This window comes from Desulfobacter curvatus DSM 3379 (genome assembly GCF_000373985.1).
Lineage (GTDB): Bacteria > Desulfobacterota > Desulfobacteria > Desulfobacterales > Desulfobacteraceae > Desulfobacter > Desulfobacter curvatus.
This window is the reverse complement of record NZ_KB892902.1, coordinates 1-100,573: the sequence shown is the minus strand read 5'-3', so window position 1 is coordinate 100,573 and position 100,573 is coordinate 1. Positions and strand designations below refer to the sequence as shown.

The following is a 100,573-nucleotide window of genomic DNA, read 5'->3' as shown; positions in this document are numbered from 1 at the left end:
CTCTTATCCAAAATTTTGCTCCACTCAATCCATGGACAGTAAAGCAAAAAGGCTATGTAAGTTCTTTTGAAAGAGTTAACGAATTTAAGTACCACGAAAATTGGCTTCATAATCTTTTAATTTCGGGTTCATTGGGAGGCTTACGGACATGTCCCCAAAATCCGTTATAATCAGGAAAAATCTAATTGGGATAGGATTCCCCATCACTGAGTATCCTGCTAATGGTAATACATTATTTTCGTGACTGTTCGAAGGCCCACCAGAATCAATTTAATAGAACATTAAATTTACTGGTACAATTTTTAACTGGGGTGTTTAATTTCCAATAACAGCTATGGGCTGGCCTGGTCTATCGGCACCCAGGCTCAGCCCACAACGAAAGTTGAAAGATCAGCGTTGGTTACACAGACTTTCATATAAATCTTTATTGGTTGCCTCAAAAGAATCGATACGTCATTGTGCTCTTAATCTTGCTCCTGCTCGTGCTCTAAATAATATAAATTCGAGCACGAGCAGGAAAAAAAGTTCAGTTAGTGCTTAAAACTGCGCTGGCCTGTGTATACCATGCTTGCGCCGTATTCATTGCAGGCCTCAATGGACTGGTAATCATTCATGGAGCCACCGGGCTGGATCACGGCTTTTACCCCCTGCCGCAGCCCCACATCAATGCCGTCCCTGAACGGAAAAAACGCATCCGAAATCATGGAAGAACCAATAAGCCCGCCCTTTTGGTCTGCCACATCCGCTTCAATCTCGGCCTTTTTATCTTCATCGGTCAAGTTGGCAAAAGGCGTATTGTAGCGTTCAAAGCAGTACCGGTCACATAATTTGCGATAGGCCTTGTCCACGGCGATTTCCGCAACTCCCACCCGGTCCTGTTCACCGGTGCCGATCCCCACGGTGCAGTTGTCCTTGACATATATTACCGAATTGGAGGTAATACCGGACTCCACCAGCCAGCCAAAAAGCATATCCTCGTATTCCTGGTCCGTGGGGACCCGGTCTACTTTATAGGTTGTTCCCTTGTATTCTGTGGAAGCAATGAAAAGATCTTCTTTTTTCAGTGTTGTGGGCACAAAGGACCACTGGGCCACAATGCCGCCGTCCATGAGGCTTTTGAAATCCACCACCCGCTCACCAATAAAGGATTGCAGTTTGTCCATGGCGTTGATCCGGATCACCCGCAGATTTTTCCGCCGGCCCAGAATCTCGATGACCCCGTCCTCAAACTCCGGAGCTACCACCACTTCAGCATACTGATCGGCAATGCCTTCTGCAGTTGCTTTGTCCACGGCCTTGTTCAATGCAATGCACCCGCCAAACGCCGCTATACGGTCTGCCATATAGGCTTTAGCATAGGCCTGTTCCAGGCTGTCCGCCCGGGCAGCCCCGCAGGGGTTGTTATGCTTGACAATAACGGCACAGGGGGTATCCGTAAAATACCGGAGAATATTCAAGGAGTTGTCTGCATCCGTTAAATTGGTTTTACCTGGGTGTTTACCGGACTGCAGCAGTTCAATATCGGACACGAGATGTTTACCCGGCACGATGGTTTTTGCGTCCCCTAGGGCTAAATTCCCATTCACCAGCCGGTACAATGCAGCTTCCTGGCCCGGGTTCTCCCCGTAACGAAGACCCTTTTCCACCCCATCAATAATCCAGGAGGCTTTTTCATAAAACAGGGTTTGCCGGCTATCGCCATTCACAAAGGAGATCTCCATGGCCGGGGTAAAATGGTCATCCATGATGGTTTTGTACATCTTTTTAAGATCTGTGCTCATATCTATTCCCCTGTTTTATAACACGATTGAACGTCTTGTTTTGAAAGCCCGGTTAGATAATCGGCAATGGCCCGGTCGTACCGGGCGGTATGCTCAAAGGCCTTTGTTGCAAGAGAGTACCGGTCTTTCAGTTCCAAAGCCCCGTCCTGTTTTTTAAGGACTTCCAGAATATCGTCATAGGATTTGGGATCCACCACAGAGGCGACCCGGATAAAATTTTTAGCAGCGGCCCGGATCATGGTCGGCCCGCCAATATCAATATTGCCCCGGGCATTTTCCACGGTAACATTTTCCTTGGCAATGGTCTGGGCAAATGGATAGAGATTGACCAAAACCATATCAATGGGTAGTGCATGGGTTCTTTTCAGGTCATCCTGGTGGGCAGGATTATAAGTTTCAGTCAAAAGACCCAAATAAATTTTAAAATCAAGGGTCTTAACAAGTCCCCCCTGGGTTTCGGGCTGGCCGGTATAATCAGAGACCTGTTTAAGGTTGTCTTGTGCATCAGGTCCAAGAATCTCTTTTATTTTGGAATAGGTTCCGCCGGTGGATAAAATGGTCATATCGGGATTAATCCCGAGCAACCCCGGAATAAATGTCTCAAGCCCGCTTTTATCGGATACGCTGACCAGAATGGTCTTTATTTTCACTAAATCGTCAATTCTTTCTACCACGTTTTTAGTCATGGTTGTTCCTTATTCTATAATAGGTTGGTGCTATATATTTTAAATGCAGGCATGCATTTAACCCATTCTTACGGGTGAAGTCAAGCTCGTGTTTGAACGAAAAGTCACCCAGCTGCGGCGTTGCTGCACAAAGCTAAAATCCTCACGTACGCCAGTACGCTCCGGTTTCAGCTTTGCTTGCGCCTTGCATCTGGGCAACTTTTCGTCCAAACACAGGTATTCCCTTCAAGCAGAACTTAAGGGACCATCATTTTCTTGGATCATACGTCTTAGAGACTGAACAAGATTTCGGGTCTTTTCGACATGCTCAGGCGGAATCATAAGCGCAGGAATCTTTAGATTCTGGGTGGTTCCTGGAATTTTGCCTTTCTTTGGCAATCGGTTACAATCCAAGACATTCTTTTGTGCATATTCCAGCAGGTCAAGGAAGCTGCCGTATACGCCACCTGCATCCAGGTGCTCCACGAACTGCATGAAAACGGTTGTTATGGTTAATGCAAAAAAAGGCATATCCGCCTGCCCAGCCTGCCGGCACGGGGTTGTGGACATCATCACCCGGCACCCCAGGGGCCGGACAGGGTAGATGGTGCAAATCCCGTCTTCAAGCAAAGGACAGGTTCCCCAGGACGGATCATTTTCCTGATCATCTGCATCACGGCCTTCCATGCAGGCCAGGGCAAATCCATTGGTGGTCTGAAAGGGCCGGAACCTTCGCGTTTGTCCGGCACGGGCCAGCCGGACACGGATATCGTCCAGCCTCCCGGCATCCAGGCGGTCTTGGAGATAGGCAATTTCAAGACCTGTGGTGGTGACATTACAGGTACAGCAGTCTGCACACTGTTTTGTGCAGGCAAATGAAAACGCTGCCATCGCCTTGTCAAACAGGGTATAAATTTCTTCAAGGGTATCCACAGCGTTATTAAGTTTTACAATACATGTCATTGTTTCAACCAACTAATTAAACTTAAACAAAATAGTTGTTCCTCCCATATCATTGGAGTATAGTCACGTCAACGAAGAGGACGGGAAATCACACCAGACAGACATTTATCAGTGTCCGCCAAAACGTTTTATACTAAGGGAAGTTACATAATTTTAAAACCGGCTGCCTGTGCCATGCATACACTAAAACAGGCAGATAGGTAAGAAAAGGAGAATGCAAAAATGAACGCCTTATTAATCATGATCCTATCCTTTGCGGGTTATCTTATCATGTACAACCTTTACGGTCGATACATCGGCAAAAAAATATTTAACCTGACCCAAGGGGCAGGCGTCCCTGCCGTAGAGATGGAAGACGGGGTGGATTATGTCCCCACCAAAAAAGAGGTGATCTTCGGGCATCACTTTACTTCCATTGCCGGCACAGGCCCCATTGTGGGACCGGCCGTTGCCATTATCTGGGGCTGGGCACCGGCCCTGATCTGGGTTTTTGTGGGCAGTATTTTCATGGGTGCGGTCCACGACTTTGGCGCATTAATCATCTCCATGAGAAACCAGGGTAAATCCATTGCCGATTATACGGCCAAGTATGTAAACAACCGGACCCGGTTCTTCTTCTTTTTAATCGTATTTCTTGAGCTGTGGATCGTTATTGCCGTATTCGGCCTTGTCATTGCCATTGTGTTCAGCATGTACCCGCAGTCCGTATTACCGGTATGGTGCGAAGTTGTCATCGCTGTCCTGCTGGGCCATGCGGTTTACAAACAGGGCAAAAGCATCATGACCTGGTCTATTATTGCCGTGATTGCAATGTATATCACTGTTGCCATGGGCATTTATCTGCCTTTTAACATGCCGGAAATGGCAGGGATTCCCGCCACGGGCATCTGGAGTATCATTCTGTTGTTCTATGCCTTCATCGCATCGGTTCTTCCGGTGACCACACTGCTGCAACCCCGGGACTTCATAAACTCCCACCAACTTTTAATCGCCATGGCTCTTTTGATTGCAGGTGTTTTTGTCTCTGCCTTTGGCAGCAACCTTGAAATTGTGGCCCCGGCTGTTCAGCTGACCCCTGAAAAAGCGCCTCCCATGTGGCCCTTCCTTTTTATCACCATCGCCTGCGGGGCCATTTCAGGCTTCCATTCCCTGGTGTCATCCGGCACCTCTGCCAAACAGGTACGGTATGAAACCGACTCATTGTTTGTGGGTTACGGTTCCATGCTATTGGAAGGCGCGCTTGCGGTTCTGGTTATTATATCTGTGGCCGCCGGTATCGGTATGGGCTATCCCACCAAGGACGGCCAGGTACTGACGGGTGTCGCTGCCTGGACCACCCACTATTCATCCTGGGCGGCCGCCGCAGGCCTTGGCTCCAAAATCAGCGCCTTTGTTAACGGTTCCGCCAATATGATTGCCTCTCTGGGAATTCCCACAAGCCTTTGCGTTGCCGTCATGGGTGTGTTTGTGGCCTCATTTGCCGGCACCACTCTGGATACGGCCACCCGTATCCAGCGCTACATCATTTCAGAGCTGTTTTCCAATCTTAAACTTGACTTTCTTACAGGCAAATATACAGCTACCTTCTTAGCTGTTGCCACAGCCCTGGTCCTGGCCTTTGCCACAGGCGCCGGCGGCAAGGGCGCGCTCAAACTGTGGCCCATGTTCGGTGCGGTAAACCAGACCCTGGCCGGACTTGCATTAATCATCATTGCAGCCTATCTAAAGACAAAAGGCGGTGTCAAGTGGCTTGTGGCCGGTGTCCCGGCCATTGCCATGATGGTGTTGACCATATGGGCGCTCATTTTAAATCAGACCACATTTGGCGCCAACCACAATGCGCTGCTGCAGACAGTGAACGGCATCAGTCTAATACTGGCTGTCTGGATTTTCATTGAAGGCTTGATCAAAATTGCAACGGTGAAAACAGATATAGATCTTTAAGATGCTGATAACAGCCATGGGCTGACCTGTTCTATCAACACCCAGGCTCACCCCACAAAAAAAACATGAAACAATCTGACCATGATTTCTAAGTTAGAACTGATATCATCCCTTAAGCGTCTTTACTGGCTAATCACAGGACCGGCATTGATAATTGTTGCATGCCTTCTTGTGGCCCGTAATTTTGGCAGCCACTCCCCGGAAGCCGCCATCCGGCAGTTACCTGAAATCTGGCATGTGATGCTTTTCACGGGCGCTGCCGCTACCGCCATTGCAGGGCCCGTTTTGATACGGGTAAAATTTGCTTACAAGGTCAGACAGAATCTCCAGGTGCAAATTTCACCGTTTTTAACCTTCCAGCGCCGGCTGATCATTGTCTCCGGCATTACCCCCTATCTGGCACTTGCCGCCGTATGTGGCCGGCTTTCCGAATTTCATGCCGGCGGCATTATTCTCATGGCACTTTACGGGGTCTATTATTACTTTCCGTCCAAAAAACGGATTGCCCATGACATCAAACTGTTCAGGGTGGTATGGCCATGATTAAAAACGCGATGATTAGAATAAAAAACGCCATAGTCAACACCTGGAAAACAGCGGATGAGGTGGCTCGATACAAGGCGGTTGACCGTCTGGAGGACGAGGTTGAAGAGATGGAATATATTTTTGCGGTACTCTGCCAGGGGGCCTTCATCGGCATGCCTGCCCCACCGGAACGTATCAGCCTGGACCTTTTGCCGGATATGGAAAAAGATCTCATCCTATTAATGGAACGGGTGGAGACAGCCAATGAACCGTTATCAAGACTTTTTTCCGCGTTTGATATCTCATGAAAATGGAACCTGAAGTTCTCTTTTTTTTAGGAAAAGGCGGCACAGGCAAATCTACATGTGCGGCACTTTGCGCTCTTGACCTTGCCGGAGCGGGTTTAAAGGTGTGCCTTTCATCACTTGACGATGCCCACAACCTGTGTGATATTTTTCAGACTTCCTTTTCCCATGCGCCCAAGACCGTTCTTCCCAGCCTTGAAGTTATCCAGGTGGACAAAGACAGAGAGATCGCCTCCTATCTGGAAGGGGTTACACGAAAGGTAAAACGTAACTTCACCTATCTGACCGCCTTTAATCTCAGCAACTATTTTGATGTACTAAAACTGTCCCCGGGTATGGAGGCACACGCACTTGCCGCAAGTTTCAGTGATCTTAAAAAAAAATACATGGGTTGGGATTACCTGATTATAGACATGCCGCCCACAGCCCTTTCCCTAAGCTTTTTCAATCTGCCGACCCTGTCATTGCTCTGGGTGGATCAGCTGGAAAAACTGCGGCTGGATATCAACAAAAAAAAAGAAATTATTTCAAAAATAAAATTGGCCGGTAAGGAGATTGCCCAGGATAAGGTGCTGGCAAGAATTATGGAGATAAAATCCGACCATCTGAAGCTAAAATCCTTTTTTGAACATAGAGCCATATGCTATGTCGTGCATAATGCAGATGCCCTGTCCCTGGCAGAAACCCGAAGAATTGCCGACCAGCTTGCAACGCTGGGTATAAAACTGGCCGGCCTGTTCTGCAATCACAGGACCCCGGGCAAAGGAGATCCAAATACCACCGATCCGGGACTCCCATGCCGGACTTTAATAAATCTGCCCTACGCCGCCTACCCTCTGGTGGGAATTGACACACTGACCCGGTTTACCAGGCAGGCCGGTCTTGATTTATCCGGAACACTGAGAAAATCAATTACTCGCCAATCTTTTCAATGTCCAGGCCGATCATGAAGTGATCTTTAAATCCGTTGGGCGTACCGTCAAGAATATATTTGATGCGGGTCGGTTTACGAACTGCAGGTATTGTCTTGTCCTTGTAATGAAAAATCATGGGCACAAGATCGCCGCTTTTAAGACTCTCCAACGCCTTTGAGTGCTTTGTCACCAGCGCGAAAAATGGTTCTGATTCATTGTTCCTCAACTTAAACTGATAAAAAATTCCAGGATTATCCAGTTGAAACTCCGCGCTGAAATACATATTATCCTCCTGTTTCATCTCCACTGATCAATAGCCTCCTTTTCAGATTTTGGCAAAACACATAAATATTATTGTTATATTTTTTTTTCGAATTCCATAAGGATTTAAACAGAGTATGAGCAACTTATGTGCCATCTGCCCTACCCCAAAAACATAAAAAAAATCAGGTAAATCGAAAAAGTTATTTTCAGGATAAAAACAGTCCCTCCAATACCAGGTATCCGGTTACCAAAAATGTTTTGAAAGTTACGAAAACTGCATCCCAGTATCAAAAACGGCCTGGGAACCGATTGCCTCAAAAGCATAGTAAAAAACAGGATACCCCGAAAATTGATGAATCCGCAGAAAGCCCAACCGATGACTAAATAGTGTCTGGTCAGAGGCGATAACCTAATGCGCAAAGACTTTTTACGACGCCATCAAATTATTTCGCAATTATGAAGCCTTTATGTTTTATTTATAGACTGTAGGATTAATCTCATACTTTTTGACCTTATAGTGCATGGCCCGTTTGCTGATGCCCAAAAGATCGGCCGCTTCTTTTTGGACCCCCCTTGACTTTTTCAGGGCCCTTATGATGGTATCCTTTTCACTCTGTTCAATGGAAAACGCCTGGGAATCGGGCAGGTCGGAAGTCAGCACCGCATTTTCCCTGATGTTTTCAATCTGAAGGTCCCATGGTTCAATAATCTGATTTTGGCACAGAACAGCCCCGGCTTCAATGGTATTTTTCAATTCCCGGACATTACCGGGCCAGGGATGTTCTCCCAGCACTTTGACCGCAGCATCGGAAATACGCATCCGGTCAGTGCCGTGCGCCCGGCCATAGTTGCCGGCAAATAGATCGGCCAAAGGGTAAATATCTTCTTTTCGCTCCCGCAAAGGCGGAATGGTCAGGGTGATTCCCTTGAGACGGTAGTACAGGTCCTGGCGGAAGCTTCCCTCTTCAATAGCCTGGGCAAGATCCGCGTTGGTCGCTGCAACCACCCGACAGTCCACAGTTGTTTCTTTTATTGCGCCCACCTGGCGGATTTTTTTATCCTCCAGAAATCTTAACAGACGGCATTGCATGTCATGGGAGATATTGCCGATCTCATCCAGGAAAAGCGTCCCGGAGTCCGCAGCCTGGATAAGCCCGACTTTGTCCTTTACGGCATGGGTAAACGCCCCTTTCAGATGCCCGAACAATTCACTTTCAAGGATACCTGCCGGCGTTGACCCGCAGTCCACCACCGTGTAAGGTTGTTCTTTCCTTGGGCTATTTTTGTGAATACATCCGGCAATACGCTCTTTGCCCACCCCGCTTTCCCCGAGAATAAGCACATTGACCTGGGTTGCAGCCACCTTTTTCACCGTGGTATAAAGGCGCTTCATGGCAGCGGATTTTCCCCAGTAGAACCCGGATTCAACCAGAGGTATCGTTCCTGTGTCGCCATTTGTGCCGCGCAGGGCTATCACAGCATTAATTTTTTGGATCAGATCCTTGCCGTCAAAGGGTTTTGAAATATAATCGGCTGCGCCCAGTTTTATAGCATCCACAGCATCCGGTATGGTCCCGTGGGCAGTCAAAAAAATCACCGGCAAATCCGGCAGGGACTTACGAATATGCGTGAACAATTCCATTCCGCTTTTCCCCGGCATTTTTATATCTGAAACTAAAAGATCTACGCCTTTCTGCGCTTTGAGTATCTGTTCGGCCCCTGCCGCATCCTTTGCCTTTAACACCTTGAAGTTGGATGCGGACAACCTTGCGTCCAAGACCTCCAGGATATTGGGGTCATCGTCAACAATAAGTATTTTGTGTGCTGCCGTCACTGGTTCTCCCTTTGTTCCTGCCGTTCCTTATCAATTTTCTCAAGCACGGTTATCTGGTGCAAAAGATCAGTTATCCGTATCTCCTGTTCCATGTTCTGCTTTTCTAAGGCTGTTATTTTGCACCCGAGGGTATCAATTTCTTTTTGCATATTAAGGCGCTCTTTTTTATAAATTTCCTCTCTGGCATAAAGCGTATTAAGCTTTTTCAAAATACCCGACCGCTCGGATTCAAGCAAGACCATTCCGTGGCCCAGGGCTTTTTCCAGCATCCCGGGGTACATCCTCGACCACAGATTGCAAGAAGTCCTACGGCGGGCAGTATCCCGGCCCCCGGGCGTTGAAATCCGACAGGGTAACTGTGAAGGTAAAAGCATAAGTCGCTCCACTGCCGCTCTAAAAGCCGGGGCATTTTCCGCAAGGATCATGTCAAGACAAACATTTCCATAAAGACCGGCCGCCTGATAATGTGCACTGTTTTCCCTTAAAACAAGCTTTGAAAAAATCTGACGGGAAAGGGTATAATCTCCATTTAAATATGCCTCCTGGCCCTGTTTTACCATGGCATCCCGGCAGACGAAAGTGCAGGTAGGTAAGATGCTGCACCCGTTTAAAAACACCCCGACACACCCGATAAAAACCAGAATCCTGAAACAAAGAAAAAAACGAGTGACCGTCTTTCCCATGAACAATTTCAGGTAAAAATCAGATATCCATGAAAAACGCATATAAAAAGTCCTTAAAATTCATCTATTAAAACACCGGTAAAGTAAAGGAGAAGGTACACCCTTTATTCGGGTTATTCTCAACAAAAATTTCTCCGCCATTGGCTTGAACAATGCGCCGGGCAATATTTAAACCAAGTCCGACCCCGTCCATGTGTTTACGCACCTCCCTGGCCCGGTAGTATTTCTTAAAAATCAAATTTTTTTTATCGTCGGGAATACCCGGCCCTTCGTCACTGACAGCACATGTCAGAAAATGCTTTCCCGGCCCCCGGGTCAAACGGACGCTCACCCGGCTGTTGTCCGGTGAAAATTTCAGCGCATTATCCAGAATATTTATTATGACCTGCATTATTTCCTTTTCATCCCCTTTGACCATGGGTGCCTGTCCAAGAACCTTAAATTCCGTACGGATACCCCGGGCCTTTGCCCCGGGGGTAATACTTAAAATGGCGGATTGCACAAGCTGATTGGGATCAAAGGGGGCAACCTGTCTTTTCTTAGTCCCTGAAACCAGGATAGACGCATCCAGAAGGTGGTTTAAAAGGCCTGTAATCCGGGCAATTTCATTGGCTGCAATGGTTAAAAATTTCTTCTGTTTATTATTTACCGGCCCAAGAACCTCTTCGGTCAACATATTCACAGATTCACGGATGGAAGACAAGGGGCTTCTAATTTCATGGCTTAAGGTGGCAATAAAATCCGAACGGATCTCGTCATCGGCTTTAAGCTGACGATTCATATCATTGAATGCCGCTGCCAACTCTCCAAATTCGTCTTTGGAAGTAATATCCATCTCGTAAGTGTAATTATCATCAGAGACCCGGTTAAGCCCGGATTTTAATTTATTCAAGGGGACAATGATGGATCTGGAAATAAACCCAATGCCCATAATACCTACCAGTATAGAAATACCAAACCCGATGATACAGTTTCTTATCACCTGGCCGCTTAAGCGGTTGATCAGGATCAGCGCCTGCTCAATTCTGCCTTCATTGTCCTTTCTGGCCATGGCAATGGTGGCCATCCAGTGGTCCATCACATCAGCATCAATCCAGGTATACGCTTCGGTCACCGCTTGTTCCATGGACACACCCGACTGGATATGCCCACCAAAGGTCCGGTCAATGTTACGCCAGTATCCTGCAGGCGTTCCCCGCCTTGCATCCAGCCCAATGATCTCATCAAGCACCTTTTGGTAATTGCGCCGGGCTGTTCCAAAATAATCAAAATAAACATCTTTTTTCAGCAGTTTCAATTTCTTAATATTTGCGTCCATATCAAGAAGGTTATTTTTAAGATCGTTGGACAATACCGCAATCCGGTTGCTGATACCGACAATCCGGGCAGAAGTAGCGGACATTTCCCGGACCTTCATAAACAGGCCATATACTGTGCCATAAAATATGAAGAGGAAAAAAAAGAGAAAAACAAAAAGTTTTTTTGAGATACCTGGTGTCATGGACATAATTGTTACCGTTTACATAGGTGAAAGCGTTTTACCATGCCGGACCAGTCAAGTCAAATCCCGACTGGAACAAAGCACGTTTAGGAACCTTAAGCAAAACCGGAACCAAAATCAATCGACACATTTACCTGTATTGAATTTCCATGACAGATACTTTATCTTTGTAAACTTAAGGGGCTTAAAAAAAGCCAAAAAGGAGAATTTAATGGGTGCTGATGTATTTTTCATGGATATGACCGCCACATCAAGGGAGAACCTGCCCGCTAAATTGAAACGTCTGGTAACCATGGCAGGACTTCACGCCGTCCTGGACGAAAATGATCTGACCGCTGTAAAGGTGCATTTTGGTGAACAGGGAAATACGGCTTATATTCGGCCTGTTCTTGTCCGTAACATTATCCGGGCCATCAGAAAAGCAGGCGCCACACCTTTTCTGACCGATGCCAACACTCTTTATGTGGGAACCCGCTCTGATGCAGTCTCCCATATCAAAACCGCGGTGGAAAACGGATTTTCCTATTCATCCATGGATGCAGCCCCTTTGATCATTGCCGACGGCTTGTTCGGAAAAAGCGAGACAGCCGTCCGGGTGGATCTCAAACACAATCGGGAGGTGTTTATCGGGTCGGAAATTATCAATGCCGACGCGATGGTGGCACTGGCCCATTTTAAGGGACATGAGCTGTCCGGATTCGGCGGCACCCTTAAAAATCTGGGGATGGGATGTGCATCCCGCCGGGGCAAGCTTGACCAGCATTCCAATGTAAGTCCTAAAATAAAACGCAAAACCTGCATCGGCTGCGGCCTATGTGCCCAACACTGCCCGGGGCAGGCCATAACCATCGAGAACAAAAAAGCCTATATGAACAAGACAGCCTGTATCGGGTGTGCCGAATGTATTGTGCGCTGTCCCACCCAGTCCATCAACATCAACTGGAACCAGGATGTCCCTGTCTTTCTTGAAAAAATGATGGAATATACTGCCGGCGTGCTGAAAGATAAAACCGGTAAATGCCTGTTTGTCAACTTTATCACCAATATCTCGCCCAAATGTGACTGCCTGCCCTATGCCGAAGCCCCTATCTGCAATGATATCGGTGTGGTGGCATCCCGTGATCCCGTGGCCATTGATCAGGCCAGTGCAGACCTTGTCAACCAGGCCCAGGGCCTTGCATCTTCGGTGTTGACCACCCACCTGGCCCCGGGAGAGGACAAGTTCAAAGGACTTTATCCGAACGTGGACTGGGAACACCAGCTTGCGTATGCCCAGGACATCGGCCTTGGTACAAGACTTTACAACCTGATCAAACTGGAGACCCTGGCATATAAAAATCCGGGGGCACACGGTTAACTATGTATCTGGCAAAAGTAAAAAAAAACAGAACGACTACCTATATCCTGAGAGAATCGGTCAGACAGGGTGAACAGATGGTGGCCCGGGACATTTTTGATCTGGGGCCCTGCCCCGGGGCCTGGATTGATTATCCCGGCGGTAATGCCTGGTATTTAAGTCCGGATCTTGAGTCAAAGATTTCGAGTCTGGCCGCTACCTTCGACAGTGACCGGTTTGAAGACCTGTTCCGGCCTTTTCTCCGGCCGGACATCCGCAGGGCAACCCGAACATTCAGACAACGCGCCTTTAAGCAGTATACGCCCATGACCCGGAGGCAAAAAGAGATCATTGCAAGACAGGTCCATGCCTTTGACAAACGCCGGGCCCATTTTCTTAAATTCGGCAACATGGACCAAGGGCCCATGGTCAATATGCCGACAGTCATTTTCAGGCAGTTGAACAACAAATCCCGGGATGAAATCGAACAGCATTTCATGGCCCAGGAGCGGGTTTTGCGACAAAAAGATCTTAAATCCTACATATATACGGCACTTGATCTCCACCGTTTCTTCAAAGGATTCATGGCAAAGCAGATGCCCCAGGCGTTGGACCAGGATAAGGTGGAGGCATTTTTCATTCAGGAGTTATGTCTGCTGAATAAAGAACTTTTCGGACTGACCAGCCGGCTGCATGAATACCTGATCCGGTATGCTGTTATGTTTTTCGATCACACTTACGGGGATTCGGTGCTCTTGGATGATATGGTTAAGGATTTCCAGTTCCGTCAAAGAAGCCGCTGGTTTAAGCCGCCGGGTGCCTCCCGGCAACTTTCACTATCCCAGGCATTTAAAATATTTAATCTCACGGCCAAAGCCCTGGCGGCCATGGACAAAAAAGATCTCACACGGGAATTTCGGCGCCTTGCAAGACAACACCATCCGGACAGGGGCGGCAGCCACGACAGGTTTGTAGAACTGAATAACGCTTACCAGGCCCTGCTTGAAAAACTGTCATAACAATGAATATCCCGGAATGGATTGACAATAAAGGGATTTAACATTAAATATTAGGAACATCTATAATATTTATTGTTACAGATTATCGATTGTTTCATATACAGTTCTCATAATCTTAAAAAAGAGGATTCAGGTGTCACGCGATATCCCCAAAAAAATGATGCTGTTGCTTCTTTCTGGCCTGTTCTTTTTTTTACCCGCCATTTGTCCGGCCGCACAGGACCAGGATCTAACTGAATTCTCCATTGAAGAACTCATGGATATCAAAGTCACTTCCGTGAGTAAAAAAAGCCAACGATTGTCTGACAGTGCAGCCGCAATCTTCGTGATCACCCGGGAGGATATCAGGCGATCCGGGGCCACCAGTATTCCAGATGCCCTGCGTATGGCCCCGGGCGTGAATGTGGCACGCATCGACAGCAACAAATGGGCAATAAACTGCAGGGGATTTAACAGCCGCTTCTCCCCAAGCCTCCAGGTCCTTGTTGACGGACGTAGTGTGTATACCCCGAGTTTTTCAGGTGTATACTGGGAAGTAACAAATGTACTGCTTGAGGACGTGGACCGCATTGAGGTGATCCGCGGTCCCGGTGCTACCATCTGGGGCTCCAATGCAGTCAATGGGGTAATCAATATTATCACCAGACAGGCCAATGAGACCCAGGGCGGTTTTGTTCAGGCGTCTGCCGGAACCGTGGAAAAAAACATGGCGGCCGCAAGATATGGCGGCACCATGGGTAAAGATAAATTCTGGCGGGTTTATGCCAAGCACAGGGCCAGGGATGAATTTGAGCGTATTTCCGGAGAAGACGCAGGTGACGACTGGCAGATCAATCAGGCCGGCTTCCGCATGGATGCCCAAATGTCTTCGGCCGACGATTTTACCCTCCAGGGGGATATCTACGACGGCCATATCCACCAGGATCTTTATCTCTACAGTCAGGCGTCCCCATACATGGATGAATTCCAAGTAAAAACAAAAGTTTCCGGGGGTAATATCCTAGGGCGATGGACAAAGGTTCTTTCCGGAGCATCGGAAATGTCTTTGCAGATGTATTACGATACCATGCATCGTTCCGAAGATATCCTCAACGAAGATCGGCACAACCTTGATGTGGAATTCCAGCACCGTTTCGGGCTGGGTTTTGGGAACGATATTATCTGGGGACTTCGGCTGCGCCATTCATATGATGACTATGCAGGCTCAAAAATCGTATTCATGGATCCGGTCAGCACAAGTGATCTTCTGTACTCGGCCTTTATCCAGGATGAAATATCTTTACTTGAGGATAAAGTCAAACTAACCATTGGTTCAAAATTTGAACACAACGATTATACCGGCCTTGAAATTCAACCATCCATAAGGCTATTATGGGGACCTGGTGAACGCCACAGGTTGTGGGCTGCCGTTTCCCGGGCCACCCGGATTCCCTCCCGGATTGAAGCCAACGCTATCGTCTACATCTCCGGCACAGATATCCCCGGCAGTCCATATCCTTTGTATACCAGATTCATAAATAATGAAGATCAAACGGCAGAAACACTGTGGGCCTGGGAAGCAGGATACCGCTTTATCCCGCAACAAAACCTCTCAATTGATTTGGCACTGTTTTTCAATGATTATAAAAATCTAAGGATCTATTCACCCCGGGGGGAGGCCTATTTTGATGCCGAGAACCAAGCGCTTATTCAGGATATTGCGTTAAGCAATATGTCCAATGCCAGGTCCTGGGGGGCAGAAATTTCAGTGGATCTGGCTACAGGCAGGAAAGTCAAATGGACCCTTGCCTACTCACTGACATTCCATGATTATGACAATGACGAGGATTTCGAAATCGACTTTGGATTTACAAAACATCAGGTCTCCTTGAAGGGCCGATTTGATTTGACGAAAAATCTGACCCTGGACGCCTGGTTTAGATATGTGGGCAAAACAAATGCAAATTACGTATTTTCTGATTCTGTCACATATGAAATTGACGATTACGTGACCCTGGACCTGCGCCTGGGATGGCGGATACGGCCGGATCTGGAATTTTTCCTGACCGGGCAGAATCTGCTACAGGACAGCCATCTTGAATTTGTACAGGACGCATTCAGTTATCCTGTGGAAGTCCCCCGCAGCGCCTATGCCGGCCTGACCTATAGATTCTAAAGATATGCTGTATTCCCCACGGAATAAAAATAAGACAGATGCAACCTTTAATGTATAAAATAATAATTAAAATATTCATCCCCGCCTTCATCTGCCAATTTCTGTTATGTATTATTGCGTTAGCAACAGTCCAGTCACAAAACCTTGAAGAATATAGGGTCAAAGCAGCCTTTATTTACAATTTTACCAAACTCATTCAATGGCCCGAAAATGCATTTGACAAAGAAAGGAAAAATTTTAAAATAGCCATATTCGGCAATGACCGTCTGAAAAAAGGCTTCCAGACCATTGACGGAAAAATCAGCACAGGACGCATCATATCCATCCAGTATCCTGACCCCAAAGCGGTTGATTATAAAAAAATACTGGCAGAAAGTCATATTGTATTCATCAGCAGGCATACACGTTTAGAGCAGGTTTTGCAAATTTTAAGTAATATTGGGGACAGACCGATTCTCACTATTGGAGAGGTCAAAAATTTTAGCCGGGCCGGAGGCATTATTCAGTTTTTCACAAGGGATGATCATCTCCATTTTGAAGTAAATATCAAAAAAGCTGAGGCACACCAGCTCAAATTCAGTTCCAGGCTGCTTAAACTGGCTGTCATTGTAAATGAAAAAGAATGAAACCCAAAAAACCATCAAATCATAGCGTTGTTTCCATCAGAATAAAATTGATCCTGACCCTTGGATTTACGGCACTGCTGGCTCTTTTTATGATGGCCGCGTCCATGGTGGCCTATGAAACCTATAATGCCAGAATCAATCTGGTTGATGAACTTGCATCCATGGCCGACTTGATTGCGTTAAACTCTTCGGTTGCCATGATGTTCAATGACCGGGATGCGGCATTGGAGGATTTAAGCGCCCTGTCTGCAAAACAGGGCATTCTCGGCGCAGTCCTTTACGACACCCACGGCACAATTTACGCTGATTTCTCAAGGGATGCCGTTCCCATTGACATGTTAGTCCATGAAGTCAAACAGATATGCAAACCAGGTAGCTCCCCAATTGAGGCAATTGCTGCCCAAAAAATGCTGAGCGGGTTTACAAACGGCCATGCCCATGTGATCCTGCCGGTCAATTTTAAAGACCATTTTTTAGGTGCCATTCATCTCATTGATGATATGCAACAACAAAAAAAAAGATTGTCTGCATATTATCTGATTGTTGCGGGCACTGTCATCATCTCTTTGGCAGTGGTCCTTATTCTGTCCTCCAAACTGCAATCTATATTCACCCGGCCATTATTTGATGTCATTGATTCCATGGGACAGGTGACCCGAAAAAAAGATTATCAGGTCAGGGTAAAACAATACAGTAACGATGAGTTTGGGGTGCTTGTGGAACAGTTTAACCAGATGATTGAAGAGATCCAGGCCAGGGACGACAGGCTGAAGTCATACAGCGCAAGTCTTGAGACCAGGGTCGAACAAAGAACTCTGGACCTGACCGAGGCCAAGGAAGAACTTGAATTCACGGTCATTCATCTGAAAAAGGCCCAGAAAAAAGCTGAAGAAGCCAGCCGGGTAAAATCCCAGTTCCTTGCCAACATGAGCCATGAAATCAGAACGCCCATGAACGGCATTATCGGCATGACGGAAATCCTGCTTGCATCCAAACTTTCCAGTGAACAGGAAACATTTGCGGGCAATATTCAAAAATCAGCCCAGACCCTGCTCGCAATCATCAGCGATATTTTAGATTTTTCCAAAATTGAAGCGGGCAAACTTGAAATTGAATCCATTCCCTTTGATTTAGGCAGCCTGCTGACGGACATTAAAGCACTTCTGATGTTTGCAGCCAGGGATAAAAACCTAAATTTAACTGTTGAAATCCAAAAGGGCACACACCTTTTCCTGGTGGGAGACCCTACAAGGATCAGGCAGGTGCTGATTAATCTTGTGGGCAATGCCATAAAATTTACAGAAAAAGGCAGTGTAACCATCATGGTATCCACGTCCCCGATAGAGGACAATGAATTTCACAGCTTTGAAGACCAAAAATCCCGGGTTGACCTGACCATTTCCATCAAAGACACCGGCATCGGCATCCCACCCGAAAAACAAGAACTTTTATTTTCGCCCTTTTCCCAGGCTGACGCCTCTTTCACGCGCAAATACGGCGGCACAGGACTTGGCCTTGCCATTTCATCGGACCTGGTGTCACTGATGGGAGGCACCATCAGGTGTAACAGCGAACCGGGGAAAGGAAGCACATTCTCCTTTGTCCTCCCTTTAAAAAGGGCCTTGCAAAAGAATAACGAAATGCCGTCCGCCGGCCATGCGGCCCGGCTCCCAAAAACGGATAAGATAAATCTTCATGTACTGGTGGCCGAAGATAATATCACCAACCAGGATGTTTTTTCAACTATGCTTGAGACATTTGGTTGCAGGGTGGATATTGCAGCCACGGGTGTTGATGCCAGGGATAAGTTCATCTCTTTAAAACCGGACATCATCCTCATGGACTGCCAGATGCCGAAAATGGACGGTTACCAGGCCACCCGGGAAATCAGAAAACATGAGGCGGCCTTTGGTACCCATACCCCGATCATCGCCATCACCGCCCATGCCATGACGGATGATAAGGATAAATGCCGGGCTGCAGGTATGGACGATTTTTTGACAAAACCCTTCATGATGGAAGATCTTTTGGAAATAATAAAAAAATGGATGCCCCATCCGAATCCATCCGGCCCCTAATCTGAGAATATTGCCGGCAGCACTATCTGTTTTATATGAAAGTCTCCAGCAACTAACTGGATTATTTCTATTTTTGTTGTGGGCCGAAGTCTGGGTGCTGACAGACCGGGTCGGCCCATGGCCGTTAGTCAAACAGCGTAATATCTCCCGGCTCCTCCAACTGTCTTTTGATCCGGTTCCGTTTTCTCTGTTCTGCGGCCACCAGAGATTTCATGGATGGCACGCGCTTTAAAAAAACGTCACCCGTGGCAACATGAAAAAAAATTTTGCGTGAATCATGACCGCCAAAATCACGGCTCAGAATTTTAATTTTTTCAGACCGAAGAAAATTAACCACAAATTCCACATTCCTTGCCCCCACAGTCTTCTCTTGGGACACGGCCATCAGTAAATTAGCCCCGCCAAAGGTCTTTGCAACCACATTTTTACGGTTTCCGCCCAGCCGCATGATGGCGTTGATCAACAACTCCATGGCATTGATGCCATAGCGGGCAGAAGCATCATACTTATTAATATCCGGATTGGAGGGCATAAGGATGTGATTCATACCGCCGATTTTGTTTTCCGGATCATACAGACATACCGCCACACATGAGCCGAGCACGGTATGGATGATAACGTCCTGGCTGCTGACAAAATAATCTCCGATACCAATGGAGACCTGATTTACCGTCCGCTTAAATGGTCCGGCATTTTTTAAGTAAGGCGTCTGCAATTTTATCCAGTGGAAGAATGATGTTCACAGCATCCAGTTTTATGGCTTCTTTGGGCATGCCAAACACCACACAGGACGATTTATCCTGGGCAATGGTGTAGGCCCCGGCCTGTTTCATTTCCAACATCCCTTTGGCACCGTCGTCACCCATCCCGGTCATGATGACACCCAGTGCATTTTTCCCGGCATACCGTGCAGCAGAACGAAAAAGAACATCCACAGAAGGACGGTGACGGGACACCAGCGGGCCGTCCCGAACCTCAACATAATACCTGCTACCGTTTCTTTGAAGCAACATGTGACGATTGCCGGGGGCGATAAGTACCTGGCCCGGTAAAACAGTGTCGTTATTTTCCGCCTCCTTGACAGACACAAAGCCAATTTTATCCATTCGGTCGGCAAAGGCCTTGGTAAAATTTGCGTGCATATGCTGGACCACAACCATACCGGGCATATCCCGCGGCAAACGTTCAAAAAGGACTTTTAACGCTTCTGTGCCGCCGGTTGACGCACCGACAACAATGACTGTTTCCGTAATTTTGTCCATGGCCTTGCCGGGCGGGCCAGGCAAAACAGCATCTGCGGTCAATTTTGGAGAAACGTCAATAGATTTCACATGTTTTCGCACCTTGACCATGGCAGCCGCCTTAACCGCGTCACAGATTTTTATTTTTGATTCCTCAAAAAATTTCTTTGTACCCAGGTTCGGTTTTTCAATCACTTCAACAGCCCCGTTTTCCAATGCTGACAATGCGGTCTGGCTCCCCTGGTTGGCCAGACTCGAACAGATGATCACAGGAATGGGATGCTGGGCCATAATTCGCTTCAAAAAGGAAATCCCATCCATGCGGGGCATTTCAACATCCAGAATAATGACATCCGGCACTTCATTACGAATCTTTGAGGCTGCTACGATTGGATCCTGGGCCATGGCCATAATCTCAATTTCCGGATCAGAGGTCAGCACCTCGGACAGAGCGTTTCGAACTAGGGCGGAATCATCCACAACCAGCACTCTAATTTTTTTCCCCATTTTCACCTTCGTCGTTTATCGTCGTTTGCCATTACCCAACTTTCTGATAGATCGTCGTTTGAATTGATCTTAGAGGAAACTCAGTGTGCTGAATAACTTCTGAGTGCCCCATGAAAAGAAAGCCCCCCGGCTTTAAATGGCTTAACAGCCGATGCAGAATTTGATGCTGGGTGTCTTTTTCAAAATAAATCATTACATTTCTGCAGAATATAATATCCATCTGCTCAACGGCGGTATACCGTTTATTCATCAAATTTAAACGCAGCAACCTTACCTTGGATCGAAGTTGAGGGGCAATTCTGACCATGTTTTTACGCCGATCCTTGCTTCGCAAAAGATATTTTTTTCTCAGAGCCATGGGCACCGGCTCAATCTCCTCATGGGTGTATACAGCTTTTTGGGCAACGTTCAATACGTCTGTGGAAATGTCCGTACCAAGAATACGGAAGTCTATATTCTTCTGCTGTTCCGCATATTCAGACAGTACCATGGCCAAAGAATAGGGCTCATGCCCCCGGGAGCAGGCAGCGCTCCATATAGACAATTTTTTGGGATCGCATGTGGGCATGCCAGCAACTAATTCCGGCAATGCCTTTTTTTCCAGAAAAACAAATTGTTTAGACTCCCTGAAAAAATCGGTTTTATTGGTTGTCACCTGATTGATGAAAAAAGGCAATTCATCCCTTTGTCCCCGGGAACTAAACAGGTAGGCACAATATTCTTCATAAGAAGATATATTCAGGACACTTAAGCGTTTACGCAAACGGGACTCAACCATACCACGTTTGGCATCCGGCATCTTGATACCCAGTTCGGCATGGATATAGTCGCCTAATCGCCTGAAATCAGCCATGGCAAGCGAAGGCTGGGATAAAAAGCTCATCATCTATCCTTTCCGGGACACCCATAGCAAATTATTGCACTTAATCATCGTTTTCATCCTCAGCATCCATACCTACAGCGATTTCAGGCATGGGCATGTCATCAGTCGCCTGGACAATGGCAAGCTCCCCGGCAGAAAAAACTTTGCCCGTTTCAAGAATGATAATAAATTCTTCGTCTTTTTTCCCCATACCCTTTATAAATTCAGTCTTCAGCCGGGTACCGATCCTGGGTGGCGGATCAATCTGTTCGGGTTCAAGGCTGATCACTTCTTGAACCGCATCCACAAGAATACCAAGGATGGTCTGTTCACCATCAAGAAAAACCTCAATAATGACAATGCATGCGCCTTTTAGAGAAGTTGCCTCTGCCAAACCGAATTTAAGTCTAAGATCCACAACCGGCACCACCCCTCCCCTCAGGTTAATGACCCCGCACATGAAGTCCGGCATCTGGGGGACTTTAGTGATCTGAATAATATCAAGCACCTCACGAACAGTGGTTATGTCCATGGCATAAATTTCATTGTCCAGTTTAAATGTCAGGTATTGACTTGTCTGGGTGATGCCCTGTACGCTCATTGCCCCCCTCCTAATATGATTAATATGCTATGCGCTTTCCAGAAGAACATTGGTGTCTAAAATCAAGGCCACGGTACCGTCCCCTAAAATGGTGGCCCCGGAGATATTCTTGATGTTTTTAAAGGCCGGGCCCAAAGGTTTTATCACTGTCTGATGCCCCCCAATCACATGATCCACAACAAAACCAATGCGACTGTTGCTGACATCAGTAATGACTACATGCTCCGTCTCCGGACGACGCCCCTTCATGTGGAAACGGTCCCGAAGGCGAATATAAGGCACCATATCCCCGCGAACATTTAGAATATTCCTGCCGTTAATCTTTTCGATTTCCCTGCTTTTAATCTCAACACACTCTTCAACAGACATCAAAGGCAGTACAAAAAAATCATCCGCAATGCGTACAAGCAAACCATTGATAATCGCAAGGGTCAAAGGAAGTATAAGCGTAACCTTGGTCCCTTCACCAGGAACGCTGTCAATGTCAATGCGCCCTCTTAAAGAGTCAATGGTTCCTTTTACCACATCCATACCGACACCGCGGCCGGAGACACTTGTCACCTCATTGGCGGTGGAAAACCCGGGCGCAAATATCTGGGAAAAAATCTTTTTGTCGGATAGTTCTGCATTTTCAGGAAGCAAGCCCCTTTCCACGGCTTTTTGACGAATGGCATCGGCATTAAGCCCTGCCCCGTCATCCTGGATAGTAATGACCACATTGGTTCCCTTGTGCCCGGCAGAAAGGACAATGGTCCCTTTTTGGGATTTTCCCTTGAGTTCTCTGACTTCAGGGGGTTCCACACCATGATCAAGGCTGTTCCGGATCAGATGCACCAAGGGCTCATCAAGACGTTCCAAAATGGTCTTATCAAGTTCGGTTTCCGCCCCCTTGGTTATCAACTCAACCTCCTTGTTAAGCTGGGAGGACAGATCCCGCACCAGCCGCCTGAACTTATTGAAGATGGTGCCGATGGGCATCATCCTGATATTGAGCACACTGTCCCGAAGCTCACCGGTCAGGCGCTCAATTTCCTCCACAGACTCGCCCAATTCCGTATTATCCATGTTTGACGCCACCTGGGTCAGCCTGGCCTGGGTAATAACCAATTCGCCCACCAGGTTGATCAGCTTGTCAAGCCTGTTTGACGGCACACGTACAGTAGAGGCTGCAGATGATTTATGCATTTTGGTGACAACCGTCTGCTCTGTTAATGCAGACTTAAGCGTTTCCTTGGAAAGTGCATTGGATTCGATCAGCCGCTCATCTATTTTTTTATGGGTGTCGAATTGGCCGTCCAAAATTTCTCTATCAATATCACTCAGCCGCGGCACAGACACCTCCGGGGATGTAACGCCCTTCTCTTCGACTGTTTCAATGACGATTTCGCAGCTATCCTCCACAAATATGAAAACATCCCTGACTGCATTAACCCCCTTGGTGGTAGTCAAAATAATATCCCAGAAAAGATAGCATGACTCCGGGGAAAGATTTTCCAGATCCGGCACTCTTTCCGTCTGGGGCACGATGCGGCATACCCCCATATCGGCAAGATCAGAGAGCAGCATGACCGGATCCATACCAGTGGTAAATATATCAGGATCAGGTGAAAGCCGGATGCGATAAACCACTTCATTTTCCGGCCCGGGTACAGTCGATACGAAGGCATCTTCCGGCGCTTCTTTTGGGAATTCTTGGGCTGGTGATTCAGTGCCGTCGCAAGGAAGCAGACTTTTAAGGGAAGCAATGATTTTTTCACCTTCCCCGGGATCCACCAGTGGACCACCCTTCGCTTGGGCAAGCATAGCTGTGATGCGATCCCGTGACGCCAGAATCAAATCGATAAGTATCTTGGAGACGGGAACCGTTCGGTTTCGAACATTATCCAAAACCGTTTCAACGTGATGGGTAAACTCGGAAACGGCATCGAACCCGAACATAGCCCCGGAGCCCTTGATGGTATGCATTGCGCGAAACAGTCTGTTCACTGCTTCCTGGTCTCCGGGATGTTCTTCAATATCCAAAACCGCATCTTCAACGCCGGAAAGAAGTTCTTCCGCTTCGAGGCAGAACTCTTCAATGAATCGGTTGGCCTCATTCATAGGATACATCCTCTGATATACATGTTCAAAACAAAAATTGTCTTCTTTTAAGGGGCTTGGATTAACGAAGAACTTTCTTTACGACGGCAAGCAACTGCTCGGGTTTAAACGGTTTCACAATCCATCCCGTGGCCCCGGCAGCCTTGCCTTTTTGTTTCATTTCCGTCTCTGATTCGGTTGTCAGCATAATAATGGGGACAAACTTAAATTTTGGTATGGCCCGGACCCATTCAATCAACTCTAATCCATTCTTGTTGGGCATATTTAAATCGGTCATCAGCATATCAATGTCGAGACCGGCAAGTTTATCCACCGCATCCTGCCCATCCACAGCCTCAACAACCTCATAGCCGACCTGATTTAATGTGAAGCTGACCATCTGCCTTATACTCGTCGAATCATCCACCGTCATAATGACCTTTGCCATTCCTTAAGCCTCCTTCGAGAAATACGGAAAGTCCTTTGCCTCAAACCCCACATCGCTTACTGCATCCTGAACCGACTGAGAGTCACCTGTAACGTTAAATGTTTTATTTAACTTCTCAGCTGTTTTTCCGGCGGATAAAAGAAGCTGAACCCCCAGTGTATCACACTCGGTTACGCCATTAATATCCAAAATGACCCCTTGATGATTTGTAAATCCTGCCAGCAAACGATCTTTCAGCTCTTTTACTTCGTACGCAGACAAAGCTTTTCCAACTGTTATCACCATGTTGCCGTCTTTATCTTGATTTTTGGAAACCATGTGAGTTCCTTATTTGATCGCTTTTTTTAAAAATATACGTCAATCAAAATATTGTGTCAAAAAAGTTCAATATTATCATTCGGATCGCCTCCTTTTTATACCTTCATCCGAAACGATAAAATTTTCTTCGGATCAATCGTACTGCTGAATTCGGGTCTGATGATTGGCGAATATTGTCCACCCGATTTCGCAGCAGATGCTTCGATTTCGCCCTAAAACCATTGAAATAGTCTGTGGCACCCCCATTACGATCGCTTTCTGCCCGGATCTTCAGGTTAAAAAAAGAATTTTATAAAATAATCTATAGCATTCCGATGAAATAATTTCCAATGGAATCCCAGGTAACTGATTCCATGTTGACAATAGAAGCCCCGTACAGATATAATTTCGGGTATTCCAACTGCATCACTTAAGAAAAATAGTAACCGGTTCAGGACTGGCCGCTACGAAAAGAAAATTTATCCGCACGAAAATTAAAATAGACGAAGCAATCGGCAAAATTTACGGTTTTCGGCCGGGTGCGATTTAACTGCCGACGTAATATCTGAAACAAAGGGGATTAGGATGCATTTTAAAAATTTTAAAATCAAAATAAAAATTATCATAATTGTTATTCTGGCAATTCTCATTTCAGTGAGCGCCGTCGGTGGCTACGCCCTTTACAGCTCAATCCACCAAGTCCACGAAAATATTTCGGCCTTTGAAAAAGAGTTGATGTATGAAACCAGACAAAAACTCATTGACCTGGTGGATTCGGTCTATACCATGATTGTCAAGGTTCATGACCAAGCCGTTAGTAGTGAAAGCATAAAAAACAGATATGGTGCAGAATTAAAAAATCTTGTGGAAGCACCCTATTCAATGGCCCAACGGGCGTATACACAAGCCCTGAAGGCATCCTCCGACATCGGCGATCAACGCATGGAAACCATTCAAAAAAAAATTGCGTCCGACATCAAAGCGTTGCGCTATGACAACGGCAACTATTTCTGGATCAATGACACCTACCCCAGAATGGTAATGCATCCTACGGTATCAGATTTGAACGGCAAAGACATCTCCCGGTTTACCAAAAACGGAAAAGTCATTATGGCAGAAGGAACCGATATCCCCATGTTTGTGGAGATGGCACGCCAGTGCAAGGAAACAGGAGAAGGATATGTCAGCTATGTATGGCCCTCTCCGGGTAACAAACAACAATGGATAAGAAAATTATCCTATGTCCGTTATTTCAAACCATGGGACTGGATCATCGGTACAGGTGTCTACGTTGACAAAGCCGAAACAGACGCACAAAAGGTGGCCATAAGCATTATTTCTGATATGAAATATGGAGACAACAACTATTTTTACATCATGGATTCCCAAGCCAATATTCTGGCCCATTTAAATCAGGAAACCATCGGCAAAAATATGATGGACAGAAAAGATTCCTCCGGCAAATTTATATTCAGGGAAATTATTGAGACGGCCAAGTCTGACGGTCAAGGCCATATAAAATATACCTGGCCCAAAATAGGATCAGAAAAAGAGGTACCCAAAATCGGATATTTCAAATACTTCAAACCCTGGGACTGGATTGTTGTCACAGGCGTATATGTTGACGGTATGCAAAACAAAATCGTAGAGAAAAGAAAACAACTCAATAATATGGCCCAAGATCAGATTCTGTTTACGACTGTGACCATTATCATACTCATTTTTGCTGCATTTTTCTGGGTTGGATTTATGGCCAGAAAATACATTGAACGCCCCCTTTCCCAGGGTGTTGATGTGGCCAACAGGCTTGCCCAAGGGGATCTGAGCGTAACTATAGAATCCGACAGCGAAGATGAGATAGGCCATCTTCAAAAGGCCATAAAGGCTATGGTGGCATCCCTTACGGATATTGTCGAAGAGGTCCAGAATGCCGTCAGCAATGTCGCGGCCGGCAGTGAAGAGCTCAGCGCCACATCCGAACATATGTCCCAGGGCGCCACGGAACAGGCTGCCTCTGCGGAACAGGCTTCGGCCGCCATGGAGCAGATGTCCGGCAATATCACACAAAATGCAGATAATGCCGAACAGACGGAACGATTGGCTGTCCAGGCCGCTGAAGATGCTGAAGAGGGTGGTCAGGCCGTGGCTCAAACCGTTTTGGCCATGAGAGAGATTGCAGACAAAATTCTTATTATCGAAGAAATTGCAAGACAGACCAATATGCTGGCGTTGAATGCCGCCATTGAGGCGGCCCGGGCCGGGGATCACGGCAAGGGGTTTGCCGTGGTTGCAGATGCGGTCAGAAAGCTTGCCGAACGTAGCCAGGCGGCGGCCAGTGAAATCAGCAACCTGTCAACATTAAGTGTTGAAATTGCGGAAAACGCCGGCAAAATGATTAATAAAATTGTTCCGGATATTCGCAAAACCTCAGAACTGGTTCAGGAGATCCATGCGGCATCAGCAGAACAAAGCACAGGCGCAGAACAGATCAACACAGCCCTGCAGCAACTGGATCAGATTATCCAGCAGAATGCCGGTTCTTCCGAAGAGATGTCCTCAACCGCAGAAGAGCTTTCTGCCCAGGCAGAACAGCTTCAACAGGCAATCGCCTACTTCAGGGTTGAAAAAATAACACCCCGGGGGCAGACGCCGCAACAGGAAAACGCCACATCCAGGGAAGAATGGATAAGCGATGGCCGAAACTCAACAACCAGGGCCATTACCAATAGCCAGGATTCACTGGGAAAGGTTCGGGGCGTTGTGCTGGACATGGGGGATGATTCCCTGGACGATGATTTTGAAAAATATTAGACAACACTATTGTCAGGTATTCATCTAATTGCTTGACTCTTTTGGAAAACCGACTAATATAATCCAAGTTCATTCGTTCATTCAACCTAAACTAAAAAGAGGCTGAAAATTTGACCTGTACCAAATCTACACTCATCGAAAAAATTTCTGATGCATTTGACCAAAATCCATCTCAGTCCAAAGAAGTTCTTGAAACCCTGATTGAAATTATGAAGTCCACCCTGGCTTCGGGTGAAGATATTATGATTTCCGGATTCGGAAAATTCCAGGTGATTGAGAAGTCGCCGAGAAAGGGAAGGAACCCGGCTACAGGGGATGCCATGATCCTTGAAAAAAGACGGGTTGTCACGTTCAAATGTGCGGGCAAGCTTAAAAACAAAATCAACGAAACATTCCAATAACAGCCATGGGCCAGGCTGGCCTGTCAACGCCATCATACGTTTATCTTGTTTGTGAGCAAAGCTTGAAGCGCAGTCTGTCGGCAGCTGATGTCCCGATTCCCCACAGCCATGCCTAAAGCCCTTCGGGTGCCTACAAAAACAGCCAATTTTCTGGCACGGGTAATGCCTGTGTAAATCAAGTTTCGGAAAAGCATTTTAAAATGCTGGGTCAGTACCGGAATGATCACCACCTCAAATTCACTTCCCTGGGATTTATGAATCGTGATGGCATAGGCCAGGTCAAGCTCCATGATGTCTGCCTGGCTGTAGTTCACCATCCGGTTGTCCGGTAAAAAACGAACCGTGCAGGTAATATCCACGGTGTTAATCCGGTCAATAATGCCGATGTCCCCGTTAAAGACCCCCAGATCATAGTTATTTTTTCTGTGAATCACCCGGTCTCCGGTTCTAAATACCCGCTGGCCCACGGTGAGCTGCGCCTTTCCCGGCACCATGGGATTAAATCCGTCCTGAATTTCACGGTTCAAATAAAGGGTGCCAAGACTGCCCCGGGTCATGGGAGAAAGGATCTGGATTTCCGTATTTTTCCCCAGGTATTTGGGAATCCACTCCAGGTATAATTTTTTCACCGCATCCAACGCAGACAGCCCATAATGCAAAGAGGACCATGGGTGAACCTTTTCCACCACCGCCATAAGTTCCTCAATACGGTTTTCAGTATCTGCCAGACGGGCCAGATCCACATGGACAAACTTCTTGGGTATCTCAATTTCAGTCTCCCAGGGGGAACATGACTCCTCAACCCTGAATTCATATAACTCCCCATAATCATTGTCCCAGGCATCACGGGGGGCAGACATCTCTTGGGCAGCACTGCTGATAGCATCTTGCGTTTCCGGGTCAACACGCATAGATAAACGTTTAACCCGGCTGACAAAGGCAATCTGTTCTTTGGTGGCTTCATCGGAATCAATAAACAGACAGTCGGTCCCGTCCTGCCAGACGGACGGATACTTAAACGGACTTTTTATCCATGGCATCCGGCCCTTATTGATCTGATGGGCAAACTTTATGATCAAAGAAGATTGAGCCTGGCGAAACACCTGGGTGAGCCTAAAACAGGGCACGGCCTGTGAGGCAATGATATCTTTGAGCACATTGCCCGCCCCCACTGAAGGCAGTTGGTCATAATCGCCGATAAATACCACCTGGCTGTTCCTTGGCACAGCTTTAAGCAAGGAGGCGGTCAGGTTAATATCCAGCATGGAGCACTCGTCCACCACCAGAAAATCCGTCTTTAAAGGAGAGCTTTCATTCCGTTTGAATCCACCGGCTTTCCAGCCCAACAGCCGGTGAATGGTTTTGGCAGGTTTTCCAATCACCTCGCTCATACGCTGGGCAGCCCGTCCCGTGGGCGCGGCCAGCATCACCTTTTGCCCCATAGCCTCCAGCAGGCGAACCATTACCCGTATTGCCGTGGTTTTACCGCATCCGGGACCGCCTGTGAGAACGGAAAACTGCTGCTGAACCACACCCTTGACCGCGGCAGCCTGTTCAGCGGAAAGCTGCATCTGATATCGTTGGCAGAACAAGGTTACCCAACGGTCAATCCGGGCCTGGTCAAAGGTCCGCTCAGGCCCCGGATCTAAAAGACGCCTTGCCACATAGGCTTCATCAAAATAGAGAGACCGGGCATAGTAACACGCCACAGGCTGCCCGTTGTCATCGGGCAGATCCCTTCGCATCAAAAGCCGCTGGGATTCCATATCCGCCAGAAGGGTTTCAAGCTGCTGTGACAGATCAAGATCAAGCAGATCTCTTACCTGTTCCTCAATCTGGGAAAACGTAAGATAACAATGCCCGAACTCCCGGGCTGCGGAAAGTACGTGACGGATACCGGCAATAATTCGTGGGGGGCTGTCCGTTTCAAGACCAATACTTAAGGCCACCTTATCCGCAGTAAAGAAACCAATGCCGAAAAAATCCGCTGCAAGACGATACGGGTCCTGGGTGATCCAGGCAATGGCATTGTGGCCATATTCTTTGTATATGCGAACGGAAAACAACGTGGAGATCCCGTGGGACTGCAGAAACATCATCACATCCCGGATGGCCCGGTGCTCCGCCCAGGCCCTTGAAATCATTTCAAGCTTTTTGTGGGCAATCCCCGGGACCTCCACAAGGCGTTCAATATCGGATTCAAACACATCCAGGGTCCGGTCCTTGAAGTATCCCACGATTTTTTTTGCGGTTTTGGGCCCAACCCCCTTGATCAGCCCGGAACCAAGATACTTTTCCAGGGCCGATGCCGTGGCAGGCTTTTTCTCCCGGGCACGCACGGCCTTGAATTGTCGTCCGAATTTCGGGTGCACTGTCCATGCCCCCTCAAATTCCATGGTGGCACCGGCAAACACTTTGGTCTGATGAACCACAACGGTTTCCCGGTTGCCCGGACGGTCAAAGGGCAACACCTTGAGAATGGACCAGCCATTGTCCGGATTATGGAATGTGACCCGGTCCACAACCCCCTTTAAGACCTCGTTAATATGGCCGGTATCTGGCTCTGTATCTGTTCTCTGGTTCATATCGGCTCACCATACAGGACACGTCAAACCAAAACAACTTATTTTGATGGACAAAAAGTCTGAAACAAAAAAGGTGAACAATATAGATAAATATGGTATTTGAGGTTTTTGGTATAACGGCCATGGACTGACCCTGGTCTATTGACACCCAGACTCAACCCACAACAAAATTTGAAAGATCTCTGTTGGTTACACTGACTTTCATATAACAGCCACGGGCTGACCTGGTTTTTCACCGTGGTTCAGCCCACAACGAAAGTTGAAAGATCTGTGTTAATTACACAGACTTTCTTATAAAAAAAATGGAAAACTATTTTAAGGAGAGGGAAAATGAAAAAAACATCACTTCGGTTGATCTTATGCCTGCTGCTGACATGTATGATTGCACTTACCGGTTGTTCAGGGGAAAAGAAAAAACCAAAACCCAGCCCGGACGAAGTTCTTCAGATGCTAAAAGACGGTAATGAACGTTTTCTCAGTGGAAAATCCGAATATCCGCATCTGGACAAAAGCCGGATGATGCAAGCCAGCCTGGAAGATCAGGGGGATCATGCCTATGCCACCATCCTCGCCTCTTCCGATTCCCGGGTTCCTGTTGAAGCGATTTTTGATGCCGGAATCATGGATATTTTTGCTATCCGTGTGCCCGGAAATGTATGTGGTACAGATCAAGTCAGCGCCATAGAATACGGTCTGGAGTATGTCCGCACACCGGTTGTAGTCGTACTGGGCAATACTCAATGCGCCGCAGTGACAGCCGTCACCCGTGCAATTAATGGACACGGGCATGCCATGGAAGAAAATATTCCGCCGATGTTTGATAACATTAAACCTGCCGTTAAAAAGACAATGGAAAAGTATCCCCAAGCAAAAGGCGATGCAATCATTCCCCTTGCCATTGAAGAAAACGTCTGGACCAGTATTCGGGATCTGTTCACGAAGAGTTCTGCCACACGCGATCTTGTCAAAGCCGGCAAAGTCAAAGTAGTGGGTGCCATATATGATGTCAGCGACGGCAGGGTCTACTGGCTTGAGGATGCTACAGTAGACAGCATTTTACAGGAAGTGGAAGGCACGGCAGACGACACCCATGCCCCCGCAGCATCCAATGAGGAAGCGCCCGAAGTCGATAAGGCAGCGACTGAAGCCCATGATGATGCAGCCGAAGCTTCGGCGCCGTCAGAGGCAGATGAAACGATTGCTGAGCCGGAAACCCATGACACCGCAGTATCCCATGACGCAGTGCCTGAATCACCTGAAGCCGATGAAGTGGCACCTGAAGTCCATGACGCAGCGCCTGAAGCCTCAGCGCCGTCAGAGGCAGATGAAACGCCTGCTGAACCGGAAACCCATGACAACCATGACAGCGAAAGTCATCAATAACGCCCATGGGCTGACCTGGTCTATCGCTATACCCAGGCTCAGCCCACAACAAAACATAAAAGCAATTCAGCAACTTATTAGAACTTTCATATAACGGCCACGGGCCGTCCTTGGTCTATCTACACCAAGACTTCGGCCCACAACAAAGCTTGAAAGATCTGAGTAACTTACCCAGACTTTCTTATAAAAGAGCGTATTCCATGACCACGTCAACTGATCATTCTACCCAATCAGCAAAAAAAATTTCCCCCGCAGGTGTACAAAAACAGAATCTGATTTCCCAGTGGGCCTTTGATACCCGCCCCATATTAGGCCGGTTCCATTTATGGCTGGAAGATGTGCGCATTCACTGGTACAGCGACGAATCCCAAAGAAAAATCAAACGCCGCCACATGGATGCGGTCTCCTTCACCGACGGACGTACCGAAAAAATGCTGGCTGTCACCGCCGCTGTCACAGCCCTGGGTACGCGGCTGTTTGGCCGCTACGGAGAGGGTAAGGGGCTGCCCAAAACAGAACTGAACCTGGTAAAAAAAGATGCCGATGCCATTTCCGCCTACGCCATGAGCGAAAGTCTGTGGTACCTGTCCCGGACCCTGCCGGAAAACCATGCCATCATGGTATGCCTGGGGGAAGGACTGATGCCCAAAGCCGGGGAAACCGCTGAGATGGGCGCCAATCCTTTGCTGGGCTTCGGCAGGATCTATGCCCGGCCCCAGGTGGCTAAATTTCTTGAAGACCGGGTGTTGCGGCTGATCAATGATCCCGAATATGCCTGGGAAAAATTTTCCAGGGAAATCCAGAAGCGGGACATCACCGTGTGGGGCGCCGCCATCGACACCCTTGAAAACACCTCAAGGTTTGCCAAGGGAGAAACCACAGGCCCCATGAGTGTATTCCATCTTTTTGACCAGCCGTTGATCATCAGCGACCAGTATGAAGGATATATGGGGTGTTTGGTACTGCCGGAACAGGTTGTGGAAAACGCAGCCTTGAAGTCCGTTCTGGTTAATTATTTCACCCCGCGTCATATGGTTATGAATGCCATTCAGGAAACCTTTGAGGGGATTAAGGCGGAAAATGTCCATGTCTGGACCCTTACCGGGGACGCACGGCGAAAGAGAATCGAAAAACTCTGGGACCAGTGGCGGGATGCAGGGGCCCATCTTATTGATGAAAACTGGATACTGCCCACAGGGATCAGGCCGTTTACCGATTCAGGCACCTATGCGCCGACCTTTTCAGTCAAGCCCTGGACCGATGACAAGGGGGACACCCACCTGCTGGTGGTGGATGGATATGCAGCTTCGGCCGAAGCCATGCAGGCCGCCAGCCTGTCCGGAATTCTCGGCCTGGATGTTTCGTTGGCAGTGCTCTCCTCTAAATTTAAACTGCCCCATGACAAGGATGCCGCTGCCATGAAGCTGGATCCCCAGGACAACAACTTTGCCGCAAGGCTTGAGCAGGATCTGTTTGAAACCGATGTTCCTACGGAACTGATTGAAATCTACCGCAACAGCATCATGGAAGCAAAAAATGCAGGCATCCCCTTAAAACCGCGCACCATCAATGCAAGCGATCTGATTGCCGCAAAAAAATGGCAGACCCTGGCCGTGTCGGGATATATGCTGCCGGACCCCTACAGCGGTGCCCAAGGCGTAGAACAGATCAGCGAGGACACTTGGGAAGTCACTGTTCGGGTCACATCGGAATTCGGGGACAAGGCCATTACCTTTGCCCTTCGCCTGTTGGAGCCTTTGCAGCAGAGTAAGCTGGTTTTTTCGCCGCTGCTCAACCGGTTTTTCAAGGGAGAAGATTTTAGAACCCGGGCCGTTAAAATTTCAGACTCCGGCAGGATCCGCAACGAACTTCAGACACTGTGCACTGAAGCCCTGGAGCATTTTGGAGACAAAATGGTGGTACGCTTTGACAAAATTTCCCCAACTACCATTTCCGCTGTGGAGCAGGAAATGCTCAAACAGATTCTGGCCTGGTACAAAGAAAATTATCCTATCTGGTTCGAGTGGCTTGAGTTGTCAATTTAAATGGTGTTTGAACCAAAAGTGACCTGCCTGAGGCGTTTCAGATAAAATTACGCTAAATCAAAACCAGGAGATAAACTTCGTATAGAGACACCGGGTGGGGGGATACGGCTTTGATTACGCCCCCCCCCCCACAAAGTGACTGAATGGGAATTATTTCGTTTCGTTGCCGCGTTAACAATCTTCAATGATAATATATGCCATGGTCTGATTCAGCAACTGATAGGCGATCTCTCCGAATGTCATGGGGCCTGTAATATCCGCTGTTTTCTTTCCTTCAAGTTCGGCATAAAGATAGTTCAATATACAGTTACATGAAAAGAAAACCGTATCTCCAATATCTTTAGGAATCAGTTGATTGAACTCGGTGACGTAATCGGAGACCGGCTCTGCAATTTTATACTCGACTTCCCGAAACACAGGTGCATACAGATTGACCACTTTTTCGGCCTCATTGACATTTTGAAAACTCGTATTGATTCTTGCACCGTACATATCCGCCACCAGGGGGAGTCTTGTATCAATATTGTTACCGAGGATATACTCCGCAAAGTTCACCGGTTCGCCATTGACAAACGCCTCTTTCACTGAAAAGCCCTCTTCATTGAATGTTATCGTATCTCCGTCTCCACTATCAAAGAGATTGACAATGTTTACCTGTGGCAGTTTATTTGAGGGTAGCGCAATGTGCATGACGACAGCGGAATCCGTATAGCTTTCCCCGGTATTCCCATTCAAGACCTTTGGCGCGGTTTGTCCCAACTCATCCAGAAAGACACCGGATATCCATCCGATGAGCGGTTTTGTTGCAAATTCAGGATAATTGGGGCCATCAATGGCAAATGAGATATGGGTCGGACTTGTCGCCGGAATAATGATAAAAGTAAATCCGTTGCCGGGTGCGTCTGAATAAACGCTGCTTAGCGTCTCTTTTGAGTATACTTGAACATCAATAGAGGCAACATAATCCGGAAGTTCAGTAACAAACACCTCTTCTTGTGTAAATTTGCCTCCATCTTCATCCATAAAATAAGGAATGGTCCCTGCAATCCATTGGCCCTTCGGAAGGTCATTCAGTATCTTTTCATCGGCGGCAAGAATCAATTTTTTTCCTGCCGTGATTAACTCAATAACCTCATTTTTATTTACCGTTTTTTTTATCATTATCATCCCCCCTTATCCGAAAATTGTTTCCATGTCACCCACGACTTTAGGTAAGTGCTCGTTCTTTTTAAAAAAATCAATCAATTCAGTTGTGCATTCCGAAACAGTAGCGTCTGTAGGGTTCTTTTTATACTTCACGTTCAATCGGCCCAGAAGCATCTTTAATCCTAAAAATTGAATGTCCGGTTTATTATTACCGGATATCACTTTTTTCCATTTTGGATCATTTGGACTTGGAATTGCCATTTGAGTCCTCCTTTATTTCGGGGTATTAGGGTTGATTGCCTCTGTGAGGCAATGACATAAAACGGGCAACCCCATGCAAGCACCGATGTTTGAAATCAACCCTTCTTTTTGATGTGTGTGACACCCATAGCGTATCACATCAACACTTCCCATAACCATTTCTTGGGATGGGTTAGGGGGAGGCACGTTACGAAAGATCAATTTCAAATATCGAAATTGAGTGTGTTTCGTGCTTATCACGTAACATCTGTTTGATTATGTTCGAATTCGTAGCTGTCTGAGTGTGATTGGGAAAAACATTACTGTTTATTTACTTATTTTTCAACACTTTTAAAAATAATTGCAGTGAATATCCCTTGGTAAAAACCGAACCGGACATCAACTGCGAATTTTTTATATTTTTGCATTCTTTTCACGGTTCATCCGCTCAATGCTTGAGGTGGCGTGATTTTTACATTGGCAATGTGTCCGGACAATACATTCCTTGCACCTTCAAGGTTGCCGGCGGCAATATCATCATACACCTGGATATGCTCGGCATCCACCCGCTCCATGGGGGTAACAAAAAAAACATTGCCCCGGTATTTGAGATAGAGCAGGTCAAACAGGTGCCTTAGACAGGGTCTCCTTTATTAGGCTATAAACCTATATACTACGAATAAATTAACCTACAATACACCACATTGCCCACCCACATAAAAATTAAGCCTTTAACCGATTGGTAGAAAACTGCCGGGCTGGTATAAATGACAGTTTTCTAAATTACAAACCTTTCTTGCGGGATTTGTTTTTAAGGGCAAGGCAGGAGCGGACTTAAAATCAGGATGTGGAATAAACTTAACCGGGGAGGGAACCATGGCGTTGAAAAGCTTTTATAAAGAGGTAATGGCACTCAATGGGATCCAGGATATGGACCAACGTGAAGCTCAAGCAAAAACGTTTTTTCAAAAACTGAATTCAGCCGAACTGCCCAAAACCTTTAACTGGGCCCAGGAAATTTTCGAAGATATACACGTCAAAGAGCGCCCGGACCAGTTGGCGCTTATCTGGGCAGACCTGCACACGGATGAAGAAGAGCAGTACACATATACCCAGTTGGCTGAAAACGGTAACAAGATGTTAAACTATCTGCGTAAAAAGGGTGTTGAGAAAGGAGACAACCTTTATATGCTGACACCCATTGTCCCCCAAACCTGGTTCGCCTCTTTTGCCGCCATCAAAGGCGGTCTTGTCGCCGTTCCCACAGCCACCACCATGACCGAACGCGAAATCCAGTTTCGTTTTGAAGCGTATCCACCGGATGTGATTATTGCCCATGAGAGTCTGGCCGACCTGGTGGACGACGCCCTGGTCAAGGCCGGGTGTACCCCCAAGGCCAAAATCATCCTTGGTGCAAAAGAGGGGTGGATATCCTATCCGGAGATTGCCAAGGAAGATTCCCAAGCATCACCTGCAACCATTAACAGTGAAGACGTTCTGTTCTGCTTTTTCACTTCCGGCACCACAGGACTTCCCAAACGGGTGGGACATTCGGCTATCTCCTATCCTTTGGGCCATATGTCGACAGCCGTGATCCTCGGGCTTGAACCCGGCGGCGTTCATCACAACTTGAGTGCCCCCGGGTGGGCGAAGTGGGCATGGAGCAGCTTTTTCTGCCCATTTAACGTCGGCGGTACGGCCACAGGCTTTAACTTCACCGCGCTGGATATTAAAAAATACTTAAGCTTTGTGGCCAAATATAAAGTCAATTCATTCTGTGCACCGCCTACGGCCTGGCGCGCCTTTGTGGGGCTCGACCTGGCAGAATATGATTTTTCGGCCCTGAAGTACTCGTTGAGTGCAGGCGAGCCGTTGAACCCGGAAGTCATTGACCAGTGGCGGGATGCCACGGGCACTGAAATCCGTGATTTTTACGGCCAAACCGAATCTACGGCCATGATCGGCAATCCGCCCTGGATGGAAGGTAAAATGCGCTTGGGATCCTTTGGATATCCCTCATTCATGTACGATGTCATTCTAACCGACGATGAAGGAAAAGAGATCACGGAACCTGACACCACCGGCCATATTGTCATTCGTCTTTCCAACTGGCGCGCCATCGGCCTGTTTCAGGAATATATCAACAATGAGGCAAAAACATCTGAAGCCTTTAAACACGGAATGTATTTCACCGGTGACAAAGCCACTTTTGACAAAGACGGCTACTGGTGGTTTGTGGGCCGTGCCGACGATGTCATCAAAACCAGTGATTACCGGGTGGGCCCCTTTGAGGTGGAAAGTGCGCTGATTGAGCACCCGGCCGTCATGGAGACTGCTGTGGTGGGTGTACCGGATCCCAAACGTCACCAACTGGTAAAAGCGTTTGTAATCCTGATTCCCGGGCAAAAACCATCAAAGGAACTGGCCCTGGAGCTGTTCAAACACACCATTGAGGTGCTGGCCAAATTCAAGATTCCCAGAATCATTGAATTTGTGGATGTACTGCCCAAAACCATCTCCGGGAAAATCCGGCGTATAGAGCTTCGGGAAAATGAGGAAAGCAAAGCCGGGGATCAGGTCACTGAATTCTTTTATCATCAGTTCCCGGAATTAAGTTCGAAAAATAAATAACGCAATACAGTCACACCATCACAGGCGGCAGGTTTTAAAGACCTGCCGCCTTTCTTATTTTTTAGGGCCCGGTAAAAATTACCGATAAACCAGGTAATAATTGCCCTTTAAAAGAGTCATGAATACCTTGGGATCAGACAAAAGTACCGGCACATAAGAACACGACGATTTTCTTTTCTGCGGCACAGAAATTGCTTTTTTAAAATTCTAAAAAAGTGATAAGGAAAATAATGATCATATCATGCTAAAAGGAAGCCATCATGACATCCATATCCAGTGATTATTCAAATCTTAACTCCTATTCCGGAACCAGCCTGACCAGCCTTTTGCCAAAGACCTCGTCCAGCGGTACGAACGACGAGGATTCAAACACCGGTATCTCCTCTGAGACTGATACCGTAACCCTGTCGCCGGAAGCCCTGGCCGCAGCCAATCGGGAATCTATAGGGCTTCCGGCCACAGGAACCCTGATCTTGTCTGATTTTGAAACTGCTGCAGCCGAACAGGAAGAAAACGTAAGTACCTTGCTGGCCTCAACCATGGCAACGCTGGGCATTGATGCCGACCAGCAGATTTCCCTCTCCTTGAGCAGTGACAATGAAATAGAAGTTGTAAACAGCTTTACAGGCAGTGATGAACTTGAAGAGGTATTAAATGCAAATAGTGAATTCACCCAGGCATTCACGGCATTAACAGCAAACAATGAAATCCTGGATTTCACCGACTATCTCCAGGAAAAAGCAACCAGCACCAGCCTGGTCGATTACATCAACAGTGATACCGCTGAAACGGACCTTCTCTCCCTGGCCGCCGAATACGCCGGTATCAATGCCGCCGCAAACTCCCTGGAAACACTGTGGAGCATCAGCCATGAGGAAACACCCTATACGTATGTCTATAATTAGGGACGCCGTGATTACCTTGTAAACATTTCCAATTGATTCAATCGTTTTTTTAAGATAAAAAAAGAATTTGTAATGCAGGCACGAAGCCTGTGGTTCAAATTAAATTTCATTATTTTTTTTCGGACCCGGCCAAGAAGGTTGAAACTTAAGCTGGTAGGACTAGTTGCGTAATTTTTAATACTTCAAGGATTCACAGGAGAAAAAAATGATGAAAAAATCACTGATCACATCAGGGTTCATGTTTCTTGTTCTTATATTCACTGCCGTAAGTGTCCAAGCACATTACGGGATGGTCATCCCTTCGGACAATATGGTTATGCAGGATGACGACCGCACCGTTCATATCACAGCCTCGTTTTCCCATCCCTTTGAAGGCGTGGGGATGGAACTTGTTAAACCCAAAGTATTTGCTGTACTTGCAAACGGTGAAGCACAGGATCTTTTGGGCACATTGAAACAGGCAAAGGTTATGGAACATACAGCCTGGAAAACAGATTACAAAATCAAAAGACCCGGCGTTTATATGTTTTACATGGAGCCCGCACCCTATTGGGAACCTGCCGAAGACTGTTTTATCATTCATTACACCAAAACCGTAGTGACCGCTTTCGGTGATGACGAAGGCTGGGACCAGGAAATCGGGTTGAAAACAGAAATCGTACCCTTATCCAAACCTTTTGGGCAGTATGCCGGCAACGTGTTCCAGGGCATCGTAAAACTGGACGGCAAAGTTGTCCCTTACGCAGAGGTTGAGGTGGAATATTACAACGAAGACGGCAAATCCGAAGCGCCCACCGATTATATGGTTACCCAGACCATCAAAGCTGATGGCAACGGCGTTTTCACCTATGCGGCACCCAAAGCCGGCTGGTGGGGATTTGCTGCGCTTAATGAAGCTGATTTTACTCTTAAAGCGGATGGACAGGATAAGGGTGTTGAGTTAGGTGCCGTAATCTGGGTAAAATTCGAAGACTGGAAAACCAAATAGAAGGTATTATGCATATTTCTGAAGGTGTTCTTTCCGCACAGGTTTTAGGGGCCGGGATGGTTTTGGCTGCGGCCGGCACTGCGGTGGGCTTAAAAAAACTTAACGAAGACAAAATTCCCCAAGCCGCTATTTTGTCGGCTGCTTTTTTTGTGGCGTCCCTGATTCATGTGCCCATCGGGCCTTCCAGCGTCCATCTGATTCTCAACGGAATTCTTGGCTTGATGCTTGGATGGGTTGCCTTTCCCGCCATTTTGATTGCGCTTCTGCTCCAGGGGGTGCTGTTCCAGTTCGGTGGCATCACCACCCTGGGGGTCAACACGGTCATCATGGCCACACCTGCAGTGGTCTGTTATTACCTGTTTGCAGGATTTGTCCATAAACCGGGCGCAATATCCTATGCTGCCTCCTTTGCCTGCGGATTTTTAAGCGTTCTTTTAAGCGGTATACTTGTGGGCACGGCCCTGATGTTTACCCAGGAAAGCTTCTTGGAAGTGGCCTGGACCGTTGTTATCGCTCATCTTCCGGTTATGTTCATAGAGGGGCTTGTGGCAATCTTCTGTGTCGGTTTTCTTAAAAAGGTGCAACCGGAGCTTCTGCCTAAATGGTCTGCGGCACAGCAGCAAGCCATATTGGACAGCAGAACGAAAATGGTTGAAAAGCAGGTATAAGGGTAATAATTATAAATACATTTTAATGGTAAACAATAATGATGTATCGAAAATATTTTATACAACTTTTCTGTCTAATGGCCCTTTTCATTCTTTCAAGCGGCAATGCCCTGGCACATAAAGTCACAGTGTTTGCATGGGTGGAAGGAGACACCGTTCTGGGAGAAAGCAAATTCAGCGGCGGGAAAAAAGCTCAAAACTCAGAAATAATTGTCTGGGACTTGAACGGAAAAGAGCTTTTGCGTACCCGGACCAATGAAAAAGGGGAATTTTCATTCCCGATTCCTGAAAAAACCGCCATGCGCATAGAACTCATAGCCGGCATGGGACATAAGGCCGAATGGACTATTCCTCTGGAAGATTTGGAAGAAACGGTTGTAGCTGAAAGCACCCGGGCGGAAGAGATCAAAACGCCTGAACCCGCTGCAAAGACGGATTCCGGACAGGCTGTACAGACGGCAGTGTCCATTGATCCGGCCCAGCTGGAAGCCATTGTGGAAAAGGCCGTAACAAAGGCACTAAATAAAAAAATAACACCGTTGACCAAAATGGTGGCGGATTTGGAACAGAAAGGTCCGTCCATAAATGAAATTCTCGGGGGCATCGGATACATATTCGGCCTGATGGGCGTGGCCATGTATTTTTCATCCCGCAGGAAAAAATAATGATCAAAACGTCCCATGATTGAAGAGATCTTTGCTTCCGGCCATTCATTTATTCACAAAATTGATCCCAGATGCAGGGTGGCCGCAGCCACCCTGCTGTGTTTTGTCATTGCCCTTGGCCAAAAAATGCCCATGCTCTGGACAGGACTGGGACTTTCCGTGATTCTGGTGTTATGGGCCCGGTTAAACCTTGTCCAGGTGTTCAGGCGTCTGCTGATCATCTGGGGATTTCTGCTGTTTCTATGGGCCATTTTACCCCTTACCTATGAGGGGGATGTGGTCTGGCAAATCGGAAAGTTTGGTATCACCCGGCAGGGCATTAACCTGTGTACGGCAATCAGCATTAAATCCAATGCCATCCTCCTGGTGTTCATTGCCCTGATCACCACCATGGATTTCGGCACCCTGGGCTATACCTTGAATTTTTTCAAACTCCCTGAAAAGCTTGTGCATCTGCTGCTGTTAACCTACCGGTATATTTTTGTCATTGAGCAGGAGTACCGGCGCCTGGTCCGGGCGGCAAAACTGCGCGGTTTTCAGCCCCGGACCAATATGCACACCTACCGGACGTATGCCTATCTTTGCGGCATGCTGTTTGTCCGGGCATCGGACAGGGCCCAAAGGGTCTACAATGCCATGAAATGCAGGGGATTTTCAGGCAAATTTATCTGCCTGCATGAATTTGCCCTTTCCCCTTCCGACAAAATCTGGACGTTGGCAACCCTGGCAGCCACAGCATGCCTGCTTTTTTTGGAGATCACCCGATGACAACATCCCTCCCTATTTTGCGCCTTGAAAACATCAGTTTCAGTTATCCGGGCAGGGGCCGGGTTTTAGACAATCTAAGCCTTGAAATTAACAAAGGGGACCGCATCGGTTTAGTGGGTCCCAACGGCAGCGGGAAAACCACCCTGTTTCATATTATCATGGGGTTGCTCTCCCCGTATTCAGGTACCATTGAATTTTTCGGCAAGCCTGTCAAAACCCCAAATGATTTCAAAGAAGTTTACAAAAAAGTAGGACTGCTGTTCCAGGATGCCGATGACCAGCTGTTCAGCCCCACAGTTCTGGAAGATGTGGCCTTTGGGCCGCTGAACCTGGGAAAATCAAAATCCGAAGCCCGGAATATTGCCCAATACACCCTGGACCGTTTGGGCATCGCCCATTTTGAAGACAGGGTCACCCACAAACTGTCAGGCGGAGAAAAGCGGCTGGTAGCCCTGGCCACGGTGCTTTCCATGGAGCCCGAACTGCTGCTGTTGGACGAGCCCAGCACAGGCCTTGATGAAAAAATAAAAGCCACTCTGGTTGAGGTATTGAACCGCCTTGAGCTTTCCTATATCCTGATCTCCCATGAAAGTGATTTTATGTCGCAAATTGCCGATACCATGTTTATGATGGAAAATGGGCAGTTGACAAAAGATGTTCATATCCACCAGTATACCCACAAACACCCCAACCCTGGGCAGCGCCATTGATTCGTTGTCTGTAACGATGTCGAAAACAGGGGGATAACAGATGCACGAAATCAATTTTTCCCACGAACATGAACTTGACGACCATGATTTTGACGGGTGCTGCAAAGACTGCCAAAACACCCTTGCCATTATCAAGCCCCACATCATCGAATTTGCCGAAAAAATCAAGGCATACTCCCTTGACAGGCTAAAAGCCCTGTCCGCCCAAGAGCTGTACCAGCTCTACCAGATCCTGGATGACTTGGCCCACATGGATGCGGGTCCCCATCTGTCCGGCTTGCTGCTAGAGGAAAAACAGATCCGGGACGTGCTGCCCACAATCCGGTCCTATTACACCACCTTTTTCAGTATCCATGAACGCCATCTTGCCAAAGAACTTCTTGAAAGCCCGGATCCCTGGAAACAGATTAAAACCTTTCCGTTGTATCCCCGGTACGAAGCCCTTATAAAAAATCAGATTGAAGCCATGCACATCTCCAGCGAAAAACGGCTGGCATTTTTAGGTTCCGGTCCGGTTCCTTTAAGTCTGATTCTTTTAAATCGATTTTTCGGTATTCCGTCTGTGGGCATTGACAGTGATGCCGAATCCGTAGGGATCTCCAGGCAGATCATTCGCTGTCTGGGCCTTGAAAAAAAGATTGAAATAGTCCGGGGAGATGATGCCACCCTGGCCGATCTGAACTGGGATGTTGTGCTGGTGGCTGCCCTTGCCGAGCCCAAGGCCCGGATTTTTTCGCAGTTGCTCAATATCATGGATGATCGAGGCCCATCCCTGGTGGTATTCCGTACCTACACCGGCATGAAAGCAGTGCTGTATAAGCCGGTTCAACCCGAAGATATTAAAGGCTTTAAAATCGTCAAGGCCGTGCCCCCCACAGGACGGGTCAACAACACCACGGTATTTATGCTGCCGGCCGACGACAAATCCTTCAAGCAGAAAGAATTATGACAAATCTGGATCTTATCAAAAAAGAGTTTTTGGATATTCATGCAGCCCTTGCCCATGTGAGCCCCGAAGGCCTGCTTGAAGGAAAGCATGAAGATATCTACCACTGCTTTGGGCGCCTGGATCGTCTGGCTGCCATGGACATAGACGACAGCCAGGCAGAGACACTGCGCTGTGACCCTGAAGCGGCAAAGATTTTAGACCGTATTTCCCGGTTAAAACGGGCCAACGGTCTGCGTATGGAAATCCATAATGCCAAGACTGTTATCAGCTCGCCCTCGCCCTGTGATACTGTAAAGCAGTTTGTCTACTACCCCAACTACATGGAACTGGCGCGCATGGAATATACCGGGGCAAACCTTTGTCCCGGAGACCGGGTCATCTTTTTAGGCTCCGGCCCCATGCCCCTGACCCTGATCTGCCTTTGCATCCGGTACAAAATTTTTGGCATCGGCATTGAGCAGTTCCCGGAATATGCCCGGCTTTCAAGGCACTTGATAAAGGTGCTTGGCCTTGAAGAACAAATAAACATCATTGAAGGCAGCCACTCTTCCCTGCCCCTGCCCGAGCCCTGCCGGCTGATCATGATCGGTGCTGATGCTCTGCCTAAAGATGAAATTTTTGCCCATCTGTCAAAGCACCTTGAACAAGGCACCGCCCTATCCTACAGGATCTATGAAAAAGGCCTGCGCAGGCTTCTGGATGTCCAGTCAAATTTCAAATTGCCCCCGGGAATCAAAGAAGTAACCAGGATCAGGCCCCACCCACCGGTGAATAATACCTCGGTCTTCACCATCATAGATCATATTTGAACGAAACGGCGTTGCAGAAATAATGTGTAATCCTTGGCTATCGCCGAGCTTACCTGCCCCCCCCCCGGGGGGGGGCAGGTGGAGTAACAGGTGGTGTGATTTATTTGCTTTCTTTTCCAACCCCAGCACCGAATTTATCGATGTGTAGTTCGCCTCCGGTAGCCCAATCTTCTCGGTCAAGCTCATCAATTAATACTGTAACCCATTCTCGTTTGACATCCAATGTTGAAACAACTGAATCGGTTATTGCCTGAACAAGATTTCTTTTTTGCTCAATGGTCCGGCCTTTCGCTATTTTTATGGAAACAATCGGCATTGTTTTTATTCCAATCGATCCTTGTAGCCATTATTATTCATTATTAGGGGCACACAACATAAACTATCCGGATTAAATCATCAGACTCCAAAGTACGCCTGCGGCAATGGCCGAGCCGATAACACCGGAAACATTAGGGGCCATGGCATGCATGAGCAGAAAATTTGAAGGATCTTCCCGCTGCCCCACAACGTGTACCACCCGGGCGGAGTCCGGTACCGCGGACACACCGGCAGCACCGAGCAGGGGATTGATCTTCTTTTTCAAAAACAGGTTCATGAATTTGGCAAATAACAATCCGCAAGCAGTTGCAATGGCAAAGGAGAGCGCACCTAAGATAAAAATTTTAACGGAGTTATGGGTAAGAAAGACATCTCCCTGGGTGGATGCCCCCACGGTAATGCCTAAAAGGATGGTGGCGATATCGATCAATGCCGTACGCGCCGTAACCGCCAGACGCTCTGTAACCACGGCTTCTTTAAGGAGATTGCCAAAACAGAGCATGCCTAAAAGCGGCAGAGCTGCAGGTGCCAGAAAACAGCAAAGCAAAAAGGCGATAACCGGGAATATCATTTTCTCACGCTTGGTGACGTGGCGCGGTTCTTCCATGCGGATAAGCCGCTCCTTATGCGTGGTTAAAAATTTCATAATAGGCGGCTGGATTACCGGCACAAGGGCCATGTAACTGTATGCTGCAACGGCAATGGGCCCGATTAGATGCGGAGCCAGCTTGGCGGTCAAAAAAATAGCCGTGGGTCCGTCCGCCCCGCCGATGATCCCGATGGCGGCTGCCTCCTTGGGCACAAAACCCAAAGCCAGTGCACCTAAAAATGTAATAAAGATGCCGGCCTGGGCTGCAGCACCCAAAAGCATAAGGACAGGCCGTGCCAGAAGCGTTGAGAAATCTGTCATGGCACCGATTCCAAGGAAGATCAAAGGCGGGTAAATGCCTTGGGTTACCCCAAAATACAGGTAGTGCAATACAGAATTATTTTCATAAATGCCAAGACCCAGCCCCTTGAAAATAGGAATGTTTCCCACGAGCATGCCAAATCCGATGGGGACAAGCAATAACGGCTCATAATCCTTTGCAATGCCTAAGAAAATAAAGATCATACCAACGATGATCATGATAATGTTTCGGTAGTCGCACAGATAAAATCCGGTGTTCTGAAAAAAGTCTAAAAATAAAGTATCCATTGATTTTTCGTTTCTTTCAATTTCCAATGGTCATCAAAAAATTCACGGTCAGTCTCAAATTGAATCTAAGAAGTGGTACGAATGAATATATCCTCATCCCATGTGAAATAGCCCTGTTCATCGGCACACAAAATGCCGGATTTAATCAGGAGATTTATATTGGCATGGGGATCTTGAAGGCCGGAAAGCTCAGCCATGCGTAAAAGCTTTGGCAAAGATATCACATCATCCATGGTCTGAGCCAAAAGGTTATACTGCCGGCAGATCTGCTTTTGTCTCTCGGTGAGCACCATGTACTTTTTAGGGGTACTCGCCTTGACGGCAGATTCAGATTTTAAAGCAAACAGTTTTTTTATTCTTCCGGGATTATCATACAGGGCCACAAGCTTATGAAGCTGTGAAATCAGGACTGACAGAGCCACAAGCCCTGTGAATACAATAGTGATTCCCACAACTGAAATGGCCCACCCGTTGTGGACGTTTATGGCCTCAAATCCATAAAGAACGCCGACAGCGTCAACTCCATTCAAAACACACCTCTTTTTTATTTTTAATTTTTAAATAACGCCTGTTTAGGCAGGATTTGAACAAAAGGGGGCTTTTTCCTCGCAGAATTGCTGCCATCCATCCAAAATTGCGGCCGCCGCCTGGGATTCATGGCCGGTCAGTTCAAGTATATTCGGATAAGACACAATCCAGACCGCTCCTTTTTCCAGCACCGTAACTGTGGCAGTATTTGTTCCGTTCAGACTCACCATTGACAAGCCTGCAAAATCCCCCGGGCGATTGAGCACCACAGCCCTGCCCTTTTCCATGGCTACAAGCAGGGCACCTTCTTCCAGAAGAAAGAAAAACTGGGTGCAATGACCTGCCTGGGCCAATACTTCACCCGGCATAACCGACCTCCTTGAAAACATCGGAATAAGACGGTCAATATCCTGGGTGTCAAGGCCCTTAAAAGTGGTAGATTCCGATAAGCATGCTGCAGAACTTTCCATACGCCTCCTTAAATTATCATTGGAGTTTGAAGCAAGCTTCTTTTGAAAGAAAAAATATTCAAACATATTTTATAAATTCTGTCGAGCGCAAAAACCCTGATCCGGGGCAATCATATGTAAAAGTATTGTCGGAGACTTAATATTGCCCATCGTAACAGAACGAACACCTAACCTATCTATATCTAAAAATTGAAAAAGGATACTCAAAAGGAATACCGTGCAATGTCATTAATTTTAAAACCACAACATATTGACATCAATTCTTTTAGTCTAAAATAGATTAAACCCGAATGAAGCCATAAAAACCAAAGTATTCTTAGTATTAATTTATCACTATTTTTTTAAAAATGCATCTATAATTTTAGTATATTATATCCTAAACTTCCTTTCAATATTTGACAAAATGCATTGAATACAATATATAGATTACAAATAAAGAGATACTTAAATATAGCGAGCGCCTCAGCGCAGAAAGAAGAACTATTTATGGATCAAATCATAATTAAGAATATATTTAAAATATTCGGCCAGGATCCCCAAAAAGCAATTTCCCTTATTGATCAGGGTTTGACAAAAGAAGAAGTCCTTGAAAAAACCGGCATGACCGTGGGTGTAAACAATGCGGATTTTACGATTAAACGCGGAGAAATATTCGTGGTCATGGGCCTGTCCGGATCGGGAAAATCCACTCTGGTCAGGATGTTCAACCGGCTGATTGAGCCATCGGCCGGAGAAATCCATATTAACGGCCAAAACATTACGGCCATGGAAAATAAGGATCTTGTAAAATTCAGGCTTAAGCATATGAGCATGGTGTTTCAATCCTTTGCCCTGATGCCCCACCTCACTGTTCTGGAAAATGCTGCCTTCGGCCTCGAGCTGGCCGGAGAGCCCAAGGCTGCAAGAAACGAACGGGCAACAGCAGCCTTAAGTCAGGTGGGTCTGGAAGGCTGGGAAGACCAGTACCCCAAACAACTTTCAGGGGGCATGCAGCAGCGCGTGGGTCTGGCCAGGGCATTGGCTGCGGACCCGGATATCATGCTTATGGACGAAGCGTTTTCCGCCCTGGACCCGCTGATCCGTACGGAGATGCAGGATGAACTGCTTAAGCTCCAGGAAGACAGCGACAGAACCATTATTTTTATCTCCCATGACCTGGATGAGGCCCTTCGCATAGGTGACCGTATCGCCATTATGGAAGGGGGACGTGTTGTCCAGGTGGGCACACCCGAAGAAATTCTCCAGAATCCGGCCGACGATTATGTCCGGGCCTTTTTCAGAGGTGTGGACCCCACCAATGTTATTTCAGCCGGCGAAATTGTCAACACACATTACCCCACAATTATCAAGACCAAAAAAGGCGACATCCGAGGCTCTCTGGAGCTTTTAAATGCCAGGGATTTCAACCACGGTTATGTTCTGAATGCCAAACGCCAGTTTCAAGGGATCGTATCCATCGACTCCCTTCAGGAGGCAATGGAAAACGGCCGGTCAAAAGATTCCCTTGAGACCTGCTATCTGCCGGAAGTCAACCCGGCCAATATTAATGACAATATGCAGGATATACTTCCTGAAGTGGCTTCCAAGGGTTTTCCCATCCCGGTACTTGATGACAACAATGTATTTAAAGGTGTGGTATCAAAAAACAGGTTCCTGAAAACCCTTCATAAATCAGAAATTAACGGCCATAACGGAGCCGGGAACGAATATGACGAACCGGCCCAACCCCTTCAAACCGCTCTTTAGCAGGAAAATCAATTATGTTTGACGAAAAAGTACTTCCCATAGATATTTGGATCACCGCCTTTGTTGACTGGTTGGTCAATAATTACCGTGATATATTTCAGATCATAAAATGGCCGGTCGAACAGATTTTAACCGGGCTTGACCTTGGTCTTAACGCCGTACCGCCCATCATAATAATAGCTGTTCTGGCTTTCTGTGCATGGCGATTTTCAGGATGGGGGCTAACGGTTTTCAGCATTGTGGCAATGGTATTTATCGGTCTGATCGGGTTCTGGTCCGACACCATGACCACCTTGGCCATGGTTTTGGCCTCGGTTTTGTTTTCCACCATTGTCGGGGTTCCCATCGGTATTGCCGCCGGGCGCAGCGACCGGGTGGAAACCATTGTCAGACCCTTTTTAGATGCCATGCAGACCACCCCGTCCTTTGTATATCTGGTTCCCATAGTCATGCTCTTTTCCGTGGGTAATGTGGCCGGGGTTCTTGCCACCATTATTTTTGCCATGCCCCCCATCATCCGCCTGACAAGTCTTGGTATCCGCGGAGTACATCCGGAGCTGGTAGAAGCGGCCACCGCCTTTGGTGCAACCCGCAGGCAAGTGCTGTTCAAGGTTCAGATTCCCCTGGCCATGCCCACCATACTGGCAGGGCTGAACCAGACCATTATGATGGCCCTTGCCATGGTGGTAATAGCCGCATTGATTGGGGCCGGCGGGTTGGGATCTCCTGTGATTCAAGGACTGAACACACTGGATATCGGCCTTGCCGTGATGGCGGGTTTAAGCATTGTTCTGGTGGCCGTGTTGCTGGACAGGATTACCCAGTCCATGGCCGCTAAAAAATAAAATTAACAAAGGAGAAATTATGAACGTCGTAAAAAACATCTGCTTTTTTCTGGTTGCGGTTTCCATGATCATGGTCACCCCGGCTTTCGCATCTTCGGATAAACCCGGAGAAGGCGTCACCGTCAAACCTGCACGAGCCACCTGGAATACAGGCTATTTTCAGGAAGCAATTGTCAGCCGGGCCTTGACCGAGTTGGGTTATAACGTCAATAAACCCAAAGACTTAAAAAACCCTATTTTTTACAAAGCATTGACCTTGGGTGATTTGGATTATTGGTGCAATGGCTGGTTTCCCATGCATAACGACCAACTCCCCAAAAATTTCAAGGACAAAGCCCAGAAAATCGGATACGTGGCCAAAGCTGGTGGTCTCCAAGGGTATCTGGTGTCTAAAGATGCCGTTGAAAAATACAACATCAAGTCATTGGATGACTTTAAACGCAAAGAGGTTAAAAAGGCCTTTGACAAAAATCATGACGGCAAAGCCGATCTCACGGCCTGCCCTCCGGGCTGGGGATGCGAGAAAGTAATTGCCCACCACTTAAAGGTTTATGATCTGGAAGATGACATCAATCCTGTGAAAGCATCTTATGAAGCAGGTATGGCTTCTGCCATCGGCGCATACAAAGCAGGAGAACCCATCTTCTTTTACACCTGGACCCCGAACTGGACCGTATATAAACTCAAACCCGGCAAAGACGTGATGTGGGTCAACGTACCTACAATTCTGCCCACTGAAGCCCAGGCCGTGGCCGTGGACAGGATGACCCAGTCCGGCGTTGAGGGCGCAGTGACTGATCCGGTGAAACTGGGATTCGTTGTTTCAGATATCCGCATTGTGGCCAACAAAAAATTCTTGGCAGATAATCCTGCAGCCAAAAAGTTTCTTGAATTATTTACCCTTCCCCTTGCAGACATCAATGAGCAGAACACCCGCATGAACGCGGGTGAAAAATCCGCCAAAGACATCCAGAAACATGTCACCGAATGGATTGCTAAAAACCAGACCAAGTGGAATGACTGGCTGACCCAGGCCCGGGCCGCTGCAGAATAGACTGTTCCTTTTTTTCGACAAATCCTCACCTGCAGGCAGACTTGTTTTTGGTGTTAAGATACTATGTTTAAATTGTTGACGACAAACCTGTAATTATCGTATGCTTCCACAAATTTACTAGTCCCCAACTATAAACAAAGGAGAAAATGATGAAAAAGGAGATGAGTGTACTGATTGTCAGTTTTGTTTTTCTTTTCGCAATGATCGTTGCCGGTTGCGGAGAGCAGGACAAGTCGGAACAAGCCCCCAAAGCCGCTGAAGTTGAAACCCAAGCAGCTGAGGCTGAAACCCAACCGGTTGAGGAAGTTGAAACCACAGCAGCTGAAACTGAAACTCAAGCTGCTGAAACTGAAACTCAAGCTGCTGAAGCTGCGGCCCAAGTGATGGAGGAAGTTGAGACCAAAGCTGCTGAAGCTGCAACCCAAGTGATGGAGGAAGTTGAGACCAAGGCCGCTGAGCTTAAAACCCAAGCAGCTGAAAAGGCTGAGGAAGCACAGGAAGCCCCGGCTGAAGAATAGACTTGCCTTTTTTGTACGACAGTTAAGCCCCCTGCAGGGATCTCTCCCCTGCAGGGGGCTTATTTTTTGTATTAACATCCTGTGTTTAAATAGTTGACGGCAAAACTGTAATTATCGTATTATCCTAAAAATTTCTTTATACCCACATTATAACCATTGGAGATAACGATGAAAACCAAGATGAGTGTGCTGATTGTCAGTTTTCTTTTTCTTCTCGCGATGATCATTTCCGGCTGCGGAGAGCAGGACAAGCCGAAACAAGCCCCTAAGGCGCCTGAAGAAGCGGCGGAGCCCCAGGAAGCACCGACTGTGGAAAAGAAGCTCAAAGCCGGTTTTATCTATGTGGGCCCTGTGGGCGATTACGGATGGTCCCATGCCCATGACTTAGGTAAAAGGTATGTCGAATCCCTGTATCCCTGGCTGGAAACCGTTATTGTTGAATCGGTTGCTGAAGCCGATTCCTTGAGAATCATGGATCGTCTTGTCCAGCAGCAAAAATGCGATGTGATCTTTACCACCAGTTTTGGTTACATGGATAACACCGTCAAAGCTGCTGAAAAATATCCGGATACAAAATTTATGCACTGCGCCGGTTTCAAGCGGAGCGCCAACCTGGGCACCTATTTTGGTGATCTTTATCAGATGTATTACCTAAACGGTATGATGGCAGGGGCATTGACCAAGTCCAATAAACTTGGCTATGTTGCCGCCTTCCCCATTCCCGAACTCATCCGCCACATTAACGCCTATGCCCTTGGTGCTAAAGCAGTCAACCCCGATGCCACCGTAAGCGTAAAGTGGATCTATGCCTGGTACGGTCCGGACAAAGCCAAGGAAGCTGCCGAAGCACTGATTGCTGAAGGCTGTGACGCACTGGCGTTCACCGAAGATACCCCGGCGGTCATTGAAGTGGGCCAGGCCCATTGTGAAAAAGGCAAACAGATTTACACATTTTCCCACTATTCCCCCATGCAGGCATATGGCAAAGATTCAGTGGTTTCCGGCCAGCGCATGGACTGGGGCGGCATATATGCCAAAATCCTGAAAGACATCCATGAAGGTATCTGGGACCCCAGCCAGGACATCTGGTGGCTTGCCAAGGAAAAGGCCGCCATTCTGGGCGGCAGTCTTGATGACGCTGTCAACCCCAAATTTGTTGAGCCCCTGAAACAGGCCATAATTACGACTGAACAATTGGGTGAAATCAGCGCCTATGACCTGGTTATGAAACGCTATGAGCAAATGAAACAGGGCGTTGACATTTTTGATCCGTTCATGGGTCCGGTTTCGGACAACACGGGTGACATCAAAATTAGGCCGGGAGAACGCGCCTCCAAGGAAGATCTGCTTTCCATGATGTATTATGTAGATAATGTAAAAGGCGAAATCCCTAATAACTAGTGTTTGAACAGATATTCACCACCCATCTGCGCCTTGCATATGGGCAAATCTTTGTCCAAACATGGGGTCACATTAAGGCAAAAAAACAGGAATAGCTTAAAGGCCGGAAAACGGTGTTTTCCGGCCTTTATGATTGAAAAAAGACCATGATTAAAATACAGCGCCTTGAAATGAAAGATATCTGCAAGTCGTTCCAGGGTGTCCATGCAAACAAGGATATCAACCTTGAAATTAATTCCGGGGAAATCCTGGGATTGCTCGGGGAGAACGGTGCCGGTAAAACCACGCTGATGAATATTCTTTACGGCATTTACCAGCCGGATTCGGGCAGCATTCTGATCAACGGCAAGCCCGTCCGGATCTCTAATCCGCTGGAATCAATCAATCTTGGCATTGGCATGGTTCATCAGCACTTCATGCTGATCCAGAATCATTCCGTGGTTGAAAACATCGCTCTAGGTTATAAGGACACCCCGTTTTTATTTCCCCAGAAAGTTTTGCGTGAAAAAATAAAAGCGTTTTCAAACCAGTTTGATTTCCAGATAGACCTTGATCAGAAAGTATGGCAGCTTTCCGCCGGAGAGCAGCAGCGGGTTGAAATCATAAAAACCCTTTTAAACGGAGCCGACTTACTCATTCTCGACGAACCCACATCTGTTTTGACTCCCCAGGAAATCAAAGAGCTCATCGAAATTCTTCGCAGGATGAAAACTGACGGCCACAGTGTGATATTCATCTCCCACAAGCTTGATGAAATCATGGATATCTGCGACCGGGTTACCGTACTGCGCAAGGGGCGGATTGTGGGGGGCGCCCAAACCAAAGATACGGACAAAATGGGACTTGCCCGGATGATGGTGGGCAAGGATGTGGCCCTGACCATGGCCAGAGAAAAACGACCCAGGGGAGACCGGGTGCTTAGTGTCCGCAATATCCATGTCACAGGGGACAAAGGACTTGCCGCAGTTAAAAATGTATCCTTTGACTTATACAAAAATGAAATCTTCGGTGTAGCAGGCGTGGCAGGCAACGGACAGCGGGAGCTGGCCGAGGCCATCACAGGTATCCGAACCATTGACTCAGGCCAGGTAACGATCAACGGCCGGGACATTACTAATCTGTCCCCCAGAAAAATTTATGACAACGGGGTCTCCCACGTCCCCGAGGAACGCATTCGGTTCGGCATTGCCCCGGGCCTTTTCCTGTATGACAATGCCATTTTAAAACAGCATCATCTCAAAAAATTTTCCAAACGGTATTTTCTTAAATACGAAAGTGTCAAGTTGCATGCAAAATCCATCATAACCGAATTCCGGGTGGCCACACACTCCATTAACAACCAGATCAGAAACCTTTCCGGGGGCAACATCCAGAAATTGATCCTGGGCCGGGAAATCAGTGAGCAACCCCAGTTGCTGGTGGCCTCCCATCCCACCTACGGGCTTGACGTGGGCGCCACCCGGTTCCTGCGTGAGCACTTGCTCAAACTATGCAGCCAGGGCAGTTCCGTGCTGCTGTTTTCAGAGGACCTGGATGAAATTTTTGAGTTGTGCGACCGTGTAGCCGTGATTTTCGCAGGTGAATTTATGGGCATTCTGGATACGGATGATGAACGCGTCAACGATATAGGAATGATGATGGCCGGCTCAAAACGCATTGACACAGAGCCGGTCAAAGCAGACATTGCAAATTAACTGAAACGGCAACTATTTCCTATGATACGGATTACCACAAGCGACCGCTACAATATTACCCCCTTAAGGTCCTTTATGACCAACGTCGCTGCCCTCGGGGCAGGTATTCTGGCCATCAGCCTTATTTTCCTTGCCGCAGGCGTCAACCCGTTGTATGCGGTCTCCCAAATCTTTATTGAATCCTTTGGGTCGGTTTACGGCATCAAGGAAACCATCACCAAGGCCATTCCCCTAATTCTCATCGGGGCAGGTCTCACCCTTACGTTCAGGGCCAAATTCTGGAACATCGGCGCCGAAGGCCAGCTGCTCATGGGCGCTATTTTTGCCACATGGACAGCCCAGCATCTGGGCAACGCCATGCCCTCTATGGTTATCGTTCCCTTGATATTTACGGCCGGGTTCATCGGCGGTGCATTGTGGGGCATTATCCCGGCCATACTGAAAATTAAATATGCCATCAACGAGGTCATTACCACACTGATGCTTAATTATATATGCGCAGAATTTTTGACCATGCTCATTGTGGGGCCATGGAAGGGGAAAACCCGGTTCGGATTTCCGGGCACGGATCCCCTGCCCGATGCCGCCATTTTAGGCGTACTGCCGGGGTCGCGTATTCATTATGCCACCCTGATCCTGGCCATTGTCTGTTCGGTGGGGTTGTGTGTTTTAATTTATAGAACCCGGTTCGGGTACGAAGCCCGGGTGGTGGGAGAAAACCCTGACGCCGGCAAATATGCGGGCATCAATTTTCTTAAAACCAGTCTTATTCTCATGGCCATTTCAGGGGGGCTTGCCGGTTTTGCCGGTGTGGGCGAGGTGGCAGGCATCCACCATTACTTAGGGTATCCGGCCTCGGTATCATCGGGGTATGGATTCACCGCTATCATTGTGGCCTGGCTGGCCAAGCTGAACCCCTTGTTCGCCATTGTGTCGGGTCTGTTTTTTGCCGGTATTATCGTGGGTGGAGACGCGATTCAGATCTCCTTGGGACTGCCTGCAGCCACAGTTGAAATTGTCAACGGTATCCTGCTGATCTTTCTGATCATGGGAGATTACTTTTTATATCATAAGGTTCGGATCCGCAGGTTCCGGAACAACAGCTGACAGCTATCAACAATTTAACAACTTATTTGGACTTAGATCACACATCATGGAAGAAATCATCATATCAACCATTCAAAGAACCATGGTGGCAGGCACCCCGCTGCTTTTGGCCACAACCGGCGAGGTGATCTGCGAACGGGCCGGCATCCTTAACCTTGGTGTAGAAGGTGTCATGGCGATCGGTGCCGTCACCGCATTTATTGTCACCATGACAACGGGCCATCCCTGGCTTGGCGTACTGGCTGCCATGACAGCAGGATTTGCCGTATCCCTGATCCATGCCTTTGCCTCGGTAACGCTGCAGGCCAACCAGGTGGTATCAGGCCTTGCATTAACCATGCTGGGATTGGGATTGTCCGGCATGATGGGAAAGCCTTATGTGGGCCGCCCCCTGGCTGTTAAAATGGATGATGTGGCCATTCCCTTTTTTTCAGACCTGCCCTGGATCGGCAAAGCCCTTTTCTACCAGAGTCCCTTTCTTTACCTGGCCATTGTACTGGCCGCGGCCGCCTGGTTTTTCCTGGAGGGGACCCGCATGGGCATTCAGATCAGATCCACCGGGGAAAACCCCAAGGCCACGGAGACCCAGGGAGTGAACGTCTCTTTGATTCGATATGCATGCGTTCTGGTGGGCGGTGTGTTCTCCGCCCTTGCCGGGGCACATCTGTCCATCTCCTACTCATCTTCCTGGGTGGAGGGTATGACTGCCGGTCGCGGCTGGATCGCCATTGCCCTGACCATATTTTCCCTGTGGAACCCGGGCAGGGCCATTTTTGCCTCTTTTATTTTTGGCGGCATTTTTGTACTCCAATATCTGCTCCAGCCCCTGGGTATTTCCCCCAATTTTCTGGCCATGCTGCCCTATCTGTCCACCTTGGTTATCCTTCTGGCCATCTCCTTTAAAGATCCAAGACGGCTCAACGCCCCGGCCTGGTTAGGGGCGGCTTACAGACGGGGTGAACGATAAAAATTTGACTTTTAAAACTATTTTGTCCATAATTTTAAAGTTGTCAAAACATCATCCAACCGGATAACCCGATGCGATATCAGTAAGGAGTTACAATGGAAATATCAAACAATCAGTCCATTGACAGTATTGCCAAACTTTTCCTGGAAACGACCCAGGCCATGCTTGCAAAAAGCACTGGTAAAGAAATACATTACGCTAACACCATCCAGAAAATCACCAGGGTATCCATGATGCCGGATCTGACCTGCTTTGTTCAATTTTACGGAGATTATATGGGGCTTGTGGTTTTTAATTTCAGTGATGAGGCTGCCTTTGAAATTTACAGGCAATACATGATCAATATGGGCATGCCCGAAGAGGAGCTGGCCATCTCTATTTCCGACCCTGAAGTGGCAGATACCATTGGAGAAATCACCAACCAACTCATGGGGCAGCTGATAAAATCCGTGGAAGAAGAATATGACCTGAATGCCTGTTACGGCCAACCCAAGGCATTGACCATAAGTTCAGCCATATCCTTGTCCATTAACGACACGTACACGGAAAACCGCAGACTCTCCTTTAGAATCGATAACTATATCTTCCGTATTGAAATAGCCATGGAGAATTCTGAATTTATCGATGCATCCGGCCTTTGATAAGACTGTTCTTAAAAAATTTCGGGTAAATATGAAGCGATTTAAACAGGCGGTAAGCCTCATTTTGCTGATTGTCTTTTTATTCCCTGACGCCGGCTTTGCCATCTCCATTCCTGACGAACTAAAGCTGGGCAAGGAATATTTACAACTCATCAAAGACAAAGGTGTCATTCTTCATGACCCCGTTGCCCAGAAGATGATCGACATTGTGGGCAACGCCATTGTCAAACCATTGCCGCCCCAGCCCTTTCATTTTGATTTTTACATGATCAATGACGACTCCTTCAATGCATTTGCCACCCCGGCCGCCAATATTTTTGTGCACCGTGGATTAATTGCGTCTCTGGATACTATGGACGAACTTGCAGGCATCCTGGCTCATGAAATAGGCCATGCCGTGGGCCGGCATGTATCCCAATCCATTGACCGGTCCAAGATAGTGGGAACCGGCAGCCTGGCCGGAATGCTTGCCGGCATCCTGGTGGGTGCCGCATCGGGCAGTTCAGAAGCGGGCCAGGCCCTGACCATCGGCTCCATGGCTGCCGGGCAGTCAGCCATGCTGACCTATACCCGGGAAAATGAAACCGAGGCAGATCAAAAGGCAGTTCTTTTTCTTGAAAAAACAGGATATTCGCCCGACGGGATACTGGAGAGCTTGCTGAAAATCAGACAGACCGATTACCAGGGAATTGAAAATATCCCCGATTACTTTAAAACCCACCCGGGCACAACAGCCAGGGTATCCCATCTATCTGGAATTCTTGCCGATTACAAGCCACCTGCCGACAAACCCCTACCACCGGAAAATTTTGACTACAACATGGTTAAATACCGAGTGATCGGGCTTTACGGCGACCTTGACACCTACATCCCGAAAATTGAACTTGCCCTGCAGAACAACCCTGACAATGTGGCCTTCCACTACGGCTTAGGCCTCTTATACGGCCGGGCCACACGGATGAATGAGGGGATCGAACAACTCAATAAAGCCCTGGCAAAAAATCCGTTTGAGCCCATGATTCTCTTGGAACTAGGCCGACTTTACATCCGTAACACTGAATACAACCGTGCCATAACGATTCTGGACAGTATGGCAGATGATCCCCTGCTGGAGGACTGGGCCGTTTTCAACCGCTCTATTGCCCAGATCCACACCGGCAACCTACCGGCAGCCCAAAAGGGCCTTGAACATGTACTCAGCACCGACAAACCCGGATTTGAAAAAGCCAACTACCACATGGCCGAAATCATGTCCAGAGAGTCAAAACAGGCCCTGTCCAACTATTATCTCGGTGTTTATTATGCCCGTATCCATGACGAACAAAACGCGGCCCGCCAGCTTGAGCGGGCCCTTGACACCCTGGACGATGAAAAGATGCGGGAAAAGGCAGAAAACGAGCTGGAAAATCTAAAAGGCAATGGCAAAAAAAGAACTCGCTAAAGCAACCGCATGTAACCCACCTGGAGTTTAATCATCTTTTTCATCTAATATCTCTCTTATTTTCAGCGAGATGTCCATCCTTGAAAATGGTTTGTGTATGAAATTCAAGCCTTCGCCCAGTATCCCCCTATGGGCAATCACATTACGCGTATATCCGGACATATACAGGCATTTTATATTTGGGAATATTTGAGAAACTGCTTGGGCCAACTCACGCCCGTTCATTGACGGCATCACAACATCAGTGATCAGCAGGTCAATTTTTACATTGGAAGGATTGCAAATCCGCATCGCTTCCTCCGGTGTGTTGGCCGTCAAAACCGTATACCCAAGTCGCTCCAGCATTATTTTTACCATTCGAAGGATTGATTTTTCATCTTCGACCAGGAGTATTGTCTCAACGCCTTTTTGAAATTTTTCTTTTACAGCTACGGGCTCCTCATCCTGTAGTTCCTCATATCGGGGAATATATAATTTGAAGGTGGTCCCTTGTCCGGGTTCACTGTATACATTTATAAATCCATTGTTTTGCTTGATGATTCCGTATACGGTTGCCAGTCCCAGGCCGGTTCCTTCTCCTTGTCTCTTGGTTGTAAAAAAGGGTTCAAACAGTTTATTGAGTGTTTCTTTATCCATACCACAACCATTGTCACTGACGCCGATGAAGACATACTCACCAGGCCTGAAACCATTGTGCTGCCTGCAATAATCATCATCTAAAAGGATATTATCGGTTTCAATGGTAATTTTGCCTACATCGTCTATTGCATCCCTTGCATTGACGCACAGATTGGCCAGGATTTGATCTATCTGAGACGGATCTATCTTAACCGACCATAAATGTTTTTTAGGGCGCCATAACAGATCGATATCTTCTCCGATCAGTCTTTTAAGCATCTTGAACATGCCGTCGATTGCATGGTTCGGGTTAAAAATTTTCGGGGAAACCGTTTGCTTTCGGGCAAAGGCAAGCAGTTGGCCGGTAAGATCGGCAGAGCGCAAAGCCGCTTTTTTGATTTCACAAATAGTTGAAAACAAGGGGCTGTCCGGGTCAATATCGTCCTGCACCAATTCAATATTACCAAGAATAATACTAAGCATATTGTTAAAATCATGGGCCACACCGCCGGCCAGTCTGCCCACCGATTCCATTTTCTGTGCTTGGATCAGTTGCTGCTGGAGTTCTTCTTTATCCTGCTCTGCCTTTTTTTGTTCTGTGATATCTCTGAATTCAACCGTTCTGACCTCTTTACCTTTGTACGGGATATTCTTTGCTTCCAGCCGCATTGGAAATTGCTCGCCGTTTTTGCGCAATCCGAAGGCCTCATATGGCTTTTCATAACCTGATAGTATGTTATCCATAACCATGGATCTTGACTGCTCGGCAATAAGCTGCAGACCATCCATTCCTGTCAGTTCGTCAAGCGAATACCCCGTCATGTCCGACAGCCCCTGGTTGCAATCTATGATAATGCCTTTGTCATGAATGCCTATGCCGCCAAAGGAGGCGTTGTGGAGAGCCTTAAACCGCGCTTCGCTTTCACGCAGAGATTCTTCAACGGCTTTACGGTCTGTGACATCCGTTACAATACTCTCAATAGCAATCAATTCTCCATTTTCATTTCGAATACCGACATTGCGTTGATGAATCCACTTTGTTTTATCCCCTTTATAAAGAATCTTGTACTCGAAACTGGGATCTAATTCCCCTTTCAACATCCGCACCCATTTTTCTTTACAATATCCATAAAAATCAGGATGGATAATATCTCGAATTAACATCAGATTAGTATACCAAGTCTCGGGGGGAACGCCGAAAATCGTTTCTGAGGCGGGGCTTACATACTCATATTTTCCATCGGGCAACGACATTCGATAAATCATATCCGTTGCATTATCAGTTAACCGACGGTATTTTTCTTCGTTTCTTTTTAATTCGGCTCGTGTTTTGTTAAAATAGGCTAATAACATTCCCAAAGCGATAACGAACTCAAGAACTGCGCCCAAAAGATACCCCCAGGGCGCAAACCAGGCGACGGGCCTTAAAAAGGGATAGTCTACCTTGTGAACGCCCCAGAGAATATATGCAATACCGACGATTGCGTTCTCTTTTTTTCCCTGATTTCCTGATCTCAGAAACAGGATACCTGTTGAAATATAAATTGCGGCTAAAAATGAGAATGTGGGCAACGTGATAAAAAGGAAGGAAAATTTTTGTACGGTGCTGACGAATACCCATCCAATGATGCCGACTGAAAGATAAATCCAGACTGTTGGAAATTTTTTATTACTATAACAATATGTTCCCCACAACAACATGATACCGCTCACAAGCGTGCTGAGTTGATTGGCGATCAAAAAGAAAGGACTGATATATCCTTTAATGAAGCACAGCATAAAAACGAATCTTGTGGTATAGATGGCCCAGCTTATCGTCCAGATTCCCAGATATTTTTTATTATCTATCAGGTATAGATAAAAATACGTGAACAACAGGAGGATTGTTCCGATCATTGTGGCGATTACTGATGGAAGCAACCAAGACATAATGCTCCTTTAGCTCTGCTCATATATACGATTGTTGCGATTCATAACAAAGAATATCAAATCAGTATACTAAAAATTCCATTTGGCAACAAATAGTTTGTTCCAATGGATTTTTGTTTTTATATGATTTTAAGATAATGTCCGTCCCCTGTCCAAAGTTGTCGATCAGATTAAATTTTTTAAAAAAATATATTTCACCCTTGAATAAAATAAGTTGTGGCTTATAATTTTATCTAAAGACGAAACGAAGTCTTTTAAAACAAAATCAAATATAAAAATAATATATGAGGTGATAGAATGACTGAAAGAAGATTTGAAGACTACGTTGAAAGCGATCAGGAAAGAAACGAAGGTCATGTAGATACCAGACACAACAACTTTGAATGCGAGAACCCCGATAAGCATCTGGGATGTGATCCTGGAATTGATGTAGCCGGTTAGATCAATTCAGCTCTAATCCCCAGGCGGTGAGATTACCGCTCGGATTTTCCACAGGCCGATCAACTTGAAACAGCAATCGGCGCACAAAAACCAAACACGACATTGCAGGTACCGATACAACAAAAAGGCATCTGCAATGTCGTTAAAAATTTAAAGCAGCCTGACATCATCCCCCGCATGAAGGGCAGATTGTGAATGAATTGCATCACACGGTATCAAAACTTTTAAACTGCATGGTAAAGGTGCCCCGACCCTGGGTGGCTGAACGCAGGGCGGTGGAATAACCAAACATCTTTGATAAGGGGACCACGGCTTTGATGACCTGGATGTTGGATTTTGGGGTAATGGATTCCACCCTGCCCCCCCTGGCATTGAGGTCTGCAATGGCATCCCCCATATTAGCATCCGGCACAAACACCTCCACATCCATGATGGGTTCAAGCAGGGCCATTTTGGCATTTTTCAAGGCCTCTTTTACAGCCATGGCTGCGCACACCCCAAAACCCAGTTCCGAAGTTTTTCCTTCCTCGCTAAATCCGTCAGCCAGCACAATTTCAACATCTACGATGGGATATCCCTTGAGGAACCCACCATCCAGACTTTCCCTGATTCCGGTTTCAATATTCGGAATATATTGGGGTGCAATTTTTTCTTCGGGTACAAGGGATTTGAAGGTAACCCCCTGCCCCCGATTTAAAGGATTAAGTTCCACGGTGACGTTGGCATAATGGGATTTACCCTGGATCTCCCGGTCAAATACGGCCTGGCCGGTTGCAGGCGCTGTAATGATTTCCCGGTAAACCACCTGGGGTTTGCCCACATTTACACTGGTATTGAACTCCTTGACCATCCTTGAAATGATGATTTCAAGATGAAGTTCGCCCATGCCCGACAAAATGGTCTGACCGGTCTCTTCATCTTTGCTCACTTTAAGGGTGGGATCCTCAATCATAAATTTTTCCAGCACATCATCAAGCTTTTCCTGATCTGCATGGGTTTTGGGCTCAATGGCAATGGAGATGACCGGCAGTGCATATTCCATCTTTTCCAGAAGTACCGGGTGATCCGGATTGCAAAGGGTATCGCCGGTAACGGAACTTTTAAGGCCCACAATGCCGACAATATCACCGGCCGAGGCTTCATCCAGACGCTCGCGCTTGTTGGCGTGCATTCTTAAAATTCTGGATAGTTTTTCCTTGCGGTTCAGGGCAGGATTAAACACATCACCACCCGAAGCAATTTTTCCCGAATAAATCCGGGCAAAGGAGAGTTTGCGTCCTTCGATCATGGATACTTTAAAAATCAATGCAGCCAGAGGACCATTTTTTTCCGGCTTGAATTCAAGGATCTCATCGGTTTCAGGGTGCACACCTTTAACCGGGGGAACGTCCTTGGGGCTTGGCAGGTAATAGTCAATGGCGTCCAGAAGCGGCTGAACCCCTTTGTTCCTCAGGGCAGACCCACAAAGCACAGGCACCATATCCCGGCGAATGGTCGCCGCCCGGATGGCGATTCGAAGCTCATCCACAGAGATCTCTTCTTCGCCCAAATATTTCTCCATGATGTCATCATCAAGTTCGGATACCGCTTCCAGAAGTTTGTCCCGGTATTCTTCGGCCAGCTCCCGGAACTCATCTTCAATGGGCCCAGCTGTATATTCGGCGCCTAATGTTTCATCATTCCAGGCAATCTGCTCCATGGTCAAAAGATCAATGACTCCCTGGAATCGGTCCTCGGCCCCGATGGGCACCTGGATCATCACAGGATTGGCAGACAGCTTTTCTTTGATGGAATCACAGGCAGCAAAAAAATCGGCACCGGTGCGGTCCATCTTATTGATGAAGGCCATTCTCGGGACCTTGTACCGGTCGGCCTGGCGCCAGACCGTTTCGGACTGGGGTTCAACCCCGCCCACGGCGCAAAACACGCCGATTGCCCCGTCCAGGACCCGCAAAGCCCGTTCCACCTCCACGGTGAAATCCACATGGCCCGGAGTGTCGATGATCTGAATAGTGGCCCCTTTCCACTGGCAGTAGGTCACGGCCGAGGTAATGGTAATCCCCCGGTCCTGCTCATCCTGCATCCAGTCCATGGTGGCCTCGCCGTCATGAACTTCGCCTATCTTATGGGACCTTCCCGTGTAATAAAGAATGCGCTCCGTCACCGTGGTCTTGCCCGCGTCAATGTGGGCCATGATCCCGATATTTCTAATCTTTGATATATTTTTTTGCTTGCTCATAGGTATCGTATCTATAATTAGTAAAAGCTTAGTAATCAGCATAGTGGTGATACAGTATTGCCATTTAGGTGTCAAGAAAATAGCTTGCAAAACACGGCCCGGTTTAATAGAATTTATGTCCTTAATGCAGATCGGTATAAGGTCTGCTTACGCAGCAACCAATCCACCGGAGGCGTCCATAATTTATTGTGGTTCATCTTTATGATTCCTGGATTTGAAGCCATAGTTGAAGAGCGTATCAAAACCGCCCAAAAACAGGGTCGGTTTGACAATCTTGAAGGCAAGGGCAAACCATTATTGTTTGAGGAAAGCCATGTGCCCAATGATCTTCGCATGGCCCATAAGATTTTAAAAAATTCAGGGTTTCTGCCCCCCGAAGTTGAAATCAGAAAACAGATGGCCCATGTACGTGAAATCATGGACCAGGGGCGGACATCCGAGGATCAGGCAAAGCTGCACAAAAAACTAAATTACCTGATGGCCAAGCTTGATGCAGTCCGTTCAACCGGACCCGGCAGCGCCTTGGCCCGGGACCAGTACAGAACTTCATTATTGAGAAAAATAAAATGAATATACGCAAAAAAGACAAAGACGGATTATTTAGAAACATTTTTGTTGCCTATTTTATACTGCTGCTCCACGTATTTCTTCTAGCCGGCATCGGTCTTACCGCCCTGCTGTTCAGGGGCATTTATCACTATCTTCCATGGATCATGGCCGGCATCGCCATCCTGGTACTTTCCATTGTCTGGTTCATTTACGCCAGAATGAGAGCAACCTCATCTTCTCTAAGCGAAGTGCTGGGCACCCCACAATTCCAGGACAGGGCTGTTGAGATACGACTGCTTGGCGGGCTTGCTTCCTTTGAAATTAAGGCCAAAGAGCCGGCCTTGCTGCCGAACCACACCGGCCTTTCCCCCTACTCCGATGACCGGCTTATTGAAAGCGCAAGTGACAGAGCCGAACGTAGATTGCTGGAACTTAACGGGCTTTATGAAAAAGATCTGATCTCCAAAGAAGAGTTCGACAAAGCGCGTCAAAGCATCATCCAGGGCTGATCATACCTATCTGAATGTAAATAGCGGAACATCCACAAGACCAAAAGGGAGATGTATGAAAAAAATCAGGCTGGCCCTGTTATCAGGCGGGGTGTCCACAGAGCGGGAAGTATCTCTAAACAGTGGAAATCAGGTGTTTGAGGCCCTTGATAAAGAAAAATACGACATCAAACGATATGATCCCAAATTTGATCTGGCAAAACTTGTCACAGATGCACCGGATATTGATGCGGCCCTGATTATTCTGCATGGGCCCTTTGGGGAAGATGGTACGATTCAGGGGCTTCTGGATCTTTTAAACATCCCCTATCAGGGCGCAGGTGTTTTGGGATCTGCCGTTGCCATGAACAAACTGATCGCCAAAAGGCTTTACCGCCAGGCAGGCATTCCGACGCCTGACTATTTATCTATTTGTACCCACGCGCCGGTTCCTGATCCTGAAAAGTTAAAGTCGCTTGGACTTCCCATTGTGGTCAAACCGGTCTGCGCCGGTTCTTCGGTGGGCATGAGCATCGTATCTGATGAAAAAGACCTGTCACAAGCCATTGAAACAGGGTTTCAAAATGATGACACGTTGATCCTTGAACAATATATCAAGGGCACGGAACTGACCTGCGGCGTTTTGGGCAATCAGGAGCTTGAGGCCCTGCCTGTTATTGAAATAGTTCCCGGCGACGGCCATGAATATTTTGATTACCAGGCCAAGTACGTGGCTGGAGAAACCAATGAAATCTGCCCGGCCCGCATTGATGAACAGACCACACGGCAGGTACAAAAATTAGCTGTTGAAGCCCACAACGCTCTGTTTCTTAAAGGCTATTCCAGAACAGACATGCTGCTTTCGGACGGTGAACTGCATGTCCTTGAAACCAACACCATCCCAGGTATGACAGCCACCAGTCTCTACCCCCAGTCCGCAGCCAAGGCGGGCTATGGATTTGGCGTCCTCATGGACAAACTCATTGAACTTGCCATAGAAGAGAATAAAAGAACAAATTTAAGGAGAGCCCAATGAAAATTCTTGTAGTCGGCAGCGGCGGCCGGGAACATACCCTGGTCTGGAAAATTGCCAAAAGCCCACTTGCAGATAAAATATACTGTGCCCCGGGTAATGCAGGCACCGCAACCCTGGCTGAAAATGTGAATATCGGTGCTGAAGATATTGATGCCCTGGCAGCATTTGCCGAAGAAAACCAAATAGATTTGACTGTTGTGGGTCCCGAAGGACCTCTGGTGGCAGGCATTGCAGATGTTTTTCAAGAAAAAGGACTTGCCGTATTCGGTCCGTCCGGTGCTGCAGCCCAGCTTGAAGGGTCCAAGGTATTTTCCAAAAATCATATGCTCAAATACGGCATCCCCTGTGCGGAGGGCAAAGCCTTTACCGATCCTGAGCGGGCCAAGCTTTATGCAAAAGCCCTGGGAGCACCATGCGTGGTCAAGGCGGACGGACTTGCCGCCGGCAAGGGTGTCATTGTCTGCACCACCCTTGAAGAGGCAAACACCGCCATTGACGACATGCTGGAAGGCAACAAATTTGGCGATGCCGGAGCCGTGGTGGTGGTGGAGGAATGTCTTAAGGGCGAAGAAGCCTCCTTTATTGTCTTCACAGACGGTAACACCGTGCTTGCCCTGCCCGAATCCCAGGACCACAAACGGATATTTGATGATGATAAAGGTCCTAATACCGGCGGCATGGGCGCATATTCGCCCGCACCTGTTTTAGATTACCTGCTGCGCACCAAGGCCATGGAAGAGGTGATGATCCCGGCGGTGAAAGGCATGGCCAAGGAAGGCACACCCTTTAAAGGGGTGCTCTACGCCGGATTAATGGTGGACAAGGACAGCATTAAGGTGCTGGAATTCAACACCCGTCTTGGTGACCCTGAAACCCAACCCATTCTCATGCGCCTGAAAAATGATATAGTGCCTTTAATGGAGGCCTGCTGTAACGGCACCCTGCATAACCATAAAATCCAAATTGATCCAAGGGCTGCCATGTGTGTGGTCATTGCTGCAGGCGGATATCCGGGATCTTATGAAAAGGGGCATGAGATCACAGGACTGGATCAAGCCAATGGGGTCAAGGATACCGTAGTATTTCATGCCGGCACAGCGATGGACAACGGCAAAGTTGTGGCATCCGGCGGCCGGGTGCTTGGGGTGACATCCCTGGGTGATACGGTTGGAGACGCCATCAATACGGCCTATGACGCCTGTGCTAAAATTGATTTCAAGGACTGCTTCAAAAGAAAGGATATTGGTGCCAAGGCCTTGAAACGCATGGCCATCCCGCCCCAGGTGGGTGTAATCATGGGATCCGAATCGGATTTTTCGGTGATGCAAAAAGCGCTCATTATGCTCAAAAAATTTGACATCCCCTATTATGTCACTGTGGCATCAGCCCACAGAACCCCTGAAAAGGCGGTGCAACTGGCAACCCAGGCCCGGGAACAGGGGGTCAAGGTACTTATTTGCGGGGCGGGACATGCGGCACATCTGGCCGGTGTCATTGCCGCCCACACCACCCTGCCCGTTATAGGCGTCCCCATTGACTCCAGTGCCCTTCAAGGCATGGATGCACTTCTGGCAACAGTACAGATGCCCCCCGGCATTCCGGTTTCCACCATGGCCATCGGCAAATCCGGGGCCCAGAATGCCGGCATCACGGCAGCCCAAATCATCGGGGTATCTAATCCGGTCGTGGCGGAGAAACTGGCTGCATTTAAAAAGGAGATGGCAGACAAGGTGGAACAAAAAGCCGCATCTTTTGCCTGATGCCGTTGCCTTGCGATTTAAGCCTGATTCTATCCTGAATTAAAAAATCAAAAATGGTCCTAAATAAAATCATCCGGGTGGACAAAGACCACCCGGATCCCCACATCATAAAACAGGCCGCCGGTATACTTAACACCGGCGGCCTGGTAATTTTTCCGGCGGCCTGCCTCTACGGGGTGGCGGCCAACGCTTTGTCCGCCGATGCCGTTGAAAAAGTATTCCGGCTCAAACAGCGCCCCCGTCACAACCCTATTCTGGTCCTGATAAAAAACACGAACCAGCTTGACGGCCTTGTTACAACCATTCCGGATACGGCCAGGATACTCATGAACAAATTCTGGCCCGGCGGTCTGACCCTGGTCTTCGATGTGGCGGATTGTGTTAACTCCCAACTTACGGCAGGACGCCAAAAACTTGGCATCCGTTTACCCCGGCATCCTGTGGCCAAAGCGCTGGTCAACAGCGTTGATTTTCCCGTCACCGGCACCAGTGCCAATCTGTCCGGCCACGCAGGGTCCACCCGAGCAGATATGCTGGCTGATGAAATTGTTGAACAAGCCAACCTGGTTCTGGACGCAGGTCCGGTTCAAGGCGGTGCCGGTTCAACGGTTGTTGATGTAACCTGCACACCTCCCCAAATTCTTCGCCAAGGAGCGGTCCCTACCACAGACATTTATGCCTGCCTGAAAGAACGGGCGTTACCGATTTCGCCCTCTTAAAAATCCAAACCCTGCCCCAAAAAGGCCGCCTGCCAGATGGCCAAAGTGGGAAATATGATCATCATTGAAGGCTTGCGTCAATTCAGAGCCAATATAAATCACGGCCACCAGAATAAAGGACAAAGGAATTTCCCTGTTCCTGAAATTTGAAAAAGAGCTGAGTAAAATCATCATAAACACCAAACCGCTTCCCCCCACAAGGGAGGTATGAAAAATCATCGCACCGATCAATCCGGTTGCCGCAGCGGTTATCATCATCATTTCAAAAATCAGCCATGAACCGTATTTTTCTTCCAGAAGTGGTCCCAACAAAAGAATCATGATCAGATTGCCTTTGAAATGAACCCATCCGGCATGGGCCAGGACATATGTAAAAAGCCGAGCATAAAACACAGGATCTGAAAACGCCGGCTGTGAAGGTGATGCCAGGCTCATTCCCAGAAATTTTGAGACCGGCAGAGCAAGACAGATCAGTGCCAGAAGGACATAGGTCAGTACCACAGGTGAATTGTATCTGATTCTCATTTTCGCTCCCCTGAACGGTTTTATAGTACTCCGGTTTTGATTTTTACCAGTTTTGCCGAAAGTTAAAGGCGCTGTCTTTAAGAACACCGTAAATGAAAAATACTACCACTGATACATTCATAATGCACCCAAAACCTTTCCGAAGGTCAACCGATTCTGAAGCACACCGACATAGGTCGATTTTTTTTGCATTATCCATTTTCATCGGGTATTACTTTGAATAACCAATTTCAATCTCAGAAAATATAGAAATCCGTATTCTGGGATAACGCAACTTGCAAGAGTTGTTGTACCCAATAAATTTACACCGGCTTAACCCCATGAAACAAACCCTATCGGAATACAAAAGAAACGCCGGCACCTATCTGACACTTTTTAATTATGCAAGCGACGCTGCTTTTGTCCACGACATACAAGATTGGCGCATCAGAGAGGCGAATCACATCGCACTGGAGATGTTCGGCTATACAAAGGACGAAATGCTTAGGCAGGATACTCTGTCCCTTAGCGAAGGCAATCCTCCATACAGCAGGACCGAGGTTAAAGCAAGGATAGAAGAGGCGGCCGGAGGAGCCCCTCTTTTATTTGAATGGAGGTGCAGGAAAAAAAACGGCAGTCTTTTTTGGGGTGAAGTAACCCTGCGAAGAATTTCTTTTGAAGATGGAGACCTGATGCTTGTAATCATCAGGGATCTTACCGCTTCTAAGAAACAGGAAGAAACCCGGCGAGATCAAGAGATAAAATACAAAACAATCCTTCAAACTGCTGTGGACGGATATTTGCTGAGCGATATGGAGGGACGGATTCTGGAAGTTAACGAAGCCTACTGCCAGATGAGCGGATACGGGGAAAAGGAACTGCTTTTAATGAGCATTCCAGACCTGGACGGCCGTATGACCTCTGATGAGATCGCATCTAAAATCCTTCAGGTTAAAAAAATTGGATATGAACATATTGAGACAAGACATCGGCGAAAAGACGGCAGTTTATATAACGTGGAAATCAATGCAAAATACGTGTCAAGGGAAGGTGGGACTCTCGTTATGTTTATTCGTGATATTACTGAATTCAGAAAAGCGGAAAAAGAAAAAGCGGCACTTCATACCCAATTATACCTGGTCCGAAAACTGGAATCCATCGGGCGTCTGGCCGGTGGTGTGGCGCATGACTTGAATAATTTGCTATTGCCGATTCTTGGGTACAGTGAAATTTTGTTGGAAGATACAAAAGACAATGCCTCTTATCAGGCCAAATTAAAATCCATTATCAAGGCTGGGCACGGAGCCAGAAGTTTAATTAACCAACTGCTGGCGTTCAGCCGGAAACAGACACTGGAATTTCGATTGGTTGATGTGGATAGAATTCTTACAGATTTTAAAAAACTTCTCCGTCGTACCATCCGTGAAGATATTCGGCTCAATATCGTAAGGTCACCAGGGAGAAAGACCATCATGGCGGACCAAACCCAACTGGAACAGATTATAATGAACCTGTCGGTCAATGCGGCCGACGCCATGCCTGACGGAGGCGAATTCACCATTGAAACGGGTATCACCCGACTGGATGAGGCCTATGCGTCAAAATGCCCGGGAGTTCTGCCGGGCCAATATGTAGTGATGCGCTTTACAGATACCGGCCAGGGCATGGATAAAGAAACCTGCGATAAAATTTTTGAACCGTTTTATTCAACCAAAGGAGAGCAGGGAACCGGTCTGGGGCTTGCAACGGTCTATGGCGTTGTCAAACAGCATAAAGGTAATATCTGGGTTAACAGTGAAGTCGGCAAAGGCTCGGTGTTCAAAGTCTATTTGCCCTATGTTTCGGGAAAGCGGGTTGACTCCGTAATAAAAAAAGAGGCCGTTAATAAATGGAGGGGCAGCGAAACGATTCTTCTGGCAGAGGATAATGAGGAGGTGCGTAATTTTGTTGCAGACATTTTGAACCGAAGCGGCTATACGGTGTTTTGTGCTGAAAACGGCAACAAGGCACTTGAGATATGGGCCTGTTCAGACGAATCCTTTGATTTGCTTGTGACCGATGTCATCATGCCTGAGATGAATGGCAGAGAGCTGTTTGAATCACTCCACAGTCTGGATTCGAATATCAAAGTACTTTACATGTCCGGCTATCCGGACAGTGCAATTGAGCACCACTGTATTCTGGGTCATGATGTAAAATATATTCAAAAACCATTTGACTCAGATGATTTCTTATCAAAGATAAGGCAGGTATTGAACAACAAAACATAAATTCAACAAATTATTTGAATTTAAATAAAAAAATAGGGAAAGGACAAATTAAGGCCAATGTACAAGATATTGATCATTGACGACAACACAGACCTTTGCAATATGCTTTCAGACACTTTTTCCAAGAAGGAATTTGAGGTCAACGCCTACCAGACTCTTGCCCAGGGGCTTAATCATTTATTTTCAAATGAGGTTGATGTTATTTTTCTAGATGTAAAGCTCCCGGACGGAAATGGCCTGGAAGCCATTCAAGAGATAAACACCCATCCATCCAGGCCGGAGGTAATCGTTATCACCGGTTACGGTGATCAGGGTGGCGCAGACCTTGCCATTAAGTCAGGGGTCTGGGATTATCTCCCTAAAGGAGGATCTTATAAGGATTTTGAGCGTTCCCTTGACAATGCAATAGAATATCGTCACCAGAAAAAAAAAGCGAATCAGATCAAAAAGCTGGAGGTGCCTCATATCATTGGAGAGAATCAGCAGGTAAAAGAATGTCTGGAAAAAATTTTTAAAGCATCCCGAACAGATGTGCCCGTGCTCATCAGCGGAGAAACAGGAACCGGCAAGGAACTTTTCGCAAAAGCAATTCATCAGAACAGTCCAGGCAAAGAAAAAAATTTTATTATAGTGGATTGTGCGGCATTGCCTGAGAATCTGGCTGAAAGTATTCTGTTCGGCCATACAAAGGGCTCCTTTACCAGTGCAAATTCGGATAAACATGGTCTGATTCAGCTTGCGGATAAAGGGACATTGTTCCTGGATGAGGTCGGTGAGCTCTCCCTGCCCCTCCAAAAAAAATTTTTACGGGTGCTTCAGGAAAAACGGTTCCGTCCCATTGGCCTGAAAGAAGAGGTTTCATGCAATTTCAGACTGGTTTCTGCAACTCACCGGAACTTGAAAGATATGGTGAAGAACAAAGACTTCAGGGAAGATCTTTATTTTCGAATTAATGCCATAAAAATAGATATTCCTCCCCTGAAAAAAAGAAAATCGGATCTTCCTATTCTGGCAAGGCATTTCATCCAGCGGAACTGCAACCCGGAAACCGGATTGAAATATGAGGAAACCCCGGAGTTTATGAAGGCCCTGTTGGTTTATAATTGGCCTGGAAACGTCAGGGAACTGATCAGCGCAGTGAATTACGCCTGCGCAGACTGCTACGGAGGCGGCAAACTGTACGCCAGACATCTGCCCGATCACATCCGTCAGTTTAACATCAATATAAAGCTGAAGCAGAAAAAAGAACCGGCACTTTTATCCCTTTCCCAGGGCAGTATCCCTTTTCAGGAAATGAGTTTGAAAATGTTTCTGACAGCACAGAAAAAAAAATATATTACACAGTTGATGTCCTTTGTGGACGGAGATGTAAAAACCGCCTGTGAACTGTCCGGTCTTTCAAAGGGGCATCTGTATTCCCTGTTAAGACAGTATAAAAGCCTAAAACCCAATCAGTGATAAAAATCTCACTGTAAGATTTTTATCACTGATCCCTTCAATGCCTGTATCTGACCGGCAATCTACGATATCCCATCCATAATCCAACCTGTCCCGCGCAATATGGTCATCTTTTTCTCACAATTCTTATTTAAGATATATATATAATATATTGAAATAAAAGATAAAAATCACTTTCCCCCATTATGGCACAAATATTGTTAATGCAACATTTAAAAGGAATCTGTTTACCCTGTGGGAAATAGAGAAAAAATTAAAACAGGAGAATCAAAAAAACATGTCAAGATATATTAAACTTGGAACAAAAATCAGTATTGGATTCGGCATTGTCCTGGTATTGCTGATAGTAGCTGCAGCAGTAGGTTTTAACGGACTCTCAAGACTTATCAAGGATATGACCGATAACACTGCCAAAGAGAATCTGATTAGGACAATGTATGAATCCCGCCAGCAGGAAAAAAATTTCATTATCAGAGGTGACACGTCTTATATAGAGGCTGTCCTCACAAAATCGGATCTACTCAAAAAAGAAATCGAGGCAATCAAAACCCGTTCAACTGATCCCAAAACCCTCCGGCAGTTGGATGAGATGATTCAGATGGTCGACAAATACCGGCAGGCATTTAATACCTATGTAACCCTGGAAAACAGCGTTAAAGAGGCAGACGTGGCAATGGAAACATCTGCAAGGCAGGTGGAAGCAGCTGCCCAGGTCGTTCTTGATGCAGACCGTGCTGAGTTCAACCGTCTTATAGCCCAGGATGCAGACATCAAGCAGCTTACAAGTGTTATGAAGAGCGCCGAGAACGCCCAAGCTCTGATTCAATTGGTGCTGCAATGCCGTCGCCATGAAAAAAACTTCCTGGCCCGCAAAGAAGAATCCTATTTCATCAAGGTCAACAGCATAATTGATGAAATCGCTGACATGGGAAAGGGCAACAAATCAATCATACAAGCCGCAAATGAATACCGCCAGACCTTTTCCAAGGTTAAAACACTGAAAGAGTCACAAAACGAAATTAACGATACGATGTTAGCATGCGCACGTAAAGTCCAGGATATTGTCAAGATCTCCCAGGCTGACCAACAGCAGAAAACGGACCGGCAAACTGTCAGCTCTAAAAGGCTGATTATCGGGGTCTCGCTTCTGGCTGTGTTCCTGGGGATAGGAACAGCTTTGTTTATTAAGCAAAGTGTTCTTTCCCAACTTGGAAGTGACCCTGCAGATATCGCCGATATGACCAACAATATTGCAAACGGGAATCTGGCTCTTAAATTTGATCTGACAAAAAATAAAGGGGTGTATAAAGATATGAAGCATATGGCTGAAAATTTATCCCATATGCTGAGAGAAATCATAGAAGACGTACAAACACTGACAGCCTCTTCAACAGAATTATCTGCAATTTCGGAACAGATAACGACCAATTCGGAACAGACAGCAGAGCGCTCCAATAATGTTTCAGCTTCTGCCGAGGAGATGGCAACCAACATGAACTCTGTTGCAGCGGCCACAGAGCAGACCGCCGCAAGCATACAGATGATTGTTGCGGCCGCAGAAGAGATGTCGGCCACCATAAATGAAATTTCAGGCAACACGGCCAAAGGCAGCGAAACAACATCCAGGGCTGTGGACACGGCCAAACAGGTATCCTTAAAGGTAGATGCGCTTGGAAGAGCGGCATCCGAGATCAGCAAAGTAACAGAAACCATTGCCGATATATCCGAGCAGACCAACCTTCTTGCCCTGAATGCAACCATTGAGGCGGCAAGGGCCGGCGACGCAGGGAAGGGCTTTGCCGTTGTCGCAGGTGAAATCAAGGCCCTTGCCCAGCAGACAGCGGATGCAACAAAGGAAATCAGCGAAAAAATTGAAGGGGTCCAAACAACAACCAATGAGTCTGTCGCCGCCATTGAAATGATTGTGGGAATCATCAATGAGGTTAACGACATCGTTACAGCGGTTGCCGCTGCAATTGAAGAGCAGGCTGCCACGACCCAGGAAATAGCCAATAACGTAACCCAGGCGTCACAGGGGGTCCAGGAGGCCAATGAAAATGTAAATCAGACGTCTGCTGTGGCCGCTGAAGTGACAAAGGATATCACCCAGGTCAGCAATGCAACCGAAGAGATGAGCCAAGGCAGCAAACAGATCTATATCAGTGCCGGCGAATTATCCAAGATAGCTGAAAACCTGAACGTAATGGTAAAAAAGTTCCAACTGTCATAACAATGCCATAAAAAGCCACATGTGCCGTATTCTTCATTTATTTTTTTCGAACCCCTAATTAGTGCCTGAACGAAAACCCGTGATTGGACGAAAAGTTGCCCAGATGCAAGACGCATAAAAATTTGAAACCGGAGCAACCTCATGGTTGTGAGGATTTCATATTTTTATGCAACGCCGCAGGTGGGTGACTTTTCGTTTAATCACTAATTACCAAACAATCTCTAAAAACATTCTTCCAGAATGCTCAGGATCTCATCACGGGTCAATTTTTTATAACCACGCCCAACTATAACCGTAGATTCGGCGATTTTGGGAAGCATCTCTTTTGTGGCGCCCAGTTCTTTAAGGCTGGTTACGATGCCGCATTCATGCAAAAAATTCTCCATGGCATTGAGGCCTTCTTCTGCAATGGTTTCCTTGGTTTTTCCTTCAGTGGTAACACCCCAAATTTCTTTGGCAAACCGGACAAATTTATCCAGCCCGTTGGGGTAAATATGGCGGTAGTAGGGCAGTGAAATTGCCGCAAGCCCCATGCCGTGGGCACAGTCCGTATAGGCCCCGAGCTGATGTTCGATCATGTGAACCTGCCAGTCCTGCTTCTTTGAAAGTCCTGTGAGGGTATTCAAGGCAAGGGTGGCATTCCACATCAGGTTACTGCGAGACTCGTAATCTTCTGGATTTTTCAGGGCCGCACGCACATTATCAATGGATGATTTCAATAAACTTTCAATAATATAGTCAGTTGTGTTGTTGTCATTACCGCTGAAGTACTGCTCCATGAGATGGGACATGGTGTCAAACACCCCGCTGACCATCTGATACCGGGATACTGAAAAAGTGTATTCCGGGTTCAGGATAGAAAATTTAGGGTAGACTTCCGCAGAGAACACCCTGCCAGCCTTGATTTTCATCTCTTCATGGGTGATGACCGAGCCGCCGTTCATCTCCGATCCCGTGCCCACCATTGTCAGAATAGAGGCCACGGGAACGATCTTATTGGTCAGGCCTTTAGATCGCAACCAGTATTTTTCAAAGGGATCTTCCTCGCAGTATGCGGATACGGAAATGCCCTTGGCGCAGTCAATGACGGATCCGCCACCCACAGCCAAAATCAAATCAACGTTATTGTCCTTTACAAGCTTAACGCCTTCCATCAATTTGGCATAGGTGGGATTGGGCATGACACCGGACAATTCAACCACCTTTTTCCCGGCATCTTTCAAAATGGCGGTCACCTGATCGTAAAGGCCAATGGACTTGACAGCATTTTGGCCATAGGTCAAAAGAACGGTATCACCATAATTGGTCAGTTCTGCTTTAAGTTTGTCTATAGAATTTTTCCCGAAATAGATTTTTGTCGGATTGTAGAATGAAAAATTCAGTAACATATTAAACTCCATGCTTTATGGTTAAAATTTATTTTTCAGGGGAGGTGTTTCCTTGCTTTGCTCTTTCCCGTTCCCATTAAATTGAGTATTGTAAAATAATAAGCGGTAGCAGGATACCTGTAAATGTTGGTTGTTAATTGCTTAGTACAATAAGAGGGAAAAAGCAATGTCTGCATGCTCTGCCCAAATCAACAAAATCACCCCGCCCAGACTGCACCGATTGATTTATCGTAAACGCCTGTACCAATTATTGGACAAAAGCCGGAAAAGTTCGGCCGTATGGTTGTCAGGCCCCGGTGGATCAGGCAAAACTTCTTTAATTGCCGGCTACCTTGAAGACCATAAAATTCCTTCCCTCTGGTATCAAATTGACCCCCGTGATAATGATCCGGCAACTTTTTTCTACTACCTGCGCCTGGCTGCTTCACCTTTCATGAATTTTTCAAACCAATCGCTTCCTTTATTTGGGCCCGAATATCTATCGAACATAGAATCGTTTGGTCTCAATTTCTTCGAGAAGCTCTGCCCCCATCTTCCGCTTCCAATGTGGCTGGTTTTTGACAATTTCCAGGAACTTTCAGCCACTTCGCCGCTATTGATGATATTGAGCAAAGCCATTGAAGTGCTCCCTTCGAATGTTGTTACAGTAATCATCTCCCGTAATAACCCGCCGGTAGAGATGGCCAGGTTGAAGGCGAACAGAATATTATATCATATTGGTGCCGACAAGCTTATCTTTTCCTTGAACGAATGCCAAATGCTGTCTGAATTGCTTGATACCGAACTATCTTGCGATGAAGTGAATAAACTCCATGGGCTTACCGGTGGCTGGTGCGCCGGTTTAATCCTGTGGCTTATGCGTCTTAAACTCGTCCCGGAAACAAGGCAACTGGCAGAAACGACGATACCTGATTCTGTTTTCGACTATTTTGCCGGCGAAGTCCTTGCTCAAATCGATGACCAAACCCGTCGATTTCTGTTGCAAACGGCTTTGCTTCCCTGCATGACGGTGGAGTCAGTTGAACAGTTGACCCAAATGGCGGCAGGGAAGATCTTTGATGAACTCCATCGCCGCAATTTTTTTATAGAAAAACGGCAAACACCAACGCTTATCTATCAGTACCACCCTTTGTTTCATAATTTTCTAAAAAACCTTGTATACCGGGAATTGGAAACAAAAGAAGTCTATGATTTCCAGCGTCGTGGGGCTGCTATAATGGCCCGGAACGGACTAACGGAAGAGGCTGTAGCGCTTTACAACGAGGCCCTGGCCTATGAGTCCCTGAGTGGTTTGATTCTGGCCCAGGCACCACAACTGTTCGCCCAAGGGCGTTTTCTAACGCTTGCCGATTGGATCGCCTTTCTGCCTGAAGAAATAGTCTCTCAAAATCCATGGCTACTGTATTGGCAATCAATGACCGTCATGTTGAATTTGCCTCCACAAGGACAGGCGCTCTGTATCGCGTCCTTCGAAGGCTTTAAGAAAACCGGGGATCTCATGGGCCAGATCATAAGTTGGTCAAGCATCGTAGAGTCCTTTCTTATTATGCGGGGGATTTTCACAGACCTGGATCGCTGGATCACGGAAGGAGAGCGTCTTGGAGAGCTGCTTTCGCCGGAGCTTGATGGAAATACCACTGCTCGATTTATGGAAAGTATGTTAGTTGCCTTGATGCTGCGGAACCTTGCACACCCTAAATTCCCTATTTGGCAAGAGCGGTGTGAAGAGATTCTTTCCCGGATAGACAATCAGGAAGCGCTCGCCGGCTTAGGATTTAAACTTATCTGGTCATATCACTGGATGGGTCAAGTTCATAAGGCCAGGACCTTGATCAAACGTCTGCAGTCTACAAAGTCCTATGAGTCAGGGTCGCCTCTGGCACAATGCGGTCTTCGAATGGTAATGGCCTCGATGTACGGAGCAAAAGGCCAGGCAGAAAAATGTCGGCGTGAGATTGATGAAGTAGCGTCTTTGGCCAGGCAGAGTGGCATACATGTTTATGACTTTGTGATCTTCACCCAGGGGGTATACAACGCAATCCTGATCGGAGATCTGGACGAAGCCCGTTCATATTTACGTCGGGTTGAAAAAGTGCTCATGCCCCATGCGCTTTGGGACTTGGCTCATTATCACTTTCAGCTGGCAGCAATTGCGTTGTTGGCTAAAGACTGGGATGAGGCAGAGGTTCATATTAATACCAGTTGCACATTGGCCGAAAAGAGCGGAACCCCGTTTCCCCAGGCATTTTCAACCATTCAGCAAGCCCACTATTTACTGGAACGAGGAAGGCTGGCCCCGGCCCAAGAAGCGCTTGACCGCATCGAGGCGATGAATGTCCCCCAGCACAACGGATTTATCTATTTCCTGCGAGAGTTAGTTCTTGCCGATTGTGCATGGGTGCAACAACAAATAGCGGTAATGCAGACTCATCTGAGGGCTGCATTCTCTTTTGCAGCGAAAAACGGACTTCAGATGCCGGCAGGGCTATTACGTTCAAGACTGGCGTCGCTCTGTTTGGAGGCCCTGAAAGTGGACATCCATATCCCTATCGTAACACAATTGATCTCCTGTATGCGGTTACCTCCCCCCCAAGGTGCGCTCACAGATGAAAAATGGCCTTGGCCGCTGAAATGCCGCACGCTTGGATGTTTTGAGGTTCTTCGCAACAACCAACCAATAGAATTTACAACAAAAACACCCAGAAAGCCCCTGGAGCTTCTTAAACTCTTGATCTGCCGCAGCCACTATAAAAGCAGTCGTGAGACGATCGCCGATCAGTTATGGCCGGACGCGGACGGAGACCGGGCCATTCAGAACATCAACACCACCCTGCATCGTTTACGAAAGCTGTTGGGGGATGACCAGGCAATTTTGCTCGACCAGGGATATCTATCTTTGAACCCGGATATTTTCTGGGTGGATGCCTGGCAGTTCAAATCCATCGCTGAACAGGCCGAAAAAGAAACAGCTCAAGCAACCCGGACAGCACTGTTGTTTAAGGCTCTTGAAATCTACAATGGCCATTTTATTGATACCGATGATTACAATCCCTGGATCGTTGGTTATTCTGACCACCTTAGATCGTTATGGAGGAATACGGTCAATAGTTTTGAAAAACTGATGTGTGAAACCGGACAATTAAAAAAGGTTAAAAAAATACGCCATAAAATTTTGATGATAGACGAAACGTCGACGCCTCTTTAACCAATTCACGATCTTTATTTTAGATGTGCAGGCAAAGACTAAAGTGCTGCTCATGTATGATCAGCCCATACATAAAACCACTGCCGAAACGTATCAACACAGCCCGGCTGCTGAGAATCGCCTGAAATCGCCAAGGTACGGAACTCTCCAAATCCATCCCATAAAAACAAACTATCTGTAAGCGATTTGTAAGATCATTATGATTATTCTGACTTAAGCTTAGGCATGTAATTCTTGTGCCTGCACATTTCAAAATAACCAAATATTAATAGGAGAATGTCAATGGCGACAAACAAAGCACTGATAGTCCTACAAGAGAACTCGGGGAAGATTGATTTACCAGAGGACATTGATCCGTCCTTAGCTTCTGCAATCACTGCAATTATTGATCAAATTGCCGAAACATTCGAAGACATTAAGACGTCACTTCAGTCAATGGGGAAATACGATGTAGTACATCTGCTTACTGATACAAACTGCACTCGCACGAAACTCTTAAATGCGTTAGTTACTGAAACGATAAAAGGTCGTACGATTGATTTAATCGTCCTTGGGCACGGGAATGTGGATACGCTGTGTCTACATGGTTCCGAAATTCTAACCGGCGGAGATTCGGGTAACATTCGTACACTTCTTTCTGATGCGATGGAGATATTGAACACTAAGAGTTCAGAAGAAATTACTTTGAAGGAAAAACGTATAGGGAAACTTGTTATAGGATCACCTCTTGTGATACCTGCTAGGCAAAGAGAATACAAAAAAATCAATCTTCGAATGGTTTATATGTGCAATTGTTATGGATCAACCCTTAATGAAGATTGGATTGCTATTGGCGCAGAAGTTTCTGTCAGCTCAAGGCAAAACGATTACATGCCTGAGCCCATGACTACTTTTTTTATTCACAATTGGCTTGCGGGACAAACAGCTGAGGACGCTGCAAAGAATGCATATGAGGCAACCATACCTTTCTACCTGGCGGTCTATCCGCCGACGTCACGAATAACCTATTCTACTCAAACCTTTCAGTATCCCTGTCCTACGTGGGATAACCTCCTTAAGATGTGTACCGGGAGTGTTAAAGTTCCTACCGGTGTAGAGTTTATTCCACATAATCATGTGAAGCAGTCTGAACTTATCGTTAGTGGCAACAAAGAATGCCATTATTGATTTTTTAGGCGAAAGCTTAACGCATAAGGTTAGATTGGGGCTTAATCCGTTCTCACCAGACTAACCTTATGCGAATCATTAAAATTATTCGGTCGAACTATAAACCAACAAGTTGCATTTAAGGTACCGGCTTTCGGGTCGGAATCCCACAGCAAAGGGACGGTTTTGTCCGTATAGTTTCATCCCTGCCTGACTGAAGTCATCGAACAATGTAAAGCTTCCGGACTTTTTCTGGAAGAGGAGAACGGTGAAATATTAGGAACGAATCGAAATATTCCAGAATTAGATCTCTTTTTCGTCTGCGTAGTTTCCAATTATTGGCGGGTTGCATGTTCATCAGCGAAGCTCGCTTCGAAATACCGAAATTTGAAGATCAATCAGTGAAGCTTGCTTCGTCGTGATGAAGTAACTTGCCTGGAATTCCATAAAGCGGGGCGTTTGCCAAGGATGCTGTTTTTGTATTTAGTGGTAATCCTGTTCATTTTTCCCTATTTGGGGTACATATGTAGTATCTCAAATATAGTTTTTTATCAGGGACTCTATATGACCCGCGGCATCGAATTATTCTTGACGTTATTCAACAACCTGGCGATCTTCATAGCCTTGGTTACCTTTTACAACTATCTGGTGCGGAAATGTTACAAACTATTCTGGATACACCGTCAATTATTGACAGGCGTCTCGTTCGGTTTGTTCGCCATCGGCTGCATGTATTCCCGGGTTCCTATATTAGAAGGCGTAGTCGTTGATCAGAGAAATACCATCATTATCCTGAGCGGCGCTTTTGGGGGACCGGTATCAGCAATCATCAGTGCCGTTATAACCGGAGCGTTTCGACTGTATCTTGGCGGAACCGGAGTTTTAGGAGGCGTTGTCAATGCCACGCTGTCTGCAATAGTGGGCACAATTCTATACAGATCTAAAAAAAATTTCGAATCCATAAGAAAAACTGCCGGAAGTTCCTTATTTGCAACTTTGGCGCTATTCACGGGGTTCCTTTTTGTTAAAGACCTTCAAACCGGTTGGGAATTATTAAAGGCCGTAGCATTGCCGTTCGGCACAGCAACTTACTTGGGGGTGTTCCTGATCGGCCTTATGTTAAAAAAACAGGAACAAAGCTTTTTCATTGAACAATCTTTTAGAAAGAACCAGGAGCGACTGGAACTGGCCTTGGCTGGTGCAAACGACGGCTATTGGGATTGGGATCTGAAAACCGGCGCCGTGTACTACTCCCCGCGTTACAAGGAGATCCTGGGATACACGGATGCGGAATTTCCGGATGTCCGGGAATCCTGGATAGAAAACGTGTATCCGAAAGACCTGGAACCGGCTAAGGCTATGTTAAAAAAGCTCATTGACGGTGAAACGGAGCATGAAGAACATGAATTTCGTATGCGTCATAGAGACGGCTCGTTGCGTTGGATCCTATCCAGGGGAACCGGCGTGAAAGACGATGCCGGTATAATCTTCAGGTTGGCAGGAACGCAAACCGATATCACGGAACGTAAACGGCATGAAAAAGAATTTAAGGAAAGCGAGCTGCGATTTCACACCATTATTGATGCTTCGCCCGTGCCTTTTATTCTGGAAGACGATTCGGGCAAGTTCATCTACATGAATCCCGCCTTCACTGACACCTTCGGCTATACCCTGGATGACATTCCCCGTTTAGACGACTGGTGGCCTACGGTATATCCAGACCCAGCCTACAGGGAAGAAGTTAAGAGCAACGCGTTAAAGCAGCTTGAAAAGGCTGAACAGGACCAGTCACCCCTACCCCCGATGGAGGTTCGTATCTGCTGCAAAGATGGATCGTTCCGTACGGTTTCCGCATCCTTGGCGACATTGGGCGGGACGGCAGGAAAAATGCGCCTGGGCATTCTCTTTGATGTGACGTTAATCAGGCACATTTCCGAACGGTTGCAGACGATTCTCGCCTATACCAGTGACGGCATGCACGTCCTGGACGAACAGGGATACATCGTCGAATTCAGTAAATCCTTCTCACACATGCTCGGCTACACTGCCGAAGAGACGGCTCAACTGAACATAAGCGACTGGGATATGTACGCTCCCCTTGAGCAGCTCCCCTCTTGGATCCAAACGAGTATGAATAACCCGACAACCATTGAGACCCGGCACCGCCGCAAGAACGGAGAAATGCTGGACGTTGAGATCAACGCAAGGGGGATTATTCTAGACGGACAGCCGTTGCTGTATGCTTCCAGCCGCGACATCACGGCACGTAAGCGGGCCGAAAATCAACTTAAACAGTCGATGCTGGAGCAAAGCGCCATCCTGGAAAACGCTAACGTCGGCATCATCCAGGTTAAAGACCGTATTCAAGTGAAGTGCAATAAAAAGATGGCCGAAATATTCGGCTATGAATTGGAGGAGTTGGTTAATAAAAGCACACGCATGTTTTATTACTCCCAGAAACAATACGAAGAAATCATCCGGAAACTCGATCCGATTATCTTTGACGGCGGAGTCTACACGACGGAAAATCAGCTCACCCGCAAAGACGGATCGCCTGTATGGGTAAAAATTTCCGGTACGGCCATTGATGTCAATGCCCCGGAATCCGGAAGCATCTGGGTCTTTGAGGATATCAGCGAAGCCAAGGCCAGGGAACGGGAACTACATGCAGCCAAGGCCGAAGCGGAACAGGCAAGCAAATTAAAATCCGAATTCCTGGCCAACATGAGCCATGAAATCCGCACTCCCATGAACGGCGTCATCGGCATGACCGATTTGCTTATACAGACGCCGCTTTCAACGGAACAACTGCATTACGCCAATGCAATTCGCTCCAGTGGGAAACTGCTTCTCGGATTGATCAACGACATTCTTGACTTTTCCAAAATTGAAGCAGGCAAATTGAAGATGGAGACCATTGACTTTGATCTTTTCACCCTATTGGATGATTTTTTGGACGGCATGGCCGTTAGGGCCCATGAAAAAAATCTGGAATTACTTTGCGCCATAGCCCAAGGGACGCCAACCGCCCTGAGAGGGGACCCGGGACGGTTACGCCAGATACTTAACAATTTGACCGGCAATGCCGTCAAATTTACTGAAACAGGCGAGATCCTGATCAATGTATCCGTGATCAAAGACAACGAAAAGGAGTGCTTGATCCGTTTTGTTGTCAGCGACACCGGCATCGGCATCCCCGAGGAGAAACTTGCGCTGCTTTTTGATAAATTCAGCCAGGTCGATGCATCCACCACACGCAGATACGCTGGAACAGGACTGGGCCTGGCGATCTCCAAACAACTGGTTGAACTCATGGGGGGTGAAATCGGCGTTTCCAGCCGCGAGGGGCACGGTTCCGAGTTCTGGTTCAGTGTAAGGTTTGAGAAACGTAGCGTCGCCGAGTCCAAGCAACAGCTTGTACCGGTGGACCTGCACGGTATCCGCATTCTGGTTGTTGATGATAATGCAACCAATCGTGAAATTATCTCCACCCAACTTACGGCCTGGGGCATGCGCCCTGAGCAATCGCCCAATGGCCCCCAGGCTCTGATCGAACTGAAAAACGCTTCTAATGCGAAAGATCCCTACAAGCTTGCTATTATCGACATGCAGATGCCTGAAATGGATGGGGAGACACTTGGGCGAGCGATCAAAAACGATCCAAAGCTTGGGCCAATACACATAATTATGCTCACGTCCATGGGCAGACGCGGCGACGCCAGGCGATTAGAAGAGGCCGGCTTCGATGCCTATGCCAACAAACCCATCCGCCACAGGGATCTTCTTCCTATTTTAATCAAGGTGATATCCGGAGGGCCAGCCACCAAACCCCAAGGTTTGGTAACTCGCCACTCAGCCCGTGAAAAGCGGCATCTTTTTAACCCGAACGTACGTGTACTAGTTGTCGAAGATAACAGTATTAACCGGCAAGTGGCCGTGGGTTCATTAACGAAGCTGGGCCTGCATGCAGATGCGGTAACTAACGGTATTGAAGCGATCAAGGCCCTTACGAGCACCCCATATCACCTTGTATTCATGGACATTCAGATGCCAGGCATGGACGGATACCAGGCAACCGGCCGTATTCGTGATCCTGAAACAGGCGTTCTTAACAATAATGTTCCTATCATCGCCATGACTGCCCATGCCATGCAGGGCGACAGGGAAAAATGCCTGTCAAGCGGAATGAACGATTACGTATCCAAACCCATTGATCAAGAAGCGTTGCGCGATGTGTTGAAACGGTGGCTGCCCGCTTTTACGGCCCCCTCGCCTGCTGCTCAGATAAAGACATCAATGACGGAAAATGATATCCCGGAACTTCCTGGAATTGCCGTTCAGGAGGCACTCAAAGCCCTGGACCTGGATTTTAGCTCATACAAAGCATACTTACTGGCCTTTAGGGAAGACGCTGAAAACGCGCTTGGCGCACTCCGGAATCGTGCCGGGGATAACATACTGGCCGACGTCTCAGGTCTGGCCCATAAGCTTGCAGGAGCAGCGGGCAATTTGCGTGCGTTTAAGGTAAAAGATGCAGCAGCGACTCTGGAACAGGCAGCCCAACAAGGCGAAACTCCGGCAACCCTGGTCAATGAACTTAAAAAGGCGCTTCAGATGTTTATAGACGCTGTCAATCCCTTTGGGGAAACTGAGCCCATAGATGAAACCGGGAATATTGACTTGGATGCCGCCTATCAGTATATTGATAAAATCAAAGCGCTTATCACCAGCAGCGATGTTGTAGAGGAGGATCTTATTCTCGGCCTGGAGCGTGCCCTTGGTGGAGGCGTTGACCCAAATGCGCTGACCAGGCTTAAGAACAGCCTGAAGGACTTTGATTATCAAGGGGCAAGTGAAGCCGTCAGAATAATCTATGCATGGATGGATAATCAATCCTCCAAGGAAAAAGGTGTATGAACCAATTGATGAAAGCCGGATCAATCCTCATTGTGGATGATTCACCGGTTAATATCCGAATGCTGGTCAGTGCTTTGAAAAGCACCTATCGGGTCCGGGTGGCAAATGGCGGTCTTAAAGCATTGGCGATTGCCGAATCCGACGATCCGCCCGACATCATACTCCTTGATGTCAGAATGCCTGAAGTTGACGGCTATGAAGTCTGCCGCCGCTTAAAGCGGAATCCCGGGACCATGCAAATCCCCATCATCTTTGTTACAACCCGGGGGAGCAGTGAAGATGAGGCCTTCGGACTTAATCTGGGCGCTGTGGATTATATTTCAAAACCCTTCAGCATACCTGTTGTCAAAGCCCGGGTACGTGCGCATCTGCAGTTGAAACGACGTACGGACAAATTAGAATCCCTGGCAATGATAGACGGCCTGACAGGCATAGCAAATCGACGGAGCTTTGATCAGACCATAGAACAGGAATGGCGCAGAGCCCAGCGTACTAATACCCATCTGAGCCTGATCATGATCGATATTGATGAATTCAAGGCGTACAATGACAATTACGGCCATGGTGCGGGAGATGAGTGCCTGCGATTGGTTGCCGGTGCCATTGAGTCCTTGATGCGCCGCCCTGGTGATTTCGTTGGACGTTACGGTGGAGAAGAGTTCGTTGTTCTCCTCCCGGAATGCGATCTGGAAGGGGCATTGGAAATGGCGGAAAAAATTCGATTAAAAATCAAAGACCTGAAGATCCCTCATATCTTTTCTAAAGTAACTGATCACATCACCGTCAGCTTAGGATGCAAGTCCATGCAGTATGAATCGGGAACGGCATGCACCCAATTGCTCCAAAAGGCTGATCAGGCACTGTACCTGGCAAAAGAACAAGGCCGGGACAGGGTTGTTGCTTCAAATTTGTAAAAATTCACAGGAAATATGGTTTTGTTTTTAATTACAGCAGTCTTGGTCATAGGTTCTATTTACGTTTTTTTCGGATTTCGAATCATCAAGCCCCTACCCATAAATACCAAATGGAAGACCGGGATGTGGGTAATGCTGATTTTCTGCTTTGCTGCGTTTATCTTAGCGATGATAACCCGGCACGGGCAACCCAACCATTGGCTCAACCCATCTCTTTCCTGGTTTGCATTTACCTGCTTTGGTTTTATGACCATTATATTCCCGGGCATTGTGTTCAAAGACACCTGCATCGGGGTCTATTATCTTGTCCGCAAGCTATTGTTCCCAAAAAGAAACCAAAACAAAGCTCCCAGGAGGTCAAGGGAAATAAACCCGTCCCGGAGAAATTTTTTGACCAATTCCGCAAATGCGGCGCTGATGGGTACGGCGCTTGTTTTAACCGGATGCGGCATCAACCGGGTAACCAGGGAACCGGACGTGGTAAAGTTAGATGTGCCCGTCAAAGGCCTGCCGGATCCGTTCAGGGGTTTTACCATTCTTCAGATCTCAGATCTGCACATCAGCATGACCCTGAAACAAGAATATGTCCAAAAAGTCGTGGACCAAGCGGTCCGGGAACCGGTCGATATGATTGTCTTTACCGGAGACCTGGCCGACGGTCGTGAAAAAGATATGGGCAAAGATGCAAGCCCTCTGTCAGTTTTGAATGCCCCATTTGGAAAATACTTTGTAACAGGGAACCATGACTATTATTCGGGCGTCCTTTCATGGCTGAACAGAATTGAACGTTTGGGCTTTACACCCCTGATCAATGAACACCGTATCATTGAAAAGAACAGCGCCAAAATTGTGCTGGCCGGAATAACCGATTACCGGGCGGGCAGGATATTGCCCAGCCATGCGTCTGATCCTGGAAAGGCCCTTAAAGGCGCACCTTTATCCATGCCGAGAATCATGCTTGCCCACCAGCCCAAAAGCATCTTTAAAACAGATCCGTTGGGTGTGGATCTGATGATCTGCGGCCATACCCATGGCGGCCAGTATGTGCCCTGGAACTTTCTGGTGTCCATAGACCAGCCCTATGTACACGGACTCCACCGGCACAATGCCACCCAGGTATATGTGAGCCGGGGAACCGGCTACTGGGGCCCGCCCCTACGGGTGGGTGCGCCACCGGAGATCACCGTACTCCGGCTGGTCAACGGATCGCCGGGGTAAAGTGTGGGCAACGCCGGGGTAAATTGTGTCAATGCAAATCTGAAGGGTCAATATGCACCCGGACATCACTGACTTTATCCATCTGCACCCGGATCATCTCCCGGACCGACTCCCCGATGTCATGGGCCATTGCCACAGTAATCTTTGGGTCCACCACAATGTCCAGATCCACAAGAAAGGCAGCGCCGCTTCGGCGTATCCGTATGCCATGCACGTTTTTCACCCCGTTGACGGCGAGCGCAAGCGCCGTCACTTCTTGGATTTTTGTCTCACCCACGGATTCATCCATGATTTGTCCCACCGCGTCCATGGCAATGTCATAACTCATCTTGAATATAAACAGGGCCACCACAATACCGGCCACAGGATCAAGAACAGGATATTTTAACCTGGCACCAAGAATACCGATCAGCGCGGCAATGGAAGAAAAGGCGTCGGACCTGTTATCCATGGCATTGGCAATGGTTGAGGGGCTGTTGGTTTTCACCCCGGCCCTGTATGTGAACTGGTACATCAGTTCGTTGACGAGAACTGACAAAATCGCCGCATATAAGGCCCAAGTTCCCGGGGCATGAAGAGATCCATGCCGGATTGTTGTGATGGCGGTTCTAATAATTTCGACACCGGCGGCGACCAGCATGCCCACCACCACCAGGGTGGAGATCACCTCCGCCCTGCCGTGTCCGTAAGGATGTTCTTTGTCCGCGGGTTTCTGGGCGATTTTCAGGCTGATATAAACAAACACGGATGCAAAAATGTCCGAGGCGGAATGCACGGCATCGGCAATCATGGCACTGGAGTTTGACACAATGCCTGCCCAGCCCTTCATAACCGCTAATCCCAGGTTTCCCACAAACCCAACAACCGCCCAGTACCGGGCAGTCTGAAAATCTTTATCATTTGATGTCTGTTCTCGATTTTGCTGCATTGAATTATCTACTCCTGAAAAAATCCAGGTTCTTAACGTATGGCGTGTTATCACATCGCCATCTGCTATTTGCGTATAGAAACAAGCTCGCCCACTATTGAACCGACAATCACTTTTGACTGGATACGAACCGGAAGACGCCTGTCATCCGTGGTAATCCATAAACGCAACGTGGGCTTGTCGCTTTTTTCAAACACCCCGCCAAAATAGACAAGCTCAGGCTCAATCACATAGGTATCATAAGTGGTGTTAAAACATGTTATGGTCTCTTGCCCCAAAACCTTTGCCCGGCCCATGAAACATTTTTTCCCGTCAGTGATGGGAAATCTGATCTCTTTTTTATTGTCTAAGTCCATACAACGCAGTTTATAAAATGCTGCAAGCGGATCAAATGTGCCTGGGGGAATCGGTATCGGCTTTTTGGCGGCATTAAAATTTGAATATCCGGCGGTACGTTTTTCCCAGTTAAACTGCACCTGGATATCCCGTTGTTCACTCCCTGTCTCTTTTCTTGCGTAACGCATTGAACGGTCAAGGGCAAGGTCCGTATAAGAATCAAATTTATCACGCATTTGATAGAAGACATCTACCAATGGAGAGGTTTGTACCTTCAATGAAAAATGCCAGCAAGGTAATTTATCGACCTTTGTCACGGGAAGGACATCAAAGGTCGCAATGCCGGCTTCAACCTCTTCCCAGCGAATTTGATATACAAGCTGTTCTCCTTGAAAAAAAGGTAATCTATTTCTTGATTCTTTTTTATTTGCCGCCTGTACCGATGAACCGTATATGAGTGATAAAAACAGCAGTATTAAAAAAAAGGACCGGACAACAACAAGGGGAAGCAACGCCGGGAGCCGATGTAGTGTCATCTTTATCAGTCGATACTTCCTATCACCTGGCGGGGCCTGACACCGTCGGAAGGGGCAACAATCCCCTGCTTTTCCATAAGATCAATGATCCTGGCTGCCCGGTTGTAACCGATCCTTAATGCCCGTTGCACCCCGGATATGGAGGCCTGGCGTGTGGACATAACAAAATCCAGGGCCTGCTGGTACTTTTCATCATACTCATCATCGTCAAACGCTACTGCTTGCAGGGATTCTTCTTTCTCTGTGGTCACATCCGAAATGTATTCGGGCTTTCCCTGGGCCTTGACAAATTCTGTGATGGCGCCTAATTCCCGCTCGGACAGATAGGTGCCGTGGACGCGCTTGAGCCGGGCTGTGCCCGGGGGGACAAACAGCATATCTCCCCGGCCCAGGAGGGTTTCGGCGCCATTGGCATCAATGATGGTCCTGGAGTCGGTCTTGGAAGAGACCTGAAAGGAAATCCGGGTGGGGAAATTGGCCTTGATAATACCTGTGAGCACATCCACGGAAGGCCGCTGGGTGGCCAGAATCATGTGGATGCCGGCAGCCCTGGCCATCTGGGCAATGCGGGTCAAAGAAAATTCAATATCCTTGCTGGCGGTCATCATCAGATCTGCCAACTCGTCGATAATCACGACAATATAGGGGAAAGGTTGAAAATCATCGTCCATATGCGACAGGTCCGTGGTGCGGATTTTTTTGTTGTACTGCTCAATATTTCGCACACTCAGCTGGGCCAGTTTCTCGTACCGCTGCTCCATTTCCCTGACCACCCATTGAAGGGCAATATTAGCCTTTTTCATGTCTGTGATCACAGGCGTAATCAGGTGCGGAATGTCGTTGAATAATGAAAGTTCAATGCGCTTGGGGTCGATCATAATGAACTTGACCTGGTCAGGGGTAGATTTATACAGAATGCTGCAGATCATGGCGTTAAGCGCCACGCTTTTGCCGGTTCCTGTGGCGCCGGCAATGAGCAGGTGGGGCATCCTTTCAAGTCCCACCACCACAGGTTTTCCGATGATATCCTTGCCCAGGCAGATGGGCGCAGGGGATTTGATTTCAGCAAAGGCGGAAGCACCCACGACATCCCTGAACGGCACAATGCACATGGCGGGATTAGGGATCTCAATGCCAATGACATCCTTGCCCGGAATGGGGGCCACAATGCGGATGCTCAAGGCACTTAAGGCCAGGGCCAGGTCATCGGCCAGGTTCACAATCTTGCTGATCTTGATCCCCGGGGCGGGTTTATATTCAAAGGTGGTGATTACAGGACCCGGCAGCACTTCCATGACTTCGCCCTTGATGCCGAAATACCCCAGTTTCTGCTCCAGCAGTTCAGCATCCCGCCTGATGGCCTCATGGTCCACCACGGTCTCCTGACCACCCTTTTCAAGAAAATCCAGGGACGGCAGGTGGTTCGTTCCATCATCATTGTTCTCAACATTTACCCGGGATAAGGATTTGTCTGCGGGCTCGGTTGAATCCGACCGGACGGCATCTGTAATTTTCACCCTGTTTTCCGGTGTCTCTGAAGATTTTGGCTCAACCGTTCTGGCTTTTTTCAAAGTATCAAGGACCTGTGTCACCAAAGGCCCGGGGGCTGCTTTTACCTGCGCTGTGTTTTCATCGGATTTCTCGTGGTCGCCTTCCTCCAAGGGAAGATCGCTTGGTTCAGCTGGTTCAGCAGCGGACAAAGAAAGTGTGCTGGATTCAAATTCAAGGGTCAAGCCGGGGCCATCATCATCTTGACAGACGGGCGGCTTTTTTTCATGGGATTCTAAGGGTGGTGATTCCGGAGACTGGGGCCTGTCGACAGGTTTAACGGGACGTATTTTGAGATTTTCATGGGCCTTAAGCAGTTCATCATATCTGTTTTGAAGTTTGACATACCTGTCTGCCAGGTTCAGATTGGCCAGCAGCAGCTTGACGTATGGATTGGGCTTTTTTTGTCGGCCAAGTGCATTGCCCGCTTTTTCCATTTCACCGGTCATGGTCTTTGCAATACGTTCGGCATCAGCCTGCCCGGTCTCCCCACTTATCTGAAATTTATATTCTCCGCATTCGGTTTTCAAATACAAAAGATTTTTATCTAAGCTGTAATTATGATTTTCCACGCTAAATAATACTTTCCTGGAATAATACGTATGAACACCGGCCGACACGGCCATAACCGGTCGGCCCACATCAAATTCTTTAAAAATACAACTTGTTGCCATGAATCCATCATTAAAACAGACATAGCACAAACGCACAGGTTATAACATAACCTATGCCGGGATTCCAGGCAGTTGAAATATTTTGCGTTTTAGTGTTGACTCAACGGCTTGCCGTAGCAAAATTTGAGTTTTCCCCATATCAATCGGTCTTAGGATATGATATCTATTCCAAATGGAGTACATAATATGTACCCCAAAATCAGATTGATGAAATAAGGATTTAACGGCCCGCTATCATGAAAAACAATAGATTTCAAATTCAACCCCTTGATAATAACGACAGAAAACCAAACCTGTCGCCGTTTGGCCGTCTGTTCCGAATTTTTGCCTCATGGTTCGGGTTTACCGGCCTCTATGCAGCGTTTTCGGTCTGTCCTTTCTGTGGGCAACAGGGGTGCCCGGTGGGTATGGCATCTGCCGGTACTGTGGGGGCATTTTTGGCCTTATGCATCCAGGACTGGACGCGGCTTTTCGCATATATCAAAAATCGTTTCATGGCATTACGTACCCCCCAAGATTAAAGGGATAGAAGAAAAGGTGTTTTCAATTTTTTGCCATTAGCCGGCAATCGGCAGGTAAATGCCTGTCCCTTTCGGCAAATTACTGAAATCCGGAACCCTGTTACCCGGCACCGGACCCCGGCCCGGAATATGGTAAATGGTTCCGGGATCTTTGAACTTTGCACCGGCTATCCCATAGGCCGTTTTATATTTTGTAAGGTTAAAGGGCCCCTTATACCCCACCACCAGCCGGGTGCCTGACGGCAAATCATCCCAGTCCGAAATCACACGCCCGCTTAAAATTCGTCCAGAGGGAAGAAAATAAATAGTGGAGGCAGCATGGAACGCCCCGCCCGCATGGGACCAGGCCGTCATTTGCCCGGAAATGGTTTTTATAATGCTCTTAGCCTGCTCCCGGACTTGTTCTGTCTCCTGATTGAGCAACACCTTTGTGCCCGCAGGCAAACGGTTCCACCCCCAATTGGAAGCGACCCTGTCACCGGCCAAAGTTTTTCCGCCGGGCAGAACGTATACCGTGTCGGGAGCATCATAATCTTCACCGGCGATGGCCCAGGCAGAATTCTGCTTTGAAATGACATCAGGCGCCAAGTCTTGGGGTGCCTGTTTCCCGGTATAAACAACAGCACCGGGATCAGGATAAAAAACCTGGGCCAGCATGGAATCCGGTGTTAGGAGTCCCGCCCTGACATCAGGATCAAACGGCCAGCCTAGCCCGAGCCCAGCCCGCATTCTGTCAAAATTTTTCGCACAGCGTTTACGCCCTCTGTGATTTTTAGAAAACCATCTATTGGGTTTGCCGTATGCAATCTGACTGTGGGTCAGAATGTCTTTGTCCTGGAGGCCATATACCCGTTTAAGGATAGACAACAGCATTCCTGCAGACGTGTACTGACTGGTGGTCAGGGGGGCATAGTGGTAGCCGACAAATTCAATGCCCACCGAAATATCGCTGATATCAGACACCCCGTTCCACATGGACAGGCCGGCATGGTCGGCCCTGTATTTTTTATCTAGAATCCGGTAAACCGTTCCGTTCCTGGCAACAACATAGTTGGCATGTCCTCCGGGTGTGCTACGGCCGTTTTTAAATCGTTTTCCTTTGGAAACCACCCTTAAAGTACTTTTCAGTCCCAGCTCGGAAGTATGCACAATGATCAGCCGGGTTTTGGGACGCACCCTTTTTTTAAATCGCGGGTTGATCCGGGAACGATAATCTATAATACGATTCTGGAAACGGACAAGTTCCGAACAGGAATAGGTCTGTGCAGCCTGGCCCTGGGCCGTTGCCAACAGAATGACAGCCAGTATCGGAGCAAAAAACCGCACCAGGGCAGAACCCTTTAAAAAAGAAAAATTTTCACAAGGTTCAATATTCATGGGCTGGAATTATATCAACACAGTTCAGATTTTGCAAAGGGCCTGCCTTTCAGGTTGAAATTGTTTAAGATGCCATCGACTTTTTATAAAAAAGCCTCAATTAGTTGTTAAATTACTTTCTTGTTTGGTTGTGGGCTGAGCCTGGTTGCTGATAGACCAGGTCAACCCATGGCCGTTATTTTAAATCTTTATACTTGGCTGAGATTAATTTAATCGTATTTTCTACAGCAAAAAATCCATCTACAAATTGGGGATCAAATATGGTTTCTCTCCCCGCAAGGATGATGCTCATTGCCTCTTCATGGGAGAAGGCCGGCTTATAGCATCTTTCACTAATCAGCGCATCATAAACATCACAAATGGCCATGATTCTGCCACAAAGAGGAATTGTTTCGCCACAAAGACCATCCGGGTACCCCTTACCATCCCACCTTTCATGATGCGAACCGGCAATCTGGGCTCCCATTTTCAAAAAATAATTATCCCGGTCATTCCTTCCGGATCTTTGAAGCGTATCTCTTCCAATATGGGAATGGGTTTTCATAATTTCAAATTCTTCATCGGTCAATTTACCGGGCTTTAACAAAATTCTGTCCGGGATACCGACTTTGCCGATATCATGAAGCGGAGAAGCATGGTAAAGCGTCTTAATATAATCATTCGTCAAAATATCAGGGAATAATCCGGACTCTTTTAAATGAACGGCCAGAGCTTTTGCATAATTTTGGGTGCGCACAATATGCTGCCCGGTTTCCGGATCTCGCGTTTCAACAAGGCTGACAATGTTTTTTATGGTAATTTGCTGGGCTTGGGACAGCTTTTTAAACCAGGTAAAAGATGCTTTCCTGGCAGTTATATAACGCACAAAAGAGATGAATCCAAATGTAAAAACCGTTAAAATCAAGGGCAGTACAGGAGAAACAAACACGGACATTTTAATAAAACAAAGCAAACTTGATATCAGCAAAATGCTGCACCAGACAAAGGTTCCTGTCAAAAGGACCATGGGAGAGAATGAAAAAAAAAGCAGAAGCATCATGAGAATGCCGGAGAACAGACAGACCCCGGAAATAAAAACGTTGGACCAGATGGGTTTAATCACCTGATGATTCTCAAAAATACTGCTTAATATAGCTGCATGGGTCTCTACCCCCGGGTAGCTTGGGTCAAAAACAGTATGATGGATATCATTTAATCCCATTGCTGAAGACCCGATAAAAAGAATTTTACCCTGAATGTCAGCCGGGGAATATTTTTGATTTAGAACATCATAGGCACTGATAAACTTATGGGCCCGGCCCGGACCGGTGAATCTTATGTTTATATATCCATCCTGTGTTATTGGAATCTTGTATTTATCTGCCTTTATATAAAGACCGAAAAAATTTTCCAATACTTCCAATTTTTTGATATTGTGGGCTTTTAAAAAAGTCGAAAGAGATAAATTCGTAAACGTTTGATCTTTCAATGCGATCAAGAGAGGCGTAGATCTTAACAAACCATCCATATCTGATTGATTATTTAGGAATCCGGTATATTTGAGTGCCTTTTCAATTTCAGGCGTATTGGTCAGAATCCCTTCAGCCTGATTCACATTTAAACGCCCTGATTGATCAACAACATCGAAAGGGACACGCAAAGGGGGCGATTTTTTGTTAAAATGATCAAAATAAAAATACCTGGCGCCCACAATGTCAGTCTGCCTGAAAATATGCGCCAGGTATAAATCGTTATCCTGCAATGCAGGCGGGACCCCTGTAAATCCAAGATCAAGAGCGAAATCTTTTTGAAATTGCAGCTGAATGTTTTTCAGTGAGTTCCGATCCGGTTCAGAAAACAGTATATCAAGCCCCATAGCGACAGGATGATTGCCGGACAATTCTTTGACAAGCTTAGCCAGCAGATATCTTGGCCACGGCCACTGTCCGACTGCTGATAAGCTGGTTTCATCAATATCGATAATGGTGACCCGGCTTGATACGTTTCCCGTTGCGGTGGTTTGAAACAAAAAATCATAAAAAAAATTATCGGCTTTTTTAAATACGGTGCTTTGGGTATATGCACCTATACACAAAACCAGTGTTATGAAAAAAACACCCGTAAATTGCCACCATCTTGACGTACTGTTCCGAAAAGCGTTTTCAAAATCCGCTTTCAAAGAAAACTCCGTGTCTATGCGTCTACTTGACCATTATCTCAACTCTTCTATTTTTTTCTTCTGATACATTGTCACCTGTAATCAATAGCGGATCATTTTCACCGTGGGAGGTAACAGATATATTTTTCAAATTGATATTTGCATCTTTCAGAATTTTTTCGACGACCTTGGCCCGGTCCAGGGCCAGCTGATAGTTGTAATCCGAGTTGCCTTTGGAATCAGAGTGGCCAATGATGCTTACCTCAGATGGTTCCCGTTCTTTGGCTAATTTAAGTACATCATCAATTAATGCAGCAGACTCAGGTTGCAAACGATCCGAGCCAAATTCAAAATAAAGAAGGATAGAGACCGGCTTTAAGGGTTCCGCCTGAAAAAGCGTTTTGTATTCATCCTCGACTTTAGCCTTTTCAACTGTTTTTGTATCAATTCTTGATTCTGCTTTGCCGACCGTTGCGCAACTATACGGTTTTTCCAGTGTTATGGAGGACGTTTCGTTTGCTACCAAGACAACACCTGCTTTATCATCCTGCTCCGGCAAAAGGATTACAGTCGTTTTCGCGCCGCAGGAAAAAAGAAAAAAAGTTCCCGCAATAAAAAGAATGTAGCGAATCATTTCATGTTCCTTTCTTAATCTACCTGAATAATAAAATGCGTTCCCCGAGTACCGACAATTGCATTTGGTGTCTCTAAAGAAAATTTATCCGGCGCAAGTTTTCCAATTCTGCCTGAATTATATATCGCCTTTCCCTTTTTAAGATAAAGTTCAAAGGCATATGTATTTGCTTCAGGTTCAAATATATAGTCTTTAATATTACATTCCGTATTCCGGCCTACGGCAATAGTCGTACCGTCCGTAAATATAATGCCGGCTGAACCGTCCGCTTTTGTAATTAATACATCTGATTTAAAAATCGGGTCCCCTTCAGCCGTCGCAACGATCGTTTCGCCCCGTTTAATTAAGACATCGCCGGAAACTTTTTTAAAAAATGCAACTTTCCCTTCTTGAGCGAATGCAGTTGCACAACACCCAACCATAAAAATTAGAACAATCTTTATAAGATTTTTCATGAATTCTCCGCGCAAATTTTAGGTCAAAAGTGATTTGTTATATATATTTACAGTTGTTATTTTTAAAATGCAATTTTTAAATGGCGATTTAATGAAATTAATTTCATATTTTTTCAAAAAACTGTCGTAACTATTTTTTCACTGTTTAAAAAAAGAACTTAGACTTGCGATATTTTTTTTATATGAAAGTATCAATAAGCTGTTAAATTACTTTCATGTTTTGTTGTATGTTGAGCCTGGGTGCTGATAGACCACATGGCTGTTATTAATAGCGTAAAAGGCAAAAACAGGGCCGAACAAATGCGATTTCAGCGCACAGACGCTGAAACGATGTTCTGTTTTGTTGACGGTGTCCGGCTGCCCGGACACCATTAACTTACTATAATAATTTTTCAGCGCCTTTATACACCTCTTCGACCTTTAGTGCGGCGGCACCGTGGCCCGGGTGTTTTTCAGGATTCCACTTTTTCATATCGTCAAACACAGGTCCCTGGGTATGATACTCAAGGGTTCCTTTGACCTGATAGGATGTGTTATCCGGAGTAATGAATAAAAGACTGGCCTTGGATCCGGTTTTGATATTTTCCATGGTTTTGGAAAAATAGTTATTGGCCACAACTAGGGTCTGCTCATCATATTTGCTCACACAGGTCGCATAAATGGCATTGGGGGCCCCCTCCTTGTTCACAGTGGATAATATAACAGGGCCTTTGCGGCTGTCCCAGGCTTTACTGGTTTCTTCAGGTAATTCCGGCATATTTTACCTCCTTTAGGTTAAATGTTTTTTGCCTATCCCGGCAAACGGTGCACATAAACTGAATGCACAACGGCGTATACTTCAGCATATACCGTGCCTGCTCATCCCAATCACCCTTTTTTCGACATCGGAAAAACATATTAAATATATGAAAATGATTTTTGGATTGACAAGCAAGCTCAATTCCATTAGAAAAAGGGCTCTAAGCCGGAGTGGTGGAATTGGTAGACGCAGAGGACTCAAAATCCTCCGGCCGCAAGGCCTTGCGAGTTCAAGTCTCGCCTCCGGTACCAAAGAATTGACAAGGCTTTCAGCGTTTCAGTTGAAAGCCTTTGTTATTTCCAAACAGCCTCTTGGTCAACAATATGGTCAACAATTTCTGGAGACGCTACTTGATCAACAAGCGGGATCTGAAGCTTGAATTATCAGTAGTCATGAAAAAATTAATCAAATTAGTTTGCTATTTTCAAAAATAATTAGCAAAAAAATCCGGCTTCATAAATAATTTATCTCTTGACGAGACGGTAATTTTCAAGATGGCTTGACTCCAGTCTCAGTGAAGCAATTACAATAATTGACAGTATCGTCCTCCCAATAATTTTTCCTTCCGCTTTGGAAAGCCCGTCATTCGAACCAGAGTTTTTTTTTAAAAGGAAAAGTTATGATGGTTATCAAAGCTCATCTCCCATTGAACCAAGTGTCAACTCCAATATGGTTCGTAACAAATAATTCGTATTTTAACATTGAACATCTGTGGTTTGTTCAACAAGCAAACGTCGTTGATTTTTTTTGATCACACGGGTTAAATTAGACTTAATTTTGGCCGTTAATTATCTGTAGTTTGTAGTTCCCATAATTCTATTTTAGAACCATAAATTTCCGCAACCTGAAAAAGCTTATCAATTTCACGGCGCATTCTCTGGGCGCTAACCGATAAAACAATGTTTGTTTCCATATGTTCAACGACTTTGACACAAAAGCTCAATAACAGATGTAGAAAATTTTTTTTGTTCAAATCTGTCGGAAATGAGTCGACTATTCTAAAAAGAATTTTCTCTTTAATGTCAAAAATAATGGTATTGTCTGATAATATTTTAATGAAAAATTCAAAGACAACTCGAAAAGCTATCTGAAACTGCACTCCGTAATCTTCTGATAAGGTTAAAGGAAAATTAAATTGAAGAATATTGTCAACGCTGATAACATTTACTCGATTATCTCCCAAAACAGCTTTTTCAAGTTCATTGGAATTTAGGGACAAAAACCGGCATCGATATGAAGATAAATAGCCAAAGAATTTCAAATACTCGTCATAACTAAGCTTATTCTTTTCAGCAAGAACTCTTACTAAAGCCAAAGAGCTGAAATATTCTGGAAGTATTTTTTTTGTTTGTAGCCCTACCATTTTTAAATAAAGAGGATCTTCTGTTAATACAGGAGTACCATGTCTTATTGCGAATGAGCAAGCGTCGCATAATTCAGCCGGGATCTTCATTTCGGGAAAGCAATCTATTCTATTTACCTCAGAGATCACGCAAACATTGTCTGGATTTGATTCAAGCATCTTAATACCATTGAGAAAATTAGATCTAATCAAATCGCTCTTGTCTTTTTCGAGCAATGAAATAGAAATTTCACCCCCAATGTACCCCATACTCCCCATTTTGTTTTCTGTATATCTAAATTTCTCCGAAATATCAGCTATCGCATTTATTACAGATTGAGGGATTTTTAATCCTGGTATATGAACAATTATTTTGGGAAGTAAACCTATTTCGCACAAAAACAAAGCGGAAGTTGCATCAATATAAAATGAAGCTTCCTCGTCAATAATTTTTACCGCAACTTTTTTCTGATTTTCAAAATCCTCTGCGGAACCATTGCTAAAATTAATAAATCCTTTCTGTTCTCTCTGAATTTTCCCAATAGCATTTGCAAGTCCCCCTTCGCTCGCAGCTAACATGGCAAGTGGTATATTATTATCTTGACAATACAGCTTGAAAAAGGGCTCTGAGTTGGAATGTAAATCACCTAAAAATTTTAGCAAATATTGTGGATCAATAGTCTCATCTTGTTGGGGAATTTTTATCATCTGAACACCATCAAGGTCACCATCTCGAGACAATTTATTAAAATTATCAATTACTTTCCACAAGACATATATTTCTATAGGAAAGATATATTCAATAACTTTAGCCCGTTTTTCATCTCCAAAGCTATATCGATCTTCAAGGGCAATTTGTTCTCCAACTTTCTTACCTAAAAAAAGTTGGTATTTAGTATTAACACTGTTGACGAGTACTGCATCCAGCTCATCACGTTCGCCAATAAAATACCAGTTATCCTTATCTTTTAATTTAACATATGAATTTGCGGTAATCGCTGGCAACGATTCAAGTTTCAACTCTATTTGGCCACAAATTTTAATGCATAATAAGAAATACAACTTTGCATACTCTATGGACGAAAGAACTTTCTTAATTTTTATCCCATCAATAAAAGATTCAAGGGCTTTTTCGGCTTGATTAACGTAAAGGTAAGCTTCAGTTTCAACACCGACTTTAAAATTAAATGAGGGGCTGTTTAATTGATATTCTTGGAGTATTTTTATAGCTTTTTCGAATGCAGTATGATCAACTTTACCTCTTTCGAAACAAGCAAAAATTGTATTACTAAGAACATATTCATTATTTTGCCGCAGTTTCCCTTCGATAAAATACTCCTTAAGCAAACCCACCCCTATATCAATTAGCTCTCGATACTTTTTTAAATTTAACAAAGCATTAAATAGTTCAAGCTTAAGGTTTATTATTTGTTTTGGATCGGATTCTATTTCAAGAAGTTTCTCTATAATTATAATTTGAAAATCCCACGCTTGTTTTTTTTTTACGATTTGAAAAATTGGCTGACATTCAAAATAGCCTAATGTGGATAAATCCAGAGTGGTTAAAATTTCATATGCTTCATCAAAATCTTTCTCATCAAAATTCAGAAGGAGCAATAATTTGTCCTTTTGGACGTTTATATCATCTGGCAAATTATCAATTATTCTTTTTCTTAATTTAGGAAAAGATTTTAACGTACTGGCCATGATCAGTAGTGTCCGGTTAGTTTTTTGCATGTAAAAAACAGCTAAATTTATTGAAAAAACAGTCATTTTTTTGTTGACAAATGTGCGTAAAAATTTTTGCGCGCCTTGAAAAATTTTACTCAAGGAGCCAAAATGACGCACATTTCAGTCCTCAAAAAGCGAATACAGTCCCTGAATTTTGACAAGTTCCAGCGCCCTCTGGTAAGGTCGCTTTCACAAGCACCTGAACTACAATCTCGAGGAGATCGACCTTTAAAGATGACATTCGAAGACCAAATCAATGCCCTGAT

Annotated in this window: 82 protein-coding genes and 1 tRNA gene; 48 read left to right on the top strand and 35 right to left on the bottom strand. The window is 46.7% G+C overall.

From position 1 onward, the window contains the following. Positions 1–530: 530 nt before the first annotated feature. The 3 genes from B147_RS0101850 to B147_RS0101840 all read right to left on the bottom strand — a co-directional run bounded on the left by B147_RS0101850 (position 531) and on the right by B147_RS0101840 (position 3,409). Positions 531–1,781, bottom strand: coding sequence for an AICARFT/IMPCHase bienzyme formylation region (locus tag B147_RS0101850; protein WP_020585561.1), 1,251 nt, complete (start codon positions 1,779–1,781; stop codon positions 531–533). 2 nt (positions 1,782–1,783) lie between these two features. Further along, positions 1,784–2,467, bottom strand: coding sequence for an IMP cyclohydrolase (locus B147_RS0101845; protein ID WP_020585560.1), 684 nt, complete (start codon positions 2,465–2,467; stop codon positions 1,784–1,786). A gap of 225 nt (positions 2,468–2,692) precedes the next feature. Beyond that, on the bottom strand, positions 2,693–3,409 hold the full coding sequence (locus tag B147_RS0101840) for a YkgJ family cysteine cluster protein (protein ID WP_033396712.1): 717 nt from the start codon (positions 3,407–3,409) through the stop codon (positions 2,693–2,695). 222 nt (positions 3,410–3,631) lie between these two features. Between B147_RS0101840 and B147_RS0101830 the strand changes: the two genes are divergently transcribed. From B147_RS0101830 to B147_RS0101815, 4 genes are all read left to right on the top strand, one after another. Then, positions 3,632–5,353: a carbon starvation CstA family protein gene (locus B147_RS0101830; RefSeq protein ID WP_026259471.1), complete on the top strand. Its 1,722-nt coding sequence runs from the start codon at positions 3,632–3,634 to the stop codon at positions 5,351–5,353. Between the two features lie 81 nt (positions 5,354–5,434). After that, positions 5,435–5,896 carry a hypothetical protein gene (locus B147_RS0101825; RefSeq protein WP_157237729.1) on the top strand — a complete coding sequence of 154 codons (462 nt, stop codon included), beginning with the start codon at positions 5,435–5,437 and terminating at the stop codon, positions 5,894–5,896. Beyond that, positions 5,893–6,186 carry a DUF7990 family protein gene (locus B147_RS0101820; protein WP_245568886.1) on the top strand — a complete coding sequence of 98 codons (294 nt, stop codon included), beginning with the start codon at positions 5,893–5,895 and terminating at the stop codon, positions 6,184–6,186. The genes B147_RS0101825 and B147_RS0101820 overlap by 4 nt, the downstream gene beginning before the upstream one ends. Next, positions 6,183–7,133 (top strand): ArsA family ATPase, encoded by a 951-nt coding sequence (locus B147_RS0101815; protein WP_020585554.1) that lies wholly within the window; start codon positions 6,183–6,185, stop codon positions 7,131–7,133. Before B147_RS0101820 ends, B147_RS0101815 begins: the two co-directional genes overlap by 4 nt. Here B147_RS0101815 and B147_RS0101810 read toward each other — a convergent pair. The 4 genes from B147_RS0101810 to B147_RS0101790 all read right to left on the bottom strand — a co-directional run bounded on the left by B147_RS0101810 (position 7,096) and on the right by B147_RS0101790 (position 11,280). Beyond that, a complete protein-coding gene (locus tag B147_RS0101810) occupies positions 7,096–7,380 on the bottom strand; it encodes a hypothetical protein (protein WP_245568885.1) in 285 nt (94 codons plus the stop codon). The two genes, B147_RS0101815 and B147_RS0101810, sit on opposite strands and share 38 nt — an antisense overlap. Before the next feature lie 453 nt (positions 7,381–7,833). Continuing rightward, entirely contained in the window at positions 7,834–9,195 is a 1,362-nt protein-coding gene (locus tag B147_RS0101800; protein WP_020585551.1) for a sigma-54-dependent transcriptional regulator, read from the bottom strand. Then, positions 9,192–9,920, bottom strand: a complete 729-nt coding sequence (locus tag B147_RS0101795; protein ID WP_020585550.1) for a hypothetical protein — start codon at positions 9,918–9,920, stop codon at positions 9,192–9,194. Before B147_RS0101795 ends, B147_RS0101800 begins: the two co-directional genes overlap by 4 nt. A gap of 25 nt (positions 9,921–9,945) precedes the next feature. After that, positions 9,946–11,280, bottom strand: coding sequence for a HAMP domain-containing sensor histidine kinase (locus B147_RS0101790; RefSeq protein WP_033396710.1), 1,335 nt, complete (start codon positions 11,278–11,280; stop codon positions 9,946–9,948). Between the two features lie 310 nt (positions 11,281–11,590). Between B147_RS0101790 and B147_RS0101785 the strand changes: the two genes are divergently transcribed. From B147_RS0101785 to B147_RS0101765, 5 genes are all read left to right on the top strand, one after another. Further along, positions 11,591–12,736: a DUF362 domain-containing protein gene (locus tag B147_RS0101785; RefSeq protein WP_020585548.1), complete on the top strand. Its 1,146-nt coding sequence runs from the start codon at positions 11,591–11,593 to the stop codon at positions 12,734–12,736. 2 nt (positions 12,737–12,738) lie between these two features. Beyond that, positions 12,739–13,734 carry a DnaJ domain-containing protein gene (locus tag B147_RS0101780; RefSeq protein ID WP_020585547.1) on the top strand — a complete coding sequence of 332 codons (996 nt, stop codon included), beginning with the start codon at positions 12,739–12,741 and terminating at the stop codon, positions 13,732–13,734. Between the two features lie 133 nt (positions 13,735–13,867). Then, complete coding sequence (locus B147_RS0101775) at positions 13,868–15,889, top strand: TonB-dependent receptor plug domain-containing protein (RefSeq protein ID WP_020585546.1); 2,022 nt, start codon at positions 13,868–13,870, stop codon at positions 15,887–15,889. 50 nt (positions 15,890–15,939) lie between these two features. Next, positions 15,940–16,515 (top strand): YfiR family protein, encoded by a 576-nt coding sequence (locus B147_RS0101770; RefSeq protein WP_020585545.1) that lies wholly within the window; start codon positions 15,940–15,942, stop codon positions 16,513–16,515. Continuing rightward, positions 16,512–18,593 carry an ATP-binding protein gene (locus tag B147_RS0101765; RefSeq protein ID WP_020585544.1) on the top strand — a complete coding sequence of 694 codons (2,082 nt, stop codon included), beginning with the start codon at positions 16,512–16,514 and terminating at the stop codon, positions 18,591–18,593. Before B147_RS0101770 ends, B147_RS0101765 begins: the two co-directional genes overlap by 4 nt. Positions 18,594–18,717: 124 nt before the next feature. Here the strand turns inward: B147_RS0101765 and B147_RS0101760 are convergent, their stop codons facing one another. From B147_RS0101760 to B147_RS0101730, 7 genes are all read right to left on the bottom strand, one after another. Further along, positions 18,718–19,308, bottom strand: a complete 591-nt coding sequence (locus B147_RS0101760; RefSeq protein ID WP_020585543.1) for a chemotaxis protein CheD — start codon at positions 19,306–19,308, stop codon at positions 18,718–18,720. Next, entirely contained in the window at positions 19,271–20,341 is a 1,071-nt protein-coding gene (locus B147_RS0101755; protein ID WP_020585542.1) for a protein-glutamate methylesterase/protein-glutamine glutaminase, read from the bottom strand. Before B147_RS0101755 ends, B147_RS0101760 begins: the two co-directional genes overlap by 38 nt. 31 nt (positions 20,342–20,372) lie before the next feature. Continuing rightward, positions 20,373–21,227, bottom strand: a complete 855-nt coding sequence (locus B147_RS0101750) for a CheR family methyltransferase (protein WP_026259470.1) — start codon at positions 21,225–21,227, stop codon at positions 20,373–20,375. A 37-nt stretch (positions 21,228–21,264) separates the two neighbouring features. Further along, positions 21,265–21,804, bottom strand: a complete 540-nt coding sequence (locus tag B147_RS0101745; protein WP_020585540.1) for a chemotaxis protein CheW — start codon at positions 21,802–21,804, stop codon at positions 21,265–21,267. A gap of 27 nt (positions 21,805–21,831) precedes the next feature. Next, the gene (locus tag B147_RS0101740; protein ID WP_020585539.1) at positions 21,832–23,904 is read right to left on the bottom strand and encodes a chemotaxis protein CheA; all 2,073 of its coding nucleotides are present in this window, start codon (positions 23,902–23,904) and stop codon (positions 21,832–21,834) included. A 61-nt stretch (positions 23,905–23,965) separates the two neighbouring features. Continuing rightward, the gene (locus tag B147_RS0101735; RefSeq protein WP_020585538.1) at positions 23,966–24,331 is read right to left on the bottom strand and encodes a response regulator; all 366 of its coding nucleotides are present in this window, start codon (positions 24,329–24,331) and stop codon (positions 23,966–23,968) included. Between the two features lie 3 nt (positions 24,332–24,334). Continuing rightward, positions 24,335–24,649 (bottom strand): STAS domain-containing protein, encoded by a 315-nt coding sequence (locus B147_RS0101730; protein WP_020585537.1) that lies wholly within the window; start codon positions 24,647–24,649, stop codon positions 24,335–24,337. 564 nt (positions 24,650–25,213) lie between these two features. On the opposite strand from B147_RS0101730, the gene B147_RS0101725 reads away from it, so the two are divergent. Both B147_RS0101725 and B147_RS0101720 read left to right on the top strand, forming a co-directional pair. Continuing rightward, complete coding sequence (locus tag B147_RS0101725) at positions 25,214–27,439, top strand: methyl-accepting chemotaxis protein (protein ID WP_020585536.1); 2,226 nt, start codon at positions 25,214–25,216, stop codon at positions 27,437–27,439. Between the two features lie 110 nt (positions 27,440–27,549). Continuing rightward, on the top strand, positions 27,550–27,840 hold the full coding sequence (locus B147_RS0101720) for an integration host factor subunit alpha (protein ID WP_020585535.1): 291 nt from the start codon (positions 27,550–27,552) through the stop codon (positions 27,838–27,840). A 32-nt stretch (positions 27,841–27,872) separates the two neighbouring features. Here B147_RS0101720 and recD2 read toward each other — a convergent pair whose 3' ends face one another. After that, positions 27,873–30,425, bottom strand: a complete 2,553-nt coding sequence (gene recD2 / locus B147_RS0101715; protein ID WP_020585534.1) for an SF1B family DNA helicase RecD2 — start codon at positions 30,423–30,425, stop codon at positions 27,873–27,875. Between the two features lie 330 nt (positions 30,426–30,755). Between recD2 and B147_RS27110 the strand changes: the two genes are divergently transcribed. Together B147_RS27110 and B147_RS0101705 are read left to right on the top strand one after the other, a co-directional pair. Next, complete coding sequence (locus B147_RS27110; protein WP_020585533.1) at positions 30,756–31,808, top strand: carbonic anhydrase; 1,053 nt, start codon at positions 30,756–30,758, stop codon at positions 31,806–31,808. 200 nt (positions 31,809–32,008) lie between these two features. After that, complete coding sequence (locus tag B147_RS0101705) at positions 32,009–33,853, top strand: hypothetical protein (protein ID WP_020585532.1); 1,845 nt, start codon at positions 32,009–32,011, stop codon at positions 33,851–33,853. Positions 33,854–34,024: 171 nt separating this feature from the next. On the opposite strand, the gene B147_RS0101700 is transcribed toward B147_RS0101705, so the two are convergent. From B147_RS0101700 to B147_RS33075, 3 genes are all read right to left on the bottom strand, one after another. Further along, positions 34,025–35,014: a DUF6976 family protein gene (locus B147_RS0101700; RefSeq protein WP_020585531.1), complete on the bottom strand. Its 990-nt coding sequence runs from the start codon at positions 35,012–35,014 to the stop codon at positions 34,025–34,027. 12 nt (positions 35,015–35,026) lie between these two features. Continuing rightward, positions 35,027–35,260, bottom strand: coding sequence for a hypothetical protein (locus B147_RS0101695; protein WP_020585530.1), 234 nt, complete (start codon positions 35,258–35,260; stop codon positions 35,027–35,029). A gap of 419 nt (positions 35,261–35,679) precedes the next feature. After that, positions 35,680–35,814: a hypothetical protein gene (locus B147_RS33075; protein ID WP_281167869.1), complete on the bottom strand. Its 135-nt coding sequence runs from the start codon at positions 35,812–35,814 to the stop codon at positions 35,680–35,682. Positions 35,815–36,115: 301 nt separating this feature from the next. Here B147_RS33075 and B147_RS0101685 point away from each other — a divergent pair, with 301 nt between their 5' ends. From B147_RS0101685 to B147_RS0101645, 9 genes are all read left to right on the top strand, one after another. Beyond that, on the top strand, positions 36,116–37,870 hold the full coding sequence (locus tag B147_RS0101685; RefSeq protein WP_020585528.1) for an acetate--CoA ligase: 1,755 nt from the start codon (positions 36,116–36,118) through the stop codon (positions 37,868–37,870). 260 nt (positions 37,871–38,130) lie between these two features. Beyond that, positions 38,131–38,775, top strand: coding sequence for a hypothetical protein (locus tag B147_RS0101680; RefSeq protein ID WP_020585527.1), 645 nt, complete (start codon positions 38,131–38,133; stop codon positions 38,773–38,775). A 208-nt stretch (positions 38,776–38,983) separates the two neighbouring features. Then, the gene (locus B147_RS0101675; protein WP_026259468.1) at positions 38,984–39,763 is read left to right on the top strand and encodes a DUF4198 domain-containing protein; all 780 of its coding nucleotides are present in this window, start codon (positions 38,984–38,986) and stop codon (positions 39,761–39,763) included. An 8-nt stretch (positions 39,764–39,771) separates the two neighbouring features. After that, the gene (gene cbiM, locus B147_RS0101670) at positions 39,772–40,431 is read left to right on the top strand and encodes a cobalt transporter CbiM (RefSeq protein ID WP_020585525.1); all 660 of its coding nucleotides are present in this window, start codon (positions 39,772–39,774) and stop codon (positions 40,429–40,431) included. 38 nt (positions 40,432–40,469) lie between these two features. Next, positions 40,470–41,096 (top strand): hypothetical protein, encoded by a 627-nt coding sequence (locus B147_RS0101665; RefSeq protein ID WP_020585524.1) that lies wholly within the window; start codon positions 40,470–40,472, stop codon positions 41,094–41,096. A 15-nt stretch (positions 41,097–41,111) separates the two neighbouring features. Continuing rightward, positions 41,112–41,864, top strand: a complete 753-nt coding sequence (cbiQ, locus tag B147_RS0101660; protein ID WP_020585523.1) for a cobalt ECF transporter T component CbiQ — start codon at positions 41,112–41,114, stop codon at positions 41,862–41,864. Further along, positions 41,861–42,574 (top strand): energy-coupling factor ABC transporter ATP-binding protein, encoded by a 714-nt coding sequence (locus B147_RS0101655; RefSeq protein ID WP_020585522.1) that lies wholly within the window; start codon positions 41,861–41,863, stop codon positions 42,572–42,574. The genes cbiQ and B147_RS0101655 overlap by 4 nt, the downstream gene beginning before the upstream one ends. 40 nt (positions 42,575–42,614) lie before the next feature. Continuing rightward, a complete protein-coding gene (locus B147_RS0101650) occupies positions 42,615–43,523 on the top strand; it encodes a nicotianamine synthase family protein (protein ID WP_020585521.1) in 909 nt (302 codons plus the stop codon). Continuing rightward, positions 43,520–44,332, top strand: coding sequence for a nicotianamine synthase family protein (locus B147_RS0101645; protein WP_020585520.1), 813 nt, complete (start codon positions 43,520–43,522; stop codon positions 44,330–44,332). The genes B147_RS0101650 and B147_RS0101645 overlap by 4 nt, the downstream gene beginning before the upstream one ends. A gap of 100 nt (positions 44,333–44,432) precedes the next feature. Here B147_RS0101645 and B147_RS0101640 read toward each other — a convergent pair whose 3' ends face one another. The 4 genes from B147_RS0101640 to B147_RS0101625 form a co-directional block, all read right to left on the bottom strand. Continuing rightward, positions 44,433–44,648, bottom strand: a complete 216-nt coding sequence (locus tag B147_RS0101640; protein WP_020585519.1) for a 2-hydroxymuconate tautomerase — start codon at positions 44,646–44,648, stop codon at positions 44,433–44,435. Between the two features lie 72 nt (positions 44,649–44,720). Next, the gene (locus B147_RS0101635; protein WP_020585518.1) at positions 44,721–45,848 is read right to left on the bottom strand and encodes a sodium ion-translocating decarboxylase subunit beta; all 1,128 of its coding nucleotides are present in this window, start codon (positions 45,846–45,848) and stop codon (positions 44,721–44,723) included. A 65-nt stretch (positions 45,849–45,913) separates the two neighbouring features. After that, positions 45,914–46,378, bottom strand: a complete 465-nt coding sequence (locus B147_RS0101630) for an OadG family protein (protein ID WP_020585517.1) — start codon at positions 46,376–46,378, stop codon at positions 45,914–45,916. Between the two features lie 42 nt (positions 46,379–46,420). Then, on the bottom strand, positions 46,421–46,846 hold the full coding sequence (locus B147_RS0101625; RefSeq protein WP_020585516.1) for a Crp/Fnr family transcriptional regulator: 426 nt from the start codon (positions 46,844–46,846) through the stop codon (positions 46,421–46,423). Between the two features lie 486 nt (positions 46,847–47,332). Between B147_RS0101625 and proV the strand changes: the two genes are divergently transcribed. The 10 genes from proV to B147_RS0101570 all read left to right on the top strand — a co-directional run bounded on the left by proV (position 47,333) and on the right by B147_RS0101570 (position 58,260). Continuing rightward, positions 47,333–48,592, top strand: a complete 1,260-nt coding sequence (gene proV, locus B147_RS0101620) for a glycine betaine/L-proline ABC transporter ATP-binding protein ProV (protein ID WP_020585515.1) — start codon at positions 47,333–47,335, stop codon at positions 48,590–48,592. 14 nt (positions 48,593–48,606) lie between these two features. Continuing rightward, positions 48,607–49,437 carry an ABC transporter permease gene (locus B147_RS0101615; protein WP_020585514.1) on the top strand — a complete coding sequence of 277 codons (831 nt, stop codon included), beginning with the start codon at positions 48,607–48,609 and terminating at the stop codon, positions 49,435–49,437. Positions 49,438–49,456: 19 nt separating this feature from the next. Beyond that, positions 49,457–50,491 (top strand): glycine betaine/L-proline ABC transporter substrate-binding protein ProX, encoded by a 1,035-nt coding sequence (gene proX / locus B147_RS0101610; protein WP_020585513.1) that lies wholly within the window; start codon positions 49,457–49,459, stop codon positions 50,489–50,491. Between the two features lie 146 nt (positions 50,492–50,637). After that, positions 50,638–51,009: a hypothetical protein gene (locus B147_RS0101605; protein WP_245568884.1), complete on the top strand. Its 372-nt coding sequence runs from the start codon at positions 50,638–50,640 to the stop codon at positions 51,007–51,009. Positions 51,010–51,177: 168 nt separating this feature from the next. After that, complete coding sequence (locus B147_RS0101600; RefSeq protein WP_020585511.1) at positions 51,178–52,410, top strand: BMP family ABC transporter substrate-binding protein; 1,233 nt, start codon at positions 51,178–51,180, stop codon at positions 52,408–52,410. 146 nt (positions 52,411–52,556) lie between these two features. Beyond that, positions 52,557–54,104 (top strand): ABC transporter ATP-binding protein, encoded by a 1,548-nt coding sequence (locus B147_RS0101590; RefSeq protein WP_020585509.1) that lies wholly within the window; start codon positions 52,557–52,559, stop codon positions 54,102–54,104. 21 nt (positions 54,105–54,125) lie between these two features. Next, positions 54,126–55,211, top strand: a complete 1,086-nt coding sequence (locus tag B147_RS0101585; protein ID WP_020585508.1) for an ABC transporter permease — start codon at positions 54,126–54,128, stop codon at positions 55,209–55,211. A gap of 46 nt (positions 55,212–55,257) precedes the next feature. Then, a complete protein-coding gene (locus B147_RS0101580; RefSeq protein WP_020585507.1) occupies positions 55,258–56,178 on the top strand; it encodes an ABC transporter permease in 921 nt (306 codons plus the stop codon). A 95-nt stretch (positions 56,179–56,273) separates the two neighbouring features. Further along, the gene (locus B147_RS0101575) at positions 56,274–56,819 is read left to right on the top strand and encodes a DUF3334 family protein (protein ID WP_020585506.1); all 546 of its coding nucleotides are present in this window, start codon (positions 56,274–56,276) and stop codon (positions 56,817–56,819) included. 31 nt (positions 56,820–56,850) lie between these two features. Next, positions 56,851–58,260 carry a M48 family metallopeptidase gene (locus tag B147_RS0101570; RefSeq protein WP_245568883.1) on the top strand — a complete coding sequence of 470 codons (1,410 nt, stop codon included), beginning with the start codon at positions 56,851–56,853 and terminating at the stop codon, positions 58,258–58,260. A 27-nt stretch (positions 58,261–58,287) separates the two neighbouring features. Here B147_RS0101570 and B147_RS29905 read toward each other — a convergent pair whose 3' ends face one another. Then, positions 58,288–60,807 (bottom strand): PAS domain S-box protein, encoded by a 2,520-nt coding sequence (locus B147_RS29905; RefSeq protein ID WP_020585504.1) that lies wholly within the window; start codon positions 60,805–60,807, stop codon positions 58,288–58,290. A gap of 297 nt (positions 60,808–61,104) precedes the next feature. On the opposite strand from B147_RS29905, the gene B147_RS32085 reads away from it, so the two are divergent. Beyond that, on the top strand, positions 61,105–61,248 hold the full coding sequence (locus tag B147_RS32085) for a hypothetical protein (protein ID WP_169400693.1): 144 nt from the start codon (positions 61,105–61,107) through the stop codon (positions 61,246–61,248). Positions 61,249–61,453: 205 nt separating this feature from the next. Here B147_RS32085 and fusA read toward each other — a convergent pair whose 3' ends face one another. Beyond that, on the bottom strand, positions 61,454–63,487 hold the full coding sequence (gene fusA, locus B147_RS0101555) for an elongation factor G (RefSeq protein WP_020585502.1): 2,034 nt from the start codon (positions 63,485–63,487) through the stop codon (positions 61,454–61,456). A 201-nt stretch (positions 63,488–63,688) separates the two neighbouring features. On the opposite strand from fusA, the gene B147_RS0101550 reads away from it, so the two are divergent. Genes B147_RS0101550 through B147_RS0101530 form a run of 5 tightly spaced genes read left to right on the top strand, consistent with a single transcriptional unit; the run spans position 63,689 to position 68,039 of the window. After that, positions 63,689–64,057: a DnaJ family domain-containing protein gene (locus tag B147_RS0101550; protein WP_026259467.1), complete on the top strand. Its 369-nt coding sequence runs from the start codon at positions 63,689–63,691 to the stop codon at positions 64,055–64,057. Beyond that, the gene (locus B147_RS0101545; protein WP_020585500.1) at positions 64,054–64,545 is read left to right on the top strand and encodes a hypothetical protein; all 492 of its coding nucleotides are present in this window, start codon (positions 64,054–64,056) and stop codon (positions 64,543–64,545) included. Before B147_RS0101550 ends, B147_RS0101545 begins: the two co-directional genes overlap by 4 nt. A gap of 55 nt (positions 64,546–64,600) precedes the next feature. Further along, the gene (locus B147_RS0101540) at positions 64,601–65,560 is read left to right on the top strand and encodes a D-alanine--D-alanine ligase family protein (RefSeq protein WP_020585499.1); all 960 of its coding nucleotides are present in this window, start codon (positions 64,601–64,603) and stop codon (positions 65,558–65,560) included. Continuing rightward, on the top strand, positions 65,557–67,320 hold the full coding sequence (gene purD, locus B147_RS0101535; protein ID WP_020585498.1) for a phosphoribosylamine--glycine ligase: 1,764 nt from the start codon (positions 65,557–65,559) through the stop codon (positions 67,318–67,320). The genes B147_RS0101540 and purD overlap by 4 nt, the downstream gene beginning before the upstream one ends. 53 nt (positions 67,321–67,373) lie before the next feature. Continuing rightward, complete coding sequence (locus B147_RS0101530) at positions 67,374–68,039, top strand: L-threonylcarbamoyladenylate synthase (protein ID WP_020585497.1); 666 nt, start codon at positions 67,374–67,376, stop codon at positions 68,037–68,039. On the opposite strand, the gene B147_RS0101525 is transcribed toward B147_RS0101530, so the two are convergent. Continuing rightward, positions 68,019–68,564 carry a rhomboid family intramembrane serine protease gene (locus B147_RS0101525; protein ID WP_020585496.1) on the bottom strand — a complete coding sequence of 182 codons (546 nt, stop codon included), beginning with the start codon at positions 68,562–68,564 and terminating at the stop codon, positions 68,019–68,021. The two genes, B147_RS0101530 and B147_RS0101525, sit on opposite strands and share 21 nt — an antisense overlap. 320 nt (positions 68,565–68,884) lie before the next feature. On the opposite strand from B147_RS0101525, the gene B147_RS0101520 reads away from it, so the two are divergent. The 3 genes from B147_RS0101520 (at position 68,885) to B147_RS29900 (ending at position 74,501) form a co-directional block, all read left to right on the top strand. Beyond that, a complete protein-coding gene (locus B147_RS0101520; protein WP_020585495.1) occupies positions 68,885–70,813 on the top strand; it encodes a hybrid sensor histidine kinase/response regulator in 1,929 nt (642 codons plus the stop codon). A 57-nt stretch (positions 70,814–70,870) separates the two neighbouring features. Next, positions 70,871–72,271, top strand: a complete 1,401-nt coding sequence (locus B147_RS0101515) for a sigma-54-dependent transcriptional regulator (RefSeq protein ID WP_020585494.1) — start codon at positions 70,871–70,873, stop codon at positions 72,269–72,271. A gap of 277 nt (positions 72,272–72,548) precedes the next feature. Then, entirely contained in the window at positions 72,549–74,501 is a 1,953-nt protein-coding gene (locus B147_RS29900) for a methyl-accepting chemotaxis protein (RefSeq protein ID WP_020585493.1), read from the top strand. Positions 74,502–74,722: 221 nt separating this feature from the next. Here the strand turns inward: B147_RS29900 and B147_RS0101505 are convergent, their stop codons facing one another. Further along, a complete protein-coding gene (locus tag B147_RS0101505) occupies positions 74,723–75,889 on the bottom strand; it encodes an iron-containing alcohol dehydrogenase (RefSeq protein ID WP_020585492.1) in 1,167 nt (388 codons plus the stop codon). A gap of 283 nt (positions 75,890–76,172) precedes the next feature. Between B147_RS0101505 and B147_RS0101500 the strand changes: the two genes are divergently transcribed. The 5 genes from B147_RS0101500 (at position 76,173) to B147_RS27090 (ending at position 87,289) form a co-directional block, all read left to right on the top strand. Next, on the top strand, positions 76,173–79,094 hold the full coding sequence (locus B147_RS0101500) for an AfsR/SARP family transcriptional regulator (RefSeq protein WP_157237726.1): 2,922 nt from the start codon (positions 76,173–76,175) through the stop codon (positions 79,092–79,094). A gap of 282 nt (positions 79,095–79,376) precedes the next feature. Further along, on the top strand, positions 79,377–80,261 hold the full coding sequence (locus B147_RS0101495) for a hypothetical protein (protein WP_020585490.1): 885 nt from the start codon (positions 79,377–79,379) through the stop codon (positions 80,259–80,261). Between the two features lie 543 nt (positions 80,262–80,804). Continuing rightward, positions 80,805–85,157, top strand: coding sequence for a PAS domain S-box protein (locus B147_RS29895; protein ID WP_020585489.1), 4,353 nt, complete (start codon positions 80,805–80,807; stop codon positions 85,155–85,157). Next, the gene (locus B147_RS0101485; protein WP_020585488.1) at positions 85,154–86,071 is read left to right on the top strand and encodes a diguanylate cyclase; all 918 of its coding nucleotides are present in this window, start codon (positions 85,154–85,156) and stop codon (positions 86,069–86,071) included. The genes B147_RS29895 and B147_RS0101485 overlap by 4 nt, the downstream gene beginning before the upstream one ends. Positions 86,072–86,203: 132 nt before the next feature. Beyond that, entirely contained in the window at positions 86,204–87,289 is a 1,086-nt protein-coding gene (locus B147_RS27090; RefSeq protein WP_157237725.1) for a metallophosphoesterase, read from the top strand. Between the two features lie 28 nt (positions 87,290–87,317). Here the strand turns inward: B147_RS27090 and B147_RS0101475 are convergent, their stop codons facing one another. From B147_RS0101475 to B147_RS0101465, 3 genes are all read right to left on the bottom strand, one after another. Further along, positions 87,318–88,217: a cation diffusion facilitator family transporter gene (locus B147_RS0101475; protein ID WP_020585486.1), complete on the bottom strand. Its 900-nt coding sequence runs from the start codon at positions 88,215–88,217 to the stop codon at positions 87,318–87,320. Positions 88,218–88,282: 65 nt separating this feature from the next. After that, positions 88,283–89,089, bottom strand: a complete 807-nt coding sequence (locus B147_RS0101470; protein ID WP_020585485.1) for a DUF3108 domain-containing protein — start codon at positions 89,087–89,089, stop codon at positions 88,283–88,285. Between the two features lie 5 nt (positions 89,090–89,094). Further along, positions 89,095–91,311, bottom strand: a complete 2,217-nt coding sequence (locus B147_RS0101465; RefSeq protein ID WP_020585484.1) for a DNA translocase FtsK — start codon at positions 91,309–91,311, stop codon at positions 89,095–89,097. A gap of 236 nt (positions 91,312–91,547) precedes the next feature. Between B147_RS0101465 and B147_RS0101460 the strand changes: the two genes are divergently transcribed. Further along, on the top strand, positions 91,548–91,832 hold the full coding sequence (locus tag B147_RS0101460; protein WP_020585483.1) for a hypothetical protein: 285 nt from the start codon (positions 91,548–91,550) through the stop codon (positions 91,830–91,832). Between the two features lie 36 nt (positions 91,833–91,868). Here the strand turns inward: B147_RS0101460 and B147_RS0101455 are convergent, their stop codons facing one another. The 5 genes from B147_RS0101455 to B147_RS0101430 form a co-directional block, all read right to left on the bottom strand. Further along, on the bottom strand, positions 91,869–93,209 hold the full coding sequence (locus tag B147_RS0101455; RefSeq protein WP_020585482.1) for an N-acetylmuramoyl-L-alanine amidase: 1,341 nt from the start codon (positions 93,207–93,209) through the stop codon (positions 91,869–91,871). Between the two features lie 175 nt (positions 93,210–93,384). Continuing rightward, on the bottom strand, positions 93,385–95,367 hold the full coding sequence (locus tag B147_RS0101450) for a CHASE2 domain-containing protein (protein ID WP_020585481.1): 1,983 nt from the start codon (positions 95,365–95,367) through the stop codon (positions 93,385–93,387). 22 nt (positions 95,368–95,389) lie between these two features. Next, complete coding sequence (locus B147_RS0101445) at positions 95,390–95,980, bottom strand: OmpA family protein (protein ID WP_020585480.1); 591 nt, start codon at positions 95,978–95,980, stop codon at positions 95,390–95,392. Positions 95,981–95,994: 14 nt separating this feature from the next. Beyond that, positions 95,995–96,435, bottom strand: coding sequence for a FecR family protein (locus B147_RS0101440; RefSeq protein ID WP_020585479.1), 441 nt, complete (start codon positions 96,433–96,435; stop codon positions 95,995–95,997). Between the two features lie 379 nt (positions 96,436–96,814). Beyond that, a complete protein-coding gene (locus B147_RS0101430; protein ID WP_020585477.1) occupies positions 96,815–97,192 on the bottom strand; it encodes a pyridoxamine 5'-phosphate oxidase family protein in 378 nt (125 codons plus the stop codon). A gap of 206 nt (positions 97,193–97,398) precedes the next feature. Between B147_RS0101430 and B147_RS0101425 the strand changes: the two genes are divergently transcribed. Further along, a tRNA-Leu gene (locus B147_RS0101425) sits at positions 97,399–97,485 on the top strand. Positions 97,486–98,018: 533 nt separating this feature from the next. Here the strand turns inward: B147_RS0101425 and B147_RS0101415 are convergent. Further along, the gene (locus B147_RS0101415) at positions 98,019–100,424 is read right to left on the bottom strand and encodes a hypothetical protein (protein ID WP_157237724.1); all 2,406 of its coding nucleotides are present in this window, start codon (positions 100,422–100,424) and stop codon (positions 98,019–98,021) included. Positions 100,425–100,573: the final 149 nt, after the last annotated feature.

Excerpts from the sequence above, each read along its gene's own strand:
- B147_RS0101765 (WP_020585544.1), top strand. The coding sequence starts at position 16,512 with ATGAAACCCAAAAAACCATCAAATCATAGCGTTGTTTCCATCAGAATA.
- B147_RS0101575 (WP_020585506.1), top strand. The coding sequence starts at position 56,274 with ATGGAAATATCAAACAATCAGTCCATTGACAGTATTGCCAAACTTTTC.
- B147_RS0101695 (WP_020585530.1), bottom strand. The coding sequence starts at position 35,260 with ATGGCAATTCCAAGTCCAAATGATCCAAAATGGAAAAAAGTGATATCC.
- B147_RS0101770 (WP_020585545.1), top strand. The coding sequence starts at position 15,940 with ATGTATAAAATAATAATTAAAATATTCATCCCCGCCTTCATCTGCCAA.
- B147_RS0101550 (WP_026259467.1), top strand. The coding sequence starts at position 63,689 with ATGATTCCTGGATTTGAAGCCATAGTTGAAGAGCGTATCAAAACCGCC.
- B147_RS0101755 (WP_020585542.1), bottom strand. The coding sequence starts at position 20,341 with ATGGGGAAAAAAATTAGAGTGCTGGTTGTGGATGATTCCGCCCTAGTT.
- B147_RS0101570 (WP_245568883.1), top strand. The coding sequence starts at position 56,851 with ATGAAGCGATTTAAACAGGCGGTAAGCCTCATTTTGCTGATTGTCTTT.
- B147_RS0101725 (WP_020585536.1), top strand. The coding sequence starts at position 25,214 with ATGCATTTTAAAAATTTTAAAATCAAAATAAAAATTATCATAATTGTT.
- B147_RS0101745 (WP_020585540.1), bottom strand. The coding sequence starts at position 21,804 with ATGAGCGTACAGGGCATCACCCAGACAAGTCAATACCTGACATTTAAA.
- B147_RS0101655 (WP_020585522.1), top strand. The coding sequence starts at position 41,861 with ATGACAACATCCCTCCCTATTTTGCGCCTTGAAAACATCAGTTTCAGT.
- B147_RS27110 (WP_020585533.1), top strand. The coding sequence starts at position 30,756 with ATGAAAAAAACATCACTTCGGTTGATCTTATGCCTGCTGCTGACATGT.
- proV (WP_020585515.1), top strand. The coding sequence starts at position 47,333 with ATGGATCAAATCATAATTAAGAATATATTTAAAATATTCGGCCAGGAT.
- B147_RS0101635 (WP_020585518.1), bottom strand. The coding sequence starts at position 45,848 with ATGGATACTTTATTTTTAGACTTTTTTCAGAACACCGGATTTTATCTG.
- B147_RS0101590 (WP_020585509.1), top strand. The coding sequence starts at position 52,557 with ATGATTAAAATACAGCGCCTTGAAATGAAAGATATCTGCAAGTCGTTC.
- B147_RS0101780 (WP_020585547.1), top strand. The coding sequence starts at position 12,739 with ATGTATCTGGCAAAAGTAAAAAAAAACAGAACGACTACCTATATCCTG.
- B147_RS0101615 (WP_020585514.1), top strand. The coding sequence starts at position 48,607 with ATGTTTGACGAAAAAGTACTTCCCATAGATATTTGGATCACCGCCTTT.
- B147_RS0101585 (WP_020585508.1), top strand. The coding sequence starts at position 54,126 with ATGATACGGATTACCACAAGCGACCGCTACAATATTACCCCCTTAAGG.
- B147_RS0101790 (WP_033396710.1), bottom strand. The coding sequence starts at position 11,280 with ATGTCCGCTACTTCTGCCCGGATTGTCGGTATCAGCAACCGGATTGCG.
- B147_RS0101580 (WP_020585507.1), top strand. The coding sequence starts at position 55,258 with ATGGAAGAAATCATCATATCAACCATTCAAAGAACCATGGTGGCAGGC.
- B147_RS0101705 (WP_020585532.1), top strand. The coding sequence starts at position 32,009 with ATGACCACGTCAACTGATCATTCTACCCAATCAGCAAAAAAAATTTCC.
- recD2 (WP_020585534.1), bottom strand. The coding sequence starts at position 30,425 with ATGAACCAGAGAACAGATACAGAGCCAGATACCGGCCATATTAACGAG.
- B147_RS0101815 (WP_020585554.1), top strand. The coding sequence starts at position 6,183 with ATGAAAATGGAACCTGAAGTTCTCTTTTTTTTAGGAAAAGGCGGCACA.
- proX (WP_020585513.1), top strand. The coding sequence starts at position 49,457 with ATGAACGTCGTAAAAAACATCTGCTTTTTTCTGGTTGCGGTTTCCATG.
- cbiQ (WP_020585523.1), top strand. The coding sequence starts at position 41,112 with ATGATTGAAGAGATCTTTGCTTCCGGCCATTCATTTATTCACAAAATT.
- B147_RS29895 (WP_020585489.1), top strand. The coding sequence starts at position 80,805 with ATGACCCGCGGCATCGAATTATTCTTGACGTTATTCAACAACCTGGCG.
- B147_RS0101530 (WP_020585497.1), top strand. The coding sequence starts at position 67,374 with ATGGTCCTAAATAAAATCATCCGGGTGGACAAAGACCACCCGGATCCC.
- B147_RS0101430 (WP_020585477.1), bottom strand. The coding sequence starts at position 97,192 with ATGCCGGAATTACCTGAAGAAACCAGTAAAGCCTGGGACAGCCGCAAA.
- B147_RS0101810 (WP_245568885.1), bottom strand. The coding sequence starts at position 7,380 with ATGTATTTCAGCGCGGAGTTTCAACTGGATAATCCTGGAATTTTTTAT.
- B147_RS0101665 (WP_020585524.1), top strand. The coding sequence starts at position 40,470 with ATGATGTATCGAAAATATTTTATACAACTTTTCTGTCTAATGGCCCTT.
- B147_RS0101525 (WP_020585496.1), bottom strand. The coding sequence starts at position 68,564 with ATGAGAATCAGATACAATTCACCTGTGGTACTGACCTATGTCCTTCTG.
- B147_RS0101750 (WP_026259470.1), bottom strand. The coding sequence starts at position 21,227 with ATGATGAGCTTTTTATCCCAGCCTTCGCTTGCCATGGCTGATTTCAGG.
- B147_RS29900 (WP_020585493.1), top strand. The coding sequence starts at position 72,549 with ATGTCAAGATATATTAAACTTGGAACAAAAATCAGTATTGGATTCGGC.
- B147_RS0101730 (WP_020585537.1), bottom strand. The coding sequence starts at position 24,649 with ATGGTTTCCAAAAATCAAGATAAAGACGGCAACATGGTGATAACAGTT.
- B147_RS33075 (WP_281167869.1), bottom strand. The coding sequence starts at position 35,814 with ATGGAGCGGGTGGATGCCGAGCATATCCAGGTGTATGATGATATTGCC.
- B147_RS0101455 (WP_020585482.1), bottom strand. The coding sequence starts at position 93,209 with ATGAATATTGAACCTTGTGAAAATTTTTCTTTTTTAAAGGGTTCTGCC.
- fusA (WP_020585502.1), bottom strand. The coding sequence starts at position 63,487 with ATGAGCAAGCAAAAAAATATATCAAAGATTAGAAATATCGGGATCATG.
- B147_RS0101845 (WP_020585560.1), bottom strand. The coding sequence starts at position 2,467 with ATGACTAAAAACGTGGTAGAAAGAATTGACGATTTAGTGAAAATAAAG.
- B147_RS0101600 (WP_020585511.1), top strand. The coding sequence starts at position 51,178 with ATGAAAACCAAGATGAGTGTGCTGATTGTCAGTTTTCTTTTTCTTCTC.
- B147_RS0101645 (WP_020585520.1), top strand. The coding sequence starts at position 43,520 with ATGACAAATCTGGATCTTATCAAAAAAGAGTTTTTGGATATTCATGCA.
- cbiM (WP_020585525.1), top strand. The coding sequence starts at position 39,772 with ATGCATATTTCTGAAGGTGTTCTTTCCGCACAGGTTTTAGGGGCCGGG.
- B147_RS0101465 (WP_020585484.1), bottom strand. The coding sequence starts at position 91,311 with ATGGCAACAAGTTGTATTTTTAAAGAATTTGATGTGGGCCGACCGGTT.
- B147_RS0101495 (WP_020585490.1), top strand. The coding sequence starts at position 79,377 with ATGGCGACAAACAAAGCACTGATAGTCCTACAAGAGAACTCGGGGAAG.
- B147_RS0101840 (WP_033396712.1), bottom strand. The coding sequence starts at position 3,409 with ATGACATGTATTGTAAAACTTAATAACGCTGTGGATACCCTTGAAGAA.
- B147_RS29905 (WP_020585504.1), bottom strand. The coding sequence starts at position 60,807 with ATGTCTTGGTTGCTTCCATCAGTAATCGCCACAATGATCGGAACAATC.
- B147_RS0101685 (WP_020585528.1), top strand. The coding sequence starts at position 36,116 with ATGGCGTTGAAAAGCTTTTATAAAGAGGTAATGGCACTCAATGGGATC.
- B147_RS0101485 (WP_020585488.1), top strand. The coding sequence starts at position 85,154 with ATGAACCAATTGATGAAAGCCGGATCAATCCTCATTGTGGATGATTCA.
- B147_RS0101700 (WP_020585531.1), bottom strand. The coding sequence starts at position 35,014 with ATGATAAAAAAAACGGTAAATAAAAATGAGGTTATTGAGTTAATCACG.
- B147_RS0101515 (WP_020585494.1), top strand. The coding sequence starts at position 70,871 with ATGTACAAGATATTGATCATTGACGACAACACAGACCTTTGCAATATG.
- B147_RS0101820 (WP_245568886.1), top strand. The coding sequence starts at position 5,893 with ATGATTAAAAACGCGATGATTAGAATAAAAAACGCCATAGTCAACACC.
- B147_RS0101785 (WP_020585548.1), top strand. The coding sequence starts at position 11,591 with ATGGGTGCTGATGTATTTTTCATGGATATGACCGCCACATCAAGGGAG.
- B147_RS0101830 (WP_026259471.1), top strand. The coding sequence starts at position 3,632 with ATGAACGCCTTATTAATCATGATCCTATCCTTTGCGGGTTATCTTATC.
- B147_RS0101540 (WP_020585499.1), top strand. The coding sequence starts at position 64,601 with ATGAAAAAAATCAGGCTGGCCCTGTTATCAGGCGGGGTGTCCACAGAG.
- B147_RS0101520 (WP_020585495.1), top strand. The coding sequence starts at position 68,885 with ATGAAACAAACCCTATCGGAATACAAAAGAAACGCCGGCACCTATCTG.
- B147_RS0101445 (WP_020585480.1), bottom strand. The coding sequence starts at position 95,980 with ATGATTCGCTACATTCTTTTTATTGCGGGAACTTTTTTTCTTTTTTCC.
- B147_RS0101605 (WP_245568884.1), top strand. The coding sequence starts at position 50,638 with ATGATGAAAAAGGAGATGAGTGTACTGATTGTCAGTTTTGTTTTTCTT.
- B147_RS0101625 (WP_020585516.1), bottom strand. The coding sequence starts at position 46,846 with ATGGAAAGTTCTGCAGCATGCTTATCGGAATCTACCACTTTTAAGGGC.
- B147_RS0101505 (WP_020585492.1), bottom strand. The coding sequence starts at position 75,889 with ATGTTACTGAATTTTTCATTCTACAATCCGACAAAAATCTATTTCGGG.
- B147_RS0101545 (WP_020585500.1), top strand. The coding sequence starts at position 64,054 with ATGAATATACGCAAAAAAGACAAAGACGGATTATTTAGAAACATTTTT.
- B147_RS0101850 (WP_020585561.1), bottom strand. The coding sequence starts at position 1,781 with ATGAGCACAGATCTTAAAAAGATGTACAAAACCATCATGGATGACCAT.
- B147_RS0101475 (WP_020585486.1), bottom strand. The coding sequence starts at position 88,217 with ATGCAGCAAAATCGAGAACAGACATCAAATGATAAAGATTTTCAGACT.
- B147_RS0101740 (WP_020585539.1), bottom strand. The coding sequence starts at position 23,904 with ATGAATGAGGCCAACCGATTCATTGAAGAGTTCTGCCTCGAAGCGGAA.
- B147_RS27090 (WP_157237725.1), top strand. The coding sequence starts at position 86,204 with ATGCTGATTTTCTGCTTTGCTGCGTTTATCTTAGCGATGATAACCCGG.
- B147_RS0101795 (WP_020585550.1), bottom strand. The coding sequence starts at position 9,920 with ATGCGTTTTTCATGGATATCTGATTTTTACCTGAAATTGTTCATGGGA.
- B147_RS0101680 (WP_020585527.1), top strand. The coding sequence starts at position 38,131 with ATGACATCCATATCCAGTGATTATTCAAATCTTAACTCCTATTCCGGA.
- B147_RS0101440 (WP_020585479.1), bottom strand. The coding sequence starts at position 96,435 with ATGAAAAATCTTATAAAGATTGTTCTAATTTTTATGGTTGGGTGTTGT.
- B147_RS0101735 (WP_020585538.1), bottom strand. The coding sequence starts at position 24,331 with ATGGCAAAGGTCATTATGACGGTGGATGATTCGACGAGTATAAGGCAG.
- B147_RS0101640 (WP_020585519.1), bottom strand. The coding sequence starts at position 44,648 with ATGCCGATTGTTTCCATAAAAATAGCGAAAGGCCGGACCATTGAGCAA.
- B147_RS0101650 (WP_020585521.1), top strand. The coding sequence starts at position 42,615 with ATGCACGAAATCAATTTTTCCCACGAACATGAACTTGACGACCATGAT.
- B147_RS0101460 (WP_020585483.1), top strand. The coding sequence starts at position 91,548 with ATGAAAAACAATAGATTTCAAATTCAACCCCTTGATAATAACGACAGA.
- B147_RS0101470 (WP_020585485.1), bottom strand. The coding sequence starts at position 89,089 with ATGACACTACATCGGCTCCCGGCGTTGCTTCCCCTTGTTGTTGTCCGG.
- B147_RS32085 (WP_169400693.1), top strand. The coding sequence starts at position 61,105 with ATGACTGAAAGAAGATTTGAAGACTACGTTGAAAGCGATCAGGAAAGA.
- B147_RS0101675 (WP_026259468.1), top strand. The coding sequence starts at position 38,984 with ATGAAAAAATCACTGATCACATCAGGGTTCATGTTTCTTGTTCTTATA.
- B147_RS0101825 (WP_157237729.1), top strand. The coding sequence starts at position 5,435 with ATGATTTCTAAGTTAGAACTGATATCATCCCTTAAGCGTCTTTACTGG.
- purD (WP_020585498.1), top strand. The coding sequence starts at position 65,557 with ATGAAAATTCTTGTAGTCGGCAGCGGCGGCCGGGAACATACCCTGGTC.